Genomic DNA, 107,147 nt, shown 5'->3' with positions numbered 1-107,147 from the left:
CGACGCCTCCCTCAGTACGTCGCCTACAGAATCACACACCAACCCGACGCCGCAACTCACAGATGAGTCATCGACGCAACGAAAAGATGTGTGCATCCCCTAGCACTTTCGTGGGGGCGAGGAACCCAAGCTGGAACGAAGCCGCGAAACCTCGCCGTCCCGCTGCACCGGGTTCAACCACCCATCGCCTGCTGATAAATGTCCGGCTTGAAGCCAACCAGTATGCGATCGCCAAGTTCCAGCACCGGACGCTTGATCATCGTCGGTTTGGCCAGCATCAGCGCCTTGGCCTTGTTCTCGTCCAAGCCCAGTCTGTCCTCCTCCGACAGTTCACGGTACGTTGTGCTCGCCTTGTTGAGCAGGATTTCCCAGCCGACCTTGCCTGACCAGCCGTTCAGCCGATCCGCGTCAAGGCCGTCTGCCCTGTAGTCGTGAAAGCGATAGGCAACATCGTGGCTCGCCAGCCAGGAACGCGCCTTCTTGACCGTATCGCAATTGGTGATGCCGTACATGGTGATCGTCAAAACGCGTCCTCGGACCGGTCGAATCTGACGGCACCCTAAAACCGCGCCGCTCACTTTTCCAGCGGCCTCGCCGGGCTCCGCGATTTCCGCGCTTGCCAATGGTAAGGAATTTTCCTAACCATTTCCCGAGCTAATTTTCTCACGAAATAGCCGAGGCAAGGAAACGACCATGACGAGCCTGCAGACCGAAAGCCCCCCGCCGATCGACGGCATTTTCCGGGCGCTCGCCGATCCGACCCGGCGACGCGTGGTCGAGCGACTGAACCGAAGCCCCGCCTCGGTCAGCGAGCTTGCCCAGCCGTTCGAGATGGCCCTGCCATCCTTCATCGAGCACCTCAGGGTTCTGGAAGGCTACGGGCTGGTGCATTCGGAAAAGGCCGGCCGCGTCAGGACCTACCGGCTCGCGCCGGAGCCGTTGAAGCTCGCGGAAAACTGGCTGGCCGAGCAGCGTGCGCTGTGGGAGCGCCGTCTCGACCAGTTCGACGACTACGTACTGAAACTCAAGGAGACAGACAGATGAATATGGTGCCGTTGTTCCAACCCGATCCGAAGCTCGACCTCGTGCTCGAACGGACGATCGAGGCGCCGCGAGAACTGCTGTGGATGGCCCTGACGAGACCCGACCATGTCCGCCAATGGTTCACGCCGAAGCCGTGGATCATCACCGATTGCGAGATCGATCTGCGGCCCGGCGGTCTGTTCCGGACCCGCATGCAGTCGCCCGACGGCAAGGAGGTCAACGATAGGCGTTGCTGCTACCTCGAGATCGTCCAGGACGAGCGGCTGGTGTGGACCGATGCGCTGCTGCCAGGCTACCGGCCGTCAGGCGACCCATTCATCACAGCCGTCATAGCGCTGCAATCGCATGGCGAGACGACGCGCTACACCGCCACCGCCATCCACCGCGACGAAGCCACGCGCAACAGCCACGAGGAGATGGGCTTCTACGACGGCTGGGGCACGGTGGCGGATCAGTTGGCCGGCTATCTCAAGACGATCTGAGGCGACCTGCTTCGCACTCACATTGCGGCCACGGAGCCGTCGTGGCCGTTCAACCGAACGCCGATGCCGAGGCACCAACGCTCGCAACAAACTTGACGGTTAGCGTAATGCCAATGTTGAACGCTCAGGCGCCGTAGCCGATGATGCCCTTGATCTCGAGGAAATCGTGGATGGCCCAGTCGGCATATTCGCGGCCGTTGCCGGACTGCTTGTAGCCGCCGAAGGGCGCAAACGTATCCCATTCCGGATAGTTGATCGACACCTGCCCGGCACGCAGGCGGCTGGCAATCTTGCGGGCGTGGTCGATATCCCCGGACTGCACATAGGCAGCCAGGCCATAGACGGTGTCGTTGGCGATCTTCACCGCATCATCATCGTCATCGTAGGAGATGACCGACAGGACCGGCCCGAAAATCTCCTCCTTCTCGATGGTCATGCCAGGCCTGACGTGGCCGAAAACGGTCGGTCGCACATAATAGCCACGGTTGAGGTGTTCCGGCCGGCCGGGGCCGCCGGTGACCAGCGTCGCACCCTCGGCGATACCTGCCTCGATCAACCGCTGGATCTTGTCGAACTGGACGTTGCTGACCACCGGCCCGAGCTTGGTCTCCTCCGAGCGCGGGTCGCCGACCTTGTGCCATTCGGCGGCCTTCCTGGCGATCGTCAGCGCCTCGTCGTGACGGGCGGCCGGTACCAGCAAGCGGGTCGGCGCATCGCAGGACTGGCCGCTATTGCCGAAGCAGGCGTTGACACCCTTGCGCACCGCCGTCTCGAAGTCAGCGTCGGGCAGCACGATGTTGGCCGATTTGCCGCCCAGCTCCTGCGCGACGCGCTTGACGGTCTCGGCCGCCGTCTTGGCGACGATGATGCCGGCCCGGGTCGACCCGGTGAACGAGACCATGTCGACGTCGAGATGGCCAGCCATGACCTGGCCGACATCCGGACCAGTGCCATTCACCATATTGTAGACGCCCTTCGGCGTGCCGGCGGCGTCCATCACCTCGGAAAAGATGATGCCGCTGATCGGCGCGATTTCGGAAGGCTTTAAAATGACCGTGCAGCCGGCGGCGATCGCCGGCGCCACCTTGCAGACGATCTGGTTGAGCGGCCAGTTCCACGGCGTAATCAGCGCGCAGACGCCGATCGGTTCTTTGACCACCATGGTGGTGCCGCGCTTCTCGCTGAATTCGTAATCCTCAAGCGCCTTGATGGTGGCTTCCATATGCGCCCTGCCCGCCCAGGCCTGCGCCTCGCGCGCCCACCTGATCGGCGCGCCCATTTCCTGGCTGACCGCCTGGGCGATGTCCTCGTAGCGCTCATTGTAGACTTCGAGGATACGCTTCAGCAGCTTCAGGCGCTCGGCCTTGCTGGTTTGCGAGAAGGCCGGGAATGCCGCCTTGGCTGCCGCCACGGCCTTGTCGACATCGGCTTTCGAGCCGACCGAGATTTTGGTGTAGGCCTCTTCGGTGGACGGATCGATCACATCCAGCGTTGCCGCAACCACGGGGCCGACCCATTTGCCGCCGATGAAAAAATTGAGATGATTGCTCATGGGCCGTGCTCCGGTTTTCTAAAAATGAGTGAGACTAGCTAGGTAGCATAGGGCAGTTGGCGCCGCGCCGCAGGCTGATATGCGCCACGTCGCCGACGCTGAATTGAAAACCCTCCGCCCGGCGTGGCGCGTCGATCACCACCTGTGTCCCCTGCCCCAGCTCTGCATGAAGGCGCAAGGTGCGGCCGTGAAAGACGATGCTGTTCACCCGCACCGGTGCGGTACCGGCCGCGGCCTCGGTCGTGGCCAAAATATCCTCCGGACGCACGCCGATGGTGCGCACAGTGCCCTCGCCAGGCAGCTCGCCTTTATCCGAAATCGCTTCCAGCGGCAGGACGCCGGCAGTGAACAGCAGGCGCTCGCCGTCACGGCCGACAAAGCGCGACTGCAGAAGGTTCATGGTACCGATGAAGCTGGCGACGAATTTGGTGGCGGGCCGGTCGTAAAGAGTTGCCGGCGGCGCAATCTGCTCTATGCGGCCCTTGTTCATGACGACAATGCGGTCTGAGATCGACAGCGCCTCGGTCTGGTCGTGCGTGACCATGACGAAAGTGGTGCCAAGCCGCGACTGCAGCCGCTTCAGTTCGACCTGCATCTGCTCGCGCAGATGCGCGTCGAGCGCCGATAGCGGCTCGTCGAGCAGCAGCACACGCGGCTCGCAGACGATGGCGCGGGCAAGCGCGACGCGCTGGCGTTGGCCACCCGACAATTCGGACACGCGGGCGCCGAGCTTCTCGGCAAGGCCGACCATGTCGAGCGCTGCGCCGACGCGCTTTGCCTGTTCGGCACCGGAGAGCCTGCGCAGCGACAGGCCGAAGCCGACATTTTCGGCAACGTTCATGTGTGGGAACAGCGCGTAGTCCTGGAACACGGTATTGACGGGACGGCCGAAGGGCCTGAGTGCCGTGATGTCACCGCCTTCGAGCAGAACCCTGCCACTCGACGGGCTCTCGAAGCCGGCGATGACCCGCAGGCTGGTGGTCTTGCCGCAGCCGGACGGCCCGAGCAAGGTCAGGAACTCGCCGCGGGCAATGTCGAGATCGACAGACTCGAGCCCGACGATGCCGCCGGGGAATATCTTGGAGACCTTGTCCAGCCGGACGAGAGGATCAGGCGCCATCGCGAACCTCGGACGGCTTGGTGGTGTTGACCCACAGGATCTGGCAGCGCTCGCTGCCCGGATTGCGGAAGGCGTGCAGCAAGGTGCTCTTGAAGGCGAAGCTGTCACCGGCCTTCAGCCCGTATCTGGTCGAATCGACCACCAGCTCGACCTCGCCGGACAGGACGAAGCCGAATTCATGGCCGGCATGGGCATAGGCTTCCGCGGTGCCGCCGCCGGCTTCCACGGTCACCAGCATGCCGGTCAGCGTGGCGGCCGGCGGCGACAGCAGCGCCTTGGCGGTGCCTTCCGACTTGACCGGGATCTGACGCCGGCTGTTGGCGCGCACACAATAAAGATCGTTGCCGACATCATTGCCGTCGGCGATCAGGGCCGACGGCTCTATATCGAGGGCGGCGGCAAGCGGCCAGATCACGCGGACCCGCAATGACGACATGCCGCGCTCGATCTGGCTTAGCGCACCTATCGAGACACCGGCTTTGGCGGCAAGTTCGGCCAGCGAGAGATTGCGCTCCAGCCTGAGCGCCCGCACGCGCCGGCCGACCCTGACGTCGGCGTCGTCCTTCGGCTTCTCAGCCGCTTCGTCCAGCATGTCCATTCGTTCGTCCTTGTTACAGTATTTTTGGCCGGCGCCGCGCGGTCTTCCCTTCTCCCCCTTGTGGGAGAAGGTGGCCGAGCGAAGCTCGGTCGGATGAGGGGTGTTCCAGAAAACACCAACGCCTCATTCCTTCCAACACCCCTCAACCGTCTTGGCGCTGCGCGCCAATCCACCTTCTCCCACAAGGGGAGAAGGAAGAGCGAACTCAGCCGCCTGCCTTGACCTTCTCGAACATCTTGGCGAGTTCGTCATTCTGTTTCATCGGCCCGGTGAAGATCGTGGTCTTCAGCATCACCTCGGGATCGGAAGGCAGCTGCAGTTTCTCCAACTCCTCCTTTGGCACGGCGGCGAAAGCCGAGCTGGTCGAGCTGCCATAGCCGTAGGCCTGGATCAGATACTTTCCGGAATCCGTTTCCAGCCGGCTGTTGATGAAGTCATAAGCAAGATCGACGTTCCTGGCGTCCTTGAGCATGACGAAACCGCAAGCCCAGGTCAGCATGCCTTCCTTCGGCTTCATGAACTCTACAGGCACGCCCTGCTTCTTCAGCGAGGTTGCCGAGGCGTTCCAGGTCATGGCCGCGACCAGCTGGCCGCTCGCCAGTGCCTGTTCGACCGAGGTCATGTCGGTGGTGTAGTTCGAGAGCAGCGGGCGCTGCTCGCGCAGTTTTTCCGCCACCTTGTCCATCTGTTCCGGTGTCATGTCGAACGGATTGACGCCTGCCAGAAGGGCCGCCACCACCGGTGTGTCGTGGACGGCATCGATGGTCGCCATGCGCCCGGCATATTGCTTGTCCCAGAGCAGGTTCCAGCTGGCTTCGGGGTTCTTCACCAGATCGGTGCGGTAGAGGATCGAGGTATTGCCCCAGTCCCACGGCACCATCCAGACCTTGCCGTCGCCGGCCTGCAGGTCGGGCAGGTTCTTGAAGACCGGGAAGATCGAATCCCAGTTCTTGATGCGCTTGGTGTCGATCGGCTGCAGCAGGCCTTCCTTGTTCCAGCGCGCCACCTTGTCATAGCAAGGGTGCGCGACATCGGGGCGGAAGCCGGCCTTGACCTTGGTGAAGGCGTCATCGTCGTCGCCGAACATCGCGGCTTCGACGCCATCTGGGTGCGCGGCGAGGAAGCTCTTGTTGAAGTCGGGCAGTTCATAGCCCGACCAGGTGAAATATTGCAGCTTGTCGCCGGCAAAGGCGACAGTCGATGCAAGCGCCAGCGCGAAGGCGGCCAGTCCGGTTTTCGCTGTCTTTGCCGTTATCGATTTCAGGTCGAATGCCATTGCAGTTCTCCTCTTTCGGTTTCTTCTGGTTTTGACAGGCTGGCGGGCGCTGGCCGCCGGGTGGCGGCAAGCCCGCGATGGCGCAGGATTTCGGCGAGTGCGGCGATGACGAACGACACTGCCAGGATCGCCGTGCCGAGCGCCATGACGGTCGGCAGCGATTTCGGGAAGCGCAGCTGGCTCCAGATATAAAGCGGCAGCGTCGGCTCGGTGCCGGCAAGGAAGAAGGCGACGATGAACTCGTCGAACGAGGTCAGGAAGGCCAGCATGAACGCCGAAATAATGGCGGGCAGGCTGAGCGGCAGCATCACCCGTCTGAAGGTCGTCCAGTCCGAGGCGCCGAGGTCGAGCGCTGCCTCGCGGATGGTCTTCGGGATGGCGGCGAAGCGGCTGCGCATGACCACCACCGTCGTCGGCAGCGCCACCAATACATGGCCGAGCACAATGGCAATGCGCGACGGCCCGAAACCGGCGAGATTGACCAGGATCAACAGCGAGATGCCGACGATGACGCCGGGGATCAGGATCGGCAGCCGCGCAATGGCACTGATCGTGGCGGCCAGCGGCGAGCGGCCGTAAAGGTCCATATAGGACACGGTAATGCCGCAGAGTGTTGCGCCAGTGGCGGCAATGGCGCCGATGACGAGGCTGGTGGCAAGCGCACCGGACAGCGCCGAATTGCCGACCAGCGTGCCGTACCATTCCAGCGTGAAGCCTTGCAGCGGAAATGCCGCCTGGATCGAATTGTTGAAGGAAAACAGCGGGATCAGCAGTATCGGCAGATACAGGAACACCAGATAGGCAAGGACATAGACACCCAGCCAGCCGCCGCCCTGCCTTGCATCGATACGCGCCGTGTTCATGTGCGGCTGCCGTATCGGCGGTCGGCGAAGCGCACCACCAGCACCACGGCGAGAATGACCAGCATGACGGCGACGGCGAGTGCGGCGCCGAACGGCCAGTCATTGGCCTTGCCGAACTCGGCCTGGATCAGCGTGCCGATCATTGTACTGGCAGGGCCGCCGACCAGCGCCGGCGTCACATAATCGCCGACGGTCGGCACGAAGACGACGAGAGCAGCCGCCAGCACGCCCGGCATCGAATTGGGCAGCACGATGCGGCGGAAGCTGGTGAATGGTTTTGCGCCGAGATCGGAAGCGGCCTCGAGCAGCGATTTCGGGATGGTGTCCAGCGCCACATAGATGGGCAGGATAGCGAACGGCGCATAAGCGTGGGCGAGCGTGACGACGACCGCTGCCGGCGTATTCAAGAACGCCAATGTCGGCTCCGACCAGATGCCGCTTTCGATCAGCGCCGAGTTCAGCACGCCATTATAGGCAAGCACGATCTTCCAGGCGAAGACGCGCAGCAGATAGCTGGTCCAGAACGGCAGGGTCAGCAGGAACAGCAGCAGCCCGCGCCGCTGCCCGGCATGGAAAGCCAGATAGTAGGCAACGGGATAGGCGGTGACGACGGTTGCCAGCGTCACCAGGCCGGCGATGCCCAGCGAGCGCAGCGTCACCGTCCAGTACAGCGGATCGGTGGCCACAGTGACGAAATTCGCAAGGGTGAAACCAGCCCCCAGCAGCGAGCCGTCATTGCCGCGAAAGGCGAGAAAGAACACCAGGCCGAGGGCGAAAAGGATCAGCAAGAACGTGACCAACCCGCCGGGCAGCAGCATGGCGAAGCGAAAACCCGGCGAAGACCGGGTTTCCGGCAGCGGCTGCGTTGCGGCGATGGTCGACATCGACTACCCATCATAATTTGAAATCGACTAAACTTTTTTCATATTCGTGAAGCTGTCAAGCTGTTTCACGCTTGGGCATGAACGTCAGCGTTCGAAGGCGTCCAGCATCCGGTACCAGGCGATCGTCGCGGCAACGCCGACCTGCCGAAACGCATGAAACGGGAATGGCCGGATCGGCGAGACCGGGAACGGCAATTGCCTGGTGTCGCCGCTCGACAGGTAGGAGGCGATGCGCTCGCCAAGCGCGGTCATCAGGCCGATGCCGCGGCCCTGGCAACCGACGACCGCCAGCAGGCCCTTCTCTGGCTCGTGGATATGCGGGAGATGGTCCGGCGTCATTGCCACCCGGCCGAACCACCGCTTTTCAATGGCAATGTCTGACAGCGCCGGATAAAGCCGCAGCAGCGCGCGTTCCAGATGCGCCCAGTCGGCCGGGCCGTTCGGGAAAGCCATGCGGCCGCGCCCGCCGAGCACCAGCCGGCCGTCGGCACTCTTGCGATAATAGACGAGGATGCGGCGCGAATCCGACACCGCCTGCCCTTCCGGCAGGATCGCCGCCGCGAGATTGGACGATAGCGGCGCTGTCGCGATCTGGAAGGAATGCAGCGGCACGATCGTCTCGGCGAGGCCGGGGAGCAGGCCGCCGGTATAGGCGTTGGTCGCCAGAACGACCGCCTTGGCCTGGAGTTCGGCGCCGCTTTCCGTAGAAACGTGCCAAAAGCCAGCATTCTTGCTGATCTGCATCACGTTCTGGCGCTCGGCGATCTTTACGCCCGCCGCTGCAGCGACGCGCGCCAGTTCCGACGTGTAGGCGAGCGGATCGATGACACCGGCGCGGCGATCGAGCCAGCCGCCGAGATAGCCTTGCGCGCCGGTCATCGTCGCGATCTCCGTCCTGCTCAGCAGCCGGACATCGGCGCCGCGGGCGCGCCACTGCCGATCCCGGTTCGCCGCCGCTTTCAGCGCGGTCTCGGTATGCGCGGCCTGGATCCAGCCATTGCGGACGAACGGCACCGCCAGTCTTTCGTCGCGGATCAATTCGAAGACGGTGTCAGCGGTCGAGGCGGCAAAGTTGACGAGCGCTTCGCCGCGTTCGAGACCAAAATGCTCCAGCAGCCAGTCCGGATCGTATTTCAGGCCGGGAATGACCTGACCGCCGTTCAGGCCGGATGCGCCATTGCCAATTTCGCCGGCCTCCAGCACCTGGACGGCAAGGCCGAGCCGGGCAGCGTGCAAGGCCGTTGACAGACCCAGAATGCCGCCGCCGACGATAACGACATCGACGCATTGGCCGGCTGGAAAAAGCGACTGGAACGCGGTGGCTGTCCGCGGCTTCTGCCAGATTGGATCGGAAAACCGTAAGTGCAAGCGTCACCTGAAGATTTCAGTAGGTGAAAACCCTAGCGACGGTTTCATTATTTTGAAAGAGCGTTTTCCGTCGCCGTTGGCGCACGTCAGGCTCGATCAAGGTCCAGCGATGCGAAGACCGCTTGAAAGAATTGACAAAGCTCGCCCTGCAAGCGGGATAGACCTTTGACGGGAATTTGTTGAAAGTGCCGCGGCCGAAGGACAAGACAACAGGAAATGTAAGCCATGACGAACGCCACACATTTGCCCGCCGAAGGCCTCTTCGTGGGCCGCGCCCGGGCGAGCGATGCTTCCCATCCGCTGGTGGTCACGGTGCGTGACGGCACGGTCTTCGACATCACGTCAAATGTGGCGCCGACCGTGCGCGACGTTTGCGAATTGCCGGATCCGGCGGGGCACGTCCGCTCGGCCAAGGGGCGGCCGATCGGCCCGCTCGATGCCATTGCCGCTAACAGTTTCGAGACAGCGCGCGATCCGGGGAAACCGTATCTGCTGTCCCCCGTCGACCTGCAGGCGATCAAGGCATCTGGCGTCACCTTTGTCGTCAGCCTGCTCGAACGGGTGATCGAGGAGCAGGCGCGCGGTTCGGCGGAAAAGGCCGACGCCATTCGCGCCGACATCGCCGGGCTGATTGGCCACGATCTGTCGAAGCTCAAGCCCGGCTCGCCGGAAGCGATGGAGATCAAGGCCAAGCTGATAGCGCGCGGCGCCTGGTCGCAATATCTGGAAGTCGGCATCGGCCCCGATGCCGAGATCTTCACCAAATGCCAGCCGATGGCCTCGGTCGGCTTCGGCGCCGATGTCGGCCTGCATCCGGTTTCGACATGGAATAATCCGGAGCCGGAGATCGCCATGATTGCCGCCGGCAGCGGCAGGATTGTCGGGGCGACGATCGGCAACGACGTCAATCTGCGCGACGTCGAGGGGCGCTCGGCGCTGCTGCTCGGCAAAGCCAAGGACAATAACGCTTCGGCAGCACTTGGCCCCTTTATCCGGCTGTTCGATGAGACATTTTCCATTGGCGACGTGAAGCAGGCGATCGTACGCCTGAAAGTCGAAGGCGAGGATGGGTTCTCGCTGGAGGGCGCCAGTTCGATGGCCGAGATCAGCCGCTCGCCGGAAGAGTTGGTCGCCGCCGCCATGGGGCCACATCACCAATACCCGGACGGGCTGGCGCTCTATCTCGGCACCATGTTCGTGCCGTCGAAGGATCGCGGCGAAACAGGCAAGGGCTTTACCCACAAGGTCGGCGACATCGTCACCATCTCGTCGGAGAAATTCGGCGCCTTGGTCAACCGCGTGCGGCTGTCGCCCGACTGCCCACACTGGACCTACGGCGCCAGCCATCTGATGCGTGACCTCGCAAGGGCCGACCTCATCTAGTCCCCCACCCTACATCCGATATATTCTAGAATTCTCTGATTGGAAATTACCTGCTCGTCGGCATTCGGGAGAGTCCATTGATCGTCGCTCTTGAGGGCAAGACCCTTGTCGTTACCGGCGGAACGCAAGGACTTGGTGAGACCATCGTCCGGCTGGCCTCAGCCGACGGCGGCGAAGGGATCGCCATTGTCGGCCGCAATGCCGAGCGTGGCAGACGCATCGCCGAAGAGCTTTCACGACCAAGCCGGCCCGTCGTCTTCATCCAGGCCGACCTTGGAGATCCGGCCGCGCCTGCAGCTGTCATGGCGGAAGCGATCAAAAGACTCGGCCGCATCGATTGTCTGGTGAACGCCGCGGCCCTCACCGACCGGGCCTCTCTGGAAACTGGCACAATCGACGACTGGGACAGGTTGTTTTCCGTCAATGCGCGCGCGCCGTTTTTCCTCATGCAGGGGGCCGTAGCCGACATGAAGACACGGCGGGCGGCGGGCGCCATCGTCAACATACTGTCGGTGAATGCGCATTGCGGTGCGCCGGACCTTGCCATCTATTCCGCAACCAAGGGCGCGCTTTCGACGCTGACCAGAAACATTGCCAACGCACATCTTTCCGATCGCATCCGCGTCAACGGCATCAACATGGGCTGGGTAGCGACGCCGGCCGAACAAGAGATGCAGGCGCGCACGCTGGGCAAGGGCGAAAACTGGGCAAAGATTGCCGCCGCCGGCCTGCCGCTTGGTCGATTGCTGACCATGGACGAAGTCGCCCAGCTAACGCTGTTCCTGCTCAGCGACGCCTCCGGGCTGATGACCGGGACGCTTATCGACCTAGAGCAATACGTGCTCGGCGCGCCGCCGCGCGGGATTGCATGACGGTCACAAGGCCGATCGTCGGCCGCCTGGAAAATATCAGCCAAACTGATGCAATCTGATGGGATTGCTGATGGCGTGGTGCCTTGCGCCAACGTCCATTGGCGATGGAGGCTTGCCATCGGTCGAAAAAGGGAATGCTCTAATGCGCCCAGGTCGACGCTGGCAAATGCGACCACGGTTGTTGGCCGCGCACGGCTTTGGCCGCGATCGTCGTCGGAGGAGGAGTTCGGTTCAAATGGGAGGAAATCAAATGCTGACGAGGCTAAGACTGCTTGTACTTGGCTTGGTGGTGGCGCTGGCCATTCCGGCCGCGGCACAGGCCAAGACGTTCTACTGGATTTCGCATGGCGGCCCGGCCGATCCGGTCTGGACCTACTTCCTTGCCGGCGCCAAGCAATGGGCGACGGACACCGGCAACACCGTCAACACGTCGTTCCACAATGGCGACGTGGCGTCGCAACAGGAAGCCGTCCGCGCCGCAATCGCCGCCAAGGCCGACGGCATCACCACGACCAGCCCCGATCCGGGCAGCCTTGTCGAGATCGTCAAGGAAGCGCGGGCGGCGAACATCCCGATCATCAACTTCAACACGCCCGACCCGAAGGCGGATTTCAACGCCTATGTCGGCGGCGACAACGTCACCTTCGGCAAGCATTGGGCGCAGTATTTGGTCGACAAGGGCCTGGTGAAGAAGGGCGACTTCGTCTGGATGCCGGTCGAAATTCCCGGCGCCACCTATGGCGTCCAGGAAGAGGAAGGCATCAAGAGCGTCTTCGAGCCGCTCGGCATCACCTATGAAATCACCGAAGCGACGCTCGACCAGGCCGAAGTGATCAACCGCATGGTCGATTACCTCACCGCCAACCGGGCCAAGGTCAAGGCGGTCATCGGTCTCGGCGACCTTGTCACCGGCTCGATCAAGCGGGTGTTCGACCAGGTCGGCGTCAAGCCGGGCGAAATCCCGGTCGTCGGCTGGGGCAACTCGCTCGACACCACCCAGGAAGTGCTGAACGGCTACGTCAATGCCGGCCAATGGCAGGATCCGCAGGCGACCAGCTACGTCGCGCTCTCGCTCGCCAACATGGCGGCGAGCGGTATCCCGCCTGGCTTCGACGTGATCACCGGCGCGCTCTACGAGAAGGACACCGCGGCGGTCTACGACAAGATCCTGTCCGGCAAATAAATCCGCGATCGAGTTGGCCACGGCCGCTTCGGCGGCCGTGACCGTCTCATCATTCCGCCGAAGCCGGTTGCGGTCGCGGCCAAATCCAATCCTATCGCGGGTCCAAGGTGGAAAATCGTTCTCTTATCCAACGCTCGATCGCGCGGCCCGAGTTCGGGCCGTTTGTGCTGCTCGTCGTCGAGATCGCCGTGTTCTGGGGCATCAACCACGACTTCCTGTCGCCGCAGAACATCTCGAACACGCTGGCCTTCACGGTCGAGCTCGGGCTGATCGCGCTGGCGATGACGCTGTTGATGACATCAGGCGAATTCGACCTCTCGGTCGGCTCGGTGTTCGGTTTCTCGCCGGTCCTGATGTGGACGTTGTTCAACAGCGGCGTCGCCTCGCTCGAAGCCGCCTTCGTCATCTCGCTGGTGGTCGCTGCATTCATTGGACTGGTCAATGGCTGCTTCGTGACGCAACTCAAGATCCCGTCCTTCCTGGTGACGCTGGGCATGCTGCTGGTGGTGCGCGGCACCGCTTTGTTCGTCACCAACGGGTTTCCGCAGCGGACCTGGAGCGCCGAGGGCAGCTGGCTGGCGGAAGCGCTGGTCGGCGATTTCTTCATCGGGCCGTTCCGTATCTACATGTCGCTGTTCTGGTTCATCGCCGCCGCAATCGTGCTCGGCTACGTTCTGACGCAGAGCCGGACAGGCAACTGGATCCAGGCGGCCGGCGGCAACCCGAGTGCTGCAAGGGCGCGCGGCGTCAATGTCAGCGGCGTCAAGATCGGCCTGTTCATCCTGTCGTCGATCCTGGCCTCGCTTGCCGGCGTCATCTCCTCGCTACGCACCTCTGCGGCCAACCCCAACAGCGGCACCGGCTACGAGCTCGAAGTCATCGCCATGGTGGTGATCGGCGGCACGGCGCTGACCGGCGGGCGCGGCACAATCATCGGCACGGTGCTCGGTATCCTGATCCTGCGCGTGATGCGCAACGGCATCGTGCTGATCGGTGTGCCCGGCCTTGCCTATAATATTTTCATCGGCGCCATCATCCTCGGCATGATGGCGCTCCATTCATGGCTGGAACGCCGGCATCAGGCAGGGACTTGAACCATGGCCGAACCGCTTGTCCGCATGGAAAATATCCGCAAGTCCTATGGCCGCGTGCAGGCGCTGGTTGATGCCAATTTCCATGTCAACGAAAGGGAGATCGTTGGACTGCTCGGCGACAACGGCGCCGGCAAGTCGACGCTGATCAAGGTGCTATCGGGCGCGGTCCCGCTGACCAGCGGCGACATCTTCATCCGCGGCAAGAAGGTGAATCTGCGCAGCACCAGCGACGCCATCGCCCATGGCATCGAGACGATCTACCAGGACTCCGCGCTGGTGACGCAGCTGTCGATCGCCCGCAACCTGTTCCTCGGACGCGAGCCGATCAAGCCGCCGCGTTTCCTCAACCGCATGGACCAGGAGGCGATGAACGTGGTTGCCCGCGACCTGCTCAAGCAGGTCGGCATCTCGAAGAACATCCCGCCGACGACGCCGATCGGCTCGCTCTCCGGCGGCGAGCGGCAGGCGGTGGCGATTGCGCGCGCCATGCATTTCGACAGCGATCTCATCATCCTCGACGAGCCGACCAACAATCTCGGCGTCGCCGAAACGCAAGGCGTGCTGAGCTTCGTGCGCAGTGCCCGCGATTCCGGCCATTCCTGCATCTTCATCGCCCACAACATCCATCATGTCTTCCAGGTGGTCGACCGCATCGTCGTCATGCGCCGCGGCAAGGTGGTCGCCGACGATATCGACCCGAAGAAGACCAGCGTCGCCGAAGTCGAACGCGTCATCACCGGCATGTCGGACAAGGAGATCCATGACGCGCTGGTCGAGGGCACGCAACGGCCCGGCTGAGCAGCCGGGGGTCGGCCTGATCGTCGAGGCACTGGATCGCATCGCCACATGGTTGCGACATGAAAGCCACCGTTTCGGATATTGCCAGGAGCTGCGGCCTGTCGACCGCGACGGTCGACCGTGTGCTCAACAACCGGGCGGGAGCCAGTGCCGCCAACCGGCAGCGCGTGATGGAGGCGGCCAAGCAGCTCGGCTATCTGCCGGTGGTCGACCAGGTAGCGTTGCCCTCGCGGCCGGCGCATCTCGAATTCTTCCTGCCGATAGGCAGCAATGCCTTCATGGCCGATCTGGCCAGGCACATCGAGGATTATGCGGCGCGCCTGCCGCTGGTCGCCTCCTGCCGCATCCACAAGCTCGCCGGCATCTCGCCGAGTGCCTTGCAGGCGGCCGTCGAAAACCTCTCGCTCAAGGCGAACGGTGTCGGCGTCATTGCCGTCGATCACCCGAGAACGCGCAACATCTTGCGCGAGATCATCGAGGCCGGCATCCGCCTGGTCACACTTGTGTCCGATGTTCCGGGCGCGCCCCGCTCGGCCTATGTCGGCATTGACAACCGGGTGGCCGGCCGTACGGCGGCGCTGCTGATGGGACGGTTCCTCGGCGGCCGCCAGGGCCATCTGGCGATGGTCGTCGGTTCACGCTCCTACCGCGGCCATGAGGAACGCGAGATGGGCTTTCGCTCCGTGCTCGGCGAGGAGTTCCCCAACCTAACCGTCACTAGCGCCGTGGAGATCAACGATGAGCCGGAGGTCAGTTATACCGCGACCATGAAGGCGCTGCACAACGCGCCGGAGCTGCTCGGCATCTATTGTATCGGCGCCGGGCGCTCGGGCGTGGCAAAAGCATTGCTCGAAGTCAGGCCGCAGACGAAGCCGGTGTTCATCTGCCATGATCTGACGCGCGAGACGCGCGGCTATCTCGTCGACGATCTGCTCGACGTCGTCATCGACCAGAATGCGCGGCTGATCGCCGAACAGTCGGTCATTCGCCTGCTCGGCTCGATCGCCTCGTCGGCGCCCTATCTGACGCGGAAATTCATCGAGCCGCGCCTGATCTTCAAGGAAAATGTCCCGGTGCAGTGATGTCGCGCGAGGCGATGGTCGCTCGGGCCTCGATCGTTAAAATTCGGTTGATACCGCAAATCTGCACATCACCTATGCAACTTTTGTGGTTGCCGAATCATTGGGCAATCGATAGTTTTGCAGGTGTCGGCCATCTACTCCTCCCAGATGCGATGCCGACGCTGAGTGCGGTACACCTCCTCCCGTGCCGTATTCGAAATCGAGCCCGCTGCCACCTCCTCCCGGCAGCGGGCTTTTTTTGTTCCAGCTCCGGGATAGCGGCCAATGCTTGCGGTCGGGACAGCACCGGACACGTTTGCTGATCCGCGGATCGATGAGCTTCGCTGCGACCGCCGCGGCTTGTCGGGCAGAATCCTGTCACACTTGTCACTCTCACCGGTTCGCCGGCGGCCCTATCCTGCCTCACGACCAGCGATCAACGCCGCGCCGGCCATGGTGCGGAGGATCGGCACAGGAGACGCGAGATGGCACATCGCGATGGGACGAGACATCACCCGGCGACGCGGCCCGCAATCGAAACGCCACGTATCGTTTCGCCGCTTGCGAGACTATCTGGCCCTGAAAGACGTGATCAGGCCTTCCGCCATGCGGACGAACTGCGCGCTCGGGCCCTCGGCGCCGACGCTTTGCAGGCTGACGCGGGCGCCCTCGAGCAGAAGCGACAGCGTATCGGCGAGAAGCTCGGCCTGTCCGATACCCGCATCGCGACACAGCGAGACCAGACGCTCGCGCTGCGCTTCCTTGAGTTCCTTGATCACTTGCCTTGCCGGATGATCGGCCTCGCTCAGCTCGATGGCGGCGTTGGCCATGTCGCAACCGCGACGATCCGACATCAGGCAATCGGCCGCCATCCGGACCCAGGCATGCAGCTGCGCCAGCTTGTCGCCCGGATTCTCGGCCTCGAACTTTTCCCACATCGCGTTGGCGCTGCAAGCGGTCGCCCGCAGACATTCGATGATCAGGTCGTCCTTGGACTCGAAATGCCGGTAGAGCGTCATCTTGTTGGTGCCGGCCGCCTCAGTGATGGCGTCGATGCCGACGCCGCGAATGCCATGCTTGTGAAACATGTCCCGTGCCGTCTCCAGGATCCTGTCCCGGGGGCGAACACGCTCCACAACACCGTCTGTCATCAAAACCTCCGTGATTGCGTTTCCCGAAATTCCCTCGGCGCACCTCTTGACTAGGGTGTTACCGGTCTGTAACGTTAGAGATGTTACTTACCTGTAACACCCGCATTGCATCATGTCAAACTCGCAAGTGCCGGCCATCAACCCCGCCCCGATCGGCAAGGGGACGAACCGCACCTTACGGCCCCGGCCGGCGAGCAAGAAAACACCCGATCCGCGGCTTGCCGCGGATCAGCAAAAACCAGGAGCCGCTTCGATGTCGCAGCGCAATGATCTGACGATCGATGAAGTTGTGAGGGATCCGATGATCCGCATGCTGATGAAGGCCGACCGCGTCGACCCGCGGTCTTTCGAGGCGATGCTGCGTGCGCTGGCGGACGAACAGGCCGAGCGCCGCAATGCGCCGCGCAGCCTTGAAGATTTCGGCTTTCTCGAAGATTCCGGCTCAACACGCAGCCGGCGGCTTTCCAGGGTAGCCAGGGCGTTTGGCCGGGCCAGAGCATCGGGCGAGGCGTGCATATCATGGTAAACTTCTTCATTCATCGTCCGATCTTTGCGTCGGCGATCGCCATCATCATGGTGCTCGCCGGAGGGATCTGTTATTTCCTCCTGCCCGTCTCGCAGTTTCCCGACATCACGCCGCCCCAGGTCGTGGTCAGCGCCCATTACCCGGGCGCCAGCGCGCAGGTCGTCGCCGACACGGTGACGACGCCGCTCGAACAGCAGATCAACGGCGTCCAGGGGATGACCTATATGTCGTCGTCGAGCTCCAATGACGGCTCCTCGACGCTCACGATCACCTTCGACGTCGGCTACGATCTGAGCACGGCGGCCGTCGACGTCCAGAACCGCGTTTCGCAGGCGGCTTCCTCGTTGCCGGCCATCGTCAATCAGGGCGGCGTGACGATCAAGAAGCAGAACCCGAACTTCGTCCTGATCGTCGACCTCACCTCGCCAGACGGTTCCGTCAACCCGGTCGCGCTGAGCAACCTCGCCTACTTGCAGGTGGTCGATCCGCTGAAGCGCCTGCCCGGCGTCGGCGACGTGCAGATCTTCGGTGAGCGGCGCTATTCGATGCGCATCTGGCTCGACCCCGACAAGCTAGCCAATCTCGGCATTACTGCCGTCGACGTGCAGAACGCCGTCGCCGAGCAGAACGTCCAGGTGGCGGCCGGCAAGATCGGGCAATCACCGGCTCCGGCCGGCACTGCCTTCGAGATGCAGGTCAACGCCATCGGCAGGCTGAGCGATCCCAAGGAGTTCGGCGACATCGTCGTGCGGGCCAATACCGCCAACGGCTCGCTGGTCAGGCTGCGCGACGTTGCGCGCATCGAGCTCGGCGCGCTGCAATATTCGTCGTCGGCCTTCTTCGGCAAGGACCCGACGGTGGTGCTCGCGGTCTACCAGATGCCGGGCTCCAACGCGCTCGATCTGCAGCAGCGCGTCAAGGACAAGATGCAGGAGCTGTCGGCCCGTTTCCCGAAGGGCGTCAGCTACGCCATGCATTATGATACGACACGTTTCGTTTCCGCCTCGATGCACGACGTGCTGATCACGCTCGGCGAAGCGCTGGTCCTGGTCGTCGCCGTGGTGTTCATCTTCCTGCAAAGCTGGCGCACCACGATCATCCCGACGATCGCAATTCCGGTGTCGCTGGTGGCGACGCTGGCCGTCATGCATATGCTTGGCTTCTCGCTGAACATGCTCAGCCTGCTCGGCATGGTGCTGGCGATCGGCCTCGTCGTCGACGACGCCATCGTCGTCGTCGAGAATGTCGAACGCCAACTTGAGGCCGGCCTCAAACCGCTGGCTGCCACGCGTACCGCGATGGCGGAGGTTACCGGCCCGATCATCGCCACGACCGCCGTGCTGATGGCTGTGTTCGTGCCGGTTGCCTTCATTCCCGGCGTGTCCGGCCGGCTCTACAACCAGTTCGCACTGACTGTGGCGATCTCCTTCGGCATCTCGGCCTTCGTCTCGCTGACGCTTACCCCGTCGCTCAGCGCCGCCTTCCTGCGCCACCGGCCGGAAACGCAGTTCGTGCTGTTCCGCTGGTTCAACATGGGCTTCGAACGGCTGGCGCATGCCTATGCGAATGGTGTGCGCATTCTCATCCGCCTGCGCTGGATCATGCTTGGCGTGTTCGCGGCCGGACTTGTCGCGACCTATTTCGTCTGGCAGCGCCTGCCCTCGACCTTCCTTCCGGTCGAGGACCAGGGCTATTTCTTCGTCGTCATCCAGCTCCCCGACGGGGCCTCGCTGGAACGCACCGATGCGGTGGCGCAAAAGGCGCGCGACATCCTGCAGAACACGCCCGGCGTCGACATCGTCGGCTCGATCAGCGGCTTGAACTTCCTGACCAGTGCCGCGCAGTCGAATTCGGCGGTCGAATTCGCTATCCTGAAGCCATGGGACGAACGCGGCCCCGATCAGAGCGCGTCTAAGCTCGTCGCCGACGTGCGCAACAAGCTGCTGCAAATTCCGGAGGCTTTTGCGCTGAGCTTCGATCCGCCGTCGATCCCGGGCATCGGCACCACTGGTGGCTTCGAGTTCCAGGTCGAGGACCTGACCGGCCGCGGCAGCGTGGCGCTCAACGATGCGACGCAGGCCGTGATTGCCGAGGCGCGCAAGCAGCCGGAGCTCAACCCGCAGCAATTGTTCTCGTCGTTCTCGACCTCGACGCCGCAGTTCAACTACGATCTCGATCGCGCCAAGGCGAAGCTGCTCGGGCTCAACCTGCCGGACGTCTTCAACACGCTGCAGATCTATCTCGGCTCGCTCTATGTGAACGATTTCAACCTGTTCGGCCGCACCTTCCGGGTGACGATACAGGCCGACAAGGATTCTCGTGCCGGTCCGGCCGACATATCGCGGCTCTATGTCCGCAATGCGTCGGGTGGCATGGTGCCGCTGAGCACGCTGGGCAAGCTTGTGCCCGTCGTCGGCCCCGAGACCGTGCCGCACTACAACAACAATGCGTCGGCCCTGATCAATGGCGGCGCCGCCCCCGGCTTTTCGTCCGGCCAGGCGGTGGCGGCGATGGAACGCGCCGCTGCCACGGCGTTGCCGAGAGACTTCGGCTACGAATGGACCGGCATCACCTATCAGGAGCTCAAGGCGGGATCGATCGCATCCGTCGTCTTTGGTCTCGCGATCGTCTTCGTCTTCCTGATCCTCGCCGCGCAATATGAGAGCTGGGCGATGCCGTTCATGGTGCTGCTGGCGGTGCCGCTCGCACTGTTCGGTGCATTCGTCGTGCTGTGGCTGCGCGGCATGCAGATCGACGTCTATTCGCAGATCGGCTTCGTCATGCTGATCGGACTGGCGGCCAAGAACGCGATTCTGATCGTCGAGTTTGCCCGGCGCCGGCGCGAAGAAGGCCTCAGCATCGTCGACGCCGCGATGGAAGCCGCGCGGCTGCGGCTGCGGCCGATCCTGATGACCGCCTTCGCCTTCATCCTCGGCGTGCTGCCGCTGATGTTCGCCACGGGTGCGGGTGCCGCAAGCCGGCAGTCGATCGGCACCACCGTCTTTGGCGGCATGGTCGCGGCGACGATCCTGTCGCTGGTGTTCGTGCCGGTCTTCTATGCGGTGATCGAGCAGCTGCGCGAGCGCCGCAGCGAGAGCGAACCGGTTTCCGAAGCGACCGAACAACCAACTGCCGAACCCGCCTTCGAGCCATTGGCCGAAGCGGCCGAATAGGACTGGAGAATTGATCATGCGTAAATGGAAAATCGCGCTGGGAACGGCCGTCGCCCTTGGGGCGATTTCGGTGGCGAGCGTTCACCTGCTCGACATGGGCAGCCTCAGCCTCAACGCCGGCACAGCCGGGGCGGCAACCCCCAAGCCGGAAGCTTTTGTCATGCCGGTGCCGGTGGTGAGCGTCGTCAAGAAGACGATCCCGATCTATCTCGACTACGCCGCCCGGGTGGAGCCGATCCGCAGCATCACGCTGCAGGCGCGCGTGCCGGGTTATCTGCAGGAGCAGGTCGCTACCGACGGCAGCGACGTTGCGAAGGGCGACCTTCTCTACAAGATCGCCCCTGAGGATTTCCAGGCTGCCCTCGAGCAGGCGAAGGCGCTTATCCAGCGCGACACGGCGACGCTCGACTATGCGCGCTCCAATCTCGGGCGCGGCAGCGAACTCGCCAAGAGCGGCTATCTCGCCAAGGACGTGTTCGACCAGCGCACCAGCACCTTGCGCGGGGCACAGGCCTCGCTCGCCGTGAATCAAGCCGCCGTACGGACCGCCGAGCTCAATTTGAGCTACACCGAAATCCGTGCCCCGTTCGGGGGACGTATCGGTCGCAGCCAGGCTTCCGTCGGAACGCTGGTCAGCGTCGCCGGCACGGTGCTCAACACGTTGGTGCAACTCGATCCGATCTACGTCACCTTCAATCCGAGCGAAACGGACCTGGCCCAGATCGAGGAGGCCCGCGCCGCAGGACCGATCAGCGTCGACGTCCTGCTTCCCGGTGAAACGGAACCGCGCCAGAAGGGCGATCTTACCTTCATAGACAACACGATCGACCGCTCGACCGGCACGATCACGGCACGGGCGACGATCGGCAACGGCAAGTTCACGCTGCTCCCCGGCCAATATGTCCGCGTCCGGCTGCACGTCAAAGAGCAGCCCGATGCGCTGATGGTACCGCAGACGGCACTCGGCTCAGGCCAGCTCGGCAAATACCTCTATGTCGTCGGCAAGGACAACACGGTCGACCAGCGTATCGTTTCGCTCGGACCGACCAATGGCGATCAGGTCGCCATCTTGAGCGGTGTGGCCGAAGGCGACCGGGTGATTACCGGCAATCTGCAGAAGATCGGCCCGGGAATGCCGATCTCGCCGCTGCCCGAGAAACCGGCCACCTGATAACCCCCATCAGGTTCCGGTCCCGCGGCGCCCTCGGCTCCCACGCCAAGGGCGCCGTTTTTGCTGATGTTTTCGACACGGCCGATTCAAGCCGTAGTGCGAACGGCGGCTCTGGCGACGATGGCAGCATAGAGGCGCTCTCCAACTGTGAAGGCAGTTTGTGGATCAGCAAACGAGACATCCATCCAGCCGACGGCTTGTCGCGGCTACACGTATCACTCGCGCGAACGCCCGCTTCGACCTGGATGGATGGACTGCTGGATTTAGGCGGCATAAGGCACCGTCTTCCAGGTCAAATCCTGGCGCAACGGTTTCGCCGGTCAGGCCGCCTGCAGGATCCGGATCCCGTGGCGTCCGGTAAGCTCGATCACGCGGTTAATCATGCCAGCGGTCGGCGGGCCGGAGGGCGCGTCCTTGGATGCAGCCTCTTCGAAGAATGCGATCATCTCGTCGTCGACGATCGCCATGAAAATAACCGGCACGGGACCAGCATTGCGATAGCCATGGGGCGCGTTGCCCGGAATGGTGACGACATCACCGGGTTCCACCTCATATTCTTGCGCGACCCCATCGATCATTGTCCATATCGTGAGGGTGCCCTCGAGAATGCGGAAAATTTCCGCGGAAGGATGCGTGTGGGGCGGCGTGCCGCTTCCAGGAGGTACCGTGACGTCGATCACGTTGAGTGCCGTCCCAGCGAGCTTTGCCCGGACAGCGACCTGATCGCCCATTACCCAGAAGCCTTGAACCGAATCGGCCGGATGGACCGTCGCTTTGGTCTTATGCCAAGTCACTTGCTTTTTCCTTTCGAACAGCGCCTTGCTGCGATTTTGCCGCATTGAGCAAGGCGCGAATTGCCCAGGCGGCTGCCTCTCCGGCCTCACGGCCGGTAAGACCCCAGTAGTCTTTCATCGTCTGCCAGGCAGTGGCGCTGAACAGGAGCTGGATCACGGCCTCAAGCTGGCGCGCCGCCTTCGGGTCCATTCCGTTTGCGACTTGCGAAAGGCTGCTCTGAAAGGCACGTTGCCGCTCACCATTGGCTTGCAGGCGCATCTCGCGCCCGGTAGCGCTCGCATGCGAGGCTCTGACTACGCCTTCGATTGCGTCCAACGAGGCGAAAAGGTCGGGAGGAAGATCGATCAGATCCTGCTCCCGCTCAGGCCAGAACCGCACTCCCAGAGAGGCATTGGTGCTGGCCCAAAAGGCTTCCAAAAGCGCTTCCTTCGTCGGGAAATGGCGGAAGATGGTCCGTCGGTTTACGCCCGAAACCTCGGCAACCTCATCGAAGCCAAGGAGGCTGTACGGATTTTGCTCCAGAATCGTTCGAATGGACGCGAGGATGCGCTCGCGCGTGGCCTGCGCCTGCTCTGCCCGCAGCGGGCTCTCGTATTTCTGAGTCATCGTTTGTGAATTCATGTCACTGCTAGTGACACAAACCTTCCCAGTCGTCAATGGACATTGCGAAGGCTACGCACCAGGTTGTTTCCCGCTGCGAGAAGCCAGCTGACGCTCAGCGGCCGGGACCTGGTCGGCTTGCATGGTCAGGCTGGCCGAGGCCGGAAGGGCGCCAATGTCTCCAGGATCGAGAATCCAGCTCTTGTAAGATTGTCGACAATCTGCTTGTCTTGCTTTCGGTTCCCTGGAGCAGCCGAATGGCAAAGCTGGATTTCAGTCCGATCGCGGATACGACACGCAGGGCCGAGATCGTGGGGCTGCTCCGGCGGGCGATCCTGACCGGCCGGCTGGAACCGGGACAGAAGCTCAACGAACTCAGGATTTCCGAGCAGATGCGGGTGAGCCGCGCGCCGCTGCGCGAGGCAATGCGCGAGCTGGTGCAGGAAGGCATCCTGACCAGCATCCCCTACGCCGGAACCTTCGTCATCAACGTCACCGCCAAGGACATCGACGACGCCTATTCGCTCAACAAGGTGCTCGACGAGTTCGCCATCGCGCGGACCTGGCCGCTTCGCGACCAGCGCTTCTTCGACGAGCTTGACCGGCGCCATGCGGCGGTGAAGCAGGCGACGCGCGGCCTGGACACGACGCGGCAGATCGAAACAGCGCTGCAACTGCATGGCCTGATCCACGAATGGGCCGACAATTCGGTGCTGCTGGAAACCTGGCAGCGGCTGACCAGCCGGCTGCAGATGTATTTCGCGCTGCACCAGCGGGCGCGCAACGAGCCGGTGCCTGCCGTAGATGCTCACGAGACCTATGTACGGCTGCTCAAGGGCAGCGACATGCGCGCCGCACAGCGCCACGCCAAGGACCATATCGACCTGGATTTCGAAGAACTGCTCGCCTATGCGCGCGGGCTGGAACAGCGCGGCTCAAAGGGCGCCGGCGCCGATCGTGCCGGCCGACCTAAAGGCGGCTGAGCCCGACAAATTTGACGGACATCCCGGAACACAGACAACGGACAGAAAACGTGCAGATCAAAACCATCAAGGCCTACCATGTCGTGCAGCCCTTCGTGGACGGGCCCTACCGCATGTCCAAGGGGCGTGTCGCCGATGCGTTCGACGCGGTGATCGTCGCCGTCACCGCCGATAGCGGGCTCACCGGCTGGGGCGAGATGGCGCCGCTTGGCAATTTCTATTCGCCTGCCTTCGCTGCGGGTACTCGCGCCGGCGTCGTCGAGATCGCGCCGCATCTCATTGGCCATGACCCACGCGGGCTTGCCAGTATCAACAGGTTGATGGACACGGTGTTCAAGGGCCATCCCTACATCAAGTCGGCGCTCGACATGGCATGCTCGGATCTCGCGGCGCGCGCCGCCGACGTGCCGCTGGTCACGTTGCTTGGCGGCCGCGAGAGCGAGACGGCGGAACTCTACAAGGTCGTCACCCACGGCACGGTCGACGCGATGGCCGCACTTGCTAAGCACATCGTCGGGAAAGGATTTCAACGGCTGCAGGTCAAGGTCGGCGGCAACGTCCATGACGACATCGAACGCGTCACAGCCGTTGCCGCCGCGGTGCCGAAGGGCACCGTCATCTTCTGCGACGCCAATGCCGGCTGGACCCCTTACGAGGCGCGCCAGTTCGTGGATGCGACGCGCACCATCGACTACACGTTCGAGCAGCCCTGCACGACGATCGGCGAATGCCTGTCGGTGCGCCGCTCGCTCGACAAGCCGATGGTGCTCGACGAATCCGTCGCCTCGTTGGACGATATGCTCGACATCCACCGCAAGGGCGCGGCCGACGGGCTGACGCTGAAGATCTCGCGCCTCGGCGGCGTCACCAAAACGCGCCAGATCCGCGACCTTGCCGTCGACCTCGGCTTCATGATCACGGTCGAAGACACTGGCGGCGCCGAGATCGACACATCGGCCATGGCGCATCTGTCGCTGTCGACGCCGGAGGAGCGCCGGCTGCACGCCATCGCCTTCCACGAATGGGTGACGGTGCGCACCGCATCCAACATGCCGCCGGTTTCGGGAAGCCGTATGGGCATTCCGGATGGGCCGGGCCTCGGCATCGATGTCGTTCCCGGCCTGCTTGGTGCGCCCTTCTTCGAAATCGGCAGCTGAGCTACAACAAGGCTGCACCCAATCAACCTGAATATGCCGCGTCCTTCTGACTGCGGAGGCACGGCCGTGTGGATGACCGCTCCTCCAATCGTCTTCGGCCGATTGCAGAGCGACAATGCCCAATTGCCGGTTGAAATATTTTTCATTTGCAAATAGAAATGTTCAAACCGTTGATTTGGACGCTGCGGCGCGTCAGGAACTGGAGGAAGCGACATGTCCCATCCGCAATTTGCAGCGGAACTTCTGCAGCGCGCTGAACAGCAGGGGCCGATCACCATCGGGCTTGCCGGCGCCGGACAGATGGGCACCGACATCGTCGTCCAGGTCGCGCTGATGCCGGGCATGCGGATCGGCGCCATTTCCGAAGTCAGGCCGCAGGCAGCGATCGACGCGGCGCTGCTCGCTGGCCATGACCGTTCCGACATCGTCCATGCCGGCAATGCGGCCGCGATCGACCGCGCCATCGAGGCCGGCAAGATCGCGGTGACCGAAGATTTGCATGCGCTGGCGGCGGCCGGCCGGATCGACGTCATCATCGACGCAACGGGTAATCCCAATATCGGCACGCTGTTTGCGCTCGAAGTGATGAAGAACGGCAAGCATATCGTCATGCTCAATGTCGAGGCCGACATCACCATCGGCCGCTTCCTCAAGGAGGAGGCACGCAAGGCCGGCGTCGTCTATACCGGTGCCGCCGGCGACGAGCCCGCCTGCACGCTGGAGATCATCGGCTTTGCCAAAAGCCTCGGCTTCAACATCATCGCCGCCGGCAAGGGCAAGAACAATCCGCTGAAGATCGACGCCATGCCGGCCGACTACGAGAAGGAGGCGGCCGAGCGCAACATGAATGCGCGCATGCTGGTCGAATTCGTCGACGGCTCGAAGACGGCGATCGAGATGGTGGCGATCGCCAATGCGACCGGCCTGGTGCCCGACGTGCCGGGCATGCACGGCCCGACCGCGACGCTGGAGGAGTTGGCCAGCGTGCTTTGCCCGCGCGAGGATGGCGGCGTGCTGCATCGCAAGGGCGTGGTCGATTACTCGATCGGCAAGGGAGTGGCGCCCGGCGTGTTCTGCGTCATCGAGACCCGGCATCCGCGTGTGCTGGAGCGCATGATCGACCTCAAGGTCGGCAAGGGCCCCTATTTCACGATCTTCCGGCCCTATCATCTGACCAGCCTGGAAGTGCCGCTGTCGGCGGCGCGCGCCGTGGTCTACAAGCGGGCCGACATGGAGCCGCTCGACCATCCTGTGGCCGAGGCGGTGGCGGTCGCCAAGAGCGATCTTGGCGTTGGCCAGTCGCTCGGCATGATCGGCGAGAACGACTATCGCGGCTTCGCCATGACCTGGGGGGATGCGCGCGCCCGCGGCGCCCTGCCGCTCGGCCTTGCCGAACGCGCCAAGGTGGTCAAGCCGCTCAAGACCGGCGACTTCCTGACCTATGAAAATTGTGTACCCGACGATTCGATGGTGATAACCCAGATCCGCCGCCGTCTCGACCAGTCGGACGGACGGTTCGTTACAAACGCAGCCTGACCCCGCCGGATCTCCGCCTGATGGACGATGTCGTAATCGGGATCGACGCCTCGACCACGGCCGTGAAGGCGATTGCCTTCGCGCGCGACGGCGAGGAGCTGTTCCAGGCGCGCGAGCCGTACCCGCTTTCAAATCCGAAGCCCGGCCATTTCGAGCAGGACGCCGAACATTGGTGGACGGCGCTGCTTGGCGCATTGAAGCAGGTCACCGAGGCGGTCGGCGCTACGCGGGTGGCGGCGATCTGCATCGCTCACCAGCGAGAGACCTTCACGCTGGTGGACAGCGCCGGCAAAGCACTCATGCCGGCGATCCTGTGGCTCGACGAACGCGCCCGGCCGCAGGTTATCAGGCTTTCGGCCGAACTCGGCCGCGAGGCGATCCGCGACTGGAGCGGCAAGCCCCCGGACCCGACGCCGGCGCTCTACGCCATTGCCTGGCTTGCCGAGCACCAGCCGCAAGTGCTTCGCCAGGCAGCGGCACTGGTCGACGTGCACGGTTTCTTCGTCCAGCGGCTGACCGGGCGATTGGTCACCAGCACCGCAAGTGCGGATCCGCTCGGGCTGCTCGACGTCGAGAAAGGTACCTGGCATCCCCGCCTCGTTGCGGCCGCCGGACTGCAGATGGAGCAATTGCCCGAGCTGGTCGCGCCGGGCGTGGTCTGCGGCAGTCTTTCCGCAAGCATAGCGCAGCTGACCGGCCTGAGGGCCGGCACGCCGGTCGTTGCCGGCGCTGGGGACGGCCAGGCGATGGGCCTCGGCATGGGCGTCTACGGCGAGGGCAAGAGCTATCTCTCGCTCGGCTCCGGCGTGGTCAGCGGCTGCTATTCCGGCAAGGTGAAAACCTCGGACGCCTTTCGCACGCTGGTCTCGCCGACCGGCTCCGGATTCATGCTGGAGACCGTGCTGCGATCGGGCATGCAGCTGGTCGACTGGATCGTGCGAACCACCGGTTCGCCCTCGGCGGCAGCGCTGGAGAAAGTGGCGCTGGATGTTGCCGCGGGCAGCGAGGGCCTGCTCATCATGCCCTATTGGGCCGGCGTCATGAGCCCGTATTGGGACGGTGCGGCGCGCGGCGCCATTGTCGGCCTGTCGCTCGATCACCGGCCGGAGCATCTCTTCCGCGCTGTCCTGGAAGGCATCGCCTTCGAGCAGGCCGTCGCCACCGAGGCCATGGAAGCCCAGGCCGGCGGACCGGCGGCGATGATTGCCGCCGGCGGCGGCACCAATTGCGCGCTGCTAATGCAGATCATGGCAAGCGTGCTCGAGCGGCCGCTCTCGGTTTCGCCGGTCAACGAAGCCGCCGCACTCGGCGCTGCCATGCTGGCGGCAGCGGCTGTCGGCTGGTTTGCCTCGCCGGAAGCCGCAGCAGAGGTAATGGCTGCCGCTCCCACCAGGCATGTCGATCCGGTCGACGGGCTTGTCGCCGCCTATCGCAGCCGCAAGGAAATCTACCGCGACCTTTATCAGGCGACGCGCGACATCCACACCCGCCTCGGCGCTCTCGACGAAATCTAGCGGTTGAGCAGCCCCTTGGCCGCATCCTCGTCGGTGATCAGAACCGATACCTTGGTGTTGGCCAGCGCCGCCCGCATGATGGCAATCTTTTCCTGCCCTCCCGAAACCAGGATTATGCTAGGAATATCCGACAGATCCTGCAGCGGATAGGCACAGACGCGGCGGTTGACCTCGTGGTCGACCGGGCGGCCCTCGGCGTCGATGAAATGACACAGAATATCGCCGACGGCACCGGCCGCCTGCAGTTCCTCGAGTTCACTTGGCTTGATGAAGCCGTAATTGGCGATCGGGCTGTCGCTGGAAAACGAGCCGACGCTGAGCACGGCGATGTTTGCCCGGCGCGCGCGGAAAACAACATCCTGAACGCTGCGCTGGCTCATGAAAGCATCGCGCTGCTCCGGCCTGTCGGCATAGACCGGCACCGGCAGCAGGAAACACTCCGCACCGATCTTCTCGGCGAAATCCCAGGCGCTTTCGGTCGGGTTGAGCGGCTGTGCATGGGTGAGGCCGCCAAGCATCGAAACCACCGTTGTCCTGGCGATCGGCCGCCGTGGCAATTCATTGATGGCGAATTTCAGCGTCCGCCCCCAGCCCAGCGCGATGACATCGCCGGCGTTCACATGGTCGGCCAGGTAGGCGGCGGCGGCGTGGCCGATCATCAGCGGCGCGTTGCTTCGGTCGGCCGCCGACGGTACCACAACAGCCTGGCTGAGCCCGAAGCGCTGCTTGAGGCTTTCCTCCAGGATCACGCATTCGACAACGCTGTCGCGGATGCGGAACTGGACGACACCCTCTTCGCGGGCGGCCGAGAGAATGCGATGCACCTTGATGCGGCCGACGCCGAGAATTTCGGAAATCCGCTCCTGCGTAAGACCCTCGACATAATAGTGCCAGGCGGCGCGGGCCTTGAGTTCGGCGTCGGGGAAGCGCGAGGCTCTTTCGTTCTCTATGATCGTCATCTGTTTGCCTTGCCGCAGTCGCCGGCTCTGCTCATGATATTCCAATCCGGCGACTTCGAAATGCCCAAGATTTCCGAGACATTGCGTAAGGCAAACCGGCGAACAGCGCAAACCGTGCTCGAATGAAGCGGGCAGGTCTTGACAATTTTCCGACGAACAGTTTAGCTGAACAAAATTGCATGTTAAAGATAAATTGTTCACAGGGAGGGGCCTGGTGAACAAAGTGGCCCGGTGATGCAGCGCCGGATTGCTGTGGAGGAGACAAAGTGGCTGTGAGCAACGACGCAAGCAATTTGAAGGCAGGCGAGTTGAAGGCAGGCTCTGGCGCGCAGGCTACGGCGGGCGCAAGGTTTTCGGCTGTCTTTGCCGGAACCATGGGCCCGCTGATCGGGCTGGTTCTGCTGTGCGTGGCGCTCTCGCTAACCACCGACACCTTCCTGACTGTCCGCAACATCCTCAACGTTCTCGACCAGGTCACCGTGCTCGGCATCATGGCGATCGGCATGACGCTGGTCATCCTGATCGGCGGCATCGACCTGTCCGTCGGCTCGGTACTGGCGCTGGCTTCCATGGTGATGGGCTTCGTCGCCCATCCGGACTATCTCAATCTCGGCCTGCCGGCCGGCATCGCCGCAGCCCTCGTCGTCGCCGGCCTTTGCGGGCTGGTTTCGGGCCTGCTGGTGACGGTCACCAAGCTGCCGCCCTTCATCGCCACGTTGGCGATGATGTCGGTGGCGCGCGGCCTCGCCAACATGATCACCGACGGCTCGCAGATCGTCGGATTTCCCGACTGGTTCACCAGCCTGTCGATAATCCGCCATTTCGGCTTCCTCTCGGTCACCGTCGGGCTGATGATCGTGCTTGCCGTCATTTTCGCGATCTTCCTGAATTATCGCGCTACCGGCCGTAGCCTGTACGCAATCGGCGGCAGCGCCGAAGTCGCCCGGCTGTCCGGCATACCAGTCAAGTCGCTGACAAACTGGGTCTATGCGATCTGCGCCGTGCTGGCCGGTCTCGCCGGCATCGTGCTTGCCGCCCGGCTCGATTCCGTCCAGCCGAGCTCCGGCCTTGGCTACGAACTCGACACCATCGCGGCGGTGGTGATCGGCGGCGCCAGCCTGTCGGGCGGCGTCGGTTCGATCGGCGGCACAGCCATCGGCGTCCTCATCATCGGCGTGCTGCGCAACGGGCTGAACCTGCTCGGTGTCTCGCCCTTCATCCAGCAAGTGGTTATCGGCGTGGTGATCGCGCTGGCGGTGGCCACCGACACGTGGCGGCGCCGAGCACAATGAAGAATGGGGCACAATGAAGAATTGGGCTCAATGAGATTCGCCCCGATATTCGGGCGAAAACGGATCGGTGATCCGAAACTGGGAGTTGTTCGGCCAAGGGGCGCCGCGATGCGCGGGCAGGACAGATTGAACATCAACGGAGGAATAAACATGCTGACCAAACGTTCATTGCTGCTTGCCGCCGCGGCCGTCATCCCGCTGCTTGGCCTGTCCGACATGGCCTCGGCCAAGGAGGCCAAAAAGCTCGGCCTCGCCGTCGCCAATCTGCAGGCCGACTTCTTCAATCAGATCAAGCAGTCCGTCGAAGCCTACGGCAAGGAAAAGGGCATAGAGGTCGTTACCGTCGATGCCAAGGGCGATTCGGCGACCCAGGTCAGCCAGGTACAGGACCTGATCACGCAAAACATCGACGCGCTGATCTACATTCCGGCCGGCGCCACCGCCGCCACCGTGCCGACCAAGACCGCCAAGGCTGCCGGCATCCCAGTCATCAATGTCGACCGCAACGCCGACGGCGCGCCCGGCGACACCTTCATCGCCACCAACAGCGTGGCATCGGCCAAGGCGGTTTGCGACTACATCGCCAAGCAGGCCGGCGGCAAGGGCGAGTTGATCATCATCCACGGCCAGAAGGGCACGACGCCCGAGGTCGACCGCTCGAAGGGCTGCGGCGAAGCGCTGAAAGGCTATCCCGACATCAAGGTTGTCGGCGAATTGTGGAGCGAAGGCTGGCACCAGGACGAAGGCTTCAAGCTGACGCAGGATCTGTTGCAGTCGCACCCCGACGTGTCGATCGTCATCGGCCAGGCCGACGCGCTGGCGCTCGGTGCGGCGCAGGCCGTCAAGGTCGCCAATCCCGGCCACAAGGTCTGGGTTGCCGGCTTCGACGGCGACGTGGCGGCGCTCAAGGCACTGAAGGACGGCGTCTTCGACGTGACCGCGACGCAGCAGACCCAGGGCATGGGCCGGCTCGCCGTCGATGCAGCAATCAAGCTGGTGGCCGGCGAGACCATTCCCGCCGAACAGCTGCAGGATGCGACGCTGACCACCAAGGACAATGTCGAGCAGTTCATCGCCAAGCATCCCTGATTGAGACCAGTCCGGCAATCGACGAGGGCAACGATGTCCACCGATCCTCGCCACACGCACAGCCCCCATAACGGGCTCGTCGTCAGCGGCCTCTGCAAAAGCTACGGGCCGGTGCAGGTCCTGGCCGATGCGAGCTTCGAGGTGCGGCCGGGCGAGGTCGTGGCGCTGCTTGGCGAAAACGGCGCCGGCAAGTCGACTGTCTCGAACATCATCGCCGGGTCGACGAAACCCGATGCCGGCACCATCACCTGGCGGGGGAACGCTTATTCCCCCGCCAATCCTGCCGCGGCGATCGACGTCGGCATCGGCATGATCCACCAGGAGCTGAAGCTCTTGCCCGATCTGTCGGTCGCCGAAAACGTCTATGTCGGGCGCCTGCCGATGCGTGGCGGCCGCATCGACCGCGCGGCAATGAATGCGCGGGCATCGGCCCAGTTGAAGCGCCTCGGCCTCGATGTCTCGCCCGAGCGCAAGGTGCGCACGCTGCGTATCGCCGCCCAGCAGCAGGTCGAGATCGCCAAGGCGCTGACGCTCAATGCCGAGCTGCTGATCTTCGACGAACCAACCGCAGCCCTTGGCGGCGAGGAAACGGAGCTCCTGTTCCAGCAGATCCGCAAGCTCAAGGCGGAAGGCATGTCCTTCATCTATATCAGCCACCGGCTGGACGAGATCGCCCAGATCGCCGATCGCGTGGTGGTGATGCGCGACGGGCGCATCGTCGCCCGGCACGAGCGCGCCGACATTCCGGTGCGCACTGTCGTCGAGCAAATGGTCGGCCGCAGTGTCGAGCGGATGTTCCCTACGGTATCGGCGCCGGGCAACGACACGCTGCTCGAGGTCGAGAACCTGTCCTCGCCGGAACGCAGCTTTCAAAATGTCAGCTTTTCAGTGCGGGCCGGCGAAATCCTCGGCATTGCCGGGCTGATCGGCGCCGGACGCACGGAGCTGGTGCGGGCGATCGCCGGTGCCGATCCGATCTCATCGGGATCGGTGCGCGTCGCCGGCAAGCCGGTGCATCTCAATGGCCCGGCGGCGGCGATCAAGGCCGGCGTCGTCCTGGTACCGGAAGACCGCAAGGCGCAGGGCGTGGTGCTCGACCAGACGATCGGCGAGAACCTGGCGATCGGCAATTTCGACCATGTCGCGCCGAATGGCTGGGTGTTCCCGAAGGCGGTGCAGAAATTCGCCGAGGCCGGCATTCGCCGGCTCGGCGTCAAGGGCCGGCCGAACCAGGCGGTCAGCAAGCTTTCCGGCGGCAACCAGCAGAAAGTGATCATCGCCAAATGGGTGTCGCGCCCGCCCAAGGTATTCATCCTGGACGAGCCGACGCGCGGCATCGACGTCGGTGCACGCGCCGCGATCTATGATGTCATCGCCGACCTTGCCCGCTCCGGCATGGCGGTGGTGGTGGTGAGCTCCGACCTCGAGGAAGTTCTCGGCCTGTCGCATCGCGTGCTGGTGGTGAGCCGCGGCCGGCAACGCGGCATTCTCGACCGCAGCGAAGCAAGCAATATCGCCGTGATGGAACTCGCCACGAGCTAGGAACAGCCCATCGAAACAAAGCGCAGCAGGTGGTATCCTCCCGGGCACCAGACCGCGCGGGGCGCCAGCAACAGAGTTGGCGCCCCTTTATTTCCGGAGGACGGCGGTTGGAGCAGAGGGACCGACGATGAAATTATTCGACCTTCATGGTGACGTGGCACTTGTGACAGGCGCCGGCAGCGGCATCGGGCAGGCAATCGCCATTGGGCTGGCCGAGGCCGGCGCCGACATAGCCTGCTTCGGCCACGCCTCGAAAGGCGGGCTGGAGGAGACCGCGCACCGGATCACGGCACTCGGCCGCAAGGCGCTGGTGCTGAACGGCACGGTGACTTCAGAGGCCGATCTCGCGGCCGCGATCGAGCGTACGGAGATGGAACTCGGCGCGTTGACCATCGCCGTCAATAATGCCGGCGTCGCCGGAGCTGAACCGGCAGAGATGCTGTCGCTGGAGAAATGGCAGAAGCTCTATGACGTCAATGTCAGCGGCGTGTTCCTGTCCTGCCAGGCCGAGGCCCGCGCCATGCTGACGCGGCGCAATGGCTCGATCATCAACATCGCGTCGATGTCGGGCTCGATCGTCAATCGCGGCCTGACCCAGGCGCATTACAATTCGTCGAAGGCCGCGGTGATCCACATGTCGAAGAGCCTCGCCATGGAATGGGCCGATCGCGGCCTGCGCGTCAATGTCGTCAGCCCCGGCTACACGCTGACGCCGATGAACAAGCGGCCGGAGGTCGCCGACCAGGTCAAAATCTTCGAGCGCGACACGCCGATGGGCCGCATGGCGGCGCCGGAGGAGATGGTCGGCCCGACCGTGTTCCTGGCCAGCCGCGCCTCGAGTTTCGTCACCGGCATCGACCTGATCGTCGATGGCGGCTTCGTCTGCTGGTAGGAGAAAAAATGCAGATGCGATTCCAGGGAAAAACGGCGGTCATCACCGGCGCCAGCGGCGGCATTGGTGCGGCAATGGCCAGGCGCTTCGCGGCGGAAGGTGCCGCGGTCGTCGTCAGCGCCATCGACGCGCGCGTCGACGAGGTCGCCGCCGATCTCAAGGCTGCGGGCGCCAGGGTCGCATCGCTGCGCATGGACGTGACCAAAAAGGACGAGGTCGTCGCCCTTTATGACCTGGCCGAGCAACAATTCGGCCGCATCGACATCTCCGTGCAGAATGCCGGTGTCATCACCATCGCCAGGATCGAGGCGATAACCGAGGCCGAATGGGACAAGGTGATGGCGGTCAACACCAAGGGCGTGTTCCTGTGCTGCCAGGAGGCGATCGCGCGCATCCGCAAGCATGGCGATGGCGGCCGGCTGATCAACACCGCATCCGGCCAGGCGCGGCAGGGCTTTATCTACACGCCGCATTATGCGGCCTCGAAATTCGGCGTCGTCGGCGTCACCCAGAGCCTGGCCAAGGAAGTGGCCAAGGAGAAGATCACCGTCAACGCGATCTGCCCCGGCATCATCGACACCGATATGTGGGCCTATAACGACGCCGCATGGGGCAAGTTGATGGGCGACTACAAGCCCGGCGAGCTGATGGCCGAATGGGTGAAGAACATCCCGATGGGCCGCGCCGGCAGCGGCGAAGATGTCTCCGGCCTGGTCAGCTTTCTGGCCAGCGACGATGCAGCCTACATCACCGGCCAGACCATCAATGTCGATGGCGGCCTGATCATGTCGTGAGCGGCGGCGCGGGCCAACGTACCATCCACCGGATATGAAAGCCGCTTCGCTGCGTTCAGCCTGGTCGGCCGGCCCGTGCCAATCCATGCTCCACGAGCCGGTCGATGATTTCGGAATAGCTGACGCCGCTCGCCGCCATTGCCTTGGAATACATGCTGATATCGGTGAAGCCGGGGATGGTGTTGATTTCATTGACCAGGAATTGCATGTCCGGTGTCAGGAAAAAGTCGACGCGCGCCATCCCGTCACAGCCGACGGCTCTGAAAGCCCTTGCGGCCACGTCCCGCATGGCTGCCTCGACCTCCGGCGGCAGTTCGGCCGGCACTTTAAGTGCCGCGCCGTTCTCGTCGATGTATTTGGCATCGTAGCTGTAGAAATCGTGGCTTTCGGCCGGCACGATCTCGCCTGGCCGCGAGACGAACAGGTCGCCTGCCGGGTCCTCCAACACGCTATATTCGATCTCGCGCCCACGAATGAATTCCTCGGCCAACAGCTTGCAATCGTGCCGGAAGGCTTCAGCAAGCGCTCCATCGAATTCCTGGCTGGCATGGACTTTTCCGACGCCGACAGACGATCCCTGACGCGCCGGTTTGATGAAGAACGGCAGGCCGAGTTCGCTTTCCAGTGCAGCGAGGGCGGGCGCCGCACCTTCATGGATCGTCACTGAGCGCGCGATTGGCAGCCCCGCCGCTTCCAGGAGCCGTTTGGCGATGTCCTTGTCCAGCGCGGTTGCCGAACCCAGGATGCCGCAGCCGGCGAGCGGCACCCGAGCCACCTCGGCCACCCCCTGTACCGAGCCGTCTTCGCCATGAGGGCCGTGCAGGACAGGAAACAGGATGTCGATCTTCGGCAGATCATAGGGCGTGCCGTCGGCCGGGATCGCCATCATCCGTCCGCGCCCGCCCGGAACCAGGCAAACTTCCATGCCGGCCGCAGGTTTTGCGAGCGTACCATCCTGGAAGCTGCTCAGCAGCCACTGTCCTTCGCTCGTGACGAAGATTGGGAGGGCATCGTATTTGGCGGACAGCAGCGCACGCATGACATTGGTTGCTGAAAGCACCGAAACGTCATGTTCGGCGGAACGTCCGCCAAAGAGCACGGCAATTCGCAGTCTGTTCAAGGAAGAGGTCATGAAAGCCTCGGATATGATCTGGTGTTGAAAGGTCACAAGCCGGCGGCGATCCCGCGGTTGGCGAAGAAGTAAGGCATTTTGGTCTGCTGCATTGTATCGGTACCCTGTCCTCGCGGCTCGCATACGGGATGACCGGCAACCTTGGCTTTTTTCGAACCGATCTGCGGGTCCATGTAAAAAGACGGGCCGTGAAATTGGCACCGGCGTTAATCGTTGCGCGACGTGAACGTTGGTATATATAATTTCATCCCATGAAAGTGGCTCTGGGCGAGTTGCTGAGCCAACAGCCGAGATCATGGGACTTTGATGGTTTGCCCCTCAAGACCGGCGATCGATCCGTGGATGACTGCCTTGGCAGCAATCCTTCGGCAGTCATGACGCGGCCGGTCCCGCCACATCTTCACCAATTTGGGCACCACCCCCGTTTTGCGCCGGCATCCGCTTCGGCAGCATTGTGGCGCCTACGGCCTTGCGCAACGACCAGCTGTTCCAACACAATCAAAAAAGACGCAAGAAGGGAACTAACGATAACGTCCACCAGAGCTTGACAGGAGAACAAGCATGTCACTTCGGAGCATGATTTCGAATTTCTCAATGGGAGCCTTAACACTTGCCGCAGCCGCACTGACATCTTCGGCCTATGCGGCAGCGCCGGAATCCAACGACCCGATCAAGATCGCACTGTTCGATTGGACCAGCGTCAATCTGAACGCCAAGATCCTCGGCGGCATCCTCGAAAAGCTCGGCTATACCGTCGAGTATCCGACCGCCGACTATCTCTCCAGCCTGACCACCGGCCTGACCAATGGCGACATCGATGTCGGCCTGGAATTCTGGGACACGACGGCCGGCGAGGCGATGAAGGCCTCGGACGCGACGGGCCAGACCGAACGCCTCGGCAAGCTCGGACCCAAGGCCAAGGAAGAATGGTGGTTTCCCGAATATATGAAAGAGAAATGCCCCGGCCTGCCGAACTGGGAAGCGCTGAAAGATCCGAAATGCGCCGAGGCCTTTTCGACGGCCGAAACCACACCGAAGGGGCGCTATCTCGGCGGCCCGGTGACATGGGAAGGTTTTGACGACGAACGCGTCGAGGCGCTGAAACTGCCCTTCACCGTCATCCATGCCGGAACCGATGCGGCGATGTTCGCCGAACTGGACTCGGCCTATCAGCGCAAGGCGCCGATCATGCTGTGGATCTATTCGCCGCATTGGGCGCCGGCCAAATACAAGGGCGAATGGGTCGAATTCCCTGACTATACGACAGAGTGCTACACCGACCCGAAATGGGGTGTGAACCCCGACGCGAAATATGACTGCGGCAAGCCGCATGGCGAGATCTGGAAATATTCCTGGGCCGGCATGAAGGACAAATGGCCTGTCGCCTACAAGGTCGCGAAAAACTACACGGTCGACACCGACGAGCTCAACAAGATGAGCGGCGAGATCGATCTCGAAGGCAAGACGCCGGAAGACGTCGCCGCCGCCTGGATCGCCGCCCACGAAGCCGACTGGAAAGCCTGGGCCGAGTGACCGTCTGACTGGAAATCCGACGACCCGGCCATCCGTGGCCGGGTCTCGATCCCGTGTTCCAGAAGGACGATCGCATGACCGATACGATTGAACAGGCGGCGAAAGCGGGCAACGACGCCCGCCCGATAAAGCTTGCCTGTCGCAATGTCTGGAAGCTGTTCGGGGCGGACGCGGCCGATTTCATCCGCCGGCGCGACGGCAAGGCCAGCCTGGCGGACATCGCCGCTGCCGGACTGGTTGGCGCGGTGCGCGCCGTCGATCTCGAAATCCGCCAGGGCGAGATCTTCATCATCATGGGACTTTCGGGGTCAGGCAAGTCGACGCTGGTGCGCTGCATGTCGCGGCTGATCGAGCCGACCCACGGCAAGGTCGAGTTTGAAGGCAAGGACCTGCTCAAGATTTCCGATGCCGCGCTGATCGAGCTGCGACGCCACCGCATGGGCATGGTGTTCCAGAATTTTGCCTTGCTGCCGCATCTCAACGTACTGGAGAACATTGCCTTCCCCCTCGGCATCCAGGGGCAGGACCGGCCGACGCGCGAGGCGCGCGCGCGGGAAGTGATCGAGCTGGTCGGCTTGCGCGGTCGCGAGCATTTCTATCCGCGCGAGCTTTCCGGCGGCCAGCAGCAGCGCGTCGGCATCGCCCGCAGCCTCGCCACAAAGCCGGAAATCTGGTTCCTCGACGAGCCGTTCTCGGCCCTCGATCCGCTGATCCGCCGTGAGATGCAGGACGAGCTGATGCGGCTGCAGACCATGCTGCACAAGACCATCGTCTTCATTACCCATGATTTCGACGAGGCCATCCGGCTGGCCGACCGGATCGCCATCATGAAGGACGGCGAGGTCATCCAGATCGGCACGCCGGAAGAGCTGGTGGTCAATCCGGCGACCGACTATGTCGCCGAATTCACCCGCGATGTCGATCGCGCCAAGGTGATATCGGCGCGCAGCCTGATGCGCGCCTGCGACGGCGCCGAGTACGGCGGCACGGTCGCGCCGGATGCCAAGATATCAAGTTTTTCGGCTGATATCGTCTCTGCCGGCAAGCCCTTCGCGGTGGTCAACGGCACCGGCAAGCCGATCGGCTTAGTCACGCCGCAGGCAGTGATCGATCTTCTCGCCGGCATAGAACGTCGTGGGGCTGGCGCATGACGGTCACGGCAAGCGGCAGCGCAGCGAGGCCCCGGCCGGTTCAAACCTGGCTGGCGATCTGGGCCTGCGCGCTCGCCGCCGTGCTTATCGTCTTCCTGCTGCAGGAAAGCCTGCCCTGGGCGGTCAATTACCCGGCCGGCGCGATCGTTCCTGTCGCAGACTGGGTCGGTGCGCTGATGAACTGGGTGAAGTCGAACTTCTCCTGGCTGACCCGCTCGATCACCGCGGTGCTCGGCGTGCCGCTCGATTTCGCGCTCGGTCTTCTGGCCAAGAATTTCAAGATCGGCCATGGCGCGGATATGATCGTCTTGCCGCGCCTGTCCTGGGTCGGCGTCTGCGCTGCCGCCTACCTTGCCGGACGCGCCGCCGGCGGCTGGAAGCTGGGTGCGCTGGCCGGCGGCTGTTTTCTCTACATCGCGCTGTTCGGGCAGTGGACCAGCGCCATGCTGACGCTGGGCTTGATCTCGATCGCCGTGCCGTTTTGCATTGTCACCGGGCTGTTCGCCGGCATCTGGGCATGGCGCAAGCCTTGGGCGGAGAGGTTGTTGATCTCCCCTGCCCTCGATCTGATGCAGACGATCCCGACCTTCGCCTATCTGATCCCGATGCTGCTTCTGTTCGGCAACAGCCCGGTCTCGGCAATGATCGCGACGGCAATTTTCGCGACGCCGCCAATGGTGCGGGCGACGATGCTCGGCCTGTCGCGGGTGCCGTCGGAGATCGACGATTTCAGCGAGATGGCCGGCTGCACGGCACGGCAAAAGCTGTGGCGGGTGCTGTTGCCGTCGGCGCGGCCGACATTGATGGTCGGCGTCAACCAGGTCATCATGCTGGCGCTCAATATGGTGATCATCGCCTCGATGATCGGTGCCGGTGGGCTCGGCTATGACGTGCTTTTGGCGTTGCGCGCGCTCAAGGTCGGCGAGGCGATGGAAGCTGGCCTCGCCATCGTCGCACTGGCAATTGCACTCGACCGGCTGAGCCAGGCGATCGCGCACAATCACGCCAAGGGCAATGTCCGCCATCAGGCCAGCACGAGTTTCTGGCGGCGCTATCCCAATCTGACGCTGGCCGTTGCCATCCTCGCCGTCGCCACGCTGCTCGGCCTGTTCGTGCCGGCGTTCGCCGCGGTGCCGAAAGCGATCACCTTCACCACCGCGCCTTTGTGGAAGGCGGCGGTGAACTGGATCACCATCAACTTCTTCGACACGATCGAAGCGTTCCGCGTGGCGCTTATCCTCAATGTGCTCAACCCGGTGCGCGCCTTCTGCGAGGGCTTTCCGTGGCTGGGCGCGGTGTGTCTCCTCGGCCTTGCCGGCTACCAGCTCGGCGGCTTGCGCCTCGCCGCCCTGGTCGCGGCATTGACAGCGTTCTGCGCCGCCACCGGACTTTGGGAAAAGACCATGGCGACGGTCTATTTGTGCGGCATCTCGGCCTTTATCGCCTGCCTGATCGGCATCCCGATCGGGCTGATGGCATCGCGCAGCGACCGCTTCGAAAATATCGTCACGCCGGTCATCGACACGCTGCAGGTGCTGCCGTCGTTCTGCTTCATCATTCCGGTGGTCATGCTGTTCAGGGTCGGCGACGTCACCGCGATGATCGCCACCGTCGCGTTCGCCGTGGTGCCGGCGATCCGCTATACCAATCACGGCATTCGACAGGTGCCGCCGGCGCTGATCGAGGCGGCGAAGGTTTCGGGCTGCACCAGGCGCCAGACCTTCTTTCGCGTGCAGCTGCCGCTGGCGTTGCCCGAGATTATGCTCGGCGTCAACCAGACCATCCTGATGGCGCTGGCGATGATCATCATCTGCGCCATGGTCGGCACGCGCGATCTCGGCCAGGAGGTGTTCATCGCCCTGTCCAAGGCCGATTCCGGTCGCGGCATCGTCGCCGGCCTGGCCATCGCCTTCATCGGCATCGTCGCAGACCGGCTGTTCAACGCCTGGACGGCGAAGGCTCGGGCAAGGCTGGGATAGTCCGGAATAGGACGGCCTCAGGAAGCTGCCGCCAAGCGCGCCGTTAACGAGGCACCGATCCCTACGCCTAAAGACATAGCCATTCGGGATTATTGCTCGTTTTTGCCTCACATCGTACGGCTGTCATGGGACGGGTAGGCTTAACAGGAGAGCGGATAATGTCTACACGCGTTCCTTTTACTCCCGGCGATCTGGTGGATCATCAATGGGGTACCGATGACATCCTCACTAGCGACCTGGCTACAGCTATCTTAATCGGCGATGCTGGCGGCAGCATGTTCGATTTTTCTAAGGGCGGCAACGACACCTTCACGGCGCTGCCAATCTCCACAACCACTACTGCCTACGGTGATGCTGGCGACGATATGTCGGACCACAGCAAGGGCGGCAACGACACTTTCACGGGCGCCTCGCTAGGCACCTACACTTTCTACGGTGATGCCGGCGGCAACATGTTCGGTCACGCCCAGGGCGGCGGCGACAGTTTTAGGGCCGAGGGCGACTCCTTCAACACTTTTTACGGCGACGCCGGCGGCGACATGTCTGACCACAGCAAGGGCGGCAACGATACCTTCAGCAGTGAAGTGGGTCGACGGGTAGACAACACGTTCTACGGTGACGCCGGCGGCAACATGTTCGGCTTTGCTCAAGGCGGTGACGACACTTTCCTGACCCAAACTAAACAAGGAGCTGACCACACCTTCTACGGTGATGCGGGCGGCGAAATGTCGGATCACAGCAGGGGCGGCAACGACACCTTCCAGGGCTCCAGGCAGGCCACCAACACTTTCTTCGGTGACGCCGGCAGCAACATGTCCGGCAATGCGCAGGGCGGCGACGACAGTTTCACGAGCAGGACCGACTCCAACAACACTTTCTACGGTGATGCCGGCGGCGATATGTCGGACTACAGTAAGGGTGGCAACGACACCTTCACGGGCGCCTTCTTTTCCACCAACACTTTCTTCGGTGATGCCGGCGGCAACATGTCGGACCATGCTCAGGGCGGCGACGACCGTTACACAGACCTGGGTGGGGCGATCCCGAGCAAAACTCTTTATGGCGATGCGGGCGGCGATCTTTCCGGTTTTGCCGCGGGCGGCAACGACAACTTCACGAGCGCGGGTGGCTCGGAGATAACTTTCTACGGCGACGCGGGCGGCAGTATGTTCGACCATGCGCTTGGGGGCGATGATGTGGCCGTGCTGCACGGCACCCATAATTTGGGGTATGGCGACGCTGTCACGATGCTCGGCAGCGCTGTGGGCGGCAATGACACCCTGACCGGCGGGGACAAAAGCGCCTTTCCTGATGTTCTAAACGAGTTGTACGGCGACGCATTCGCTATGTCGGAGTCCGCCACGGGCGGCAACGATATTCTTACCGGCGGCCAGAACAGCGAAAGCGGCCAAGTCCGTAACTTCTTGTGCGGCGACGCTCTGCAGATGTCCGGTTCGGCTCTGGGCGGAAACGATACCCTGTACGCCGGGAGCGCGGCACCCGGCTGCACCGTCATCAACGACATGTGGGGTGACGGGCAACTGAGCGAACTGGCTCAGGGCGGCAGAGATCAATTCATATTCAAGGACGATGGTTCAATGACGGTCGGAACCCAAAACACCATCTACGACTTCAGCCAGACCCAAGGCGACACCATCGTGTTTAGTGGCGTGGAGGGCGTGCAATCGTTCGATGATCTCACAATTGCGCAAAGTGGAACCGACACCATCATTACCGCAGGAGTCGATCAAGTTACTCTCGCAAACTTTACAAGCCCGCTGACGACGAGTGACTTTTTGTTTGTCTGAAAGCGAAGCTCTTATCGCATTCGAAGAGGGGGAATGCGTGAGAATTCGTTGAGCATCGTCGCGCGGCCGGTCGCCCCAATAATGCTCGACCGGCCGATCGACAATCCCAGCCGCAAGTATGGATCAAGCGGCCAGGAATCTCTCGGTCAAACGAGCCCAGAGCGCTGCGCCGACGGTCAGATTGCCGTCGTTGAAATCATATTTCGAGCTGTGCAGGATGGCTGAATCCTCGCCGTTTCCGAGGCGCAGGAAGCAACCGGGTTTGTGTTCGAGGAAATAAGAAAAATCTTCGCTGCCGGGGATCAACGGGCAGACGGACACCTTGTCCTGACCGACGAGTTCGACAGCGATGTCTGTCGCAAAGGACGTCTCGCGCTCGGAGTTGACCACCACTGGGTAGCCGCGCTCGTAATCGATCTCGACCGTTGCGCCATGCGCCTGCGCCACAAGTGCTGCGATATTGCGAATACGCTGCTCGAGCGTGTCGCGGATCTCGGCCGAGAAGGAGCGGACGCTCAGCGTGATTTCGGCGTGTTCCGGGATGACGTTGGAGGCCGTGCCTCCGTGAATCGTGCCGACGGTGACGACAGCTGTCTCGATCGGGTTGACGTTGCGCGACACCACCGTCTGCAGGGTCATGACGATGTTGGCGGCAGCGACGATCGGGTCGACCGTCAGGTGCGGACGCGAGGCGTGGCCGCCACGCCCGGCGATCCTGATGGTGACGGTATCGCTCGCCGCCATCAGCGGCCCGGCGCGCATCAGGAACGAACCCGTCGGCGCGCCCGGGTGGTTGTGCAGCCCGAATATCGCATCGCAGGGAAAGCGCTCGAACAGGCCGTCGGCGATCATCGCCTGCGCCCCGCTTCCCTTGCCGGCTTCCTCGGCCGGCTGGAAGATAAGGTTCACCGTGCCGTTGAAATGCCGTGTGCGCGCCAGGTATTCGGCGGCGCCGAGCAGCATCGTGGTGTGGCCGTCATGACCGCAGGCGTGCATCTTGCCGCTGGCCTGGCTGGCATAAGGGAGATTGGTCGCTTCGGTGATCGGCAGGGCGTCCATGTCGGCACGGATGGCGATGCTGCGGCCGCTGCCCTGGCGCAGACGGCCGACGACCCCGAGCCCGCCGACATTGCGCGTCACCTCATAGCCCCAGCTTTCGAGCCGTTCGGCAACGTATGCAGCCGTTTCTTGCTCCTGGAATGAAAGCTCGGGATGCGCGTGCAGGTGCTGGCGGGCCGCTGCAAGCTCGGCGGCCTTGTCGGCGAAGTCGGAAATGTCGGCGAACTGGTTGGAGGTCTTTGGCATGGGAGGTCCTTTGCCGGCCGAGCAGGTGCCGCGCCGGTTTTGCTTTTAGATGAAACGGCTTAAGAAAGCCCGCGTGCGCGGGTGCCTGGGTTTAGCGAGAACCTCGTCCGGAGGCCCGGCCTCGATCACATTACCGTCGTCCATGAACACCACCCGATCCGCCGCTTCGCGGGCGAACCCGATCTCATGCGTGACCACGATCATGGTCAAGCCCTGCCTGGCGAGATCGCGCATGGTGGCGAGCACCTCGCCGACCAGCTCCGGATCGAGCGCCGACGTCGGCTCGTCGAAGAGCATCAATTTCGGGCGGATGGCGAGCGCACGGGCGATGGCGACGCGCTGCTGCTGGCCGCCTGAAAGCTGGCGCGGATAAGCGTCGATCTTGTCGGCAAGACCGACACGGGTCAGCAGTTCGCGGCCGTAGCCGATCGCCTCCTTGCGGTTCTCCCGGTGAACGCCGACCGGAGCCTCGATGACGTTCTGCAGCGTCGTCATGTGCGGATAGAGATTGAACTGCTGGAACACCATGCCGATCTTGCGCCGCTGCGCGGCGATCGCGCGGTCGGAAAGCTTGTCGAGGCGGCCGTCGTGCAACCGGTAACCGATCTGCTCGCCGTCCACCTCGATCGACCCCTGGTCGATCGCCTCGAGATGATTGATGCATCGCAGGAAGGTCGACTTTCCGGAGCCGGACGGTCCGAGAATGACCACGACCTCGCCAGGCGCGACGTCCAGATCAATGCCCTTCAGCACCTCGAGCGGGCCGAACGCCTTGTGAACGTTGCGCGCCCGGACCAGGGGCGTGTCATGCGCGCTCATTGGCGGCCTCCAGGGTGGCGGTCGCGGTCTTCTCGCGCGCGCCGCGGTCGCCGCGGCTGTAGTGGCGTTCGATCGCGCCTTGCGCGACATTGAGGACCGAGGTGATCAGCAGGTACCACAGCACTGCAACCATCAGCAGCGGAATGATTTCGAAGGTGCGGTTGTAGATCGACTGCACCGAGTAGAGCAGGTCGGCCATGGCGATGACGCTGACAAGCGACGTCGCCTTGATCATGCTGATCAGCTGATTGCCGGTCGGCGGCACGATCGACCGCATCGCCTGCGGGATGATGATGCGCCGCAAGGCCCGCGCGCGGGTCATGCCGAAGGCTTCAGCCGTTTCGGCCTGTCCCTTGTCCACCGACAGCAGCCCGCCACGGATGATCTCGGCCATGTAGGCGGCCTCGTTCAGCGCCAGACCAAGAACGGCGGCCGTCAAAGGCGTGATCAGGTCGTTGGTGTTCCAACTGGCGAAGCCAATGGAAATGCGCGGAAACAGCGTCGAAAGGTTGTACCACAGGATCAATTGCACCAGCAGCGGCGTTCCCCGGAAGAACCAGATGAACAGGCCGGAGAGAAGGGATGCCAGCCTATCGTTCGACATGCGCGCGATGGCGAGCAGCAGGCCGAGCACGATACCCAGGATCATCGCCACGACCGTCAGGCCGAGCGTTACGGAAAGCCCCTGCATGACCGTCGGATCGAAGAAATACTGGGCGACGACCGGCCAGCCGAAATTCGGGTTGACTGCAACGATATAGGCGAAGCCGGCTGCCACGGCGACGGTGAACGCCCAGAGCGCCAGCCGGACGAGCGGAAACGGCCGGTGGGCTCGTTTGACGTCGCGCAGCGCGTCGTCGGGACGTCGCGGCAGCCCGGCCGCGTAGGCAGCGGTGGCGTCGGTCATGGCAGCCTCTACTGGCCCTGGTTGATGCCTGGCGCATCGATCATGTTCTTCTCGAGACCCCACTTCTTCATGACCGCGGCGTAGGTGCCGTTCTTCATCAGGATCTTGAACGCGTCGAGCAGCACGCCGCCCAGCGGCGAGCCCTTCTTGACGACGGCGCCTTGATAGATGTCCTTGAAGCCGTTGGCCTGGCCGACACCGGCGAGTTCCAGCTGGCCCTTCGCCTGCTCGACGAAATAGGTCAGCGGCGCCTGCGAGGAGAAGAATGCGTCGGAGCGTTTCGACCGGACGGCCAGTATCGAGCTCGGCTGGTCGGTGAAGGATTGCACCTCGACGGCCGGCTTGTCGCCCTCGGTGCATTTCTGCGCCTGCTGCTTGATGACCTTTTCGGCCGAGCCACCCGACATGACGGCGATGCGCTTGCCGCACGCGGTGTCGAGCGAGGTGATGCCTTGCGGGTTGCCCTTCTCGACGGCGAAGACGACGTATTCGCGCACCCAATCGATGAAGTCGTTGGATTTCTGGCGGTCGGGATAGTCGCCGACAGGCCCCATCGCGAACTGATAACGGCCGGCATTGATGCCGCTCAGCAAAGCCGGCAGGCCGGCGACCGAGGCATGATTGATCTCGACCCCGAGCAGCTGACCGATGGCGTCGGAAATATCCCTGGTCGCCCCGGACAGTTCGGTGCCGGTGACGATCTCATAGGGCGGGAACGAGCCGTTGTTGACGGCGGTGATCTTTCCCGCCGTGCGGATCTCTTCCGGCAGCCGGGCCCGCAAATCCTCGTTCACCGATTGCTTCTGGATATCCTGGGCAAAGCTGGCCTGCGCCAGCATGGTGACGAGCGAGGCGAATATGAAGCTGATTGTCCTCATGGCATTCTCCTTCGTGTTCTTCGTTGTGCGTTGTCAGGCTGCGGTGGCCCGCGATCTGGCCTCGAAAGGAAACAAGGCTTCGGCGGAAATCGGTTCCGCCAGAATGCCCTGGGCATGGAGCTCGGTGACGAAATCCTCGATCATGCGCCGGTTGGCCGGCAGGCCGCTGGCGTTCCAGGAGGCAGGCAGGTCGCGCCCCGCATGAAGCAGCTCCTCGAGGATCCAGGGCGAGGTATCGGCATATTTTCGGCGCTTTGCCGTCCAGACGCGCTGGCTTTCGTTGATCAGCCTGGCGAGTTCCTGCGGCAGCCAGGGGCGCTCCCTGACTAGGGCGGCCTTGACGGCGACCAGATGCATGCCCGGGACATAACCGACGTCGGCGAAATAGGCGCGTTCGGCCGCGCGAAAATCGCGCAGCACTTGCCGGAAGCCGGAAGCCGGGCCGAAAAAGCCGTCCGGCATGAAGGGCGTGAAAACGGCGTCGAGCTCGCCTTGCGCCAGCAGCTCCATCATCGGGCGCTCGCCCGGTGCTGCTTCGATGCGCCCCGGCCTGCCGAATCCGTCGAGGCGGTCGGCGATCGGGTGCCCCGATGTCAGCCTGCCGGCGAACCAATAGGCATCCTCGACGCCGACGCCTTCCCGGCGAAGCGCCGCGCGCGTCCATGTGTTACCGGAATCGCGCCAGCCGGTCACGCCGATGCGTTTGCCGGCAAGGTCGGAAAGCCGTTCCAGCGGGCTGGTCTCGACCGTTATGATGCAGCGATGGCGAAAGCCGCGCATGATGAAGCACGGTAATCCAACCACCGTATCGACGCCCGAAGCCATCGCCGACACATAACGGCTGAATGAGACCTCCGCCGCATCGTAGTTCGGATCGGTACCGAGGTCCGGAATGAGCGTGGCGACGCGATCAACCTTCACCGACAAGCGGCTCGAAGTGACGTCACCCAGCACCAAAGGGGTGAGATAGTCCCAATCGCGGGTGGCTACAGTGATGGAAACGGGCATCGGCATGAACTTCAACGCTATGTTTGACCGGCGATTGGTAAATGTTTATTTTTGGCCGATCAAATGTTATTATGTTATTGAACATTTGCTTAATGGTCGCGGGTGCCGATGGATTTCGATGCAGGATGGTTCGCTGATCGCCTTGGCGACCGCACGATGCGCGGCATCGCGCGCGAGACCAGTGCGCTGATCAGAAGCGGCGCGCTGCCTGTCGGCGCAAAGCTTCCGCCGGTGCGCGATCTGGCCTATGTGCTTGGCGTCAGCCCGGCGACGGTCTCGCAGGCGTGGAGCGAGTTGCGGCGCTACAAGATCATCGGCGGCCGCGGACGCAACGGCACCTGGATCATGGGCAACCGCTTTGCCGCCCGGCCCGAGCGCCACATGAGCGGCGGCAATTACGGACAGGATGTTCTGAACCTGGCGATCGCGGAGCCCGATGTGAGGCTCTTGCCGCCGCTCGACATCGCGCTGGCGCATGGTGCGCGCGCCGAAAAGCTCAACAGCTACGAGCGGGTGCGCATCCTGCCCGAGCTGGAGGCCGCAGTGCGCCCGTCATGGCCGTACGATCCCGGCGCGTTCCTGGCCACCAATGGCGGTTACAACGCCATCTACACCTTGCTGCATGCGCTGGTCCCGCCGGGGGCGCCGGTGGCCATCGAGAACCCGACGGCGCTTCGCCTGCTCGACATCCTCGAGGATCTCGATGTGCCGATCATCCCGGTAGACTGCGACAGCGACGGTCCCTTGCCGGATGCACTTGCCAACGCTCTGCGGCAGCGGCCCGTCGCGTTCCTGTTCCAGCCGCGCGTCCATTCGGTTACCGGCGCCTGCATGTCGTCGGCGCGGCTGGAAGTCATCGGCGACCTGCTCGCCGGCACCGACGTGCTGATTGTCGAAGATGACGGCGTCGGCGATATTGCCTCGGCGCCGCGTATTTCGCTTGGCCGGCGTTTTCCCGATCGCGTCGTCCATATCCTGTCCTATTCCAAGACCCACGGCCCGGATCTGCGGCTCGCCGTGCTGTCCGGATCGGCGACGATCGTCGAGCAGATCCAGTCCTACCGCAGCTTCAGCTCGGGATGGACCAGCCGCATCCTGCAGGCAGCCACCGCCTGGCTGCTGCAAGACGCGGCCACGGCCGCCCTGGTCGAGCAGGCGAAGGAGGTATACCGCGGCCGTCGCGAACGGCTCGCCGGCGAACTGGCCAAACGCAATGTCGATATCGACGCCGGACACGGTCTCAGCGTCCTCATTCCGGTTGCTTCGGAACCTTACGCGATGGTCACGCTGGCCGCCCACGGCATCGCGGTCCATGCCGGAGCGAAGTTTTCGACGGGAAAAACGAACGCTGTCCGCGTCGCGACCAGCATTCTGGACGAGGAGCACCTCGAGCACGTCGCAAATTCCCTGGCGCTGGCAGCCGATCCGGCGCGGGAGGTTAGCTAAAGGGTCAGCTACTCCGACGGATAGTTGGCGACTGGCCATATACAGACCCTGTCTTCTTTCGCGTTCAACTGCCGCTGGCCGGTCCCGAGATCATGCTCGGTGTCAACCAGTCCGTCATGGTGGCGCTGGCGATGATCATAAGATCTCCCTGATCCGCCGTTCACCGAGAGGAGGCTGCAAGCTTAGGCGGGGCGTTTCCACGGCCCGCGTTGGAGCTTTCCACGCTGACGCACACGCCTGCTTCCATACCGCTGGCCGATGACAGTTTCGAAGAGGTCCTTCGAGGGCAGAAACATGTCGAATCGTCAATCACCACCAACTGGAGGCAGGGAGGTTCGGGACGGCGCAATACGGCTACGCGGCCTGTTGGCTGCGGCCGGCGCCACGACCGCCATGGCGTTCGGATTTGGCAGCCTGGCGCTGACATCCGTCTTCATCAGACCGCTTGAGGCGGAGTTTGGCTGGTCGCGAGCCGACATCAGCCTTGCCTACACGCTATCAAGCGTCGGCATGGCGTTGGGCGGGCTGTTCTGGGGCCGGCTGTCGGACCGCCTGAATGTCAAAAGCCTGCTATTCATCGGCTCAGCTGGCATGGTGATCGCGCTCGCCGCGCTTTCCTCCGCCACTTCGCTCTGGCAGATCTATGCGGCCAACTTCGCTTTGGGCGGGCTAGGCTTTGCCTGTCTGTACGCGCCGGTACTTGCAGTGACCGGACTCTGGTTCGACCGCCGCCGCGGCCTGGCGATAGGGATCGTCACAGCAGGCGGAGCCCTGGGCCAGGGCATAATGCCCTACGCTGCAAATGCCTTGATCGACGGCGTCGGCTGGCGCCTCGCATACGCGATCATGGCTGTGGCGACGATGGCTGCGCTGGCGATCTTCATGCCGGCGGTTCAGGCGCCGCCCGTCGGTGAGGTCCTTCCCGCGCCGGTGCGTTTTTCAGCAAAGCCAGGGTTCCAAAGTGGCCGGCTTTCTCCGGTGGCGCTGCTATCAGCTGCAGCCTTCCTTTGCTGCGCCTGCATGGGCGTCCCGCTGATGCACCTCACGAGCTTCGTCACGGCTGTGTGCGGGTCTTCGGATGTCGGATCGCTCAGCCTGCTGACCGCCATGCTGTTCGGCGCCGTCGGGCGGATCGCGTTCGGGCTCCTCGCCGACCGGACAAGCAATCTTGCCGCCTATGCCCTGGCGTCGTTTATTCAGACGGCATGCGTTGCGATTTTTCCCGCGCTGGACCAGCAGCTGAGCCTGCTGGCGCTGTCGGCGGTTTTCGGCTTCGGCTTCGCCGGAAACATGACGTGCCTGATCCTTTGCGTGCGCCAGTTTGCGCCAGCCGAACGCTTTGGCCAGTCACTCGGCATCGTCATGCTGGTCGCCTGGCTGGGCATGGGCGTGGCCGGCTATTTCGGCGGTTTCGTCTATGACAGCTTCGGCAGCTATGGGCGCGCTTTCCTGGTGGCATCTGTCGCAGGCGCGGCCAATCTCGTGGTTCTGGGCGTATTTGGCGGCATCATCCGGCGCAAGAGCGCAGGTCCCATTATGCGCCGCCTTGCCGGTCCTGCGATGAGCCGCTGATTCAAACGTCGAAATCCATTTAATTCCACGTTGGTTCGAACGCTGCAAACCACGGCCTTCCTGCCAACCTTAGAGATCGAAGAGGGCGGAGCACCGTCATCACCAGGCAAGGACAGCTGAGATGAGCAGTATTTACGACAGCATTCTCGACACGATCGGCGACACGCCGGTCGTCCGCCTTTCCCGCATCAACAATGGTGCCGCTTCGCTCTATGCCAAGATCGAGGCGTTCAATCCTGGCGGCTCGGTCAAGGACCGTCTTGCCGCCGCGATCATCGAAGAAGCGGAGAGTTCGGGTGCACTTCGGCCCGGCCAGACGGTGATCGAGGCGACGAGCGGCAACACGGGCATCGGACTTGCCATGGTTTGCGCGCGGAAAGGCTATCCTCTCGTCATCGTCATGCCGGAGAACGCCAGCCTCGAACGCCGCAAGCTGATGCGTTTCTTCGGTGCCAAGGTCGTGTTGACCCCTGCCGTCGAGCGCGGCAGCGGCATGCTCGCCAAGGCGGTCGAGCTGGCCGGAGCGCACGGCTGGTTCCTCTGCCGGCAATTCGAGACGCCCGTCAACGCCGATGTCCATGCCCGCACGACAGCGCTCGAAATCCTCGCGGCGTTCCAGGACCGTCCACTCGATTACTGGGTCACCGGCACCGGGACCGGCGGAACGCTGGCCGGTGTGGCGCGAGTACTCAAGCGCGAGCGCCCGCAAACGCGGATCATCGTCTGCGAGCCCGACAATTCGGCGCTGCTGTCGAGTGGCATTCCCCAAACTTTCGACGAACACGGACTGCCCACTCGGGCGCACACTCGCTTCCGGCCACACCCGATGCAGGGCTGGAGCCCTGATTTCATTCCGCAGATCGTCGGCAACGCGATGGCTGACGATCTTGTGGACGAAATCTTGCCGGTTTCAGGCGCCAGCGCTTTGGAAGCTGCGCGCCGGCTTGCGACGGAAGAAGGAATACTGGCGGGGATCTCCGGCGGGGCTACCTTGAGCGGCGCACTGGAAATCGCTCGACGCGTCGGACCGGACCGCAACGTGCTCTGTATGTTGCCTGACACGGGCGAGCGGTATCTCAGCACGATCCTGTTCGATCACATCAGCGAGGAAATGTCGCCGGCCGAAGAGGCGATCTCTCGCTCCACACCCGGCTACCGCTTCGACCGGCCGCCGTCCTTCGCCCTTTCATCGGCGCCCGTGAACGAAATCCAAATCGATCAGTCGGCGCATGCGTTTGTCGATGAGGCGATCTATGATGCGGAGCATCCGGTGGTCATATTCGCCCTGACATGGTGCGAATTCTGCTGGACGGTAAGAAAGCTCTTCGACCGTGCCGGAATCGTCTACAGGTCCATCGACATCGATGCTCCGGAATTCCAGAAGAACGGCCGGGACGGGGAAATCCGCAAGGCTCTCAGGGCCCGGATCGGTTCGCCTACAATTCCGCAGGTCTTTGTCGGCGGCAAGCATATCGGTGGCTGCATGGAGACGCTTGCGGCCTGGCGGGACGGCACGCTCGCCGCCCGGCTGGAGTTCGTTGGCGCAAACTACACGCCCGGCGCATGCGCAAATCCCGAGAGCCTGCTGCCCCGATGGGTGCGCGCGGCAGCGTGAGACCCCGCCTCCGGGCCTTTCAGAGTGCGGTCGCCACCATCAAAGCGAGCCGGAACGGGCGTGATCCCGTTCCGGCTCGGCATTCATGTGGACTTGTCCGTGTCGGCCTTCCCACGAAGGGAAGGCAAATCAGAGCGCAGGCGGAAACCTCACGCTTCCGGAAACGAACGCTTTCGGCAACGGCACGGACTTGATACAATCCATGGCTAATTTAGCAGCGACTGGGATTGGCAAAGTGTCGCTCGAAATTCGCGTTCTCGGAGGTCTGACCGTCCTTCGCCTTGGCGAGGTCGTTTCCTTGCCGCCTTCGAAAAAGACGCGGGCGCTACTGGCCTATCTTGCGCTCGTAGAGCGCCCGCAGCGGCGCGAGCGCCTTTGCGAGATGTTCTGGGAGGTACCGGACGATCCTCGCGGCGCCCTGCGCTGGAGTCTCTCGAAGATCCGACAGGTCGTCGACCTCGGGAACGGCGAGATCCTGCAAGCCGACCGCAACGCAGTTCGCCTGAACACCAGCGAAGTCGTGCTGGACATCGCGCCGCTCCGGGGCCTCGGCGGTCGTGACATAGAGGCTCTCGGACCGGAGAAACTGGAGGCCCTCGCCGGAGCGTTCCGCGGCCGTTTCCTGGATGATCTTTCACTGCCGCGCTGTCCGGAATTCGAAGCCTGGCGCATTGCGACCGCCGACGAACTGCACGTGACGCATCTGCGCATCCTTCGGGTGCTCGTCGACCGGCTTGAGCCGGCGCGGGCACTTCCGTACGCGCATGTCCTGGACGGGTTGGAGCCTGGGGACGAGGCTCTTCGAGCGGACATCCGCCGGCTGAGCGAGGCAGCACGGCAATCCGCCATGGTCCAGAGCCGCGCTTCGAGTAGCGACATCGGGGTCGCTCCCGCCGATGAGAACGTCCCTCCGACGCGTGTTTTGCCTGCGTCGGAGATACAGCTTGCCTCTCCGCCGGAGCGAATCCTTGCGCAGGAGATTCGCCGGTGCACGACGCCCGACGGCGCGCGCTTGGCCTATTCCTTGAGTGGTCAAGGCCCCCCTTTGGTAAGGGCCGCCCACTGGATGTCCCATCTCGAGCTCGAATGGGACAGTCCGGTGTGGAAGCATTGGATCGAGGGCCTCTCCGCGCACTACCAGCTGATACGTTACGACCAGCGCGGCAACGGCCTGTCGGACCGGTATCCCGCCGACCTGTCCTTCGAGGCCATGGTTGCCGACCTGGAGAGCATCATCGATGCCGCTGGTCTGCGCCGCGTTTCCCTGCTTGGCATTTCCCAGGGGTGCGCCGTTTCGATAGCCTATGCCGTCCGGCATCCAGAGCGTGTGGCGGGGATGGTGCTGTATGGCGGATTCACCAAAGGTTGGCGCAAACGGGGCAATCAGCGCGAAATAGCGCGCCGCGAAGCGATGGGAGCGCTGATTCAGGAAGGCTGGGGCCAAGACGACCCGGTGTTCCGGCAAATGTTCACCTCCCTCTTCATTCCGGAAGCAACGCCGGAACAGAGGAATTGGTATAACGAGTTGCAACGCAATACCGTCTCGCCGGAGATTGCCCATCGCATCTTCGAGGAAGGCGCCGTCATTGACGTTGACGAGCTGTTACCGCGGGTCCGCGTCCCGACCCTGGTGATGCATGCTACGGGAGACGCGGTCATTCCGTTCGATCATGGCCAGGCGATGGCTGGGAAAATCCCCGGCGCGCGTTTCGTTGCGCTAGACAGCGTCAACCACGTGCTGCTTGGCCACGAACCGGCATTCGCGACCTTCGTCGACGAAACGCGTCGTTTCCTTGCCGACCCCGAACAGACGCAGCAACTGGCAGGCCCTCCGGCGTCCTTGGGAATCAACCGCTCTCGGCAATACATAACAGTGCTGGCCGCGGAAGTGGTCAGTCCCATGCATCTCCTCGAAACGGAGGATCCGGAAGTGGCGATCCGCGAATTCCAGCCCGTCGAGGATCGGGTGATAGACGTCGTGGAGAGCCATGGCGGCGTCGTCACGTCGGCTGCTGACGGGACAATCACCGCAGCATTCGGCCTCGCTCGCGCCACCGAGGATCACGCTTATCTTGCATGCCGCGCCGCGCTTGCGGCCAAGCTGGCAGTGGAGGAGCTTTCCCAGGGCGGGATCCAGTTGAGGGCCGGAATAGACACCGGCGAGGTGATCGTGCGGCAGCAATGGACGACCAAAGCCAGCAAGGTTGAACTGGCCGGAGCCGCGCCGCGTGCGGCCAACCGGCTGATGCGTGCCTTGCACCGTGCGACGATCGCCGCGACAGGCCGGGCGCGCGCAGCCGCCGGGGGCTATGTGCAGATGCACCGCTTAGCGCATTCGGAGCATCCGCAACTTGGCCACGAGGAACGCATTTACGAGCTGTTGGGCGAAAATCACGCTTTGTCGCGCTGGCACCTGAGGGCCAATCGCGGCCTCACCGGACTGGTGGCGCGCGAGCTCGAGCTGAAAATCCTTCTTGCAATCTGGCGCCGGGTCAGGGAGGGCCACGGCCAGGTCGCCGGGATCGTCGCCGACGCCGGCATGGGCAAGTCGAGGCTTGCCCATGAATTTCTCTCCCTCGACGAGGTGGCCGGTTTTACTGTGCTTGAATGTGGCGGTCTGGAGTTTGATTCATCAGTTACTCTGGGTGCTGTAAAGAAGCTGCTGCTCTCGGCTTGTGGCATTCGTGGCGAAGACGGCTTGGCGGAAGCCCAGCGCCTGTTTGCATTCAAACGGGCTGAACTGGACCTGGATCCAAGTCATACGGCGCCGCTTTCCTTCCTCGCGGACCTGCCGGTCGACGATTCTTCCTGGTGGCATCTCGATGCGCGGGAGCGGACCTCACGGGTATCCGAGGCGATGAGCGCATTTCTCGTTGCCTTGAGCCGGGCCTCGCCCGTAGCCGTGCTTATCGAGGATCTGCACTGGATCGATGCCGAGAGCGAGGCCGTAATGAACAGGCTGGTCGAGGTCATGGGCGCCAACCGTATCATGCTGCTCGCCACCTACAGGCCGCAGTACCGACACGAATGGAACCGCCGCGGCTATTTCCAGCAGATAAGGTTGGAGCGGTTCGCGCGGGACGAAATGGAGCAGTTCCTCACCGAATTGCTAGGATCCGATCCCAGCTTGGGGGAACTGCGGCAATCGCTTGCCGAGCGGGCCGAGGGCACGCCGCTATTCCTGGAAGAAATGGTGCGCGGATTGGTTGCGGACGGTGCACTTGCCGGCCAGTCCGGCCGCTACGAGCTCAAGAGGCCAGTGGATTCCATCACCATCCCGTCGACAGTTCAATCGCTCATCGCCGCACGTATCCAGCAGCTGGGTGACTCGGAAAGGCAGGCACTCCAACTCGCTTCGGTTATCGGCAAGAATGTTCCGTATCCCCTGCTGAGGGCGCTCTCGCCGCTCTCGGAGGCGGAGCTGGGGGTATGCCTGGCCAAACTGCAGAGTTTGGAATTCCTGTTCGAGGTCCAGAGCTATCCTCACGTGGAGTATACGTTCAAGCACGCGTTGACGCTCAAGGTGACCTACGAATCTCTCCTGGCGGAGGACCGAAAAAGGCTGCATCGGGCTGCATTGGTTGCGATGGACAGACTCTATGCCGGATCGCTGAACCACCACATCGAGGAACTGGCCGAACACGCGCTTCGTGCCGAGGCTTGGGAACCGGCCGCGGATTATCTGCTGCAAGCGGCGGGCCGGGCCGAGGAACGCTCGGCCTATTCCGCCGCGGTCCAGTTCCTCGAAAACGCCCGCAAAGCAGTCGCCGCGCTGCCCCGAAATCCGAAAACCCTCGCCCAGGCGATCAACCTGCGGGTGCGGATGCGGCCCGCCTACGGCGCCCTGGGTGCCTATCGGAAGGCGCTGCCGCAGCTATTGGAAGCGCGCGAACTGGCCATGGAACTGGGCGATCCGCAACTCATCTCCGACGTGTTGCTCCACTTGAGCTATCTCAACAGCTCCCACGGCCGCTACGAGGAGGCGCTGGAACCGGCCGACACACTCAAGCGCGGCGCGACGGCAAATGGCGTGCAGCGCTGCATAAGCGAGTCGGACCTGGCCGCCTCACAGGCGCTTCTGATCCGCAGCGAGGCGCGGCAGGTGCTGGAGCGGCTTGTTCCGCATGAGGAGAGGTTCACCAAAGCTTGGCGTCTGGAGCGTTTCGGACAGCTCGGTGCGCGTGCGGTTTGGTACCTGGGGCACCGCGCGCAGGCGGAAGCACGCCTTGGCCGGTTCGATGATGCGGAACGTTCGCTTGCCGAACTGCAGAAGGTCGCCGCCGAAGTGGCGCGCCCGATCGATAGCTGCGCGGCCGCCTATTTCACCGGTGTGGTGGGCGTCCTGCGCGGCCCCGAGCCGGCGCTTGTCGAGGCGCTGCAATTGTGGTCCTCCGAAGCCGCTACCAGCGCATCTATCCTACTCCGGCCATGGCTGTTGACCGTGCTCGGGCATGCGGAATTCCTGCTCGGCCGCAACCACGACGCGGGCGCCACCTTGGAAATGGCGGTGACCGAGGCTGAGCGGCTCGATCTTGCCCAGTTCGAATGTCACGCGCGCGCGGTGCTCGCATGCGTGCGTGCGCGCCTGTATGAGCCGGAAGCTGCGGCCAATCTCGGCCATGCGCTCGAGCTTGCGCGGGGACGCGGCGATCCGTGGAGCGAGATCATCGTACTGCGCGGCCTTGCCGAGCTGAAGCCTTCCAGATCGGCCATTGGCTGGCTCGAACAGGCCTGCAATCTTGCCAGGCGGGTTGAATTGCGGCCGGAGCTTGCCCGCTCCTTGCTAGCTCTCGGGCTCGCGAAGCGGCGCGGCAAGATTGCTGGCGCGGATGCAACTCTCGCGCAAGCGGCCAAGCTCTACACAGAAATGCAGATGCGGGAGGATTTCTCCGGCATGGAGGAGCCGACCGGAAGTGTCCTGCCCGATCGCGTTCCCATGGCGGTTACGGCTTGATCCCTCCGCATCCAGGGATCTGCTTCGAAGGTTTGCGCTGCCTGTAGGGCAAGCAAGCCGCGGTCACGCAGCTCGCGACCCCGCGGTGTCATGGAACGATATCTGCCGGACCAAACGATCCGCCACCACGTCTGCGTGGGTCAGCGGTCCCATATGTCCGGCGCCAGGAACAATCGCCCCGATTGCGGCCGGAACGCGGGAAACGAGTTCGCGGGCGATGAGCCGCGTCGGAACTGGTGCAAATTCGCCGCGCAATACCAAGACCGGAAAGCCAAATCGGGCATATTCGCTTGCTGGCGTCGATTCATGGATCAATGCGTGGAAGTCCAGGCTGGCCTTCGGCAGAAACCGCACGAGTGCAGCCTGAAGTTCCGGCTTCATCGCGGCGAAGATGCCGGCCCCACCCCAGTAGTCGATGAAATGAGCTGTCGCGGTCAGGTAACTGCCGTTGATCAGGCCGTCATGGACGGTGCCTGCGATCGCCAAGACTTCGCCGAGCGCCTCGTGGCCCTCACAGTCCAGCTCGCGCAGCAGGTGAAAGGCAGACGGCTCATAAAGGGAGAGGCTGGCCAGCCGGTCTGGACGCACCGCTGCTATATGCAGGGCCAATCCACCACCATAGGAATGGCCAACAAGATGCACAGGCCCGTCATGGTGGTCGATCATCTCCAGGATACCGGCGGCTTCGTCGGTCAGATGGAAAGCGCCGGCACCAGTCCAGGTGCCGCCGCCCGGCGCCCCGATCAGATCGGGTGCGATGAGCCGGTAGCTGTCATCGAGCCGCTCCGCCAGGCTGCGCCATTGCCGTCCGCTGCCGCCTGAGCAGTGCAGGGCGATGACAAGCGGTGCCTGGCACGCCCTATGCGAGACGTGGGACGTCGATGCGGCAATCATCGAGCCCCGCCCTCCTCCGCCCTCAAAAAACGCGTGCGGCGGCTGGGATCACGCCCGGCAAACGAAGTGATCCAGTTGATCTCGAAGCGGGTGATGCCGATGTCGCGCAAGATGTAGTCCGGCAACTCATAAAGCTGTCTACGGTCCCGTTGGATACGAATGAAACGCCAGACTGCGGCCAACATTGTTCCGCCAGCCCAGCGCAAACCTCGCGTTCTGGTGAGGCACAGGGATGGGTTCACCATTTCACTCATTTTGATTTTCTCCATGGTTGCGGGCGCTGACTGCGGCGCCAGTGAGCCCTTGTCGTTGTCCGCCGTGAGCTTCATCGTTGAAGGCAACGTCGATTTTTGCCGCGCTAGCGTTGTATTCGGCGGTCAGGCCGCTGCTCGGCGGGAGACGTCGAGAAACATTGCCAGGTGAGCCGCCAGCGCCTCCGCATCGCGGCCGACGCCGTCGAGGAAGCTGGAGCTTCGATGGCGCATGAAATTGAGGCCGAGCACGTAGAGTCCCGGATACGCGCAGACGCCGCCATCGTTCAGGATTTCGCCCCGGGCGTCGAACACATCCAGCTTCAGCCATGGGTATTCCCGGCGATAGCCGGTAGCCCATATGATCGTCTGGATACCCTGGTCGATGAGGTCGATTTCGGTCGCCTCGGCGCTCAGGATCAGGCTCGGAATGGAACCGGGATCGATCGAGTAGAGGCCATCGCCGGCGGCCGCGCGGTCTATATTGGCCAGCACGCGCCTCAGCCTGCGTTCCGCCGCCATGGTCGTTTCGGCGAGATCGCCGTTGAACCGAATGCGTGTATCGCAGGCGGCAGCCGCTCGACCGACAAGACGAATGCCTTGCTCCCGAAGACCGGCAAGGTCGAGCGTCCTGCGCTCGGGTGTGCCTATCAGCTGCAGGGAGGGCTGCCGCCGTGCCGCGGTGAGATCCGGAACTTCAGCGACAGGCTTGGCAAGCATTCCCAGCCGGTCGAGCCACCACAGGATGTCGTGCCCGCGGTAAAGCCTCGGTAGGCGTGTATGACTGCCGACCGACAGGGTCACCGGGCGTCCGGAGCGATTGATCTCCTCCGCAAGTTGTATGCCGGTCGCCGAGGCCCCGGCCACGAGAACGCCACCCTGGGGCAGGTGCTGAGGATTGCGATAGTCCCGCGGCACGACCTGCCTGATCCGGGAGGAGATCTGCTTTGCTAGTGGCGGAATGCGTGGCCGGTCGCTGTATCCGGTCGCGACCACGACCGCACGCACGCTCCATTGGCCGCGATCGGTCAGCAGCCGGAAGCCTCCGTCGACCCTTTCGGTCGAAAGCACCTCCACACCGTCCTCCACCGGTGCGGTGATCGAGCACGCGTAATCCTCTAGGAACCCCACCGTCTCGGCCATTGTCATGAAGCCGTCGGGATTGGCTCCGCGATAACCGCCGCCGGGCAGGCGTGTCATCCAGTTGGGCGTCAGCAGGCGCAGCGAATCCCACCGTTCGCTGCGCCAGCGCTCCGCGATGCGGCCGCGCTCCAGCACGACGTGGTAGACCCCGCGCTCGGACAGGCACCGGCTCATGGCTAAACCCGCCTGTCCGGCGCCGATAACGGCCACGTCTGTGCGTCGCATGGAATTCGCGCCTTGTAAGCAGGGGTACGAGATCGCCGGCGCCATCCTTTTACGGGACGAGGCCGGCGATATTGCTCTTCCGAACTGGAGATCAGCCCTTCACGGCAACCGAGACCGGCACGCCGTTGGTCAGCACGTCGAACACCGCGGAACGGGCGCGCGACTGCATTACGATTTCCTCGAGCTTCTCAGCCGAAGCATCGCCCTTGATCTTGAAGGAGATACGGATGCCCTGGTAGCCGTTGCGGACTTCGTTGGAGATGCCGAGGATGCCGCGAAGGTCGATGTCGCCTTCGACGGTCGATTCCACCTCATGCAGCGTCACGCCGCGCGCGGCCGCGATGTTCGCGATGCCGGCGGTGAGGCAGGAAGCAAGCGCGTGGAGTAGGTATTCGACCGGCGTCGGGCCGTTGTCTTCGCCGCACAGGACCGCCGGATGATCGCTGTCGGCCTGGTATGCCGTCACATGCGGCTGCTCGGCGCCAGCGCCGAAGAAGTTGGCCATCGTGCTGCGGCTGTGCGTGCCGGTGATCCAGCGGCTCTTGGCCCGGAACTGGAACTTGGCAAGCTCCGGCTGGCCCGCGACGGCATTGATGGTGGCCAGAAGGGTGGGCGTATTGACGCCGTTCCTCGGCTCCCGCGACGCCTTCTTAACGGAAGCCTTTTCCATGACCATTGTATCGTCCTGCATGTCATTCACTCCTGGGTTCGGATGTTGCGCGACCGGGATCGCCCCGGACGGCTAAACCTCGGCCGGCAGCGTTTGACGTGCAGTGGGAACAACAGTGGGAAAACGAGAGGTTTTTTTGCGTCAACCAGTCGTGAACAGCGCCAGATCCGCAATCAGCGAAACGGCGGGCCTTCAAACGCTTTGCTTCCTCGCGCGGTGCGATCTCCCGTAAGCGCCGAGAACGCTTCGCAACCGAAACCACAGGAGATCAGACCATGTCTCGTTCATTTGGAAAGGATACCCGCCCGTCCTCAACCGACTGGGCTGTCATAGCTCGCGGGCCAAGCAAGGCCGAGGTGCTCGCCCATATCGCGAAGATTCACATATACGCGAGCACCCTAAATCGGCCCGGCCGCGAGAAAACCACATGAGGCTTGTTGCGGCGGGAGTGCCGATCGGCCCCCCGTCGACAACACTTGTCGGGATAATGTTTTCGGTCGACGTCCAGCTGGCCGCACACGGCATCGCGGTCCATGCCGGGGCGAAGTTTTCGACCGGAAAGACCAGCGCCGTGCGCGTCGCGACCAGCATCCTGAGCGAGGAGCACCTCGAGCACGTCGCAAATTCCGTGGCGCTGGCAGCCGACCCGGCGCGGGAAGTTAACTGAGGCAAGTCAATCGCCGTTCGGACTGCTTACTCCGCCGCCACGCCCTTCACCTCGAGATAGCTTTCCATTGAATCGTCCATCGCCTGCAGCCAGGGCGTATGGTGCAGCGGCGCCATCGTGCCGGTCATCAGCGAGCGGTAGGCGTGGTCGCGGAAGCCCATAATGTCTTCCGCCTTGTGGTGCTCCCACTCCATGAAGGTCTGATTGACAGCCTCGACATCGAAGCCGGGATAGTCGGTCTGCTCCATCAGCTCCCTGGTGTAGTCGCCCTGGAACCAGATCATCTGCTCGGCGTCTTCAAGTGTTTCTTCACGTGCCCGCCATTTCCGGCCGTGCTCGGCCATCGCTTCGGCCGAGGGCAGCTTGATGCGGCCCATGATGACGTCGCGGGCGAACCAGGCCTGCGCGTCGAACATGTTGAAGGTGTAGAACTGGTCCTGCATGCCGATATAGGACAGCTTCGGGTTTTTCTCCCAGACGACGCCCTCGTAGAGCCCGTCCGGCCACATACGGTTGGCGGTCTTCAGCTTCAAATCCTCGGTGAGGAACGGGAAGGAGTGGAGATAGCCGGTGCACAGGATGATGGCGTCGACGTCTTTGGTGCTGCCGTCCTTGAAATGCGCGGTCTTGCCGACGACCTTCTGCAGCAGCGGCACTTCCTTCCAATTGTCCGGCCATTTGAAGCCCATCGGCTTCGAGCGGTAGCTGGAGGTGATCGATCTGGCGCCGTATTTGTAGCATTGCGAGCCGATGTCCTCGGCCGAATAGGAACGGCCGATGATCAAAATGTCCTTGCCCTTGAATTCCATCGCGTCGCGGAAATCGTGGCTGTGCAGGATACGGCCGTTGAAGGTCGAAAAGCCTTCGAAATAGGGAACGTTGGGCACGGAGAAATGGCCCGAGGCGACGACGACATTGTCGAACTCTTCCGAGTAGGTGACGTCGCTGGTGCGGTCATGCGCGGTGACCGTGAATTTTTTTGTCGTTTCGGAAAAGGTGACCATGCGCACCGGGCTGTTGAAGCGCACCCATTGGCGCACGCCGGATTTTTCGACGCGGCCCTTGATGTAGTCCCACAGCACGGCGCGCGGCGGATAGGAGCCGATCGGCCGGCCGAAATGCTCCTCGAAGGTATAGTCGGCGAATTCGAGGCATTCCTTCGGCCCGTTCGACCAGAGATAGCGGTACATCGAGCCGTGCACCGGATCGCCGTGCTCGTCGAGGCCGGTGCGCCAGGTGTAGTTCCACAGGCCGCCCCAGTCGGACTGCTTTTCGAAGCAGACGATCTCGGGAATATCGGCGCCCTTGTCAGCGGCCGACTTGAAGGCCCTGAGTTGGGCCATGCCGGACGGCCCGGCTCCGATGACGGCAACACGATCTTTCATTGCGGGCCTCCCGATCTCATTTCCCTAACGAAACAAATTTCACTGACAGGACAGTAATTGCCCCTTCGATGCTGTCAACAGGGCTTGTCGCGAAACCGCGCTTCGCCCAGCTGGATTTCCAAGCGACGCAGTAGCTCGGGCGAAATCCGGACATTGCGCAATTCGACACGGGTGGCTTGCCGTGGCAGTTGCGCTTCTGTATCGGCACCGAATATGTTCACCGTGAGTGAAATGAATCGGCAAGGTCCGGGGTGGCAACATGGCGAAAAAAGCATCCAGTCTAAAGCCCGCTGCGGCCGTCGTCGCCGCCAAAGCCAAGCCGTCGGTCGCTGCAATCGATCCGCGCAAGATACGCGCGCCGCTCACCCAGAACCCGCACGCCATTCGCGACACCCGCGAAAAAGTGCTGGAGGTCGCGATCGGCCGCGAGGTGCGGGCATTCCGCAAGAAGCTCGGCATCACCGTCGCCGATCTGGCTGCCGCCACCGACATTTCGCTTGGCATGCTGTCGAAGATCGAGAACGGCATCACCTCGCCGTCGCTGACCACGTTGCAGGCGCTGTCGCGGGCACTCGGCGTTCCCGTCACCGCATTCTTCCGCCGCTTCGAGGAAGAGCGCAGTGCCGTCTTCGTCAAGGCCGGCGAAGGCCTCGACGTCGAACGCCGCGGCACGCGCGCCGGCCACCAGTACAATCTGCTCGGCCATATCGGCTCCAACACCAGCGGCGTCGTCGTGGAACCCTATCTGATCACGCTGACCGAGGATTCCGACGTGTTTCCGACCTTCCAGCACGAGGGCATGGAATTCCTCTATATGCTCGAGGGCGAGGTGGTTTACCGGCACGGCAGCAATCTCTACCCGATGAAGCCCGGCGACAGCCTGTTCTTCGACGCCGATGCGCCGCACGGACCGGAAGTGCTGAGCGTTCTGCCGATGCGCTATCTGTCGATCATCTGCTACCCGCAAAGCGCGGGGTGAGAGTTCGATCTCCCCCTCGTGGGACCTCGTGGGGGGAGATCGGCAGCTTCGCCGACGACGCCTCTTTTGCAGCGTTGGCGATTGGCGAAAGCTGAGGTGACATCCAATCTCCCCCCTTGAGGGGGAGATGTCCGGCAGGACAGAGGGGGGCGAACCGCGATGACGCATAATCCAGTACCCGCCAACAATCGCCGCAATGCGCGCAGGATGCGCAAGGTGATGACCGATGCCGAACTGAAGCTCTGGAACGAGATCAGGGCGCACAGGCTGATGGGACTGGGGTTTCGGCGCCAGATGCCTATCGCCGGCTATATCGTCGACTTTGCATGCCCGGACAAAAAGCTGATCGTGGAGCTCGACGGTTCCCAGCACGCTGAGGCCGAAGCGTCGGATAGACGCTGCAAGAACCGCAAAGCTCGAAGCGCTGGGCTGGACCAGCCTTCGCTTCTGGAATGATGACGTTATCCGCGATATCAACAATGTCTGCCAGCATATCGTGATTGTGGCTGGGCTGGCTGGCGCGTCGTGATCTTCGCCGAAGCGGTGGAGTGGGCATTGTGGGAAGGCCGGCGCTCTACGGCGCCCCCCTCTGCCCTGCCGGGCATCTCCCCCTCTTGGGGGGAAGATTGGCAGCTTGAGAGGGCAGCGCAAATATCAGCAGGAAAAACTCAATCAGGCCCAAAACCCACCGACGTCGCACTGCCGTCATCCAACTTCGACAGCCACTCGACCAATGTCGCACGGTAACGCGTCAGGCCCTTGTAGGCGGCGAGTTCGTCGGGAAGGTCGCGGATGACGCGGTGCAGGCGCCGTGCCCATTTCGGCTGCGTCACCAGCTCGTCCATCTTGATCAGGTAGCAGCGGATCGGGAAGACGATCGCATTCGAGCGCGGCAGCCGCCAGAAGCTCTGCAGCTCGACGCGCAGATGAACCTTGTCGCCGACATTTTCCGGCGTCACCGTGGCGCGGTCCGGACCCCATTTGTGGTAATTTTCCGGGCTGGTATCGAGGCGCGGATTGATGGTCATCGTCCAGTTCAGCCGGCGCGCCGGCTTGCCCTGCTGGATGTTGGTGAGGAACTTCAGTGCCCGGACGAAGATGCCCTTCTCATGCGCCAGCGGCACCGGCGCGTGCCATTCGAAGAAGTTCATGCCGATGTCGAAATCGAGCGACCAGTCGGCCTGGGTGGTGACCATGCCGGCATCCATCCACAGATTGCCGTCGCGCTGGTCGAGGATGCAGAAATCGCCCTGGCTCTGGCGGGTAATGTATTCCATCGGCCCATAGGGCAGCGTCGAGACGTCGCCGAAGGTGAAGCTGTCGTCGATGCCGAGCGGCCGGTTGATCCAGCGCCAGCGGTCGCCATCGCGCGTCAGCGTGAAATGCTCGGGATAGCCCAGCGCCTGCTGCTCCATCAAAAGCTCGAGCAGATCCCAGCCGGCCAGCGTCATGTGCGGCAGCGACTGGCAGCGCAGCGGATCCTCGGCCAGCACCAAAGCGCGGTCCTGCATCTCGGCGACATAGTGCTCGTCGACGTCGATCAAATTCTCCAGCACGCTGCCCTTCGGCCCGACGACATGCGGCTCGATGTTGACGGCATACATGTAGCTGTCTTCATGGAACGGGAACGGGAACCGCCTGATGTGCTCGGGGCTGTTCCTGAAGGTGAAGTCGTCGCGGAACGTTTCCTTGCGAAAGGTGATGCCCAAGCTCGCCTCCTATCTTTCCAGCACCAGCGACCGGCCCTCGAAGCGCGAGACGCAGGGCATGATCTTGCAGCCCGAACGGTGGTCTTCCTCGCTCAGCCAGTGGTCGTTGTGGATGAATTTGCCGTCATGCGAAATGACGTTGGTCTCGCACTGGCCGCAGACGCCGCCGCGGCAGAGATAGGGCGGATCGACGCCGGCCGCCTCGATCGCCTCGAGCAGGCTCTGCTGCTCGTCGACACGGATGGTCTTGCCGCTGAGCGCCAGCGTCACGTCGAAGGGCGCGCCGGGCTGCGGGGCCGCGAAATGCTCGAAATGCACGGTCTCGCGAGGCCAGCCGAGGGCGGCGGCACGCTCGCGCACCCAGCCGATCATGCCGGACGGACCGCAGACATAGAGATGCGTGCCGAGCGGCTGCGACGACAGCAGCCGGTCGAGATCGACGCGCTCGTCGCGGTCGTCGTGATAGAGCCTGACCCGGCGATCGTAGCGCTCTCTCAGCAGGTCGGCATAGGTGCCGAGCGAGGCGGTGCGGCAGGTGTAATGCAATTCGAAATTGCCGCCTTCCGCCGCCAGTTGCGCGGTCTGCGCCATGAACGGGGTGATGCCGATGCCGCCGGCCAGCATCAGATGCTTCCTGGCGCGCAGATCGAGCGAGAACAGGTTGACGGGATAGCTGACCACCATCTCCGTGCCCGGCCTGACCTGCCTGTGCATGAACAGCGAGCCGCCGCGGCCGGCGTCGTCGCGGCGCACCGAGATGGTGTATTCGCGGGTGTCGAGCGGCGAGCCCATCAGCGAATAGGGATTGAGCCTGGTGCGTTCGCCATCGCGCATCTCGACGACGACATGGGCGCCGCCGGAGAAGGTCGGCAAAAGCTCGCCGTCGCGCCGGCGGAAATGAAAGCGCGTCACCAGCTCGTTGACCGGGACGACATCGCTGACGAGGACATCGAGCTTGGTGGTGCCGGTGCTCATCGAAAGACCTCCTCGATCGGAGGAATTTCGCTGCGGTCCTCGGCATTGATGCAGACGCCCTGGAAGGCGGCGAGCCGCCGCGAATAATGATCGCGCACCAGAAGCAGCAGGCCGCAATGCGAACAGGTCGCCGGCTGCGTCGTCACGTTCTCGGTGATGCCCTTGCAGTGGACGCATTGCATGCGGCGCGCCAGCGAGCCGCGATGCTCGGTCTGGATCGAGGTGTGGTCGATGCCGGCTTCGAGCGCCGCCTGCATGGCCTGTCCGATCAGCCCTTCGGTGCCGGCAAGGTAGAGCCTGAGGCCCATATGCGCGTTGGCCAGCGTCTGCTTCAGCCGCGGCAGGGCGCTGGCGAAGGAATGGCCGAGGTAGAACTGCGCCGGCTTCAGGGCTTCGAGCGCATCGGCGTATTTGCCGTCGCGGCCGGGAATGAAGATGATGTGGGCGCCGCCGAAGAAATCCGCCGGTGCCTTGGCGGCCAGATCGGCAATCGCCAGCGCTCCTTCTGCATCCGCTATGAAAAGATGATGCTTGCCAGGCTGCGGAGACAGGGTCCCATAGACCGGGCGGCTGATGATGCTTTTCGCTGCCATACCCGCAGTATGCCTCAGCCTTTCGCCGTGCGCTTGGTCTTCTTCGGATCATCGAAAGGAAGCGGCTCGGCGATTGCGCTGATGGCGCCGCTCTTGTTGCGGATCTCGAGCCTGGTGCCCTGCACCGCGCAGTCGACCTCGAGCCGGGCGATGCCCATCGATTTTTTGACCAGCGGCGAATACATTGCGCAGGTCACCACGCCGACCTTTTTGCCGTCGCGATAGACCGGTGCGCCCTCGTCGGCCGGCTCTCTGCCTTCGAGCAGCACGCCGAAGATCTTGAAGCGCTCCTTGCCCTTGAGGCGGTAGTGTTCCTCGGCGCCGCGAAAGCCCGTCTTGCCGGGGCTGACGGTGAAGTCGAGACCAAGCTCCCACAGTGTGTCGCCCGGGCCTTCGTTCTCAAACGGGTATTTCTGCGAATTGTCGTAGGGGTAAAACAGCAGATAGCTCTCGACGCGCAGCATGTCGAGCGTGGTGAAGCGGCACGGGATGATGCCGGCGCTCTTGCCCTCGTCGAGGATCCTGTCCCAGATCGTTCCGGCGTCCTGGCCACGGCAGAAGATCTCGTAGCCGCGCTCGCCGGTGTAGCCGGTGCGCGAGATCATCACCGGGAAGCCGAACAATTGCGTCTGCATGTGGTGGAAATAGTTGAGGTCGCGAATGCCGGGCACATGCTTTGCCAGATAATCCACGGCTAGCGGCCCCTGCAGCGAAAGGTCGTGCAGATTGTCGTCGAAGCGCAGAGACACGTCGCGACCGACGGAAGCGCGCTGCAGCTCTTCATGGCCGGTGCCCGAGCCATGCACGACCATCCAGGAATTCGGGCCGGTGCGGTAGAGGATGCAGTCGTCGGTGAACTTGCCGGCCTCGTTGAGCATGCAGGCATAGGCCGACTTGCCGGGATAGATCTTTTCGACGTCGCGCGTCGTCGCCAGATCGATCAGGTGCGAGGCGTGCGGCCCGGTGATGTGGACCTTCTTCAAGCCGGACACGTCCATCAGGCCGGCCTTGGTGCGGATGGCGATATACTCTTCGTCGGCGTCCTTGTCGTAGGTCCAGGCGGTGCCCATGCCGCTCCAGTCCTCGAGCTTCGAGCCGAGCGCGCGATGGCGATCCGCAAGCGTCGAAAATCTCCAGGATGCCGTCATCCGCTGGTCCTCCGTTCGAAAGAAACTTTTTTGCTTTCCCCTGCTCCCTGCACACAGGCGGGAGCGTTGCCTTGAATATTGATCGCAAACGCCGGGAGCCTGCAATACCCGTAAGCAAATAATTTCATTGTCAGGCAAATCCGGCGAGCCCAAACAAACGGTTAACGTCGCGTAAAATCGTCTTGACAATTCCAGAATTCGGCCGGATTTTATGAAAAAAATTTCACTCTCTTGAAAGAGGGCAATGACCGGCCAATCCGGACCGGCGTTGAAAAAGGGGAAAGCCGATGTCCGACCTGCAACAGCGCGTGGAAGCGTTGTACCGTTCCGACGTGCGTGGATCCATGCTCCTGATCGTCTGCCTGTGGGCGACGATCCTCTTTGTCCTGTTCATGACATGGCCATACGTCCCCGACGCCGGCATCAAGCTCGTCGTCGCGGTCGCCGCCGCCGCCGTGCTGATCTTCAACACGGCCGCGATCCTGGCGATGGTCAACCACTACAAGGAAGACAAGGACTTCATCTACGGCCTCGACATCAAGAATGCCGACGCCTACCGCAACCGCAAGTCCTGAGGGGGAGACGCATGGCCCGCTATACACCGCCCGAACAGAGCAAGGCCGGACAGGTTTTCGATATCGCCGTCGTCGTGGTCGCGATTTTCGTCGCGCTGTGGCTGCCGCTGAAACTAGGGCTGGCAGGGGCGGCAAAATCCATCGACGCGCTCGACGCCAAGACGTGGGAAGCGCTCGGACAAAACCCGACCATGGCCTCGATCTGGGAAAAGCTCGGCTACACGCCGGAAACCGCGCACGACATCATCCAGAACCGGTTCCACTACATCATCGACTGGCCGACGCTGATCATCATGGCGGCGGTGCTGAGCGGCTATTTCATCTTTCTGTTCCGCGCATCGGACCGCGAATACCGTGACGTCATCGACGAAAAGTTCGGCGACAAATAGATAGGGAAGCATCGTCATGTGGGTGGCACTCTCTTACGCATGCTGGGGCATCTCGATCGTGCTCGCGCTGTGGATGCTCTACGACTGGTTCAAGATCGACACGACCTATTCCGAAGAGATGCTGACCTCGTCCAGGGAAGGCGAACTTGAAGCCGTGTCCGAAAAACACCGGATATGAGTGGGGGATTGAACGATGACGATCACGGCTGAACCAGCGGTGCAAGTGCAAGGCGACAGGGTTTCACTGCTCAGGGTGCTCGGCCCCGCCCATGTCTGGGCGCTCGGTGTCGGCATCGTTCTGGTCGGCGAATTCACCGGCTGGAACTTCTCCGCCGACAAGGGCGGCGGGCTCGCCGCACTGGTGGTCTGCTGGATCGTCGGCCTGCTCTACACCTCCGTCGCCATGATCGATTCCGAGGTCACCTCAACGGTCGCCGCCGCCGGCGGCCAATATGCCCAGGCCAAGCACATCGTCGGGCCGCTGATGGCCTTCAACGTCGCGCTGTTCCTGGTCTTTGCCTATACCATGCTCGAAGTCTCCGACGCGATACTGCTCGGCCAAACAATCGTCGCCAAGGCCGGCGTCGAAGGGATGAGCTACAACTCCTTCATCGCCGCCACTATCGTCGTGCTGGCATGGCTCAACTATCGCGGCGTTCTGATGACGCTCAACGTCAATTTCGTCATCACCGCCATTGCCTACGTCTCCATCGTCATCCTGTTCTTTTCGGTCAGCCCGTGGACGCAAGGCGCCGTGCTGAAGCTCAACGACCTAGTCACCCCCGGCAATGCGCTGCCCTATGGCTGGATCGGCGTCATCGCCGCCTTCCAGTTCGGCATCTGGTATTATCTCGGCATCGAGGGCACCACGCAGGCCGCCGAGGAAGTGCGCTCGCCGGCGCGCTCGCTGCCCTATGGCACGATGGCCGGCATGATCACGCTTTTGATCGCCGCCGCCATGACCTGGTATGTCTGCGCCTCGCTGATGCCCTGGGAATATCTCGGCGTCACCCCGTACCCGCTCTGGGACGCGGGAAAGCTGACCGGCAGTGCGCTGCTGGAAAACCTGTTGTTCATCGCGACGCTGCTTGCCGCGCTCGCCTCCGCCAATGGCTGCATCAACGACGCCGCGCGCGCCTGGTTTTCGCTCGGCCGCGACCGCTATCTGCCGACCTGGTTCTCGGCGGTGCATCCGAAATACCGCACGCCCTATCGCTCGATCCTGTTCCTGCTGCCGATCGCGCTCGCCTTCGCCTTCATCGCCGACCTCAACCAGGCGATCACCTTCTCGATCCTGTCGGGCGTGCTGCAATACACCTTCATGAGCATCAACATCATCATGTTCAGGAAAAAGTGGCCGCTCGGCTCGATCCGCCGCGGCTACACCCATCCGTTCCATCCGCTGCCGGCTATCGTCTTGTTCTGCCTTTGCGTGGTCACCTTCTTTGCGATCTTCCTCGGCTTCGGCTCGCAGCTGATCGCCATGGTCGCTTTCTACTTCCTGATCTCGCTGTGGTTCCACTTCTACCGCTACAAATTCGTGCGCCGTGGTGCCCAGTTCACCATGCCGTGGCCGAAGCCGCAGGGCTACTGACAGGAGTAAAGGAGGCTCACCCCAAAACGCAGCGCAATCGCATATGGGAAAATGCCCCCTCACCCGGATTGCCAACCGAATTGCGAAGGGCAATTCGGGGCAATCCGACCTCTCCCCGAGGGGAGAGGAGATCGCCGGCGTTGATGCCAGGCTCTTCTCCCCAGCGGGGAGAAGGTGGCCGCCCACGGGTCTTGCCTCCGGCAAGCCCGAGGACAGGCTCCGCGGCCGGATGAGGGGGACTTCCTATACAAGAGCCCTGCCCCAGAATGGGGCGCGCCTGTGCATGACGAGATGTCTGAAATGATCTCAGCGTCGCTCGCCGGGGCGGTTGCCCTGGCTCTCGTCCTCCACGTAGCCTGGCTTGCGCGGGCCAGCCGCGCCAAGGCTTCGACCGGGCTTGCCGCCGACGAAGCCGGCGTCCGCGCCGTCATCCCCGACGCGGCCAACGTCTCGGACGGCACTGCCGGCGTCGTTACCTTCGCCGGCTCGTGGAACGGCCGGCGGGTGCAGGTGCGGACCATCGTCGACACGCTGGCGATCAGGAAGCTGCCGGCGCGCTGGCTGAGCGTTTCGATCACCGAAAAGGTCGCGATACCAGGCACTTTCGATATGATGATGCGGCCGGGATCGCCGACGACTTTTTCCAATTTCGATCATCTCGTCCATACGCTGCCGAAGGCGGCGGGGTTTCCGGCCGAGGCGGTGCTGCGGAGCGACCGCAAGGGCGTGCGCTTCCCCGAAGCCGTCATCGCCGGCCACCTCGATATCTTTGCCGAGGAGCGCGCCAAGGAATTGCTGATCACGCCGAACGGCGTGCGCATCGTCTGGCTTCTGGCCGAGGCCGAGCGGGCGCGCTACGGCGTATTCCGGCAAGCCGAATTCGGCACGGTCAGGCTCGATCCGGTGCTGATCGAGAGGCTGCTGTCGTCGGCTTCGGCGCTGCGCGATGCCATCAATCAAAGCGAACGGCAAGCGGCATGACCAGCCAGATCACCACCTCCCCCGCACCACCGAGCCCCTATCTGGTTCTGGGCGCTGCGATCGTCTTGCCGGCGAGCGGGCATGTCGTGCTCGGGGTGCCGGTGCGCGGCCTGCAATTCCTGTTCTTCATTGTGATCCTCGCCTGGGTCACCGCCAAGATCGCGCCGCCCGACGCCGGCTTCGTCGGACGCCATGCCGGCGGCTTCCTGATCTATGCCCTGTCGATCCTGGATGCCTACAAGATCGCCCGCATCCGCTATGCCAAATGGGTTCACAATCGCGGCCAGCGCAGCGATAGTGCGGCCGGCAGCGCCTCAGCCGATATATAACGACAGGAAAATTTTTTTCATACCAATTGAATTCCCGGGACTCATTCGATACATCTCGGAGGGAACAAACTCGCAGAGGCTGACATGTGCGGAATCGTCGGACTGTTTTTGAAGGACAAGTCGCTCGAGCCCCAGCTTGGCGCGATGCTGTCGGAGATGCTGATCTCGCTCAGCGATCGCGGTCCCGACAGCGCCGGCATCGCCATCTATGGCGCGCCCTCCAGTGAAGCCAAGATCACCATCCAGTCGGCCAAGCCGGAGCGCGATTTCCGCGGCCTCGACGCCGAACTCGCCAAGGCGATCGGCGCGCCGGTCAGCATTGCTGCGAAGTCGACGCATGCCGTGGTCCGGGCGATGCCTGCCAAGATCGACGAAGCGCGCGAGGCGATCCAGACGCTGCGCCCCGACATCCGCATCATGGGCGCCGGCGACGTCGTCGAAATCTACAAGGAAGTCGGGCTGCCGGAAGCGGTCGTCGACCGTTTCGGCGTCCGCGAGATGACCGGCACGCACGGCATCGGCCATACCCGCATGGCGACCGAATCGGCGGTGACGACGATGGGCGCGCATCCGTTCTCGACCGGCGCCGACCAGTGCCTGGTGCATAATGGCTCGCTATCCAACCACAACAATGTCCGCCGCGAGCTGATCCGCGAAGGCATGACATTCGAGACCGAGAACGACACCGAGGTCGCTGCCGCCTATCTCTCCTCGCAGATGGCGCATGGCAAGAATCTGGGCGAGGCGCTGGAAGGCACGCTGAGCGATCTCGACGGCTTTTTCACCTTCGTCGTCGGCACCAAGAACGGCTTCGGCGTGGTGCGCGATCCGATCGCCTGCAAGCCCGCCGTAATGGCCGAAACCGACCAGTATGTCGCCTTCGGCTCGGAATATCGTGCGCTCACCAAACTGCCCGGCATAGACAATGCGAAGGTCTGGGAACCCGAGCCCGCAACCGTCTATTTCTGGGAGCATTGAACCAATGCCGGCAAGCAATGCCTTCAATACGGGCAACCTCTCCAAGGCCGCGCGCGAGCTGGGCCAGGCATCGCGGGTCTTCGACCTGGCCGAAATGTCGCTGCGCGAGTTCAACCAGGCGCTGCACGATCTGGCGCCCGGTTCGAACGAGACCGCCTGGGAGGTGCTCCACCCGCGAGGCAGCCATTCGGTCGCTGTCGGCGTCGACCAGCCGGTCGCCATCGATGTGCGCGGCAGCGTCGGCTATTATTGCGGCGGCATGAACGACGGCGGCACCATCACCGTGCATGGCTCGGCCGGGCCCGGCGTCGGCGAGAACATGATGTCCGGCCAGATCGTCGTCAAAGGCGATGCCAGCCAGTACGCCGGCGCCACCGGCCGGGGCGGGTTGCTCGTCATCGAAGGCAACGCGTCGTCGCGCTGCGGCATCTCGATGAAAGGCATCGACATCGTCGTCCATGGCAATATCGGCCACATGTCGGCCTTCATGGCGCAGTCCGGCAACCTCGTGGTGCTAGGCGACGCCGGCGATGCGCTCGGCGATTCCATTTACGAGGCGCGGCTTTTCGTGCGCGGCAAGGTCGAAAGCCTCGGCGCCGACTGCATCGCCAAGGAGATGCGGCCCGAGCATCTCGAATTGCTGCAAGGCTTGCTCGACCGCGCCGGCGTGACCGGCGTCAAGGCGGCGGAGTTCAAGCGCTACGGCTCGGCTCGTACCCTCTACAATTTCAATATCGACAACGCCGACGCGTATTGAGGCTCAATGACCTATCGCAACCCGCCGACGACGCCGCGCAAATCCGCGACCTTCGACGACTACACGCTTTCCGAGATCCGCCGCGCCGCGGCGACCGGCATCTATGACATCCGCGGCGCCGGCGCCAAGCGCAAGCTGCCGCATTTCGACGACCTTCTGTTCCTCGGTGCTTCGATCTCGCGCTATCCGCTCGAAGGCTATCGCGAGCGCTGCGACACCAGCGTCGTGCTCGGCTCGCGCTATGCGAAAAAACCGATCGAATTGAAAATCCCGATCACCATTGCCGGCATGAGCTTCGGCTCGCTGTCCGGCCCGGCGAAGGAAGCGCTCGGCCGTGGCGCGACGCTGTCGGGCACCTCGACGACCACCGGCGACGGCGGCATGACCGAGGAAGAGCGCGGCCATTCGAAGACGCTGGTCTACCAGTATCTGCCGTCGCGCTACGGCATGAACCCGCGCGATCTGCGCCGTGCCGACGCGATCGAGGTTGTCGTCGGCCAGGGCGCCAAGCCAGGCGGCGGCGGCATGCTGCTCGGCCAGAAGATCTCCGACCGCGTCGCCGAAATGCGCACGCTGCCGAAAGGCATCGACCAGCGCTCGGCCTCGCGCCACCCCGACTGGACCGGGCCGGACGACCTCGAGATCAAGATCCTCGAACTGCGCGAAATCACCGACTGGGAAAAGCCGATCTACGTCAAGGTCGGCGGCGCGCGGCCCTATTACGATACCGCGCTTGCGGTGAAATCGGGCGCCGATGTCGTCGTCGTCGACGGCATGCAGGGCGGCACTGCGGCGACCCAGGAAGTGTTCATTGAAAATGTCGGCCAGCCGACGCTTGCCTGTATCAGGCCGGCGGTGCAGGCGCTGCAGGATCTCGGCATGCACCGCAAGGTGCAGCTGATCGTCTCAGGCGGCATACGCAACGGGGCCGACGTCGCCAAGGCGCTGGCGCTGGGCGTCGACGCGGTGTCGATCGGCACGGCAGCGCTTGTCGCGCTCGGCGACAACGACCCGCGCTGGGAGGCGGAATACAACGAGCTCGGCACCACCGCCGGCGCCTATGACGACTGGCACGAGGGTCGCGACCCGGCCGGCATCACCACGCAGGATCCCGAGCTAATGAAACGGGTCGATCCGATTGCGGCCGGACGGCGGCTGGCGAATTATCTTAAGGTGATGACACTTGAGGCTCAGACAATCGCACGCGCCTGCGGCAAGAACAGCCTGCACAATCTCGAGCCCGAGGATCTTGTCGCCTTGACGATCGAAGCCGCCGCCATGGCCGGCGTGCCGCTGGCCGGCACCAACTGGATACCGGGCAAGAACGGCTTCTAAAACAAACCAAATGCCAGTAAGCGAGGAACTATAATGGGGAACGATCTCGCCGCCTTCGCCAAGGAGAAGGGCGTCAAATATTTCATGATATCCTACACCGACCTGTTCGGTGGGCAACGCGCCAAGCTGGTGCCGGCGCAGGCGATCGCCGACATGCAGCGGGACGGTGCCGGCTTTGCCGGCTTTGCCACCTGGCTCGACCTGACGCCGGCGCATCCCGACATGCTGGCGGTGCCGGATCCGGCCTCGGTGATCCAGTTGCCTTGGAAGCCGGAGGTCGCCTGGGTCGCCGCCAACTGCATCATGGACGACAAATCGGTCGAGCAGGCGCCGCGCAACACGCTGAAGCGGTTGATCGCGGAGGCGGCCGGCGACGGCATGCACATCAAGACCGGCGTCGAGGCCGAATTCTTCCTGATCTCGCCGGATGGCAAGACGATTTCCGACGAATACGACACGGCGTCGAAGCCCTGCTACGACCAGCAGGCGGTGATGCGCCGCTACGATGTGATCGCCGAGATCTGCGACCACATGCTGGCGCTCGGCTGGGGCGCCTACCAGAACGACCACGAGGACGCCAACGGCCAGTTCGAGATGAACTGGGCCTTCGACGATGCGCTGGCGACCGCCGACAAGCATTCCTTCTTCAAATTCATGGTGAAATCGGTCGCCGAAAAGCACGGCCTGCGCGCAACCTTCATGCCTAAACCCTTCCAGGGCCTGACCGGCAATGGCTGCCATGCGCATATCTCGGTGTGGGACAAAGACGGCAAGACCAATGTCTTTGCCGATATTGCGATGGAGCTCGGCCTGTCGGCCAAGGGCAGGAATTTCCTCGGCGGCATCATGAAACATGCGTCCGCGCTTGCCGCCATCACCAACCCGACGGTCAATTCCTACAAGCGCATCAACGCACCGCGCACCATCTCCGGCGCCACCTGGGCGCCGAACACGGTGACCTGGACGGGCAACAACCGCACCCACATGGTGCGCGTACCCGGCCCCGGCCGCTTCGAGCTGCGCCTGCCCGACGGCGCGGCGAACCCGTATCTGCTGCAGGCGGTGATCATCGCCGCCGGGCTCGACGGTATCCGCTCGAAGGCCGATCCCGGCCGGCGCTACGACATCGACATGTACCAGTTCGGCCATACGGTCGAAGGGGCGCCGAAGCTGCCGCTCAACCTGCTCGACGCGTTGCGCGAGTTCGACAACGACAAATCGCTCAAGGCGGCGCTGGGTGAGGAATTCTCGTCGGCCTATCTAAAGCTCAAGCAGCAGGAATGGAATTCCTATGCTTCCCACTTCACCCAGTGGGAGCGCGACCACACGCTCGACATCTGATCCGGAATTGTTGCACGCCGGCGCGAAACAGGTTCATGAAATACTCGATCTTCTCCCTCGCCCGGGCGGCATTTTCCGGCCATAAGAACTGGCAGCGCACTTGGCGCGACGCCAGCCCAAAGAGCCACTACGACGTGGTGATCATCGGCGGCGGCGGCCATGGCCTGGCGACGGCATGGTTCCTCGCCAGCGAATACGGCATCAGGAATGTCGCCGTGCTGGAAAAGGGCTGGATCGGCTCCGGCAATGCCGGCCGCAACACCACCATCATCCGCTCCAATTACGGGCTGCCCGGCAATACCGGCTTCTACGAGCTGTCGATGAAGCTGTGGGAGCGGATGGAGCAGGACCTAAACTACAACACCATGGTCAGCCAGCGCGGCGTCATCAACCTCTACCATTCCGACGCGCAGCGCGACGCCTATGCGCGGCGCGGCAACACCATGCGCATCAACGGCATCGATGCCGAACTGCTCGATCTGGCGGCGGTCAGGAAGATGATGCCGTTCCTGAACTTCGACGATGCGCGCTTTCCAGTGCAAGGCGGGCTTTTGCAGCGGCGCGGCGGCACGGCGCGCCACGACGCCGTGGTCTGGGGCTATGCGCATGCGGCGAGCGCGCTCGGCGTCGACATCATCCAGAACTGCGAGGTGACCGGCTTTGTCCGCGATGGAAGCGGCAAGGTGACCGGCGTCGAGACGAGCCGCGGCAGGATCGGCGCGGCCAAGGTCGGCATGGCGGTCGCCGGCTCCTCGTCGCGCGTCGCGGCGATGGCCGGCATGCGGCTGCCGATCGAAAGCCATGTGCTGCAGGCCTTCGTCTCCGAGGCGATCAAGCCGCTGATCCCCAATGTCATGACGTTCGGCGCCGGCCATTTCTACGTCAGCCAGTCCGACAAGGGCGGCCTGGTCTTCGGCGGCGATATAGACGGCTACAATTCCTACGCCCAGCGCGGCAATCTGCCTGTCATGGAAGACGTCTGCGAAGGCGGCATGGCGCTGATGCCGATGATCGGCCGGATACGGCTTCTGCGTCAGTGGGGCGGCATCATGGACATGTCGATGGACGGCTCGCCGATCATCGACAAAACACCGGTCGACGGGCTCTATCTCAACGCCGGCTGGTGCTATGGCGGCTTCAAGGCGACGCCCGGCTCCGGCCTGGTCTTTGCTCATCTGCTGGCGCGCGACGAGCCGCACAAGGAGGCTGCCCGCTTTCGTCTCGACCGCTTCCGGCGAGGTGCGATGATCGACGAAAAGGGCCAGGGCGCCCAACCGAACCTGCATTGAAGGCTGGCTGAAGAAGCATGCGCATTGTCTGTCCCTTCTGCGGCGAACGCGAACTCGGCGAGTTCACCTATCTGGGCGACGCCAAGCCGGTGCGTCCGGCGGCCGGCGCCACCGAAGACGAGGTCTTCGACTACGTCTATCTGCGCGACAACATCGCCGGGCCGATGAGCGAATACTGGTACCATGGCGGCGGCTGCCGGGCCTGGCTGAAGGTCGCCCGCAACACGCTGAGGCATGAGATTTCCTCCGTCGAGCCGGCGGCCGGCGTTGGTGCCGCCAAGGTTGGCGCCTGATGGTTGGCTCCGCGCAGATACATCGGCTGGAGAGCGGCGGTCTCATCGATCGCGCCGCGCCGCTGGCCTTCCGCTTCGACGGCAAGAGCTTTGCCGGCTTCCAAGGCGACACGCTGGCCTCGGCGCTGATCGCTAATGGCGTCAAGCTGGTCGGCCGCTCTTTCAAATACCATCGACCGCGCGGCATCCTGACCGCTGGTTCGGAGGAGCCCAACGCGCTGGTCGAACTGCGCAGCGGAGCGCGGCGCGAGCCGAACACCAAGGCGACCACGGCCGAACTCTATGACGGGCTCGAAGCCGCCAGCCAGAACCGCTGGCCGTCGCTGCGCCACGATCTGATGGCGGTCAATCAGCTGTTCGCGCCGATCTTCGTCGCCGGCTTCTACTACAAGACCTTCATGTGGCCGGCGAAATTCTGGGAAACGATCTACGAGCCAACGATTCGCCGCGCCGCCGGCCTCGGCCGCGCTGCAGGCGTCGCCGATCCCGACCATTACGACAAGGCGTGGGCGCATTGCGACGTGCTGATTGCCGGGTCCGGCCCGGCCGGGCTGGCTGCGGCACTGGCGGCCGGGCGCGGCGGCGCCCGCGTCATCCTGTGCGAGGAAGATTTTGCGCTTGGCGGCCGTCTGCTCGCCGACGGCGGCATGATCGACGGCGCGCCGGCGGCCGAATGGATTACGCGCACGCTGGCCGAACTTGCCGCACTGCCCGATGTCCGCATCATGACCCGCACGACATTGTTCGGCGTCTATGATGGCGGCACCTATGGCGCCATCGAGCGGGTCAACGACCACCTGCCCTCGCCGCCCGAGCACCAGGTGCGCCAGCGGCTGTGGCGGATCGTGGCCAAGCGCTGCGTCGTCGCCGCCGGCGCCATCGAGCGGCCGATCGTCTTTGCCGGTAACGACACGCCGGGCGTGATGATGGCTTCGGCTATGCGGACCTATGTCGCGCGCTACGCGGTTACCCCTGCCAAGAGGATCGCGCTGTTCACCAACAATGAGGATGGCTGGCGCACGGTCGAGCCCGCGCTTGGCGCCGGTTTGCAGATCGCGGCGGTCGTCGATGCGCGCCCGGACGTCTCCGCCGCGCATCGCGCGCTTGCCGCCAAAGGCGGCTTTGCCGTGCTCAACGGCTCGGTCAGCGGCGTCGAAGGCGGCAAGGACGGGGTCCGGAAAATCGTGGTGGCGCTGACCGGCGGCGCACGGGCGGAAGTCGAAGCCGACGGGCTTGCCGTGTCCGGCGGCTGGAATCCGGCGGTCGGGCTGACCTCCTATCATCGCGGCCGGCCGAAATGGCAGGACGATATCGCAGCCTTCGTGCCGGATGGTGCGCCGCCCGGCATGGTGGCCGCCGGCGCCGCCAACGGCGCCTTCGGGCTGGGCGACTGCCTGCGCCAGGGCTTTGCCGCGGGTGCTGCGGCAGCGCAGAGTGCTGGACGCAGCGGCAATGCCGGCACATCGCCGGTCGCCGACAGCGAGGCGTTTTCGCTGACGCCGCTTTGGTATGTGGCCGGCAAAGGGAAAGCCTTCGTCGATTACCAGCATGACGTGACCGCGTCCGACATCGAACTGGCGCAGCGCGAAGGTTTCGAATCGGTCGAGCATCTCAAGCGCTATACGACGCTCGGCATGGCCACCGACCAGGGCAAGACCTCGAACGTCGCCGGTCTCGCCATCATGGCGGCAATCAGCGGCAAATCGATCCCCGAAACCGGCACGACGATCTACCGCCCGCCCTATGTGCCGGTCGCCATCGGCGCCTTCGCCGGCCATCACCGTGACGAGAATTTCCATGCGACGCGGCTGACGCCATCGCATCACTGGGCGGCCGAACAGGGCGCGATCTTCGTCGACACCGGCCTGTGGAAGCGCGCGCAATGGTATCCGCGCGCCGGCGAAAAGGACTGGCTGGAATCGGTCACCCGCGAGGTCAAGGCGGTGCGCTCCGGCGTCGGCTTCTGCGATGTCTCGACGCTCGGCAAGATCGACGTGCACGGCCCGGATGCCGGCGCCTTTCTCGACCGCGTCTACATCAACACCTTCTCCAGTCTCGCCGTCGGCAAAGCCCGCTACGGGCTGATGCTGCGCGAGGACGGCATCGTCTATGACGACGGCACGACGTCACGGCTGGCCGAGGACCACTATTTCCTGACCACCACCACCGCCAAGGCCGGGCTGGTGATGCAGCATCTCGAATTCTGCCGGCAGGTGCTGTTCCCCGAATTCGACGTTCAGCTGACATCCGTCTCGGACCAGTGGGCGCAATTCTCGATCGCCGGGCCGAAGACCCGTGACCTGCTCCGGGAAATCGTCGCTCCGTCCGAGGATTTGTCGAACGAAGGTTTTCCGTTCATGGGGGCGCGGGAAGTCGCGCTTCGCGGTGGCATCAAGGCGCGGCTGTTCCGCATCTCGTTTTCGGGCGAAATGGCGTTCGAGATTTCGGTTCCCGCCCGCTATGGCGAGGCGCTGGTGCGCAATTTGATGCTGGCCGGCAAGCCGTTCGGCGTTACGCCCTACGGTACCGAGGCGCTCGGCGTCATGCGCATCGAAAAGGGCCATGTCGCCGGCCCGGAGCTGAACGGCACGACGACCGCCGCCGACCTCGGGTTGGGCAAGATGATGTCCAGCAAGAAAGATTTCATCGGCCGCGTCATGGCCGGGCGCGAGGCGCTGATTGCGCCGGACCGCCAGGTCGTGGTCGGCATCAAGCCGGTCGACAAGACGCGCCGCCTGCGTTCCGGCGCGCATATCATCCCGAAGGGCGAGACGCCCGGTCCCGATAACGACCAGGGCTACGTCACCTCGGTCTGCTTCTCGCCGACGCTCGACCAGTGGATTGGGTTGGCACTGGTTGAGCGCGGGCGCGAGCGCATCGGCGAAATCGTCCATGCGCATGACCCGCTGCGCGGCGAAGACTACGACGTCGAGCTGTGCAGTCCCGTCTTCTACGATCCGGATGGAGGGCGCCAGCGTGGCTGAGTTTTCCTGGATTGCCCGCAGTCCGCTGGAGAAAGCGCTTGTTGTCGGCGCCTATGGCGCGCGCGGCACGGCGGCCGGCGTATCGCTCACCGAGATCCGCAATTTCGACCTGATCCAGGTGATGGCGCGGCGCGGCAAAGCGGCAGAACTGGGGAAGGCCGCCGAAACCCGCTTCGGCGTTGCCGCCCCGGAAACGCCCAAGGCGACCCAAACTCCCGACGCTACGCTGATCTGGTCGGGACCGGATCAGTTCCTGGTCCTGTCCAATGGCGGCAAGCACCCGAGCGAACCGCTGAGCCAGGCGTTTGCGCAATCCGCCTCGTTGTCCGACCAGTCGCATGCCCGCGCGCTGATCAGCGTTTCCGGAGAAAAGGCGCGCGCGATGCTGGCCAAACTGTCGTCGCTAGACCTGCACCCCGCGGCGTTCCCGGCCGGCACCGCTGCGGCGACCTCGGTCGATCACACCAGCATCAATCTCTGGCGTGGCAATGACCGGCCGGACGGACAGGCGGTGTTCAATCTTCTGGTGTTCGCCACCTTCGCGGAAAGCCTGTGGCATACGATGCTGGACGCTGCCGCCGAGTATGGCGTCGAGATCAGCCACAACGAGGAGTTGGCATAGCCTTGGCGCGTCTTCCCTTCTCCCCTTGTGGGAGAAGGTGGATCGGCGCGCAACGCCGAGACGGATGAGGGGTGTTCCAGCGGAGTGAGAGGCTGGCGTTCCCTGGGACACCCCTCATCCGTCGCCTTCGGCGACACCTTCTCCCACAAGGGGAGAAGGGGGAGCTTGTGCCACCTTCACCTTGCCAAACCCGATCCCCCTGCTATTCTTCCCGCTAAAATAATTTTACACACAGGCAAACTTGTTTCTCGAAACCAAGGTTGAGATGAGCCAGTCGCCCTACCCCGTCGTCGCCGGACCGCCCCGGCCGAGCCTGATCCTGCGGCCAGGCCAGATTACGCTGCCGGCCGGGATGGAGCGCTACTCGGTTCAGGGCAATGGCGCGATGCTGATCGAGGTCGAGGCCGGCGACATTGTCACCGTGCGCGATGTCGAGGGCGGGCAGGCCTGCGAGCTGCTGGCATGGGACAGCAGCGACGCGACCGATCCCGGCATTCTCGGCGAGAAATCGAACAGCAATGCCGCCGGCATCAAGGCGCTGCTGGCCGAAGGCGACGACAGCCTCGCATCCTTGCGCCGGGGGCTCGAGCGGCGCCAGGTGCAGCTCGACCAGGCGAAGGCGGTTCGCGTTTTCGGCGGCGCCACCCCTGCCGGTACCGAACAGGCTTTTACCGTCGCCCGCGATGGGTCGATGCTGATTGCCGCGCCCGGCGGGCCGATGCTGGTCGACGGCCACGATACGGCGACGCCGCTTAGCGTCATCGTCCGCCGCGCCACCATCCGCCCTGCGGCGAAATCCAGGCTTGCCGACCCGCTGGCCGATCCCGTGCTCGACCTGCGCGTCCATTCGGCGACGGCGGAGGCCTACTTCGTCAAGGCGGGCGACTATCTGCAGATCATCGATGTCGACGGGCGCCAATGCACCGACTTCCAGTGCTTTTCGGCGCGCAAGCTGGACAAGGGCCGCGATCATCCGCTCGACGTGACGACGACGCGCACGCTGATGGGTTCGAGCTATCCGATGCCCGGTCTGCACTCGAAATACTACGACCAGGACATGGAGCCGCTGGTCGAGGTTGTGCAGGACACTTGCGGCCGCCACGATGCATTCGCGCTCGCCTGCGCGGCCAAATATTACGACGACATCGGTTATCCCGGCCATCCCAACTGCTCGGAGAATTTCAACCACGCGCTGGCCGACAAGGGTGTCACGCCTCGCGCCGGCTGGATGGCGATCAACTTCTTCTTCAACACGGCCATCGACGCGCATGGCGTCGTGGTATCGGACGAGCCGTGGTCGCGGCCGGGCGACTATGTGCTACTCAGGGCGCTCACGGACATCGTCTGCGCCTCGTCCGCCTGCCCCGACGATACGACGCCGGCCAATGGCTGGAACCTGACCGACATCCATGTGCGAACCTATCCCGGCCAGCACAAATTCTCGCGAGCGATCGCCAGACGCATGACGCCCGATTCGGAACCGAAAATGACCCGCGAGACCGCCTTTCATTCGAGCTTTGCCAAGCACACCCGCAACTTCGTCGAGTACAAGGGCTATTGGCTGGCCAATTCCTTCGCCAGGCAAGGCCCGATCGATGAATACTGGGCCTGCCGGCAGGACGCCGTGATCATGGACCTGTCGCCGCTGCGCAAGTTCGAGGTCACCGGGCCGGACTCCGAGGCGCTGCTGCAATACACGCTGACCCGCGACATCAAGAAGCTCGGCGTCGGCCAGGTCGTCTATTCCGCCATGTGCTACGAGCATGGCGGCATGATCGACGACGGCACGCTGCTCAGGCTCGGCAAGGATAATTTCCGCTGGGTCGGCGGCGACGATCTATCCGGCGAATGGCTGCGCGAGACGGCGACAAAGCTCGGCCTCAACGTGCTGGTGCGCTCGTCGACCGACCAGATGCACAATGTTGCCGTGCAGGGGCCGAAAAGCCGCGACGTCCTGCGGCAGATCATCTGGACCTCGCCGCTGCAGCCGTCGATCGACGAACTCGAATGGTTCCGTTTCGCCGTTGCCCGCATCGGCGGCGGCAACGGCATTCCGGTCGTTGTCTCGCGCACCGGTTACACCGGCGAGCTCGGCTACGAGATCTGGTGCCATCCGCGCGACGCCGAAAAGGTCTTCGACGCGATCTGGCAGGCCGGCCAGCCGCACGGCCTGAAGCCGATGGGGCTGCAGGCGCTCGATATGGTGCGCATCGAGGCCGGGCTGATCTTTGCTGCTCACGAGTTTTCCGACCAGACGGATCCGTTCGAGGCCGGCATCGGCTTCACCGTACCGCTGAAGACCAAGAGCGACGATTTCATCGGCCGCGAGGCGCTGATCCGGCGCAAGGAAAACCCGCAGAAGAAGCTGGTCGGCCTCGACATCGACGCCAATATCGCGGTCGGCCACGGCGATTGCGTGCATGTCGGCCGGGCCCAGATCGGCGTCGTCACCTCCGGCATGCGCTCGCCGGTGCTGAACAAGACCATCGCGCTGGCCAGGCTCGACGTCGCGCATTCGGCGATCGGCACCGAGGTCGAGATCGGCAAGCTCGACGGCCACAGCAAGCGGCTGCCGGCGCGCGTCGTCGCCTTCGCCCATTACGACCCGCAAAAGAACAGGCCGCGCTCCTGACCGACGCTTCCTGGTTCTTCCCTTCTCCCCTTGTGGGAGAAGGTGGATTGGCGCGCAGCGCCAAGACGGTTGAGGGGTGCTGGACGAAGTGCGGTTTTGCCAAGCTGGAACACCCCTCATCCGACCGAGCTTCGCTCGGCCACCTTCTCCCACAAGGGGAGAAGGACAGACCGCACCCTTGGGCAGCGCCAGCGAAGCTCGACTGTTTCACAAGCGCAATGTGCACAGCGTCACAAAGCGCTTGACGTGAAAGCGCGTTGGGTCAATCTTCACTGCTAAGAAAAAAATACTACTGAGCGGAAAACGCCTGGGGCCGTTCAACGTGAGCGTCGATGACGCCTCGCGAGATTGCGGCTGTTGCCGATGGGGAACATCAAAAATGGGGAATCCACGTAAATGAGCACGATAGTCACCACCTTGGTGCCGCCTGCCGAAGGGCAGCTGCACCGGAACATCGATTGGCGCGGCGCCTTCTGGGTGGCAAGCGGCGTTCCGGCCCTTGTCCTGTTTTCGATCGGCGGCATCGCCGGCACCACCGGAACACTGGCCTTCCTGATCTGGGCCGTATCCATGGTCATGGGCTTCCTGCAGTCCTTCACCTATGCGGAGATCGCCGGGCTGTTCCCGAACAAATCCGGCGGCGCCTCGGTCTACGGCGCCACCGCATGGCTGCGCTATTCGAAATTCATCGCGCCGCTTTCGGTGTGGTGCAACTGGTTCGCCTGGTCGCCGGTTCTGTCGCTCGGCTGCTCGATCGCCGCCGCCTATATCCTCAACGCACTGGCGCCGGTGCCGCTGTTCACCGACACTTCGCCGGAAGTCGCCGCCTATATTGCGGCCCATGCCGGAACCAGCGCCGCTGACGCCATCACCGCGGTCACCGCGGCGGCGACGCCGGCGATCCGTAACTGGACGCTCTACGGTCACACGCTTGGCCCGGTTTCCTTCACCTTCAACGCCACCTTCTTCATCGGCGCGGTGCTGATGCTGATCATCTTCTCGATCCAGCATCGCGGCATCCTGGGCACGGCCAACGTGCAGAAATATATCGGCCTGCTGGTGATCATCCCGATGCTCATCGTCGGCGTGGTGCCGATCGTCACCGGCCAGATCAACTGGGCAAATTTTTCGCCGCTGGTGCCGCTCGCCGCCGCCTATGCGCCGGAGGCCGGCGCGTGGAACATCGCCGGCTGGACGCTGGTGCTCGGCGGCATGTTCATCGCGGCATGGTCGACCTACGGCTTCGAGACCGCGGTCTGCTACACCTCCGAGTTCAAAAACCCGGGCACCGATACCTTCAAGGCGATCTTCTACTCCGGCCTGTTGTGCATGCTGCTGTTCATCCTGGTGCCGTTCACCTTCCAGGGCGTGCTCGGCTTGAACGGCATGCTGGCGACGCCGATCGTCGACGGCTCCGGCGTTGCCGATGCGCTGGCCGGCATGGTCGGCGGCGGACAGCTGATCCACAGCCTGCTGGTGATGCTGATGATCCTGGCGCTGGTGCTCTGCATCATGACGGCGATGGCCGGCTCCTCGCGCACGCTCTATCAAGGTTCGGTCGACGGCTGGCTGCCGCGCTATCTCAGCCATGTCAACGAGCACGGCGCCCCGACGCGGGCGATGTGGACCGACCTGATCTTCAACCTGATCGTGCTGGCCATCGCCTCGGCCGACGCAACGAGCTTCTTCTTCATCCTGGCGGTGTCGAATTGCGGCTACATCATCTTCAACTTCCTTAATCTCAATGCCGGCTGGATCCACCGCATCGACAATGGCCACATCGCGCGGCCATGGAAGGCGCCGAGCTGGGTACTCGGCCTCGGCGCCATCTTTGCCTATGTCAACGCGGTCTTCATGGGCGCCGGCGCCAAGGTGTGGAACCCGATGGCATTGTGGGCCGGGCTGATCACGGCAGCCTTGATCATCCCGGTGTTCTGCTTCCGGCACTACATCCAGGACAAGGGCAAATTCCCCGACCACATGCTGGCCGATCTCGGCATGAGCTCGTCCGACCTTGCGGTGAAAAAGGCGGGGATGCTGCCCTATCTGACGCTGGTCGCCGGCGTCGTGGTGATGCTGCTCGCCAACTGGCTGTTCGTCATCTGACGGCTTGCCTTGAGGGATCGGGCGCGCAAGGCGCGCTCGATCCCTGCATTTTGTTCTTGCTTTGTGCCGGCAGCTATGCTACTAATCTCGATATGGTGCTGATTCGCCCCGAGACCCGCCGCCGAGGCGGGTTTTTCTTTTTAGGGGCTATTCGGCAGCGGTGCCTGCGCGGGAGCGACCGCCAAGCGCTGCACCGATATCCTCGAGCACCTGTCCGACGCGCGCCTGGATCGTCTCGGACGCAAGCACGCCGTCGATGAAATCCCTGTCCGAAGCGTAGATCGCGGTCGGCAGCGTAAAGGCCTCGAAGAAGCCGAACAGCGGCCTCAGCTGGTGCTCGATGATCAGCGCATGCCGGTCGCCGCCGCCGGTCGCCAGCAGCACCACCGGCTTGCCCCTGAGCGCCGTTGGGTCGACAAGATCGAAGAAGTGCTTGAACAGGCCGGTGTAGCTGCCCTTGTAGGTGGGCGAGCCTACGACGAGCACGTCCGCCGCGACGACGCACTTGAGGATATCGCCCGCTTGCGCATCCAGTTCACGCGCCCATCTGGCGCCACCGAGGCTGGGGCCGAGGTCGACGACGTCATGCGTGCTGGCGGCCAGGCCATATCTGCCGGCTACCTCGTTCACGATACGATCGACGAAGCCGCGCGTCTTGGACGGCCGGGTGAAATTGCCTGAGAAACCGACAACGGCCGGATTGGTCATGATGCAAAGCCCTCGCGACGATTTCGGGCTGCCAGCCCGCTGCTCATGACCCTATGGACATTCGGACCGAACGAAAAGAACGGATGCTTGCCACGGTCTAAAATCATTACCGGTTCTAACCAGCTTTGCGGATCGCTGCCGTCTCAGGTTGGAAGAACCGGTTTGGCGGCCGCTTCAGGCCAAGATTTTCGCGCAGGGTCGATCCTTCGTATTCGCTCCTGAAAATGCCGCGCCGCTGCAATTCGGGCACGATTTTCTCGACGAAATCATCCAATCCGGCGGGAAGATAGGGGAACATGACGTTGAACCCGTCCGAGCCTTCGGTGACTAGCCATTCCTCCATCTCGTCGGCGATGGTTTTCGAAGTGCCGACGAAGGCAAGACCGGAATAGCCGCCCAGCCGCTGCGCAAGCTGCCTGACGGTCAGGTTTTCCTTGCGCGCCAGTTCGATGACGCGCTCGCGGCCGCTCTTGCTGGCGTTGCTTTCCGGGATTTCGGGCAAGACTGAATCCGGATCGAACCGCGACGCGTCGTGGCCGAGCGCGATCGACAGCGAGGCGACGCCGCTCTCGTAGTAGACGAGGCTGTCGAGCTTGGCCCGCTTCGTCTGCGCCTCCTCGACAGTCTCGCCGACAATGACGAAGGCGCCGGGCAGGATCTTGATGTCGTCGCGCGACCGGCCAAGTTTTTGCGCACGTTCCTTGACGTCGGCAAAGAAGCGCTGCCCCGAGGCGAGATCGGCATGGGCGGCGAAGATCACCTCGGCCGTTTCCGCGGCGAGCTGCCGTCCGGCCTCCGACGCGCCGGCCTGCACGATGACCGGCCAGCCCTGCACCGGCCGCGCGATATTGAGCGGTCCCCGCACCGAAAGATATTCGCCCTTGTGGTCGAGCACATGCAGCTTCGCCGGATCGAAATAGAGCCCGCTTTCGGCGTCGCGGATGAAGGCATCGTCGGCAAAACTGTCCCACAGGCCGGTGACGACATCATAAAACTCCCGCGCCCGGCGATAGCGCTCGTTGTGCTCGACATGCTCGTCGAGGCCGAAATTCAGCGCGGCGTCGGGATTGGATGTGGTGACGATATTCCAGCCGGCGCGCCCGCCGCTGATATGGTCGAGAGAGGCGAAACGACGGGCGATGTGGTACGGCGCGTCGAACGTCGTCGAGGCGGTTGCGATCAGCCCGATACGATCGGTGACGGCGGCAAGCGCCGACAACAGCGTGAACGGCTCGAAGGACGTGACCGTGTGGCTGCGCCGCAGCGCCTCGATCGGCATGTTGAGCACGGCCAGGTGGTCGGCCATGAAGAAGGCGTCGAACTTCGCCGCTTCCAGCCTTTGCGCGAAGTGCTTGAGATGCGCGAAATTGAAGTTGGCGTCGGGATAGGCGCCCGGGTAGCGCCAGGCGCCGGTATGAAGGCTGACGGGCCGCATGAAAGCGCCAAGCCGCAATTGTCGATTTTCTGCCATGGAAAAACGCACCGATGACGACGAGCGTAACGCTCCAATTGCTCGAGCATGGGATGGCTTTGCGGCCATGGGAAGGAATTCTGTTTTGCAAAACCGGCGTCGGGGAGCATTTTTTGTGCGGGCGGCGGACCGATCAATCGATCTTGATGAACACGCCCTTGGTGTTGAGATACTCAGCGAGGTGCTCGGCGCCGCCCTCGCGGCCGTAGCCGCTCATCTTGTAGCCGCCGAAGGGCACGGCCGGATCGATGGCGTGATAGGTATTGACCCAGACCGAGCCGGCGCGGATCTTGCGCGACAGCTGGTGGGCGGTGGCGAGATTTTGGGTGAAGACCCCTGCAGCCAGGCCGTAAGGCGTGTTGTTGGCCCGCTCGACCGCCTCGTCCAGCGTATCGAACGGCAAGGCTGAAATCACCGGCCCGAATATCTCCTCACGGGCGATCTTCATGTTGTCCGAGACGCCGGCAAAGACGGTCGGCGCGACGAAATTGCCGGCGGCAAGCGCGCCTTCCACAAGCCGGGTGCCTCCGGTGACGAGTTTCGCCCCTTCCGCGGTGCCGGCCTCGAGGTAACCGGTGACCCGTTGCAGCTGCTTTTCGGAGACGAGCGGACCGATCTCGGTCGCCGGGTCGATGCCGTCGCCGACCCTGAGACCCTTGGCGTATGCCGCGAGCCGCTCGACGAACTCGTCATGGACGGTGCGTTCGACGAAAAGGCGCGAACCGGCGATGCAGATCTGGCCGGAATTGGCGAACACCGACATCGCCGCCACCGGCACCGCCTTGTCGAGATCGGCATCGGCGCAGACGATGACCGGCGACTTGCCGCCGAGCTCCAGGGAGACGCGCTTGAGGTTGCCGGCCGAGGCCCGCACGATCGACTGGCCGGTTGCCGTCGAGCCGGTGAAGACGATCTTGTCGATGCCCATATGCTCGGCGAGTGCGGCACCTGCCTCGGTGCCGGTGCCGGTGACGATGTTGACGACGCCGGCCGGCACGCCGGCCTCGTTCATGATGTCGGCGATCAAAAGTGGCGTCAGCGGCGCCTCTTCCGACGGCTTCAGCACGATGGTGCAGCCGGTCGCCAGCGCCGGCCCGATCTTCCAGATCGACGCCGCCGTTGGCGCGTTCCAGGGAATGATGGCGCCGACGACGCCGACCGGCTCCTTGCGGGTGAAAGAGACGATTTCGCCGGGCAGCGAGTTGTCGATCGTCTCGCCGTGCAGCGCCGTCGCCATGCCGGCATAGTAGCGCAGCATGCCGATGACGCGGTTGCGATTGGCGCGGGTGCGTATGATCGGCATGCCCATGTCGGTGGTGTCGGAGCGGCTGATCTCTTCCCAGTGCTTTTCGAAGAGGTCGGCGATCCTCAGCAGCAGCACCTGCCGCTCATAAGGCTTGAACCGGCTCCACGGGCCCTCGAACGCCTTGCGCGCAGCAGTCACCGCCGAGTCGATGTCCTGCCGGTCGGCGCGCGGCACCGTGGCGATGACCGCGCCGGTGGCGGGATTGCGGCTCTCCGTGGTCCGGCCGGAGCGGGCATCGACCCAGCCGCCGCCGATGAACATCTGGCGATGGCGCCCGTCGATCGGCAGCCGCAGCGGTGCCTTTGTCTGAGCCATGGTCATGACGGTCCTCCTCCGGCGCCTACGCCTGGTGGGCGGATTAAACCGCCGGAGGTCACATTTGCCAACAGCTCTATTCGGCCGCCAGGGCCAGTTGCGGCCTTTCGCTTTCTTCTGCCACCTTGGCCGCCTCTTCCGTTGCCACCACCTTCTTGGGCTCCCTGCCGAAGAACAGCGCATAGGCTGCCGGCAGGACAAGGATGGTCAGCACCGTGGCGACGAGAATGCCGCCCATCATGGCGTAGGCGAGCGGCCCCCAGAAGACGCCGCGCGAGATCGGGATCAGCGCCAGCACCGCCGTCAGCGCCGTCAGCACGATCGGCCGGAACCGGCGCACCGCCGAGCCGATGATGGCCTCGGAGCGCTCCACGCCGGCGGCGATGTCCTGGTCGATCTGGTCGACCAGGATGATCGAGTTGCGCATGATGATGCCGAGCAGGGCGATGACGCCGAGGATGGCGACGAAGCCGAACGGCGCGCCGCTGATCAAAAGTGCCGCGGCCGCGCCGATGATGCCGAGCGGACCGGTGGCCAGCACCAGCATGGCCTTGCCGAAATGCTGCAGCTGGATCATCAGCAGCACGACGATGACGGCCAGCATGATCGGCGCTTTCGCCGCAATCGAGGCCTGGCTTTCGGCCGCATCCTCGGCGCCGCCCTGGATCTCGATCTTGTAGCCGGGTGCGAGGCTGGCGCGCAGGCCCTGCATCTCGCTGTACATTTTCATGGCGACATCGTTCGGCTGCACGCCGTCCGGCAGCGTGGCGCGCACGCTGATGGTCGGCAAGCGGTCGCGCCGCCATTCGACGCCTTGCTCCAGCACCGGGACGATCTTGGCGACCTGCGACAGCGGCACGGAGCCACCGAAATCGGTCGGGATGTAGACGGAGTCGACCGCCGACAGCAGGTGACGGCTTGCCTCCGGCTCACGGGCGACGATCGAAACCGTCTCCTCGCCGTCGCGGAAGTCATCGAGCGGCGCTCCCGACATGGTCGCCTGCAGTATCTGGCGGATGCGCTGCGAGGTGACGCCGAGCGCACGGGCGCGATCCTGGTCGATCACCAGCTTCATCGCCGGCACCGGCTCCAGCCAGTCGTCGTGGATGGCGCCGAGCAGCGGATTTGCCTGGAACTTCGCCTTCACCTCGTCGGCGATGCGGCGCACCTCCTGGCGATCCGGACCCATGACGCGCATCTGCACCGGCCAGCCGGTCGGCGGACCAAGGAACAGGCGATCGACCTTGGCGCGGATCGATGGGAAATCCTCGGCCAGGATGGTGCGCAGCTTGACGATCAGCCGCTCGCGGGCTGGTTCGTCATTGGCCATCACCAGAAGCTGGGCGAAGTTCGGGTTGCGAAGCTGCTGGTCGAGCGGCAGGAAGAAGCGCGGCGCGCCTTCGCCGATATAGGTGGCGATGAAGCGCTTGTCCTTGTCGTCCATCATCCTGGCTTCGAGCGCCTTGGCCTGGGTCTCGACTTCCTTGATGCTGGTGCCTTCCGGCAACCAGAGGTCGACAAGGATTTCCGGGCGCGACGATTGCGGGAAGAAATTCTGCGGGATGAACTGGAACGCCCACAGGCTGGTGGCAAACGTCATCAGCGTCATCACCAGGACGATGATGCGGTGGCGCACCGCCCATGCAACGGTCGAGCGAAGACGGCGGTAGAAGCGCGTGTCGAAGACATCGTGATGGTTGCCGGCGTGCTTGCGCTGCTTCAGGATCATGTGGCCGAGCCATGGCGTGAAATAGACCGCCGCGAACCAGGACACGATCAGCGCGATGCCGACGACGTAAAAAAGGGTGCGCACATATTCGCCGGCGGTCGAGGCAGCGAACCCGACGGGAATGAAGCCGGCCGTCGTGATCAGCGTGCCGGTCAGCATCGGGAAAGCGGTCGAGGAGTAGGCGAAGCTCGCCGCCTCGACCTTGACCAAGCCTTCCTCTAGTTTTCGCTCCATCATTTCGACGACGATCATCGCGTCGTCGACCAAGAGCCCAAGAGCGATGATCAGCGCGCCGAGCGAAATGCGCTGCAGGTCGATGCCGAGCTCGTACATGATGGCGAAGGTGGCGGCCAGGACCAGCGGAATGACGATCGCGATCACCAGGCCCGAGCGCCAGCCGATCGACAGGAACGATACAAAAAGCACGATCAGCAGCGCTTCGCCGAGCGCTTCCATGAACTCGCTCACCGCCTCCTTCACGACATGCGGCTGGTCGGAAATCTGATCGACCGAAACGCCATAGGGCAGCGCCTCTTCGAAGCGCTTGTAGGTCGCTTCGACGTCCTTGCCGACGTCGGTGACGTTGAAGCCCTTGGCCATGACGACGCCGAGCTGGACGCTGTCGTGTCCGTTGAAACGGTACTTGCGCTGGTACGGATCCTCGAGGCCCGAGGTCACGGTGGCGATGTCGCCGAGGCGCGTCACCTGGTTGCCGGCGCGCAGGCGAAGCTCGCGGATGTCGGCCGCCCTGGTGACATCGCCCTCGACCGAAATGCGCACCGAACGCTGGCCGGTGTCGACCGAACCTGCCGGGTCGACATTGTTCTGGCCTCGGATCGCATTCTGCAGGTCGGTCAACGTCAGGCCACGTTCGGCAAGCGCCTTGGATGAAACGTCGATGTAGAGTTTTTCCGGCTGGTCGCCGATGATCACGGCCTTCTCGACACCGGGCGTCGTCAGCAGCATGTCACGCGCCTGGATGGCGAATTTCTTCAGCTCGGGATAGCTGTAGCCGTCGCCGCTGATCGAATGCAGGGTGATGAACGTGTCACCGAATTCGTCATTGAAGTAAGGCCCAAGCAGCCCCTGCGGCAGCTCATTGGCGATATCGCCGACCTTCTTGCGCACCTGATAGAAAGCATCGGCGACCTGCGCCGGATTGGTGTCGCCCTTGACCTGCAAGGTGATGATGGCGCTGCCGGCGCGGGTGTAGGAGCGGACGAAATCGAGGTGCGGCGTTTCCTGCAGCTTGCGCTCGATCTTGTTGACGACCTGGTCCTCCATCTCCTTGATCGAGGAGCCTGGCCAGATCGCCTGGACGACCATGACGCGGAAGGTGAAATCGGGGTCTTCCTTTTGGCCCATGCGCATCAGGCCGAGCGCACCGGCCACGATGATCAGCCCGAACAGGAAGCGGGCAATGCTCGGATGGCCGATTGCCCAGCGCGAAAGATTGAAAGACCGCTTTTCATTGGTGTCGATGGTCATCGGCGTCAGTCCGTTTCAATTTGATCAACAGAGCACGCGCTTTCGCATGCCCAAGGAACTTCCGATGTGGGCTTCCGGGCGGCGTGGCTTTCCGAGTTGAGAGATCTACATCGCGGTGGGACGCGAGGATCGACGTGGGGGTTACATCGACCTGAGATCTCGAAAATCGGGGGCGCCTGCCGCCCGGAAACCGTGAATTGCCTGGCCGTCAGCGCAAGCGCCTTGCAGCGTCATCGGCCGACGCCGACTGTTGCGCCGCATCACCGGTCAGCTTGACTTTCAGATTCTCGGTCATGAACTGCGTGCCGGCGGCGACGACGACGTCACCCGGCTTCAGCCCATCGGCGACACTGACGCCGTCGGGGGTGAAGGCGGCGACCTTGACCGGATGCGCATGGACGGTCCCGCCGTTGCGGTCGACTGTCCAGACGATCGATTGGCTGTCCTTTTGCGCCAACGCGGCCAGCGGGATCGACACCAGTTGCTGCCGGTTGTCCGCCGCGGCTTCGATGGAGGCGGTCATGCCTAGCAGCACGCGAGAATCGTTGGGCAGGCTGACGCGAACGGCAAAGGTGCGCGACTGCGGATCGGCGCTGCCGGCGACTTCGCGGACCTTGCCGTCGAGCGTCAGCGCCTCATCGGACCAGAAGCCAGCCTTGACGGTCTTGCCCGGCTTGAATTCGGCGATATCGGTTTCCGGAACAGCGATCAGGACTTCCTTCTCGCCGTCGATGGCAACGGTCACCACCGGCGTGCCGGAGCCGACCACCTGGCCGACATCGGCGGCAACGGCAGTGACGATGCCGTTCTTGTCCGCCTTGAGATCGGTATAGCGGACCTGGTTCTGTGCCTGGGCAAGCTGCGAGCGGGCGGAGTCTCGCGTGGCGACAGCCTGATTATAGGCGAGCGTCGCCTGCTCGAGCTGCGACTTCGGCGCGAAATTCTTGGCGTAGAGCTGTTCGGCCCGCTTGCGCGTAAGCTCGACTGTCTCGACCTGACGGTCGGCAGCATCGAGGCTGGCCTGAGCGCTTCTCACCGAAAGCTCGTAGTCGGTGGGATCGATGCGGGCGAGAACGTCGCCCGGCTTGACGCGGTCACCGATGTCGACAAGGCGCTCGGTGATCTTGCCGTTGATGCGAAAACCGAGATTCATCTCGGTGCGGGCACGCACCGATCCGGAATAGGAAAGCTGACGGGTATCGCTCGCCTTAGCGATCTCGACCACCTTGACCGGGCGGATGATCTCGGTGACCTCGGCTTTCTCCTGCGAGCAGCCGGCGAGGCCGAGAGCGACAACCATAATCAATGCTAGGCCGGCGGCCGGTCGCCTGTAGGTGATGGACTTGGACAAAGACACTTTTCGTACTCCCGAACTGTGGGGATGAATTGCCGGTATCGCCGCCCGACGGGCGGCAACGGTCATTTCTTCAAGGCTCTGATGGCAAACTCGGTAAGCTCGTCCGGCGTCGCCCGGTTCTTCTTGGCGAGGCACTGGGCCATCATCTGCGGATGACAGAGGCTGATAATGGCAGCGCCGAAGCACCGGGAAGCGATCACCGGATCCTGATCGACGAACTCGCCGGTAGCGATTCCCTCGCGGATCACTTCCGCGACCAGTTCATGGATGCTGTCGATGTGCTTTTCGATGACGTGCCAGTCGCGCTCGATGGCGACGATGACCATCTCGTGCACCTTCTCCTGGTCGATCATGGTCTCGAGCGTCCACTGGTAGTGCGTATGCACGTAGCGGCGGAGCTTTTCGCTGGCGGTGCCGGGGCCATGGCAGGCTTCGTAGGTCAACCGGTAGCAGGTCTCGAGCATACGGCCGCAAACCGCCTGGTGGATTTCCACCTTGGAGGCGAAGAAGCGGTAGATGTTGGCGGTCGACATGCCGAGTTCGCGCGCTATGTCGGCGACGTTGGTCTTGCCGTAGCCGTAGTGGCGAAACAATCGCTCCGCGCAATCCAGGATGCGCGTGACATTTTCCTGGCGGGCGGAATCGGCGGTGGTGTCTAGGGTTTCAAGCATCTCGTTGGCCAATTTACGACTGACGAATTTAGAATTTCGTCACTCGTAAATTGAAAACCATCACCTGTCAAGGCACGATTTTGGCTGCTGATGACAGATGGTGACATCCCTGGACGGAGTTGGCCCATGAAACGCATGTGGTTTCCGCCGGGCGAGCCTGCAACGCCGCCCCGTGTTTTTTTGCGAAGGATCTTGAAAAGATGCTTTCCGAAATCGGTTCCGTTTTCGGATCAGGCCCTAAGGCTGCTTTGCCATCTCCCGCAGCCGGAACTTCTGGATCTTGCCCGTCGAAGTCTTCGGGATTTCCGCGAAGATCACCGCTTTCGGCACCTTGAAGCGGGCGAGCAGCGCGCGGCAGTGCTCGATTACCTCCGCCTCGGTCGCCGCCTTGCCCGGCTTCAGCTCGACATAGGCGACCGGCACCTCGCCCCATTTGTCGTCGGATCGGGCGACAACGCCGCAAGAAGCGACGGCGGGATGCTTGTACAGCGCCTCCTCGACCTCGATCGAGGAGATGTTTTCGCCGCCGGAGATGATGATGTCCTTGGAACGGTCCTTGAGCTGGATGTAGCCGTCCGGATGGATGACGCCGAGGTCGCCCGAATGGAACCAGCCGCCGGCAAAGGCCTCGTCGCTCGCCTTGCGGTTCTTGAGATAGCCTTTCATGACGATGTTGCCGCGGAACATCACCTCGCCGATGGTCTCGCCGTCGGCCGGCGTCTCTTGCATCGTCTGCGGGTCCATCATCGTCAGGCCTTCGAGCGCGGCATAGCGTACGCCTTGCCTGGCCTTCTTCGCCGCCCTCGCCCCTTTCTCCAGCCGGTCCCACTCGCCATGCCATTCGTTGACGACGGCCGGGCCATAGGTTTCGGTCAGGCCGTAGAGATGGGTGACGGCAAAGCCCGCATCGGCCATGCCCGACAGCACCGCCTCGGGCGGCGGCGCCGCGGCGGTGTTGAAGGTGACGGTCTGCGGGAACTGCCGCTTGTCCTCGTCCCTGGCGTTGATCAGCACCGACATGACGATGGGTGCACCGCACAGATGGGTGACGCCGTGATCGGCGATGGCGTCGTAGATCGGCTTCGGCCGCACCCAGCGCAGGCAGACATGCGTGCCGCCCTGCACGGCAAGCGTCCAGGGAAAGCACCAGCCGTTGCAGTGGAACATCGGCAATGTCCACAGATAGACGGGGTGCTTGCCCATGCCGGCATGGATGGTGTTGGCATAGGCCATCAATGCCGCGCCCCGATGGTGGCAGACGACGCCCTTCGGATTGCCTGTCGTGCCGGAGGTGTAGTTGAGCGAAATGGCATCCCATTCGTCGTCCGGCATCGACCAGGCGAAATCCTCGTCGCCGCCGGCGACAAACGCCTCATAGTCCAGCGTGCCGATCCGCTCGCCCTTGGGATAGGGCGCATCGGCGGCATAGTCGGGATCGTCGTAATCGATCAGCAGCGGCCTGACCTTGGCCAGCGTCAGCGCTTGCCGAACCACGCCGGCGAATTCGCGGTCGACGATCAGCACCTTGGTTTCGGCGTGATCGAGCTGGAAGGCAATGACGGCGGCGTCGAGGCGGGTGTTGAGCGAGTGCAGCACCGCCTTGGTCATCGGCACGCCGAAATGCGCCTCCAGCATCGGCGGTGTGTTGGACAGCATGACGGTGACGGTGTCGCCCTTGCCGATACCGCGCTTCGCCAGTGCCGAGGCAAGCCTCAGCGAGCGCTTCCAGAAATCGCGATAGGTCGTGCGCTGGCGGCCATGGATGATGGCGATCTGGTCGGGAAAGGTTTTTGCCGCCCGCTCGAAATAGGTCAGCGGCGTCAGCGGCTGATGGTTGGCCGGGTTTCGATCGAGGTCCTGTTCGTAGGGATTGCCCATCCCGTCCTCCGCGCAATGTGTTCGTCGAGAACTTTAGCTACCGGCTTCCGGCCCGTCACCACCAACGATGCCATCATAGACCGCGTGTGGCACAAGAATGGTCTAGATTCGGCGGCGAAAGCGCATCTATTCCTTCCTCCAATTTGACTTTTGTCGAGAGCCGTGAATAATGTCAGCGAGGAGATGGCATGGCGATCCGACCGGCAGAACAGCTTATCCACAAGGCCGCCTGGCTTTACTATGCACACGGCCTGCGCCAGGACCAGGTGGCCAGCCAGCTCAAGATTTCCCGTGCCTCGGTGGCGATGTATCTGCGCAAGGCGCGCGAGACCGGCATCGTCAACATCTCGACCTCGACCCAGCTTTTCACCGACGACGTGCTGGCGCGCAAGCTGGAAGACGCGCTGAAGCTCGACGCGGTCTGGATCGCGCCGGAAAACGGCTATGTCGCCGACCCCTCGACCGACATCGCGGTGCTGGCGGCAAGCGTCTTTCTCGAGCTGATCAGGAAAGGCGACCGCATCGGCGTCGCCTGGGGACGGACGGTCTACACCATCGCCGACATCATGTCCTATGCCGATCTGCAGGACGTCACCGTGGTGCAGCTCTGCGGCAATCTGGGAGCCCCCTATTCGTACCGGCCGGACCAATGCACGATGGAAATCGCGCGCCGGCTCAATGCCAAGGGGCTGAATTTCTACGCGCCGCTGGTGCTGACGACGGAAGAACTGGCACGCGGCCTGCGCGCCGAGCCGGTGATCCGCGAGCAATTGTCGGGCATCGGCGAATGCGGCCTGGCGCTGTATTCGGTAGGCTCGGTGGACACCGACAGCCATCTGGTCAAATGCGGCGCGCTGACGCCAAGCGAAATGGCTGTATTGCGCAAGGCGGGTGCGGCCGGCGTCATTGCCGGGCAGATCATCGACGCCCGAGGCCAGGCGCTCGACTGCAGCTACAACCGCCGGCTGATTTCGGCAGAGCTGTCATCGCTGCGCCAGATCGGAAAGCGCCTTGTGGTGGTGCAGGAAGAGAGCAAGTTCGAACCGCTCGTCGCGGCGATCGCCGGCGGGCTCTGCACCCATCTCGTCGTCGGCGCGCGCATGGCGCGGCGGCTGCTCGACTATGCCGGAGCGGCAGCAGAAAAGGTCGCCTGATACCTAGTTTCAGCCGCCGACGCATTGTCATCAAGGCGTCGCGGTATTCCTGTTCACAACAAGAGAGAAATCGGACGAAGCTGACATGAAGAACCTGTGGAATGACGGCGAGGCGGAGAAGCTGGTCGCCGACTATGCAAAGAAGGGTGTGGCCCGCGATCTGGCGCTGCGCGTCTATACGACCAGGCTGCTGGGCGGCGAGCCGCGGCTCGTCCTGCATGGCGGCGGCAACACCTCGTGCAAGACCAGGGCCACCGACCTTGTCGGCGACGAATGGGACGTGCTCTGCGTCAAGGGCAGCGGCTGGGACATGGGCGTCATCGAGCCGCAGGGCCTGCCGGCGGTCAAGCTCGGCGCGCTGTTGAAGGCGCGGTCGCTCAAGAAGCTCTCCGACGAGGACATGGTCGCGCTGCAGCGGGCGAACCTCATCGATCCGTCCTCGCCCAATCCGTCGGTCGAGACGCTGCTGCACGCCTTCCTGCCGCACAAATTCGTCGACCACACGCATTCGACGGCGATCCTGGCCATCGTCGACCAGGAGGACAGCGAGGCGCTGAGCCGGAAGGTGTTCGGCGAAAAGATGGGCTTCGTGCCTTACATCATGCCGGGCTTCGATCTGGCCAAGGCGGCCGCCGATGTATTCGACGCCGATCCGACGGTCGAAGGCCTGATCCTAGACAAGCACGGCATCTTCACCTTCGGCGACGATGCCAGGCAGGCCTATGACCGGATGATCCATTATGTGAACGTCGCCGAGGATTTCATCGCCGGAAACGGCAAGCCGCGCACCGAAAAAGTGGCACTGCCGGCCAGGCTGGCGAAGCCTGCGGAGATTGCGCCGATGCTGCGCGGCGCGGTGGCGGTGGCACGCGGCGAAGGCCGCTTCGATCGGATGATCAGCGATTTCCGCACCTCGGATGCGATCGTCGATTTCATCAATTCGGCAAAAATTGCCGACTATGCCGGGCGCGGCGTGTCGACACCTGACCTGTCGATCCGCATCAAAACCGGACCGATGGCACTGCCGGCGCCCGACGCGGACAAGGTCGGCGACTACAAATCCGTCATCCGCCAGCATGTCGAGAAATTCGCCAAGGACTATCGCGCCTATTTCGAAACCAATGATGCGCTCGACGACGTGAAGCGCACCATGCTCGACCCGATGCCGCGGCTGACGCTGGTGCCCGGCCTCGGCATGTTCGGCCACGGTCGCACGCTGAAGGATGCGAAGATTGCCTCGGACGTCGGCGAAATGTGGATCGAGGCGGTGCGCGGCGCCGAAGCCGTCGGTGACTTCCGCCCGCTCTCCAAAGCCGACCTGTTCCCGCTCGAATACTGGTCGCTGGAACAGGCCAAGCTCGCCTCCAACAAGCCGAAGCCGCTGACCGGCCAGGTGGTACTGGTCACCGGCGGCGCCGGCGCGATCGGTGCTGCCACGGCAAAGCTGTTCGCCGACAACGGTGCCCATGCCGTCGTCGTCGATCTCGATGGATCAAGGGCTGCCGAGGCGGCAAAAAGGGCCGGCAACGGTTCGATCGGCATTGGCGCCGACATCACCGATCCGGCGCAGATGCGCGCCGCCTTCGACAAAGCGGCCGACGTCTACGGCGGCCTCGACATTCTCGTGTCCAATGCCGGTGCTGCCTGGGAGGGCCGGATCGGCGAGCTCGACGACGCCACCTTGCGCAAAAGCTTCGAACTCAATTTCTTCGCCCATCAGTCGGCGGCGCAGAATGCCGTGCGCATCATGCTCGAACAGGGCACCGGCGGCGTGCTGTTGTTCAACACCTCCAAGCAGGCGGTCAATCCGGGGCCGAAGTTCGGCGCCTATGGCATTCCCAAGGCGGCAACGTTGTTTTTGTCCAGGCAATATGCGCTCGACTACGGCGCCCATGGCATCCGCTCCAATGCCGTCAACGCCGACCGCATCCGTTCGGGGCTGTTGACCGATGCCATGATCGCCAGCCGCTCGGGCGCACGCGGCGTGTCGGAGAAGGAGTACATGTCCGGCAACCTGCTCGGCCAGGAAGTGACGGCAGAAGACGTCGCCCAAGCCTTCCTGCATCAGGCGCTGGCCGAGCGGACCACCGCCGATGTGACGACGGTCGATGGCGGCAACATCGCGGCGGCGCTGCGGTAGATCTAAACACCGGACCAACAAAAAGAGCGGCCCGCGAGCCGCTCTTTTCCTTTGCCTATAGCGAAAGACTACTTCGCGTTCGGGTTCGGCATCCAGGTCGGCATCGCGACATCGGCATGGGCGAATTGCGGCAGCTTGGCCGAGAGGTCCTCCATGTTCTTGATGTCCTTGTCGAGCAGATCCTTCTGGGTGATCAGCGTCGGCGGCACGATGACGTTGTGGCCGGGATCCTCGCCGGCCAAGAGCTGCGCCAGCGCACGCACCGAGACCTGGCCGACGACGGCCGGGTTGGTGGCGGCGGTTGCCGCCCAGGCGCTGTCCGGCTCGCGCATCGCGGCGATGTCCGAGGTCGAAATGTCGGCCGAATAGATCTTGATGTCCTTGTTCAGCCCGGCCTCGTCGACTGCGATCTTCACGCCCTTGGCGAATTCGTCATAGGGCGCGAACATCACCTTGATGTCGGGATGGGCCGATAGCACCGAACGGGCCTGGTTGGCGACCGAATTGGCGATCGGATTGTCGAGCGTGCCGAACATGGCGGCTTCGTTGATGCCCGAATATTTCTTCTTGAATTCGACCCAGGTCTCGTTGCGGCGGTCGAGCGGCGCGATGCCGGCGACATAGACATAGCCGGCCTTCCAGCTCTCGCCATTGTCCTTGACCGCCTGTTCGAGCGCCAGGCGCGCGAGGTCGCGGTCGGACTGTTCGATCTGCGGGATCTTGGGGTTTTCGACATTGACGTCGAAGGCGACGACCTTGATGCCGGCGTCGACCGCGCGCTGGGCGGCGTCCTTCATCGATTCCGTCAGGCCGTGCTGGATGATGATGCCCTGGACGCCGAGCGCGATGGCCTGGTCGACCATGTCCGCCTGAAGCGCCGCGTCCTGGCGGCTGTCGAGCACGCGCAGGTCGACACCGAGTGCCTTGGCCTGCGCCTCGACGCCGGACAGATACGCCTGGAAGAAGTCGCCAGTCGAGAGATAGCGGACCAGCGCTATCTTGACGGCGCCCGGCTTGTCGAACGGCGCCGGCCTGTCCTGCGCCATCGCCGGCAACTGCATAAGCAATGTTGCGCCGGCAAGCCCGAGCGCTGCCTTCCCTAAAAGCCTTCTTGTGATGTTCACGTCGTTTCCTCCACTTGTTGAACCCAAAATGTGACCCGGTCGAACCCCTATCTCCTGCCCCTGCCGGAAAGGGCGAAGGTAAAGACAAGGGCGACCACGAGAACCACGCCCTTGACGAAATCCTGCGTGTAGTAAGGCGCGTTCATCATCGTCAGGCCCTGCAACAGCACGCCGACAAACACCGCGCCGACAGCCGTGCCGAAGGCGTTCGGCTTGGCGGCGCCGAGAACCGCGTAACCGATGAGTGCCGCAGCCACCGCGTCGAGCAACAGATTATTACCCGAGGCGATGTCGCCGCGTCCAAGCCGGGCAGCGAGCAAAATGCCGCCGATCGAGGCAAAAACTCCCGAAATCACATAGGCCCAGATTTTGTATGCCTTGACAGGCGCGCCGGCGAGTTCTGCGGCGCGTTCGTTGCTGCCGACCGCATACATCATGCGCCCGAAACGCGTGTATTCGAGAAAGAACCAGATCAGCACCGCCAGCACGAGCAGGACGACGACCGACACCGGAATGAGGTTCGGGATGAAGAAATCGAAGCGATGGCGGCCAAGCGCCAGGAACGCGGCGCCGAAACTGCCGTTGGCGACCGAGCCGTCGGGCATGGTCATGCCAGTGGCGATCGAACGGCCCTCGGTCGGTATGCGCTGCAGGCCGACAAGCAGGAACATCATGCCGAGCGTCGCCAAAAGGTCCGGAACCCGCATATAGACGATCAGCCAGCCATTGATCAGGCCGACGACGGCGCCGATCACAAGACAGACGACGACCGCCACGACGGCGTTCTGCCCCAGCACCACCATGACATAGGCAGCCGCCATCATGGCGCTGGTGGCGACAGAGCCGATCGACAGGTCGAAGCCGCCGACGACCAGCGTGGCGGTGACGCCGAGCGCCAGAACACCGGTGATGGCGACCGACTGGAAGATGAAGACGGCGCTTTGCGGCGAGACGAAACCATCGGCGGCAACAGCGAAATAGGCGATCAGCCCGAACAACAGAACGATGAAGCCGTAGCGAATAGCATTGTCGCGCAGGATCATTCAGCGCTCCCGCACGCTGGCACCGTCTTTATCCGACCCGAATTCATGCCCTCTCCATTCCAATTCTCATCGTCTTCCCGCTCTCAGGCTGCGCTGTGCAAAGGCCCGCCCGCCACTTCGGCCAGCAGACGCTCGAGATCGACATCGGTATTGCGGTGCTCGCCGACGATCGTCTGCTCCGACATCACCAGGATGCGATCGGCCGTCTCCAGGGCTTCGTCGAGTTCGGTGACGAACAGCAGCGTCGCGCGGCCGTGGGCGCTGGTCCGCAGCTTGGCGGCGATATCGCGTCTGGCCGAGATGTCCACACCTTGAAACGGCTCGTCGAGGATGAAAAGCCTTGCCGCCTGCGACATCCAGCGGGCGACCATCACCTTCTGCTGATTGCCACCGGAAAGCGACGCCATCTCGTCCCTCTCGGAGCGACAGACGATGCCCAACTCCTGGATCTGCTGGCGAGCAATGGCGCGTTCGATACGGCGCTTGAGGACGCCGAGACGCGACATGCGCCTGTGGAACGGCAGGCTGATATTCTCCTGGACGTTGAAGTCGCCGACGATGCCGTTTTCGCCCCGGTCCTTGGCGACGAGAAACACACCGGCGGCAATCGCTTCGCCGGTCGATGCCGGCGCATAGGGTTTCCCGTTCAGCATCATGGTCCCGCCCAGCGGCTGGCGCAGGCCGAACAGCGTCTCGGCGAGCGCGGTCTTGCCGACGCCGACGAGGCCGGTGATGGCAACGACCTCGCCGTCGCCGAGGGTCAGCGAAATCGGCCGGGCGCCTTCTGCAACCCGCAACCCGTCCGTGGTAAAAATTGCTTTGGCCGAATTCCTGGCGACGATCCGCTCGAGCTGGATCTTGCGGCCGAGCATGGCGTTGACCGCACCTTCGTAATCCAGCGGCTTCTTGTCGAAGATGCCTGAGATGACCCCATCGCGCATCGAAATGATGCGATCGGCAAGCCGCCTGATGTCAGACATACGGTGCGAAATGTAGAGGATGGCCACGCCTTGCTGGCGAAGCCGGTCGAGCAATGCGAACAGCCGGTCGGCCTCGGCGCTGGACAGCGAGGAAGTCGGCTCGTCGAGGATCAGCACTTTCGGCCGGTGCGCCATGGCGCGGGCGATCGCCACCATCTGGCGGTCGGCCAGAGAGAGATCGCTGATCCGGGCCTTGAGGTCCATGGCCAGTCCCATGCGGTCGGCCACCGCCTTTGCCTCGCGACGCACCCGGCCTGGATTGAACAGGGTCGGCACGCCGCTGCCGCTCAACCTGTCGAGGGTAAGATTGGTGGCGACGTCGAGGTCTGCGACGACACCGTCATTGATGTTCTGGTGGACGGTAACGACGCCGGCGCGGATCGCCTCCGCCGGCGTTTTCGGGTCGAACTCATGACCGGCAAGCGACATCGAGCCGCCGCCATGGTCGTAGACGCCACTGATGATCTTGACGAGGGTGGATTTGCCGGCGCCGTTGGCGCCCATCAGCACGGTCACTTCGCCGGCATGCAATTCGAGCGAGACGCCGCCAAGCACCTCGATATGGCCAAAGGATTTCCTCAGGCCGTCGACGCGGAACACGGCATCATTGCCCATTCGTTCCTCCCTGACCATGACGCTATGGGCTATATCGGCAATTGTCAACACGATTGACAATTGCCAGCAGGCTTCCTAGCTTGGCCCGACCGCGTTGGCTCCGCTATCATCGGAGCACATGAGCGGGAGGTGAGGATGACTGGGAAATCGCCGTTCGAAGCACTGTCGGTCGAGACACTGGCGGGCCGTCTCGGTGCCAACGAGCCCCTGTGTTCGCAGATCGGCAAGGATACGAGCCAGTGGAAGGTTCGTGAAGTCGGCGACGGCAATCTGAACCTGGTGTTCATCGTCGAGGGTGCTGAGGGTGCGGCCGTCGTCAAGCAGGCCCTGCCCTACGTCCGGCTGGTCGGCGACAGCTGGCCGCTGCCGCTAAAACGCTCCTTCTTCGAATACCATGCGCTGACGCGGCAACAGGCGCGGGCGCCGGGTTCGGTGCCCGATATCTATCACTTCGACGAAGGCCAGGCGCTGATCATCATGGAGTATCTGTCGCCGCACATTATCCTGCGGCGGGCGCTGATCGAAGGCCGGCAATTGCCCAATATCGCGACAGACATCGGCTTGTTCATGGCCCACACGTTGTTTCGCGGCTCCGACCTGCATATGGCGACCAAGGACCGCAAGGCCGATCTGGCACTGTTCGCCGACAATGTCGAACTCTGCGACATCACCGAGAACCTGGTTTTCTCGGATCCGTATTTCGATGCCAAGATGAACCGGCACACCAGCCCGCAGCTCGATGGCATTGTCGCCGAGCTGCGCGCCGACCGCGACCTCAAGGTCGAGGCGCAGCGCATGAAGCACATCTTCGCTGCCAATGCCGAGACGCTGCTGCATGGCGACCTGCATTCCGGCTCGATCATGGTCACCGACACCGAAACGCGGATGATCGACCCCGAATTCGCTTTCTACGGGCCGATCGCCTTCGACGTCGGCATGCTGCTCGCCAATTTCTGGATGGCGTTCTTCTCGCAGCGCGGCCATGAACAGGACGGAAGCCGCGACGCCATGCGTGACTATCTGCTCGGCGTTACGGTCGAGACATGGTCGGTGTTTCGCGCCGAGTTCTCGCATCTGTGGCGAACCGAGCGTACCGGCATGCTCTACCAGAAGAGCCTATTCGAAGATCAGGGCGACAGGCTTGGCGCCGAGCAGGCGCTAGACCACATGCTGCATTCGATCTGGACCGATCTGCTTGGCTTTGCCGGCGTCGAGGTTCACCGGCGAATTCTCGGACTTGCCCACAATGCCGATTTCGAGACTATTGCCGATCCGGATCTGCGCGCCAGATGTGAGGCAAAGGCGCTGAAATTCGGCCGTCACCTCGCCGTCAACCGGCGCCAGATCCACAGCATCGACGAGGTCAACCGGTTGGCCGCGCTGATCGAACGGGAGAGCAGGATTTGAACGTCGGCGACCGCCACTACCGCACCATCTGGCCGAGTGACGACGGGCGTTCGGTGGAGATCATCGACCAGCGCTGGCTGCCGCATGATTTCCGCATCGAAAAGATCGATACCGTCGCCGGCATCGCCACGGCAATCCGCGACATGTGGGTGCGCGGGGCGCCGCTGATCGGCGTCACCGCGGCCTATGGCGTCGCCATGCAGATGGCCGACGATCCGTCGGATGCAGCACTCGACGCCGTCTGGGCAACCTTGCACGAAACGCGCCCGACGGCGATCAATTTGCGCTGGGCGCTGAACGAAATGCAGCGCTTCCTGCTGACGCTTCCCCTGGCAGAACGTGCCGCGGCTGCCTATCGGCGTGCCGGCGAGATCGCCGACGAGGATGTCGGCCTCAACCGCGCCATCGGCGCCCATGGGCTCGAAATCATCAAGGCGATCGCGGCGCGCAAGCAGCCGGGCGAACCGGTCAATATTCTGACCCACTGCAACGCCGGCTGGCTGGCCACGGTCGACTACGGCACCGCCACCGCGCCGATCTATCTGGCGACGGAAGCCGGCATTCCAGTCCATGTCTATGTCGACGAAACACGACCCCGCAACCAGGGTGCCCAATTGACCGCCTGGGAGATGGCCGGCCACGGCGTGCCGCATACGCTGATCGTCGACAATGCCGGCGGCCATCTGATGCAGCGCGGTCAGATCGATATGGTCGTCGTCGGCACCGACAGGACCACCGCCGACGGCGATGTCTGCAATAAGATCGGTACCTATCTCAAGGCGCTTGCCGCCGACGACAACGACGTGCCGTTCTATGTCGCGCTGCCGTCGCCGACGATCGACTGGACTGTGGGCGACGGGCTGGCCGACATCCCGATCGAACAGCGCTCGCCCGACGAGGTCTCACTGGTCTGGGGCAAGACCGCTTCCGGCGAGATCGCCCAGGTCCGCGTATCGCCGGAAGCCACGCCGGCGGCCAATCCGGCCTTCGACGTGACGCCGGCGCGGCTGGTCACCGGCTTGATCACCGAACGCGGTGTCGCTACGGCCTCGCGCGAAGGCCTGAGGGCGATGTTTCCCGAGCGCGGATGATCCGCTTTGCCGAGAGGGCGCTCCGGATTTGCCTGATCTCACGATTTCTTGAACGCGGCACGGTTAAAAACGCCCGTTGCCTGTCCCACATGGACGGCCGTATGCGTAGCGGCGGGGCGGCGCCCAACGCTCGAAGCCGGGGTTGCCCACGGCTCGGCGAGTGAACCAGCGGGATACCGCGATGTCATTCAGACCGTTGCTTGGTGACGGACGGGTTCGGAGCCAGGACGAGAAGTCGGAGCCCCTGCAAACCGCGTCATGGGTCAGCTCCTCGATCGTCTTCGACAACCGGCGGTGGGCGTGCCGGGAGGCGGAGCTCCGCTGGACAGCCCCTCATCATCTGATCGTGCTGACCGAAGAAGGCGGCACGTCCCATACATCCATCCGGCACGAGGCACGATCCCTTTACGACGGAATGGACCGTCCCGGAGCCCTCACCTTCGTCCCGGCAGGCGCGGAACGACAGGGCTTCTATCGCGATGTAAACCTCTCCTATTCAGCCCTGTGGATCGATCCCGATATCGGGCTTCCCGGATGCGAACGCCTGAGGAACCTGCCTATACTGGTAAACAAGAAAGACGCGGTCGTCGCCACGCTCTTGAGTTCGCTTCGTGACGAGATGGCACTCGGCCACAAGCCAGACACTGCCTATGTCGAGCATCTGGTCGCCCTCGTCAGTCTCCGCGTGGCCAACCTGAGCCGGGAGCAACCGCGGTTTGTACGTCACGGCTGTCTCAGCCGCCGGGCACTTGGTCGCGTTCGGGATTACATCGATGCGCATATGAATTCCGACATTTCGCTAAGCGAGCTGGCAGCCGCCGCGGGCATGGCCGTCGACAGTTTTGCGCGTCGCTTCAAGGCGACGACCGGCCTTGCACCCTACGCCTATGTGATCGAGGAACGGGTGCGGCGAGCGGAGGCGCTGCTGCGCGAAACGGGTTTGTCGATCGGTGTCATTGCCTTTCGG

General features: G+C 63.4%; 88 protein-coding genes and 1 pseudogene (1 of these 89 only partly in view). 52 read left to right on the top strand and 37 right to left on the bottom strand.

All coding sequences use genetic code 11. The features are described from left to right. Nucleotides 1–173 precede the first annotated feature (173 nt). Nucleotides 174–524, bottom strand: coding sequence for an ArsC family reductase (locus tag NKI59_RS13680; RefSeq protein ID WP_352590073.1), 351 nt, complete (start codon nt 522–524; stop codon nt 174–176). Nucleotides 525–693: 169 nt separating this feature from the next. Between NKI59_RS13680 and NKI59_RS13675 the strand changes: the two genes are divergently transcribed. Both NKI59_RS13675 and NKI59_RS13670 read left to right on the top strand, forming a co-directional pair. Then, nucleotides 694–1,044 (top strand): ArsR/SmtB family transcription factor, encoded by a 351-nt coding sequence (locus tag NKI59_RS13675; protein WP_352590076.1) that lies wholly within the window; start codon nt 694–696, stop codon nt 1,042–1,044. Then, nucleotides 1,041–1,526 (top strand): SRPBCC family protein, encoded by a 486-nt coding sequence (locus NKI59_RS13670; RefSeq protein WP_502897426.1) that lies wholly within the window; start codon nt 1,041–1,043, stop codon nt 1,524–1,526. The genes NKI59_RS13675 and NKI59_RS13670 overlap by 4 nt, the downstream gene beginning before the upstream one ends. 124 nt (nt 1,527–1,650) lie before the next feature. Here NKI59_RS13670 and NKI59_RS13665 read toward each other — a convergent pair whose 3' ends face one another. The 7 genes from NKI59_RS13665 to NKI59_RS13635 all read right to left on the bottom strand — a co-directional run bounded on the left by NKI59_RS13665 (nt 1,651) and on the right by NKI59_RS13635 (nt 9,187). Beyond that, nucleotides 1,651–3,078, bottom strand: a complete 1,428-nt coding sequence (locus tag NKI59_RS13665) for an aldehyde dehydrogenase family protein (RefSeq protein WP_352590079.1) — start codon at nt 3,076–3,078, stop codon at nt 1,651–1,653. 34 nt (nt 3,079–3,112) lie between these two features. After that, nucleotides 3,113–4,198: an ABC transporter ATP-binding protein gene (locus NKI59_RS13660; RefSeq protein ID WP_352704717.1), complete on the bottom strand. Its 1,086-nt coding sequence runs from the start codon at nt 4,196–4,198 to the stop codon at nt 3,113–3,115. After that, on the bottom strand, nt 4,188–4,796 hold the full coding sequence (locus tag NKI59_RS13655) for a cupin domain-containing protein (RefSeq protein WP_352590085.1): 609 nt from the start codon (nt 4,794–4,796) through the stop codon (nt 4,188–4,190). The genes NKI59_RS13660 and NKI59_RS13655 overlap by 11 nt, the downstream gene beginning before the upstream one ends. Nucleotides 4,797–5,001: 205 nt before the next feature. Continuing rightward, nucleotides 5,002–6,072, bottom strand: coding sequence for an ABC transporter substrate-binding protein (locus tag NKI59_RS13650; RefSeq protein ID WP_352704715.1), 1,071 nt, complete (start codon nt 6,070–6,072; stop codon nt 5,002–5,004). Continuing rightward, a complete protein-coding gene (locus tag NKI59_RS13645; protein WP_352590091.1) occupies nt 6,057–6,935 on the bottom strand; it encodes an ABC transporter permease in 879 nt (292 codons plus the stop codon). Before NKI59_RS13645 ends, NKI59_RS13650 begins: the two co-directional genes overlap by 16 nt. Further along, on the bottom strand, nt 6,932–7,819 hold the full coding sequence (locus NKI59_RS13640; protein ID WP_352590094.1) for an ABC transporter permease: 888 nt from the start codon (nt 7,817–7,819) through the stop codon (nt 6,932–6,934). Before NKI59_RS13640 ends, NKI59_RS13645 begins: the two co-directional genes overlap by 4 nt. An 84-nt stretch (nt 7,820–7,903) precedes the next feature. Beyond that, on the bottom strand, nt 7,904–9,187 hold the full coding sequence (locus NKI59_RS13635) for an NAD(P)/FAD-dependent oxidoreductase (protein WP_352590097.1): 1,284 nt from the start codon (nt 9,185–9,187) through the stop codon (nt 7,904–7,906). A 225-nt stretch (nt 9,188–9,412) separates the two neighbouring features. Between NKI59_RS13635 and NKI59_RS13630 the strand changes: the two genes are divergently transcribed. The 6 genes from NKI59_RS13630 to NKI59_RS13605 all read left to right on the top strand — a co-directional run bounded on the left by NKI59_RS13630 (nt 9,413) and on the right by NKI59_RS13605 (nt 15,599). Further along, nucleotides 9,413–10,570 carry a fumarylacetoacetate hydrolase family protein gene (locus NKI59_RS13630; RefSeq protein ID WP_352621196.1) on the top strand — a complete coding sequence of 386 codons (1,158 nt, stop codon included), beginning with the start codon at nt 9,413–9,415 and terminating at the stop codon, nt 10,568–10,570. A gap of 77 nt (nt 10,571–10,647) precedes the next feature. Beyond that, nucleotides 10,648–11,442, top strand: a complete 795-nt coding sequence (locus NKI59_RS13625; RefSeq protein WP_352621194.1) for an SDR family oxidoreductase — start codon at nt 10,648–10,650, stop codon at nt 11,440–11,442. 250 nt (nt 11,443–11,692) lie between these two features. Further along, the gene (locus NKI59_RS13620; RefSeq protein WP_023716807.1) at nt 11,693–12,625 is read left to right on the top strand and encodes a substrate-binding domain-containing protein; all 933 of its coding nucleotides are present in this window, start codon (nt 11,693–11,695) and stop codon (nt 12,623–12,625) included. Nucleotides 12,626–12,732: 107 nt separating this feature from the next. Next, a complete protein-coding gene (locus tag NKI59_RS13615; protein WP_352590106.1) occupies nt 12,733–13,719 on the top strand; it encodes an ABC transporter permease in 987 nt (328 codons plus the stop codon). Nucleotides 13,720–13,722: 3 nt separating this feature from the next. Continuing rightward, on the top strand, nt 13,723–14,517 hold the full coding sequence (locus NKI59_RS13610; RefSeq protein WP_023674040.1) for an ATP-binding cassette domain-containing protein: 795 nt from the start codon (nt 13,723–13,725) through the stop codon (nt 14,515–14,517). A 59-nt stretch (nt 14,518–14,576) separates the two neighbouring features. Further along, nucleotides 14,577–15,599 carry a LacI family DNA-binding transcriptional regulator gene (locus NKI59_RS13605; RefSeq protein WP_352704713.1) on the top strand — a complete coding sequence of 341 codons (1,023 nt, stop codon included), beginning with the start codon at nt 14,577–14,579 and terminating at the stop codon, nt 15,597–15,599. Nucleotides 15,600–16,147: 548 nt separating this feature from the next. Here NKI59_RS13605 and NKI59_RS13600 read toward each other — a convergent pair. After that, the gene (locus NKI59_RS13600; RefSeq protein ID WP_031211029.1) at nt 16,148–16,729 is read right to left on the bottom strand and encodes a TetR/AcrR family transcriptional regulator; all 582 of its coding nucleotides are present in this window, start codon (nt 16,727–16,729) and stop codon (nt 16,148–16,150) included. Between the two features lie 253 nt (nt 16,730–16,982). On the opposite strand from NKI59_RS13600, the gene NKI59_RS13595 reads away from it, so the two are divergent. Genes NKI59_RS13595 through NKI59_RS13585 form a run of 3 tightly spaced genes read left to right on the top strand, consistent with a single transcriptional unit; the run spans nt 16,983 to nt 21,599 of the window. After that, a complete protein-coding gene (locus NKI59_RS13595; protein WP_352704711.1) occupies nt 16,983–17,255 on the top strand; it encodes a hypothetical protein in 273 nt (90 codons plus the stop codon). After that, on the top strand, nt 17,249–20,428 hold the full coding sequence (locus tag NKI59_RS13590; protein ID WP_352704709.1) for an efflux RND transporter permease subunit: 3,180 nt from the start codon (nt 17,249–17,251) through the stop codon (nt 20,426–20,428). Before NKI59_RS13595 ends, NKI59_RS13590 begins: the two co-directional genes overlap by 7 nt. Nucleotides 20,429–20,444: 16 nt before the next feature. Then, on the top strand, nt 20,445–21,599 hold the full coding sequence (locus NKI59_RS13585) for an efflux RND transporter periplasmic adaptor subunit (protein ID WP_352704707.1): 1,155 nt from the start codon (nt 20,445–20,447) through the stop codon (nt 21,597–21,599). 320 nt (nt 21,600–21,919) lie between these two features. On the opposite strand, the gene NKI59_RS13580 is transcribed toward NKI59_RS13585, so the two are convergent. Next, a complete protein-coding gene (locus tag NKI59_RS13580) occupies nt 21,920–22,393 on the bottom strand; it encodes a cupin domain-containing protein (RefSeq protein ID WP_352590118.1) in 474 nt (157 codons plus the stop codon). Continuing rightward, nucleotides 22,380–23,000, bottom strand: a complete 621-nt coding sequence (locus tag NKI59_RS13575) for a TetR/AcrR family transcriptional regulator (protein ID WP_352455172.1) — start codon at nt 22,998–23,000, stop codon at nt 22,380–22,382. Before NKI59_RS13575 ends, NKI59_RS13580 begins: the two co-directional genes overlap by 14 nt. A 251-nt stretch (nt 23,001–23,251) precedes the next feature. On the opposite strand from NKI59_RS13575, the gene NKI59_RS13570 reads away from it, so the two are divergent. The 4 genes from NKI59_RS13570 to NKI59_RS13555 all read left to right on the top strand — a co-directional run bounded on the left by NKI59_RS13570 (nt 23,252) and on the right by NKI59_RS13555 (nt 28,184). Further along, a complete protein-coding gene (locus tag NKI59_RS13570; RefSeq protein ID WP_352704705.1) occupies nt 23,252–23,977 on the top strand; it encodes a GntR family transcriptional regulator in 726 nt (241 codons plus the stop codon). 50 nt (nt 23,978–24,027) lie between these two features. Then, on the top strand, nt 24,028–25,134 hold the full coding sequence (locus NKI59_RS13565; protein WP_352704703.1) for a mandelate racemase/muconate lactonizing enzyme family protein: 1,107 nt from the start codon (nt 24,028–24,030) through the stop codon (nt 25,132–25,134). A gap of 213 nt (nt 25,135–25,347) precedes the next feature. Next, nucleotides 25,348–26,670 (top strand): NAD(P)H-dependent oxidoreductase, encoded by a 1,323-nt coding sequence (locus NKI59_RS13560; protein WP_352704701.1) that lies wholly within the window; start codon nt 25,348–25,350, stop codon nt 26,668–26,670. A gap of 20 nt (nt 26,671–26,690) precedes the next feature. Continuing rightward, complete coding sequence (locus NKI59_RS13555; protein ID WP_352692642.1) at nt 26,691–28,184, top strand: xylulokinase; 1,494 nt, start codon at nt 26,691–26,693, stop codon at nt 28,182–28,184. On the opposite strand, the gene NKI59_RS13550 is transcribed toward NKI59_RS13555, so the two are convergent. Continuing rightward, on the bottom strand, nt 28,181–29,143 hold the full coding sequence (locus NKI59_RS13550; protein WP_352621190.1) for a sugar-binding transcriptional regulator: 963 nt from the start codon (nt 29,141–29,143) through the stop codon (nt 28,181–28,183). The genes NKI59_RS13555 and NKI59_RS13550 overlap by 4 nt on opposite strands. 308 nt (nt 29,144–29,451) lie before the next feature. Here NKI59_RS13550 and NKI59_RS13545 point away from each other — a divergent pair, with 308 nt between their 5' ends. The 5 genes from NKI59_RS13545 (at nt 29,452) to NKI59_RS13525 (ending at nt 34,752) form a co-directional block, all read left to right on the top strand. Then, entirely contained in the window at nt 29,452–30,435 is a 984-nt protein-coding gene (locus NKI59_RS13545) for an ABC transporter permease (RefSeq protein ID WP_502897030.1), read from the top strand. Nucleotides 30,436–30,585: 150 nt separating this feature from the next. Next, complete coding sequence (locus NKI59_RS13540) at nt 30,586–31,524, top strand: sugar ABC transporter substrate-binding protein (protein ID WP_254820381.1); 939 nt, start codon at nt 30,586–30,588, stop codon at nt 31,522–31,524. A gap of 33 nt (nt 31,525–31,557) precedes the next feature. Next, nucleotides 31,558–33,066: a sugar ABC transporter ATP-binding protein gene (locus NKI59_RS13535; protein WP_352621184.1), complete on the top strand. Its 1,509-nt coding sequence runs from the start codon at nt 31,558–31,560 to the stop codon at nt 33,064–33,066. A 127-nt stretch (nt 33,067–33,193) separates the two neighbouring features. Continuing rightward, nucleotides 33,194–33,958, top strand: coding sequence for an SDR family oxidoreductase (locus NKI59_RS13530; RefSeq protein ID WP_352590138.1), 765 nt, complete (start codon nt 33,194–33,196; stop codon nt 33,956–33,958). 8 nt (nt 33,959–33,966) lie between these two features. After that, nucleotides 33,967–34,752, top strand: a complete 786-nt coding sequence (locus NKI59_RS13525) for an SDR family oxidoreductase (RefSeq protein ID WP_352704699.1) — start codon at nt 33,967–33,969, stop codon at nt 34,750–34,752. Nucleotides 34,753–34,807: 55 nt separating this feature from the next. Here the strand turns inward: NKI59_RS13525 and NKI59_RS13520 are convergent, their stop codons facing one another. Further along, the gene (locus NKI59_RS13520) at nt 34,808–35,884 is read right to left on the bottom strand and encodes a D-alanine--D-alanine ligase family protein (protein WP_352590425.1); all 1,077 of its coding nucleotides are present in this window, start codon (nt 35,882–35,884) and stop codon (nt 34,808–34,810) included. 561 nt (nt 35,885–36,445) lie between these two features. Here NKI59_RS13520 and NKI59_RS13515 point away from each other — a divergent pair. From NKI59_RS13515 to NKI59_RS13500, 4 genes are all read left to right on the top strand, one after another. Beyond that, on the top strand, nt 36,446–37,417 hold the full coding sequence (locus tag NKI59_RS13515; protein ID WP_031211023.1) for an ABC transporter substrate-binding protein: 972 nt from the start codon (nt 36,446–36,448) through the stop codon (nt 37,415–37,417). 74 nt (nt 37,418–37,491) lie between these two features. Then, a complete protein-coding gene (locus NKI59_RS13510) occupies nt 37,492–38,568 on the top strand; it encodes a quaternary amine ABC transporter ATP-binding protein (protein ID WP_031211022.1) in 1,077 nt (358 codons plus the stop codon). Beyond that, entirely contained in the window at nt 38,565–40,547 is a 1,983-nt protein-coding gene (locus tag NKI59_RS13505) for an ABC transporter permease (RefSeq protein ID WP_352704697.1), read from the top strand. The genes NKI59_RS13510 and NKI59_RS13505 overlap by 4 nt, the downstream gene beginning before the upstream one ends. A 158-nt stretch (nt 40,548–40,705) precedes the next feature. Then, entirely contained in the window at nt 40,706–42,355 is a 1,650-nt protein-coding gene (locus NKI59_RS13500) for a hypothetical protein (RefSeq protein ID WP_352704695.1), read from the top strand. A gap of 123 nt (nt 42,356–42,478) precedes the next feature. On the opposite strand, the gene NKI59_RS13495 is transcribed toward NKI59_RS13500, so the two are convergent. The 5 genes from NKI59_RS13495 to NKI59_RS13475 all read right to left on the bottom strand — a co-directional run bounded on the left by NKI59_RS13495 (nt 42,479) and on the right by NKI59_RS13475 (nt 47,272). Further along, the gene (locus NKI59_RS13495; RefSeq protein WP_023674015.1) at nt 42,479–43,660 is read right to left on the bottom strand and encodes a M20 aminoacylase family protein; all 1,182 of its coding nucleotides are present in this window, start codon (nt 43,658–43,660) and stop codon (nt 42,479–42,481) included. Nucleotides 43,661–43,705: 45 nt separating this feature from the next. Next, on the bottom strand, nt 43,706–44,479 hold the full coding sequence (locus NKI59_RS13490; protein WP_352704693.1) for an amino acid ABC transporter ATP-binding protein: 774 nt from the start codon (nt 44,477–44,479) through the stop codon (nt 43,706–43,708). Further along, complete coding sequence (locus tag NKI59_RS13485) at nt 44,466–45,386, bottom strand: amino acid ABC transporter permease (RefSeq protein ID WP_352455187.1); 921 nt, start codon at nt 45,384–45,386, stop codon at nt 44,466–44,468. Before NKI59_RS13485 ends, NKI59_RS13490 begins: the two co-directional genes overlap by 14 nt. An 8-nt stretch (nt 45,387–45,394) precedes the next feature. Beyond that, nucleotides 45,395–46,225: an ABC transporter substrate-binding protein gene (locus NKI59_RS13480; RefSeq protein WP_502901056.1), complete on the bottom strand. Its 831-nt coding sequence runs from the start codon at nt 46,223–46,225 to the stop codon at nt 45,395–45,397. Nucleotides 46,226–46,297: 72 nt separating this feature from the next. Beyond that, complete coding sequence (locus NKI59_RS13475; protein ID WP_352704689.1) at nt 46,298–47,272, bottom strand: substrate-binding domain-containing protein; 975 nt, start codon at nt 47,270–47,272, stop codon at nt 46,298–46,300. Nucleotides 47,273–47,380: 108 nt separating this feature from the next. Between NKI59_RS13475 and NKI59_RS13470 the strand changes: the two genes are divergently transcribed. From NKI59_RS13470 to NKI59_RS13455, 4 genes are all read left to right on the top strand, one after another. Continuing rightward, the gene (locus NKI59_RS13470; RefSeq protein ID WP_352590167.1) at nt 47,381–48,718 is read left to right on the top strand and encodes an aminotransferase-like domain-containing protein; all 1,338 of its coding nucleotides are present in this window, start codon (nt 47,381–47,383) and stop codon (nt 48,716–48,718) included. A 258-nt stretch (nt 48,719–48,976) separates the two neighbouring features. Continuing rightward, nucleotides 48,977–50,290, top strand: a complete 1,314-nt coding sequence (locus NKI59_RS13465) for an MFS transporter (RefSeq protein WP_352704687.1) — start codon at nt 48,977–48,979, stop codon at nt 50,288–50,290. Nucleotides 50,291–50,411: 121 nt separating this feature from the next. After that, the gene (gene cysK, locus NKI59_RS13460; RefSeq protein ID WP_352621163.1) at nt 50,412–51,905 is read left to right on the top strand and encodes a cysteine synthase A; all 1,494 of its coding nucleotides are present in this window, start codon (nt 50,412–50,414) and stop codon (nt 51,903–51,905) included. Between the two features lie 520 nt (nt 51,906–52,425). Then, nucleotides 52,426–56,859 carry an alpha/beta fold hydrolase gene (locus NKI59_RS13455; RefSeq protein ID WP_352704685.1) on the top strand — a complete coding sequence of 1,478 codons (4,434 nt, stop codon included), beginning with the start codon at nt 52,426–52,428 and terminating at the stop codon, nt 56,857–56,859. Nucleotides 56,860–56,922: 63 nt separating this feature from the next. Here the strand turns inward: NKI59_RS13455 and NKI59_RS13450 are convergent, their stop codons facing one another. From NKI59_RS13450 to NKI59_RS13435, 4 genes are read right to left on the bottom strand one after another with little or no spacing between them, the layout of a single operon-like run. Further along, the gene (locus NKI59_RS13450) at nt 56,923–57,753 is read right to left on the bottom strand and encodes an alpha/beta fold hydrolase (RefSeq protein ID WP_352621159.1); all 831 of its coding nucleotides are present in this window, start codon (nt 57,751–57,753) and stop codon (nt 56,923–56,925) included. Next, a complete protein-coding gene (locus NKI59_RS13445; RefSeq protein ID WP_352704683.1) occupies nt 57,750–58,082 on the bottom strand; it encodes a DUF1127 domain-containing protein in 333 nt (110 codons plus the stop codon). The genes NKI59_RS13450 and NKI59_RS13445 overlap by 4 nt, the downstream gene beginning before the upstream one ends. A 48-nt stretch (nt 58,083–58,130) precedes the next feature. Further along, nucleotides 58,131–59,417, bottom strand: coding sequence for an NAD(P)-binding domain-containing protein (locus NKI59_RS13440; protein ID WP_352621157.1), 1,287 nt, complete (start codon nt 59,415–59,417; stop codon nt 58,131–58,133). A gap of 46 nt (nt 59,418–59,463) precedes the next feature. Further along, complete coding sequence (locus NKI59_RS13435; RefSeq protein WP_023674002.1) at nt 59,464–60,063, bottom strand: OsmC family protein; 600 nt, start codon at nt 60,061–60,063, stop codon at nt 59,464–59,466. Nucleotides 60,064–60,529: 466 nt separating this feature from the next. Here NKI59_RS13435 and NKI59_RS13430 point away from each other — a divergent pair, with 466 nt between their 5' ends. Then, the gene (locus NKI59_RS13430) at nt 60,530–60,709 is read left to right on the top strand and encodes a hypothetical protein (protein ID WP_352704681.1); all 180 of its coding nucleotides are present in this window, start codon (nt 60,530–60,532) and stop codon (nt 60,707–60,709) included. A gap of 26 nt (nt 60,710–60,735) precedes the next feature. Here NKI59_RS13430 and NKI59_RS13425 read toward each other — a convergent pair whose 3' ends face one another. Beyond that, nucleotides 60,736–62,094, bottom strand: coding sequence for a trimethylamine monooxygenase (locus NKI59_RS13425; protein ID WP_352621151.1), 1,359 nt, complete (start codon nt 62,092–62,094; stop codon nt 60,736–60,738). Between the two features lie 259 nt (nt 62,095–62,353). On the opposite strand from NKI59_RS13425, the gene NKI59_RS13420 reads away from it, so the two are divergent. After that, nucleotides 62,354–63,073 (top strand): helix-turn-helix domain-containing protein, encoded by a 720-nt coding sequence (locus NKI59_RS13420; RefSeq protein WP_352452528.1) that lies wholly within the window; start codon nt 62,354–62,356, stop codon nt 63,071–63,073. Between the two features lie 159 nt (nt 63,074–63,232). After that, nucleotides 63,233–63,602 (top strand): annotated as a pseudogene (locus NKI59_RS13415) (endonuclease domain-containing protein). A 139-nt stretch (nt 63,603–63,741) separates the two neighbouring features. On the opposite strand, the gene NKI59_RS13410 reads toward NKI59_RS13415, so the two are convergent. The 4 genes from NKI59_RS13410 to NKI59_RS13395 are packed head-to-tail and all read right to left on the bottom strand — an operon-like array spanning nt 63,742 to nt 67,498. Beyond that, the gene (locus tag NKI59_RS13410; RefSeq protein WP_352621149.1) at nt 63,742–64,782 is read right to left on the bottom strand and encodes a heme-dependent oxidative N-demethylase family protein; all 1,041 of its coding nucleotides are present in this window, start codon (nt 64,780–64,782) and stop codon (nt 63,742–63,744) included. 9 nt (nt 64,783–64,791) lie between these two features. Further along, nucleotides 64,792–65,757 (bottom strand): PDR/VanB family oxidoreductase, encoded by a 966-nt coding sequence (locus NKI59_RS13405; RefSeq protein ID WP_352704679.1) that lies wholly within the window; start codon nt 65,755–65,757, stop codon nt 64,792–64,794. Then, on the bottom strand, nt 65,754–66,350 hold the full coding sequence (locus NKI59_RS13400) for a dimethylamine monooxygenase subunit DmmA family protein (RefSeq protein WP_023673995.1): 597 nt from the start codon (nt 66,348–66,350) through the stop codon (nt 65,754–65,756). Before NKI59_RS13400 ends, NKI59_RS13405 begins: the two co-directional genes overlap by 4 nt. 14 nt (nt 66,351–66,364) lie before the next feature. After that, nucleotides 66,365–67,498, bottom strand: a complete 1,134-nt coding sequence (locus NKI59_RS13395; protein WP_352621145.1) for an aminomethyl transferase family protein — start codon at nt 67,496–67,498, stop codon at nt 66,365–66,367. A gap of 287 nt (nt 67,499–67,785) precedes the next feature. Between NKI59_RS13395 and NKI59_RS13390 the strand changes: the two genes are divergently transcribed. The 16 genes from NKI59_RS13390 (at nt 67,786) to NKI59_RS13315 (ending at nt 85,703) form a co-directional block, all read left to right on the top strand. Next, nucleotides 67,786–68,073 (top strand): hypothetical protein, encoded by a 288-nt coding sequence (locus NKI59_RS13390; protein WP_023673993.1) that lies wholly within the window; start codon nt 67,786–67,788, stop codon nt 68,071–68,073. 11 nt (nt 68,074–68,084) lie between these two features. Then, a complete protein-coding gene (locus tag NKI59_RS13385; RefSeq protein ID WP_352621143.1) occupies nt 68,085–68,462 on the top strand; it encodes a hypothetical protein in 378 nt (125 codons plus the stop codon). Between the two features lie 16 nt (nt 68,463–68,478). Next, entirely contained in the window at nt 68,479–68,640 is a 162-nt protein-coding gene (locus NKI59_RS13380) for a hypothetical protein (protein ID WP_023673991.1), read from the top strand. 15 nt (nt 68,641–68,655) lie between these two features. After that, nucleotides 68,656–70,056 (top strand): APC family permease, encoded by a 1,401-nt coding sequence (locus NKI59_RS13375; RefSeq protein WP_352621141.1) that lies wholly within the window; start codon nt 68,656–68,658, stop codon nt 70,054–70,056. A 291-nt stretch (nt 70,057–70,347) separates the two neighbouring features. Next, nucleotides 70,348–71,037 (top strand): hypothetical protein, encoded by a 690-nt coding sequence (locus NKI59_RS13370; RefSeq protein WP_352704677.1) that lies wholly within the window; start codon nt 70,348–70,350, stop codon nt 71,035–71,037. Beyond that, entirely contained in the window at nt 71,034–71,366 is a 333-nt protein-coding gene (locus tag NKI59_RS13365; protein WP_352621137.1) for a hypothetical protein, read from the top strand. Before NKI59_RS13370 ends, NKI59_RS13365 begins: the two co-directional genes overlap by 4 nt. Before the next feature lie 84 nt (nt 71,367–71,450). After that, nucleotides 71,451–72,344 carry a class II glutamine amidotransferase gene (locus tag NKI59_RS13360; protein ID WP_352704675.1) on the top strand — a complete coding sequence of 298 codons (894 nt, stop codon included), beginning with the start codon at nt 71,451–71,453 and terminating at the stop codon, nt 72,342–72,344. Between the two features lie 94 nt (nt 72,345–72,438). Further along, the gene (locus NKI59_RS13355) at nt 72,439–73,101 is read left to right on the top strand and encodes a GltB/FmdC/FwdC-like GXGXG domain-containing protein (protein ID WP_352704727.1); all 663 of its coding nucleotides are present in this window, start codon (nt 72,439–72,441) and stop codon (nt 73,099–73,101) included. 6 nt (nt 73,102–73,107) lie between these two features. After that, on the top strand, nt 73,108–74,436 hold the full coding sequence (locus tag NKI59_RS13350; RefSeq protein ID WP_023673984.1) for an FMN-binding glutamate synthase family protein: 1,329 nt from the start codon (nt 73,108–73,110) through the stop codon (nt 74,434–74,436). A 33-nt stretch (nt 74,437–74,469) separates the two neighbouring features. Continuing rightward, nucleotides 74,470–75,777 carry a type III glutamate--ammonia ligase gene (glnT, locus tag NKI59_RS13345; protein ID WP_352704673.1) on the top strand — a complete coding sequence of 436 codons (1,308 nt, stop codon included), beginning with the start codon at nt 74,470–74,472 and terminating at the stop codon, nt 75,775–75,777. A 35-nt stretch (nt 75,778–75,812) separates the two neighbouring features. Continuing rightward, nucleotides 75,813–77,066, top strand: coding sequence for a sarcosine oxidase subunit beta family protein (locus tag NKI59_RS13340; RefSeq protein WP_023673982.1), 1,254 nt, complete (start codon nt 75,813–75,815; stop codon nt 77,064–77,066). A gap of 17 nt (nt 77,067–77,083) precedes the next feature. Next, nucleotides 77,084–77,359 (top strand): sarcosine oxidase subunit delta, encoded by a 276-nt coding sequence (locus NKI59_RS13335; RefSeq protein ID WP_023673981.1) that lies wholly within the window; start codon nt 77,084–77,086, stop codon nt 77,357–77,359. After that, on the top strand, nt 77,359–80,343 hold the full coding sequence (locus tag NKI59_RS13330; RefSeq protein ID WP_352645630.1) for a sarcosine oxidase subunit alpha: 2,985 nt from the start codon (nt 77,359–77,361) through the stop codon (nt 80,341–80,343). Before NKI59_RS13335 ends, NKI59_RS13330 begins: the two co-directional genes overlap by 1 nt. Further along, complete coding sequence (locus NKI59_RS13325) at nt 80,336–80,965, top strand: sarcosine oxidase subunit gamma (protein ID WP_023675990.1); 630 nt, start codon at nt 80,336–80,338, stop codon at nt 80,963–80,965. The genes NKI59_RS13330 and NKI59_RS13325 overlap by 8 nt, the downstream gene beginning before the upstream one ends. 265 nt (nt 80,966–81,230) lie before the next feature. Continuing rightward, a complete protein-coding gene (locus NKI59_RS13320) occupies nt 81,231–83,597 on the top strand; it encodes a trimethylamine N-oxide demethylase (protein ID WP_352704671.1) in 2,367 nt (788 codons plus the stop codon). A gap of 396 nt (nt 83,598–83,993) precedes the next feature. After that, the gene (locus tag NKI59_RS13315; protein WP_023675992.1) at nt 83,994–85,703 is read left to right on the top strand and encodes a trimethylamine N-oxide permease; all 1,710 of its coding nucleotides are present in this window, start codon (nt 83,994–83,996) and stop codon (nt 85,701–85,703) included. A gap of 147 nt (nt 85,704–85,850) precedes the next feature. Here the strand turns inward: NKI59_RS13315 and msuE are convergent, their stop codons facing one another. From msuE to NKI59_RS13280, 7 genes are all read right to left on the bottom strand, one after another. Next, on the bottom strand, nt 85,851–86,411 hold the full coding sequence (gene msuE / locus NKI59_RS13310; RefSeq protein ID WP_023675993.1) for an FMN reductase: 561 nt from the start codon (nt 86,409–86,411) through the stop codon (nt 85,851–85,853). Nucleotides 86,412–86,526: 115 nt separating this feature from the next. Next, nucleotides 86,527–87,882, bottom strand: coding sequence for an LLM class flavin-dependent oxidoreductase (locus NKI59_RS13305; RefSeq protein ID WP_023675994.1), 1,356 nt, complete (start codon nt 87,880–87,882; stop codon nt 86,527–86,529). Nucleotides 87,883–88,015: 133 nt separating this feature from the next. Beyond that, nucleotides 88,016–89,509, bottom strand: coding sequence for an aldehyde dehydrogenase family protein (locus tag NKI59_RS13300; RefSeq protein WP_352704669.1), 1,494 nt, complete (start codon nt 89,507–89,509; stop codon nt 88,016–88,018). Nucleotides 89,510–89,579: 70 nt separating this feature from the next. Beyond that, entirely contained in the window at nt 89,580–92,720 is a 3,141-nt protein-coding gene (locus tag NKI59_RS13295; RefSeq protein WP_023675996.1) for an efflux RND transporter permease subunit, read from the bottom strand. A 208-nt stretch (nt 92,721–92,928) separates the two neighbouring features. Beyond that, entirely contained in the window at nt 92,929–94,077 is a 1,149-nt protein-coding gene (locus tag NKI59_RS13290) for an efflux RND transporter periplasmic adaptor subunit (RefSeq protein WP_023675997.1), read from the bottom strand. Nucleotides 94,078–94,139: 62 nt separating this feature from the next. Next, entirely contained in the window at nt 94,140–94,748 is a 609-nt protein-coding gene (locus NKI59_RS13285) for a TetR/AcrR family transcriptional regulator (RefSeq protein ID WP_023675998.1), read from the bottom strand. A gap of 237 nt (nt 94,749–94,985) precedes the next feature. Further along, nucleotides 94,986–96,626 (bottom strand): acyl-CoA synthetase, encoded by a 1,641-nt coding sequence (locus tag NKI59_RS13280; RefSeq protein ID WP_352704667.1) that lies wholly within the window; start codon nt 96,624–96,626, stop codon nt 94,986–94,988. A 188-nt stretch (nt 96,627–96,814) separates the two neighbouring features. On the opposite strand from NKI59_RS13280, the gene NKI59_RS13275 reads away from it, so the two are divergent. Next, nucleotides 96,815–97,780 (top strand): sugar-binding transcriptional regulator, encoded by a 966-nt coding sequence (locus NKI59_RS13275; protein WP_352704665.1) that lies wholly within the window; start codon nt 96,815–96,817, stop codon nt 97,778–97,780. A gap of 85 nt (nt 97,781–97,865) precedes the next feature. Continuing rightward, nucleotides 97,866–99,920: a bifunctional aldolase/short-chain dehydrogenase gene (locus NKI59_RS13270; protein ID WP_352704663.1), complete on the top strand. Its 2,055-nt coding sequence runs from the start codon at nt 97,866–97,868 to the stop codon at nt 99,918–99,920. 68 nt (nt 99,921–99,988) lie between these two features. Here the strand turns inward: NKI59_RS13270 and NKI59_RS13265 are convergent, their stop codons facing one another. From NKI59_RS13265 to NKI59_RS13255, 3 genes are all read right to left on the bottom strand, one after another. Beyond that, nucleotides 99,989–101,044 carry a substrate-binding domain-containing protein gene (locus NKI59_RS13265; protein WP_352455225.1) on the bottom strand — a complete coding sequence of 352 codons (1,056 nt, stop codon included), beginning with the start codon at nt 101,042–101,044 and terminating at the stop codon, nt 99,989–99,991. Between the two features lie 47 nt (nt 101,045–101,091). Further along, nucleotides 101,092–102,087: an ABC transporter permease gene (locus NKI59_RS13260; protein ID WP_023676003.1), complete on the bottom strand. Its 996-nt coding sequence runs from the start codon at nt 102,085–102,087 to the stop codon at nt 101,092–101,094. Between the two features lie 83 nt (nt 102,088–102,170). Continuing rightward, entirely contained in the window at nt 102,171–103,682 is a 1,512-nt protein-coding gene (locus NKI59_RS13255; protein WP_352704662.1) for a sugar ABC transporter ATP-binding protein, read from the bottom strand. Between the two features lie 135 nt (nt 103,683–103,817). Between NKI59_RS13255 and mtnK the strand changes: the two genes are divergently transcribed. The 3 genes from mtnK to NKI59_RS13240 form a co-directional block, all read left to right on the top strand. Continuing rightward, nucleotides 103,818–105,089 (top strand): S-methyl-5-thioribose kinase, encoded by a 1,272-nt coding sequence (gene mtnK, locus NKI59_RS13250; RefSeq protein WP_352590258.1) that lies wholly within the window; start codon nt 103,818–103,820, stop codon nt 105,087–105,089. Next, entirely contained in the window at nt 105,086–106,180 is a 1,095-nt protein-coding gene (gene mtnA / locus NKI59_RS13245; RefSeq protein ID WP_352455228.1) for an S-methyl-5-thioribose-1-phosphate isomerase, read from the top strand. Before mtnK ends, mtnA begins: the two co-directional genes overlap by 4 nt. A 181-nt stretch (nt 106,181–106,361) precedes the next feature. After that, nucleotides 106,362–107,147 carry the 5' portion of a helix-turn-helix domain-containing protein gene (locus NKI59_RS13240; RefSeq protein ID WP_031211585.1) on the top strand. 99 nt of this gene lie beyond the right edge of the window, so only the first 786 of its 885 coding nucleotides appear in the window; its start codon is at nt 106,362–106,364; its stop codon lies beyond the right edge, outside the window.

It is taken from the genome of Mesorhizobium sp. M0598 (assembly GCF_040320865.1).
Lineage (GTDB): Bacteria > Pseudomonadota > Alphaproteobacteria > Rhizobiales > Rhizobiaceae > Mesorhizobium.
Note: the sequence above shows the minus strand (reverse complement) of the source record. Positions and strands in the feature narration are given on the sequence as shown.

Excerpts from the sequence above, each read along its gene's own strand:
- NKI59_RS13675 (WP_352590076.1), top strand. The coding sequence starts at position 694 with ATGACGAGCCTGCAGACCGAAAGCCCCCCGCCGATCGACGGCATTTTC.
- NKI59_RS13670 (WP_502897426.1), top strand. The coding sequence starts at position 1,041 with ATGAATATGGTGCCGTTGTTCCAACCCGATCCGAAGCTCGACCTCGTG.
- NKI59_RS13665 (WP_352590079.1), bottom strand. The coding sequence starts at position 3,078 with ATGAGCAATCATCTCAATTTTTTCATCGGCGGCAAATGGGTCGGCCCC.
- NKI59_RS13660 (WP_352704717.1), bottom strand. The coding sequence starts at position 4,198 with ATGGCGCCTGATCCTCTCGTCCGGCTGGACAAGGTCTCCAAGATATTC.
- NKI59_RS13655 (WP_352590085.1), bottom strand. The coding sequence starts at position 4,796 with ATGGACATGCTGGACGAAGCGGCTGAGAAGCCGAAGGACGACGCCGAC.
- NKI59_RS13650 (WP_352704715.1), bottom strand. The coding sequence starts at position 6,072 with ATGGCATTCGACCTGAAATCGATAACGGCAAAGACAGCGAAAACCGGA.
- NKI59_RS13645 (WP_352590091.1), bottom strand. The coding sequence starts at position 6,935 with ATGAACACGGCGCGTATCGATGCAAGGCAGGGCGGCGGCTGGCTGGGT.
- NKI59_RS13640 (WP_352590094.1), bottom strand. The coding sequence starts at position 7,819 with ATGTCGACCATCGCCGCAACGCAGCCGCTGCCGGAAACCCGGTCTTCG.
- NKI59_RS13630 (WP_352621196.1), top strand. The coding sequence starts at position 9,413 with ATGACGAACGCCACACATTTGCCCGCCGAAGGCCTCTTCGTGGGCCGC.
- NKI59_RS13620 (WP_023716807.1), top strand. The coding sequence starts at position 11,693 with ATGCTGACGAGGCTAAGACTGCTTGTACTTGGCTTGGTGGTGGCGCTG.
- NKI59_RS13610 (WP_023674040.1), top strand. The coding sequence starts at position 13,723 with ATGGCCGAACCGCTTGTCCGCATGGAAAATATCCGCAAGTCCTATGGC.
- NKI59_RS13605 (WP_352704713.1), top strand. The coding sequence starts at position 14,577 with ATGAAAGCCACCGTTTCGGATATTGCCAGGAGCTGCGGCCTGTCGACC.
- NKI59_RS13600 (WP_031211029.1), bottom strand. The coding sequence starts at position 16,729 with ATGACAGACGGTGTTGTGGAGCGTGTTCGCCCCCGGGACAGGATCCTG.
- NKI59_RS13595 (WP_352704711.1), top strand. The coding sequence starts at position 16,983 with ATGTCGCAGCGCAATGATCTGACGATCGATGAAGTTGTGAGGGATCCG.
- NKI59_RS13590 (WP_352704709.1), top strand. The coding sequence starts at position 17,249 with ATGGTAAACTTCTTCATTCATCGTCCGATCTTTGCGTCGGCGATCGCC.
- NKI59_RS13585 (WP_352704707.1), top strand. The coding sequence starts at position 20,445 with ATGCGTAAATGGAAAATCGCGCTGGGAACGGCCGTCGCCCTTGGGGCG.
- NKI59_RS13575 (WP_352455172.1), bottom strand. The coding sequence starts at position 23,000 with ATGACTCAGAAATACGAGAGCCCGCTGCGGGCAGAGCAGGCGCAGGCC.
- NKI59_RS13570 (WP_352704705.1), top strand. The coding sequence starts at position 23,252 with ATGGCAAAGCTGGATTTCAGTCCGATCGCGGATACGACACGCAGGGCC.
- NKI59_RS13560 (WP_352704701.1), top strand. The coding sequence starts at position 25,348 with ATGTCCCATCCGCAATTTGCAGCGGAACTTCTGCAGCGCGCTGAACAG.
- NKI59_RS13555 (WP_352692642.1), top strand. The coding sequence starts at position 26,691 with ATGGACGATGTCGTAATCGGGATCGACGCCTCGACCACGGCCGTGAAG.
- NKI59_RS13550 (WP_352621190.1), bottom strand. The coding sequence starts at position 29,143 with ATGACGATCATAGAGAACGAAAGAGCCTCGCGCTTCCCCGACGCCGAA.
- NKI59_RS13540 (WP_254820381.1), top strand. The coding sequence starts at position 30,586 with ATGCTGACCAAACGTTCATTGCTGCTTGCCGCCGCGGCCGTCATCCCG.
- NKI59_RS13535 (WP_352621184.1), top strand. The coding sequence starts at position 31,558 with ATGTCCACCGATCCTCGCCACACGCACAGCCCCCATAACGGGCTCGTC.
- NKI59_RS13530 (WP_352590138.1), top strand. The coding sequence starts at position 33,194 with ATGAAATTATTCGACCTTCATGGTGACGTGGCACTTGTGACAGGCGCC.
- NKI59_RS13525 (WP_352704699.1), top strand. The coding sequence starts at position 33,967 with ATGCAGATGCGATTCCAGGGAAAAACGGCGGTCATCACCGGCGCCAGC.
- NKI59_RS13520 (WP_352590425.1), bottom strand. The coding sequence starts at position 35,884 with ATGACCTCTTCCTTGAACAGACTGCGAATTGCCGTGCTCTTTGGCGGA.
- NKI59_RS13515 (WP_031211023.1), top strand. The coding sequence starts at position 36,446 with ATGTCACTTCGGAGCATGATTTCGAATTTCTCAATGGGAGCCTTAACA.
- NKI59_RS13510 (WP_031211022.1), top strand. The coding sequence starts at position 37,492 with ATGACCGATACGATTGAACAGGCGGCGAAAGCGGGCAACGACGCCCGC.
- NKI59_RS13505 (WP_352704697.1), top strand. The coding sequence starts at position 38,565 with ATGACGGTCACGGCAAGCGGCAGCGCAGCGAGGCCCCGGCCGGTTCAA.
- NKI59_RS13500 (WP_352704695.1), top strand. The coding sequence starts at position 40,706 with ATGTCTACACGCGTTCCTTTTACTCCCGGCGATCTGGTGGATCATCAA.
- NKI59_RS13495 (WP_023674015.1), bottom strand. The coding sequence starts at position 43,660 with ATGCCAAAGACCTCCAACCAGTTCGCCGACATTTCCGACTTCGCCGAC.
- NKI59_RS13490 (WP_352704693.1), bottom strand. The coding sequence starts at position 44,479 with ATGAGCGCGCATGACACGCCCCTGGTCCGGGCGCGCAACGTTCACAAG.
- NKI59_RS13485 (WP_352455187.1), bottom strand. The coding sequence starts at position 45,386 with ATGACCGACGCCACCGCTGCCTACGCGGCCGGGCTGCCGCGACGTCCC.
- NKI59_RS13480 (WP_502901056.1), bottom strand. The coding sequence starts at position 46,225 with ATGCTGGCGCAGGCCAGCTTTGCCCAGGATATCCAGAAGCAATCGGTG.
- NKI59_RS13475 (WP_352704689.1), bottom strand. The coding sequence starts at position 47,272 with ATGCCCGTTTCCATCACTGTAGCCACCCGCGATTGGGACTATCTCACC.
- NKI59_RS13470 (WP_352590167.1), top strand. The coding sequence starts at position 47,381 with ATGGATTTCGATGCAGGATGGTTCGCTGATCGCCTTGGCGACCGCACG.
- NKI59_RS13465 (WP_352704687.1), top strand. The coding sequence starts at position 48,977 with ATGACAGTTTCGAAGAGGTCCTTCGAGGGCAGAAACATGTCGAATCGT.
- cysK (WP_352621163.1), top strand. The coding sequence starts at position 50,412 with ATGAGCAGTATTTACGACAGCATTCTCGACACGATCGGCGACACGCCG.
- NKI59_RS13450 (WP_352621159.1), bottom strand. The coding sequence starts at position 57,753 with ATGATTGCCGCATCGACGTCCCACGTCTCGCATAGGGCGTGCCAGGCA.
- NKI59_RS13445 (WP_352704683.1), bottom strand. The coding sequence starts at position 58,082 with ATGAAGCTCACGGCGGACAACGACAAGGGCTCACTGGCGCCGCAGTCA.
- NKI59_RS13440 (WP_352621157.1), bottom strand. The coding sequence starts at position 59,417 with ATGGCGCCGGCGATCTCGTACCCCTGCTTACAAGGCGCGAATTCCATG.
- NKI59_RS13435 (WP_023674002.1), bottom strand. The coding sequence starts at position 60,063 with ATGCAGGACGATACAATGGTCATGGAAAAGGCTTCCGTTAAGAAGGCG.
- NKI59_RS13430 (WP_352704681.1), top strand. The coding sequence starts at position 60,530 with ATGTTTTCGGTCGACGTCCAGCTGGCCGCACACGGCATCGCGGTCCAT.
- NKI59_RS13425 (WP_352621151.1), bottom strand. The coding sequence starts at position 62,094 with ATGAAAGATCGTGTTGCCGTCATCGGAGCCGGGCCGTCCGGCATGGCC.
- NKI59_RS13420 (WP_352452528.1), top strand. The coding sequence starts at position 62,354 with ATGGCGAAAAAAGCATCCAGTCTAAAGCCCGCTGCGGCCGTCGTCGCC.
- NKI59_RS13405 (WP_352704679.1), bottom strand. The coding sequence starts at position 65,757 with ATGAGCACCGGCACCACCAAGCTCGATGTCCTCGTCAGCGATGTCGTC.
- NKI59_RS13400 (WP_023673995.1), bottom strand. The coding sequence starts at position 66,350 with ATGGCAGCGAAAAGCATCATCAGCCGCCCGGTCTATGGGACCCTGTCT.
- NKI59_RS13395 (WP_352621145.1), bottom strand. The coding sequence starts at position 67,498 with ATGACGGCATCCTGGAGATTTTCGACGCTTGCGGATCGCCATCGCGCG.
- NKI59_RS13390 (WP_023673993.1), top strand. The coding sequence starts at position 67,786 with ATGTCCGACCTGCAACAGCGCGTGGAAGCGTTGTACCGTTCCGACGTG.
- NKI59_RS13385 (WP_352621143.1), top strand. The coding sequence starts at position 68,085 with ATGGCCCGCTATACACCGCCCGAACAGAGCAAGGCCGGACAGGTTTTC.
- NKI59_RS13380 (WP_023673991.1), top strand. The coding sequence starts at position 68,479 with ATGTGGGTGGCACTCTCTTACGCATGCTGGGGCATCTCGATCGTGCTC.
- NKI59_RS13375 (WP_352621141.1), top strand. The coding sequence starts at position 68,656 with ATGACGATCACGGCTGAACCAGCGGTGCAAGTGCAAGGCGACAGGGTT.
- NKI59_RS13370 (WP_352704677.1), top strand. The coding sequence starts at position 70,348 with ATGTCTGAAATGATCTCAGCGTCGCTCGCCGGGGCGGTTGCCCTGGCT.
- NKI59_RS13365 (WP_352621137.1), top strand. The coding sequence starts at position 71,034 with ATGACCAGCCAGATCACCACCTCCCCCGCACCACCGAGCCCCTATCTG.
- NKI59_RS13360 (WP_352704675.1), top strand. The coding sequence starts at position 71,451 with ATGTGCGGAATCGTCGGACTGTTTTTGAAGGACAAGTCGCTCGAGCCC.
- NKI59_RS13355 (WP_352704727.1), top strand. The coding sequence starts at position 72,439 with ATGTCGCTGCGCGAGTTCAACCAGGCGCTGCACGATCTGGCGCCCGGT.
- NKI59_RS13350 (WP_023673984.1), top strand. The coding sequence starts at position 73,108 with ATGACCTATCGCAACCCGCCGACGACGCCGCGCAAATCCGCGACCTTC.
- glnT (WP_352704673.1), top strand. The coding sequence starts at position 74,470 with ATGGGGAACGATCTCGCCGCCTTCGCCAAGGAGAAGGGCGTCAAATAT.
- NKI59_RS13340 (WP_023673982.1), top strand. The coding sequence starts at position 75,813 with ATGAAATACTCGATCTTCTCCCTCGCCCGGGCGGCATTTTCCGGCCAT.
- NKI59_RS13335 (WP_023673981.1), top strand. The coding sequence starts at position 77,084 with ATGCGCATTGTCTGTCCCTTCTGCGGCGAACGCGAACTCGGCGAGTTC.
- NKI59_RS13330 (WP_352645630.1), top strand. The coding sequence starts at position 77,359 with ATGGTTGGCTCCGCGCAGATACATCGGCTGGAGAGCGGCGGTCTCATC.
- NKI59_RS13320 (WP_352704671.1), top strand. The coding sequence starts at position 81,231 with ATGAGCCAGTCGCCCTACCCCGTCGTCGCCGGACCGCCCCGGCCGAGC.
- NKI59_RS13315 (WP_023675992.1), top strand. The coding sequence starts at position 83,994 with ATGAGCACGATAGTCACCACCTTGGTGCCGCCTGCCGAAGGGCAGCTG.
- msuE (WP_023675993.1), bottom strand. The coding sequence starts at position 86,411 with ATGACCAATCCGGCCGTTGTCGGTTTCTCAGGCAATTTCACCCGGCCG.
- NKI59_RS13305 (WP_023675994.1), bottom strand. The coding sequence starts at position 87,882 with ATGGCAGAAAATCGACAATTGCGGCTTGGCGCTTTCATGCGGCCCGTC.
- NKI59_RS13300 (WP_352704669.1), bottom strand. The coding sequence starts at position 89,509 with ATGACCATGGCTCAGACAAAGGCACCGCTGCGGCTGCCGATCGACGGG.
- NKI59_RS13295 (WP_023675996.1), bottom strand. The coding sequence starts at position 92,720 with ATGACCATCGACACCAATGAAAAGCGGTCTTTCAATCTTTCGCGCTGG.
- NKI59_RS13285 (WP_023675998.1), bottom strand. The coding sequence starts at position 94,748 with ATGCTTGAAACCCTAGACACCACCGCCGATTCCGCCCGCCAGGAAAAT.
- NKI59_RS13280 (WP_352704667.1), bottom strand. The coding sequence starts at position 96,626 with ATGGGCAATCCCTACGAACAGGACCTCGATCGAAACCCGGCCAACCAT.
- NKI59_RS13275 (WP_352704665.1), top strand. The coding sequence starts at position 96,815 with ATGGCGATCCGACCGGCAGAACAGCTTATCCACAAGGCCGCCTGGCTT.
- NKI59_RS13270 (WP_352704663.1), top strand. The coding sequence starts at position 97,866 with ATGAAGAACCTGTGGAATGACGGCGAGGCGGAGAAGCTGGTCGCCGAC.
- NKI59_RS13260 (WP_023676003.1), bottom strand. The coding sequence starts at position 102,087 with ATGATCCTGCGCGACAATGCTATTCGCTACGGCTTCATCGTTCTGTTG.
- NKI59_RS13255 (WP_352704662.1), bottom strand. The coding sequence starts at position 103,682 with ATGGGCAATGATGCCGTGTTCCGCGTCGACGGCCTGAGGAAATCCTTT.
- mtnK (WP_352590258.1), top strand. The coding sequence starts at position 103,818 with ATGACTGGGAAATCGCCGTTCGAAGCACTGTCGGTCGAGACACTGGCG.